Annotated in this window: 83 protein-coding genes and 4 pseudogenes (1 of these 87 only partly in view); 52 read left to right on the plus strand and 35 right to left on the minus strand. The window is 60.0% G+C overall.

Annotation, left to right across the window (positions count from 1 at the left end):
* Positions 1–47, minus strand: partial view of a peroxide stress protein YaaA gene (yaaA, locus tag DQ405_RS07205; protein ID WP_168423553.1) — the 5' portion only. Its footprint begins 730 nt before the window's first position; the window shows 47 of its 777 coding nt (coding positions 1–47); the start codon lies at positions 45–47; the stop codon falls past the left edge of the window.
* Positions 48–181: 134 nt separating this feature from the next.
* On the opposite strand from yaaA, the gene dmeF reads away from it, so the two are divergent.
* The 5 genes from dmeF (at position 182) to moaE (ending at position 4,054) form a co-directional block, all read left to right on the plus strand.
* Positions 182–1,135 carry a CDF family Co(II)/Ni(II) efflux transporter DmeF gene (gene dmeF, locus DQ405_RS07210; protein WP_168423554.1) on the plus strand — a complete coding sequence of 318 codons (954 nt, stop codon included), beginning with the start codon at positions 182–184 and terminating at the stop codon, positions 1,133–1,135.
* Positions 1,136–1,398: 263 nt separating this feature from the next.
* Positions 1,399–2,787, plus strand: a complete 1,389-nt coding sequence (locus DQ405_RS07215) for a PhoH family protein (RefSeq protein WP_168423555.1) — start codon at positions 1,399–1,401, stop codon at positions 2,785–2,787.
* A gap of 93 nt (positions 2,788–2,880) precedes the next feature.
* On the plus strand, positions 2,881–3,351 hold the full coding sequence (gene moaC / locus DQ405_RS07220; protein WP_168423556.1) for a cyclic pyranopterin monophosphate synthase MoaC: 471 nt from the start codon (positions 2,881–2,883) through the stop codon (positions 3,349–3,351).
* Complete coding sequence (locus tag DQ405_RS07225; protein WP_168423557.1) at positions 3,348–3,596, plus strand: MoaD/ThiS family protein; 249 nt, start codon at positions 3,348–3,350, stop codon at positions 3,594–3,596. The genes moaC and DQ405_RS07225 overlap by 4 nt, the downstream gene beginning before the upstream one ends.
* 2 nt (positions 3,597–3,598) lie before the next feature.
* Positions 3,599–4,054, plus strand: a complete 456-nt coding sequence (gene moaE / locus DQ405_RS07230; RefSeq protein ID WP_168423558.1) for a molybdopterin synthase catalytic subunit MoaE — start codon at positions 3,599–3,601, stop codon at positions 4,052–4,054.
* 5 nt (positions 4,055–4,059) lie between these two features.
* On the opposite strand, the gene DQ405_RS07235 is transcribed toward moaE, so the two are convergent.
* From DQ405_RS07235 to DQ405_RS07250, 4 genes are all read right to left on the minus strand, one after another.
* Complete coding sequence (locus DQ405_RS07235; protein ID WP_168423559.1) at positions 4,060–4,224, minus strand: hypothetical protein; 165 nt, start codon at positions 4,222–4,224, stop codon at positions 4,060–4,062.
* A 167-nt stretch (positions 4,225–4,391) separates the two neighbouring features.
* Complete coding sequence (rhlB, locus tag DQ405_RS07240; protein ID WP_168423560.1) at positions 4,392–5,813, minus strand: ATP-dependent RNA helicase RhlB; 1,422 nt, start codon at positions 5,811–5,813, stop codon at positions 4,392–4,394.
* Between the two features lie 118 nt (positions 5,814–5,931).
* A complete protein-coding gene (locus DQ405_RS07245) occupies positions 5,932–6,867 on the minus strand; it encodes a GGDEF domain-containing protein (protein WP_168423634.1) in 936 nt (311 codons plus the stop codon).
* 214 nt (positions 6,868–7,081) lie between these two features.
* Positions 7,082–7,738, minus strand: coding sequence for an alpha/beta hydrolase (locus tag DQ405_RS07250; RefSeq protein ID WP_168423561.1), 657 nt, complete (start codon positions 7,736–7,738; stop codon positions 7,082–7,084).
* A 347-nt stretch (positions 7,739–8,085) separates the two neighbouring features.
* On the opposite strand from DQ405_RS07250, the gene DQ405_RS07255 reads away from it, so the two are divergent.
* The 6 genes from DQ405_RS07255 to DQ405_RS07280 all read left to right on the plus strand — a co-directional run bounded on the left by DQ405_RS07255 (position 8,086) and on the right by DQ405_RS07280 (position 16,894).
* Positions 8,086–9,114, plus strand: a complete 1,029-nt coding sequence (locus tag DQ405_RS07255; RefSeq protein WP_168423562.1) for an amino acid ABC transporter substrate-binding protein — start codon at positions 8,086–8,088, stop codon at positions 9,112–9,114.
* 88 nt (positions 9,115–9,202) lie between these two features.
* Entirely contained in the window at positions 9,203–10,387 is a 1,185-nt protein-coding gene (locus DQ405_RS07260) for an amino acid ABC transporter permease (RefSeq protein WP_168423563.1), read from the plus strand.
* Between the two features lie 10 nt (positions 10,388–10,397).
* On the plus strand, positions 10,398–11,495 hold the full coding sequence (locus DQ405_RS07265) for an amino acid ABC transporter permease (protein WP_168423564.1): 1,098 nt from the start codon (positions 10,398–10,400) through the stop codon (positions 11,493–11,495).
* Between the two features lie 10 nt (positions 11,496–11,505).
* Entirely contained in the window at positions 11,506–12,282 is a 777-nt protein-coding gene (locus tag DQ405_RS07270; protein ID WP_168423565.1) for an amino acid ABC transporter ATP-binding protein, read from the plus strand.
* 196 nt (positions 12,283–12,478) lie between these two features.
* Positions 12,479–16,375 (plus strand): phosphoribosylformylglycinamidine synthase, encoded by a 3,897-nt coding sequence (purL, locus tag DQ405_RS07275; RefSeq protein ID WP_168423566.1) that lies wholly within the window; start codon positions 12,479–12,481, stop codon positions 16,373–16,375.
* A gap of 201 nt (positions 16,376–16,576) precedes the next feature.
* Positions 16,577–16,894, plus strand: a complete 318-nt coding sequence (locus DQ405_RS07280; RefSeq protein ID WP_168423567.1) for a Nif3-like dinuclear metal center hexameric protein — start codon at positions 16,577–16,579, stop codon at positions 16,892–16,894.
* A gap of 75 nt (positions 16,895–16,969) precedes the next feature.
* Here DQ405_RS07280 and DQ405_RS07285 read toward each other — a convergent pair whose 3' ends face one another.
* The 4 genes from DQ405_RS07285 to DQ405_RS07300 form a co-directional block, all read right to left on the minus strand.
* Complete coding sequence (locus DQ405_RS07285; protein ID WP_168423568.1) at positions 16,970–17,398, minus strand: organic hydroperoxide resistance protein; 429 nt, start codon at positions 17,396–17,398, stop codon at positions 16,970–16,972.
* 125 nt (positions 17,399–17,523) lie between these two features.
* Positions 17,524–17,973, minus strand: a complete 450-nt coding sequence (locus tag DQ405_RS07290) for a MarR family winged helix-turn-helix transcriptional regulator (RefSeq protein WP_168423569.1) — start codon at positions 17,971–17,973, stop codon at positions 17,524–17,526.
* 75 nt (positions 17,974–18,048) lie between these two features.
* On the minus strand, positions 18,049–18,549 hold the full coding sequence (locus tag DQ405_RS07295; RefSeq protein ID WP_168423570.1) for a L,D-transpeptidase family protein: 501 nt from the start codon (positions 18,547–18,549) through the stop codon (positions 18,049–18,051).
* 33 nt (positions 18,550–18,582) lie between these two features.
* A complete protein-coding gene (locus DQ405_RS07300) occupies positions 18,583–19,131 on the minus strand; it encodes an NUDIX hydrolase (RefSeq protein WP_168423571.1) in 549 nt (182 codons plus the stop codon).
* Between the two features lie 221 nt (positions 19,132–19,352).
* Between DQ405_RS07300 and DQ405_RS07305 the strand changes: the two genes are divergently transcribed.
* From DQ405_RS07305 to DQ405_RS07315, 3 genes are read left to right on the plus strand one after another with little or no spacing between them, the layout of a single operon-like run.
* Positions 19,353–19,967: a CoA pyrophosphatase gene (locus tag DQ405_RS07305; RefSeq protein ID WP_168423572.1), complete on the plus strand. Its 615-nt coding sequence runs from the start codon at positions 19,353–19,355 to the stop codon at positions 19,965–19,967.
* A gap of 2 nt (positions 19,968–19,969) precedes the next feature.
* Entirely contained in the window at positions 19,970–20,494 is a 525-nt protein-coding gene (locus DQ405_RS07310) for a gamma carbonic anhydrase family protein (protein ID WP_168423635.1), read from the plus strand.
* A complete protein-coding gene (locus tag DQ405_RS07315; protein ID WP_168423573.1) occupies positions 20,491–20,682 on the plus strand; it encodes a DUF1289 domain-containing protein in 192 nt (63 codons plus the stop codon). The genes DQ405_RS07310 and DQ405_RS07315 overlap by 4 nt, the downstream gene beginning before the upstream one ends.
* 21 nt (positions 20,683–20,703) lie before the next feature.
* Here the strand turns inward: DQ405_RS07315 and DQ405_RS07320 are convergent, their stop codons facing one another.
* Positions 20,704–21,990, minus strand: coding sequence for a CNNM domain-containing protein (locus DQ405_RS07320; RefSeq protein ID WP_168423574.1), 1,287 nt, complete (start codon positions 21,988–21,990; stop codon positions 20,704–20,706).
* Between the two features lie 9 nt (positions 21,991–21,999).
* The gene (locus DQ405_RS07325; RefSeq protein WP_168423575.1) at positions 22,000–22,800 is read right to left on the minus strand and encodes a cytochrome C assembly family protein; all 801 of its coding nucleotides are present in this window, start codon (positions 22,798–22,800) and stop codon (positions 22,000–22,002) included.
* Positions 22,801–23,043: 243 nt separating this feature from the next.
* Between DQ405_RS07325 and ffh the strand changes: the two genes are divergently transcribed.
* From ffh to thrC, 10 genes are all read left to right on the plus strand, one after another.
* Entirely contained in the window at positions 23,044–24,423 is a 1,380-nt protein-coding gene (gene ffh, locus DQ405_RS07330; protein WP_168423576.1) for a signal recognition particle protein, read from the plus strand.
* 187 nt (positions 24,424–24,610) lie between these two features.
* A complete protein-coding gene (gene rpsP, locus DQ405_RS07335) occupies positions 24,611–24,862 on the plus strand; it encodes a 30S ribosomal protein S16 (RefSeq protein ID WP_168423577.1) in 252 nt (83 codons plus the stop codon).
* Positions 24,863–24,867: 5 nt separating this feature from the next.
* On the plus strand, positions 24,868–25,404 hold the full coding sequence (rimM, locus tag DQ405_RS07340) for a ribosome maturation factor RimM (RefSeq protein ID WP_168423578.1): 537 nt from the start codon (positions 24,868–24,870) through the stop codon (positions 25,402–25,404).
* Between the two features lie 5 nt (positions 25,405–25,409).
* Positions 25,410–26,162 (plus strand): tRNA (guanosine(37)-N1)-methyltransferase TrmD, encoded by a 753-nt coding sequence (gene trmD, locus DQ405_RS07345; protein ID WP_168423579.1) that lies wholly within the window; start codon positions 25,410–25,412, stop codon positions 26,160–26,162.
* Between the two features lie 42 nt (positions 26,163–26,204).
* Entirely contained in the window at positions 26,205–26,555 is a 351-nt protein-coding gene (rplS, locus tag DQ405_RS07350) for a 50S ribosomal protein L19 (protein ID WP_168423580.1), read from the plus strand.
* A gap of 260 nt (positions 26,556–26,815) precedes the next feature.
* Positions 26,816–27,712: a site-specific tyrosine recombinase XerD gene (xerD, locus tag DQ405_RS07355; protein ID WP_168423581.1), complete on the plus strand. Its 897-nt coding sequence runs from the start codon at positions 26,816–26,818 to the stop codon at positions 27,710–27,712.
* 129 nt (positions 27,713–27,841) lie between these two features.
* Positions 27,842–28,567: a disulfide isomerase DsbC N-terminal domain-containing protein gene (locus DQ405_RS07360; RefSeq protein WP_168423582.1), complete on the plus strand. Its 726-nt coding sequence runs from the start codon at positions 27,842–27,844 to the stop codon at positions 28,565–28,567.
* Between the two features lie 108 nt (positions 28,568–28,675).
* A complete protein-coding gene (locus tag DQ405_RS07365) occupies positions 28,676–29,173 on the plus strand; it encodes a GFA family protein (RefSeq protein WP_168423583.1) in 498 nt (165 codons plus the stop codon).
* 113 nt (positions 29,174–29,286) lie between these two features.
* On the plus strand, positions 29,287–30,591 hold the full coding sequence (locus tag DQ405_RS07370) for a homoserine dehydrogenase (RefSeq protein ID WP_168423584.1): 1,305 nt from the start codon (positions 29,287–29,289) through the stop codon (positions 30,589–30,591).
* Positions 30,592–30,670: 79 nt separating this feature from the next.
* Positions 30,671–32,080, plus strand: coding sequence for a threonine synthase (gene thrC, locus DQ405_RS07375; protein WP_168423585.1), 1,410 nt, complete (start codon positions 30,671–30,673; stop codon positions 32,078–32,080).
* Between the two features lie 166 nt (positions 32,081–32,246).
* Here thrC and rnt read toward each other — a convergent pair whose 3' ends face one another.
* Both rnt and pyrC read right to left on the minus strand, forming a co-directional pair.
* Complete coding sequence (gene rnt, locus DQ405_RS07380) at positions 32,247–32,921, minus strand: ribonuclease T (RefSeq protein WP_168423586.1); 675 nt, start codon at positions 32,919–32,921, stop codon at positions 32,247–32,249.
* Positions 32,918–33,961 carry a dihydroorotase gene (gene pyrC, locus DQ405_RS07385; protein ID WP_168423587.1) on the minus strand — a complete coding sequence of 348 codons (1,044 nt, stop codon included), beginning with the start codon at positions 33,959–33,961 and terminating at the stop codon, positions 32,918–32,920. Before pyrC ends, rnt begins: the two co-directional genes overlap by 4 nt.
* A gap of 186 nt (positions 33,962–34,147) precedes the next feature.
* On the opposite strand from pyrC, the gene DQ405_RS07390 reads away from it, so the two are divergent.
* The 3 genes from DQ405_RS07390 (at position 34,148) to gloA (ending at position 36,827) form a co-directional block, all read left to right on the plus strand.
* Positions 34,148–35,044 carry an OmpA family protein gene (locus DQ405_RS07390; protein WP_168423588.1) on the plus strand — a complete coding sequence of 299 codons (897 nt, stop codon included), beginning with the start codon at positions 34,148–34,150 and terminating at the stop codon, positions 35,042–35,044.
* Between the two features lie 85 nt (positions 35,045–35,129).
* Complete coding sequence (locus tag DQ405_RS07395) at positions 35,130–36,347, plus strand: argininosuccinate synthase (protein WP_168423589.1); 1,218 nt, start codon at positions 35,130–35,132, stop codon at positions 36,345–36,347.
* A gap of 87 nt (positions 36,348–36,434) precedes the next feature.
* Positions 36,435–36,827 (plus strand): lactoylglutathione lyase, encoded by a 393-nt coding sequence (gene gloA, locus DQ405_RS07400; RefSeq protein ID WP_241729858.1) that lies wholly within the window; start codon positions 36,435–36,437, stop codon positions 36,825–36,827.
* Between the two features lie 45 nt (positions 36,828–36,872).
* Here gloA and DQ405_RS07405 read toward each other — a convergent pair whose 3' ends face one another.
* From DQ405_RS07405 to rsxA, 8 genes are all read right to left on the minus strand, one after another.
* Positions 36,873–37,052: a PA3496 family putative envelope integrity protein gene (locus DQ405_RS07405; RefSeq protein ID WP_025240742.1), complete on the minus strand. Its 180-nt coding sequence runs from the start codon at positions 37,050–37,052 to the stop codon at positions 36,873–36,875.
* A 108-nt stretch (positions 37,053–37,160) separates the two neighbouring features.
* Positions 37,161–37,799 carry an endonuclease III gene (gene nth / locus DQ405_RS07410; protein ID WP_168423591.1) on the minus strand — a complete coding sequence of 213 codons (639 nt, stop codon included), beginning with the start codon at positions 37,797–37,799 and terminating at the stop codon, positions 37,161–37,163.
* A gap of 67 nt (positions 37,800–37,866) precedes the next feature.
* On the minus strand, positions 37,867–38,580 hold the full coding sequence (locus tag DQ405_RS07415; protein WP_168423592.1) for an electron transport complex subunit E: 714 nt from the start codon (positions 38,578–38,580) through the stop codon (positions 37,867–37,869).
* Complete coding sequence (gene rsxG / locus DQ405_RS07420) at positions 38,577–39,347, minus strand: electron transport complex subunit RsxG (protein WP_168423593.1); 771 nt, start codon at positions 39,345–39,347, stop codon at positions 38,577–38,579. The genes DQ405_RS07415 and rsxG overlap by 4 nt, the downstream gene beginning before the upstream one ends.
* 1 nt (position 39,348) lies before the next feature.
* A complete protein-coding gene (gene rsxD / locus DQ405_RS07425; RefSeq protein WP_168423594.1) occupies positions 39,349–40,377 on the minus strand; it encodes an electron transport complex subunit RsxD in 1,029 nt (342 codons plus the stop codon).
* 55 nt (positions 40,378–40,432) lie between these two features.
* Positions 40,433–42,952, minus strand: coding sequence for an electron transport complex subunit RsxC (gene rsxC, locus DQ405_RS07430; protein WP_168423595.1), 2,520 nt, complete (start codon positions 42,950–42,952; stop codon positions 40,433–40,435).
* The gene (rsxB, locus tag DQ405_RS07435) at positions 42,949–43,524 is read right to left on the minus strand and encodes an electron transport complex subunit RsxB (RefSeq protein ID WP_168423596.1); all 576 of its coding nucleotides are present in this window, start codon (positions 43,522–43,524) and stop codon (positions 42,949–42,951) included. Before rsxB ends, rsxC begins: the two co-directional genes overlap by 4 nt.
* Complete coding sequence (gene rsxA / locus DQ405_RS07440; protein ID WP_168423597.1) at positions 43,521–44,105, minus strand: electron transport complex subunit RsxA; 585 nt, start codon at positions 44,103–44,105, stop codon at positions 43,521–43,523. The genes rsxB and rsxA overlap by 4 nt, the downstream gene beginning before the upstream one ends.
* 225 nt (positions 44,106–44,330) lie before the next feature.
* Between rsxA and DQ405_RS07445 the strand changes: the two genes are divergently transcribed.
* Positions 44,331–44,777 (plus strand): hypothetical protein, encoded by a 447-nt coding sequence (locus DQ405_RS07445; protein ID WP_168423598.1) that lies wholly within the window; start codon positions 44,331–44,333, stop codon positions 44,775–44,777.
* Between the two features lie 118 nt (positions 44,778–44,895).
* Here DQ405_RS07445 and DQ405_RS07450 read toward each other — a convergent pair whose 3' ends face one another.
* A complete protein-coding gene (locus DQ405_RS07450) occupies positions 44,896–45,717 on the minus strand; it encodes an enoyl-CoA hydratase (protein ID WP_168423599.1) in 822 nt (273 codons plus the stop codon).
* Positions 45,718–45,955: 238 nt separating this feature from the next.
* Positions 45,956–47,200, minus strand: coding sequence for an ABC transporter substrate-binding protein (locus tag DQ405_RS07455; RefSeq protein WP_168423600.1), 1,245 nt, complete (start codon positions 47,198–47,200; stop codon positions 45,956–45,958).
* Positions 47,201–47,436: 236 nt separating this feature from the next.
* On the opposite strand from DQ405_RS07455, the gene ung reads away from it, so the two are divergent.
* Complete coding sequence (ung, locus tag DQ405_RS07460) at positions 47,437–48,132, plus strand: uracil-DNA glycosylase (RefSeq protein WP_168423601.1); 696 nt, start codon at positions 47,437–47,439, stop codon at positions 48,130–48,132.
* Between the two features lie 44 nt (positions 48,133–48,176).
* Here the strand turns inward: ung and DQ405_RS07465 are convergent, their stop codons facing one another.
* The 3 genes from DQ405_RS07465 to ygfZ all read right to left on the minus strand — a co-directional run bounded on the left by DQ405_RS07465 (position 48,177) and on the right by ygfZ (position 50,719).
* Complete coding sequence (locus tag DQ405_RS07465; RefSeq protein ID WP_168423602.1) at positions 48,177–48,689, minus strand: DUF4142 domain-containing protein; 513 nt, start codon at positions 48,687–48,689, stop codon at positions 48,177–48,179.
* Positions 48,690–48,890: 201 nt separating this feature from the next.
* Positions 48,891–49,727 carry an HDOD domain-containing protein gene (locus DQ405_RS07470; RefSeq protein ID WP_168423603.1) on the minus strand — a complete coding sequence of 279 codons (837 nt, stop codon included), beginning with the start codon at positions 49,725–49,727 and terminating at the stop codon, positions 48,891–48,893.
* A 44-nt stretch (positions 49,728–49,771) separates the two neighbouring features.
* Positions 49,772–50,719 (minus strand): CAF17-like 4Fe-4S cluster assembly/insertion protein YgfZ, encoded by a 948-nt coding sequence (gene ygfZ / locus DQ405_RS07475; RefSeq protein ID WP_168423604.1) that lies wholly within the window; start codon positions 50,717–50,719, stop codon positions 49,772–49,774.
* 159 nt (positions 50,720–50,878) lie between these two features.
* On the opposite strand from ygfZ, the gene DQ405_RS07480 reads away from it, so the two are divergent.
* On the plus strand, positions 50,879–51,133 hold the full coding sequence (locus tag DQ405_RS07480) for an FAD assembly factor SdhE (RefSeq protein WP_168423605.1): 255 nt from the start codon (positions 50,879–50,881) through the stop codon (positions 51,131–51,133).
* Positions 51,117–51,572, plus strand: coding sequence for a protein YgfX (locus tag DQ405_RS27440; protein WP_342030400.1), 456 nt, complete (start codon positions 51,117–51,119; stop codon positions 51,570–51,572). Before DQ405_RS07480 ends, DQ405_RS27440 begins: the two co-directional genes overlap by 17 nt.
* On the opposite strand, the gene nadB is transcribed toward DQ405_RS27440, so the two are convergent.
* Positions 51,541–53,154, minus strand: coding sequence for an L-aspartate oxidase (nadB, locus tag DQ405_RS07485; protein WP_168423606.1), 1,614 nt, complete (start codon positions 53,152–53,154; stop codon positions 51,541–51,543). The genes DQ405_RS27440 and nadB overlap by 32 nt on opposite strands.
* Before the next feature lie 354 nt (positions 53,155–53,508).
* Between nadB and rpoE the strand changes: the two genes are divergently transcribed.
* The 12 genes and pseudogenes from rpoE to pdxJ all read left to right on the plus strand — a co-directional run bounded on the left by rpoE (position 53,509) and on the right by pdxJ (position 63,999).
* A complete protein-coding gene (gene rpoE, locus DQ405_RS07490) occupies positions 53,509–54,090 on the plus strand; it encodes an RNA polymerase sigma factor RpoE (protein ID WP_019342233.1) in 582 nt (193 codons plus the stop codon).
* A 31-nt stretch (positions 54,091–54,121) separates the two neighbouring features.
* Positions 54,122–54,721, plus strand: a complete 600-nt coding sequence (locus DQ405_RS07495; RefSeq protein WP_168423607.1) for a sigma-E factor negative regulatory protein — start codon at positions 54,122–54,124, stop codon at positions 54,719–54,721.
* A gap of 8 nt (positions 54,722–54,729) precedes the next feature.
* Complete coding sequence (locus tag DQ405_RS07500) at positions 54,730–55,674, plus strand: MucB/RseB C-terminal domain-containing protein (protein WP_168423608.1); 945 nt, start codon at positions 54,730–54,732, stop codon at positions 55,672–55,674.
* Positions 55,671–56,120 (plus strand): SoxR reducing system RseC family protein, encoded by a 450-nt coding sequence (locus DQ405_RS07505; RefSeq protein ID WP_168423609.1) that lies wholly within the window; start codon positions 55,671–55,673, stop codon positions 56,118–56,120. The genes DQ405_RS07500 and DQ405_RS07505 overlap by 4 nt, the downstream gene beginning before the upstream one ends.
* 35 nt (positions 56,121–56,155) lie before the next feature.
* A complete protein-coding gene (locus tag DQ405_RS07510) occupies positions 56,156–57,565 on the plus strand; it encodes a DegQ family serine endoprotease (RefSeq protein WP_168423610.1) in 1,410 nt (469 codons plus the stop codon).
* A gap of 188 nt (positions 57,566–57,753) precedes the next feature.
* Positions 57,754–59,552, plus strand: a pseudogene (gene lepA, locus DQ405_RS07515) (translation elongation factor 4).
* The gene (lepB, locus tag DQ405_RS07520) at positions 59,552–60,409 is read left to right on the plus strand and encodes a signal peptidase I (protein ID WP_168423611.1); all 858 of its coding nucleotides are present in this window, start codon (positions 59,552–59,554) and stop codon (positions 60,407–60,409) included. The pseudogene lepA and the gene lepB overlap by 1 nt, the downstream one beginning before the upstream one ends.
* Positions 60,410–60,498: 89 nt before the next feature.
* Positions 60,499–60,876 carry a DUF4845 domain-containing protein gene (locus DQ405_RS07525; protein WP_168423612.1) on the plus strand — a complete coding sequence of 126 codons (378 nt, stop codon included), beginning with the start codon at positions 60,499–60,501 and terminating at the stop codon, positions 60,874–60,876.
* Positions 60,873–61,562 (plus strand): ribonuclease III, encoded by a 690-nt coding sequence (gene rnc, locus DQ405_RS07530; protein ID WP_168423613.1) that lies wholly within the window; start codon positions 60,873–60,875, stop codon positions 61,560–61,562. The genes DQ405_RS07525 and rnc overlap by 4 nt, the downstream gene beginning before the upstream one ends.
* Entirely contained in the window at positions 61,555–62,466 is a 912-nt protein-coding gene (era, locus tag DQ405_RS07535; RefSeq protein ID WP_168423614.1) for a GTPase Era, read from the plus strand. The genes rnc and era overlap by 8 nt, the downstream gene beginning before the upstream one ends.
* Before the next feature lie 101 nt (positions 62,467–62,567).
* Complete coding sequence (gene recO / locus DQ405_RS07540; RefSeq protein ID WP_168423636.1) at positions 62,568–63,260, plus strand: DNA repair protein RecO; 693 nt, start codon at positions 62,568–62,570, stop codon at positions 63,258–63,260.
* Positions 63,253–63,999 (plus strand): pyridoxine 5'-phosphate synthase, encoded by a 747-nt coding sequence (gene pdxJ / locus DQ405_RS07545; protein ID WP_168423615.1) that lies wholly within the window; start codon positions 63,253–63,255, stop codon positions 63,997–63,999. The genes recO and pdxJ overlap by 8 nt, the downstream gene beginning before the upstream one ends.
* 24 nt (positions 64,000–64,023) lie before the next feature.
* On the opposite strand, the gene DQ405_RS07550 is transcribed toward pdxJ, so the two are convergent.
* Positions 64,024–64,230, minus strand: a complete 207-nt coding sequence (locus DQ405_RS07550) for a DUF2905 domain-containing protein (protein ID WP_019342245.1) — start codon at positions 64,228–64,230, stop codon at positions 64,024–64,026.
* Positions 64,231–64,274: 44 nt separating this feature from the next.
* Entirely contained in the window at positions 64,275–65,168 is an 894-nt protein-coding gene (locus DQ405_RS07555; RefSeq protein ID WP_168423637.1) for a LysR family transcriptional regulator, read from the minus strand.
* Positions 65,169–65,324: 156 nt separating this feature from the next.
* On the opposite strand from DQ405_RS07555, the gene DQ405_RS07560 reads away from it, so the two are divergent.
* Complete coding sequence (locus DQ405_RS07560) at positions 65,325–65,606, plus strand: hypothetical protein (protein WP_174824658.1); 282 nt, start codon at positions 65,325–65,327, stop codon at positions 65,604–65,606.
* On the opposite strand, the gene cmoB is transcribed toward DQ405_RS07560, so the two are convergent.
* From cmoB to lon, 4 genes and pseudogenes are all read right to left on the minus strand, one after another.
* On the minus strand, positions 65,603–66,565 hold the full coding sequence (cmoB, locus tag DQ405_RS07565; RefSeq protein WP_168423616.1) for a tRNA 5-methoxyuridine(34)/uridine 5-oxyacetic acid(34) synthase CmoB: 963 nt from the start codon (positions 66,563–66,565) through the stop codon (positions 65,603–65,605). The genes DQ405_RS07560 and cmoB overlap by 4 nt on opposite strands.
* Positions 66,562–67,302, minus strand: coding sequence for a carboxy-S-adenosyl-L-methionine synthase CmoA (cmoA, locus tag DQ405_RS07570; protein ID WP_174824659.1), 741 nt, complete (start codon positions 67,300–67,302; stop codon positions 66,562–66,564). Before cmoA ends, cmoB begins: the two co-directional genes overlap by 4 nt.
* Before the next feature lie 110 nt (positions 67,303–67,412).
* Positions 67,413–67,808, minus strand: a complete 396-nt coding sequence (locus tag DQ405_RS07575) for a protease inhibitor I42 family protein (RefSeq protein WP_168423618.1) — start codon at positions 67,806–67,808, stop codon at positions 67,413–67,415.
* A 164-nt stretch (positions 67,809–67,972) separates the two neighbouring features.
* Positions 67,973–70,353, minus strand: a pseudogene (gene lon / locus DQ405_RS07580) (endopeptidase La).
* Between the two features lie 141 nt (positions 70,354–70,494).
* Here lon and DQ405_RS07585 point away from each other — a divergent pair.
* The 3 genes and pseudogenes from DQ405_RS07585 (at position 70,495) to putP (DQ405_RS07595) (ending at position 76,360) form a co-directional block, all read left to right on the plus strand.
* Positions 70,495–71,250, plus strand: coding sequence for an AraC family transcriptional regulator (locus DQ405_RS07585; RefSeq protein WP_168423619.1), 756 nt, complete (start codon positions 70,495–70,497; stop codon positions 71,248–71,250).
* A gap of 260 nt (positions 71,251–71,510) precedes the next feature.
* Positions 71,511–74,671 (plus strand): annotated as a pseudogene (putA, locus tag DQ405_RS07590) (bifunctional proline dehydrogenase/L-glutamate gamma-semialdehyde dehydrogenase PutA).
* Positions 74,672–74,875: 204 nt separating this feature from the next.
* On the plus strand, positions 74,876–76,360 hold the full coding sequence (gene putP / locus DQ405_RS07595) for a sodium/proline symporter PutP (protein WP_168423620.1): 1,485 nt from the start codon (positions 74,876–74,878) through the stop codon (positions 76,358–76,360).
* A gap of 78 nt (positions 76,361–76,438) precedes the next feature.
* Here the strand turns inward: putP (DQ405_RS07595) and DQ405_RS07600 are convergent, their stop codons facing one another.
* Entirely contained in the window at positions 76,439–76,663 is a 225-nt protein-coding gene (locus tag DQ405_RS07600) for a DUF3203 family protein (protein ID WP_168423621.1), read from the minus strand.
* Between the two features lie 388 nt (positions 76,664–77,051).
* Between DQ405_RS07600 and putP (DQ405_RS07605) the strand changes: the two genes are divergently transcribed.
* From putP (DQ405_RS07605) to DQ405_RS28495, 5 genes and pseudogenes are all read left to right on the plus strand, one after another.
* Entirely contained in the window at positions 77,052–78,536 is a 1,485-nt protein-coding gene (putP, locus tag DQ405_RS07605; protein ID WP_168423622.1) for a sodium/proline symporter PutP, read from the plus strand.
* A gap of 399 nt (positions 78,537–78,935) precedes the next feature.
* A complete protein-coding gene (locus tag DQ405_RS07610) occupies positions 78,936–80,951 on the plus strand; it encodes a TonB-dependent receptor (RefSeq protein ID WP_168423623.1) in 2,016 nt (671 codons plus the stop codon).
* A gap of 215 nt (positions 80,952–81,166) precedes the next feature.
* Complete coding sequence (locus tag DQ405_RS07615; protein WP_168423624.1) at positions 81,167–81,337, plus strand: hypothetical protein; 171 nt, start codon at positions 81,167–81,169, stop codon at positions 81,335–81,337.
* Positions 81,338–81,648: 311 nt separating this feature from the next.
* Positions 81,649–83,055, plus strand: coding sequence for an alpha/beta hydrolase (locus tag DQ405_RS07620; RefSeq protein ID WP_168423625.1), 1,407 nt, complete (start codon positions 81,649–81,651; stop codon positions 83,053–83,055).
* A gap of 386 nt (positions 83,056–83,441) precedes the next feature.
* Positions 83,442–83,585, plus strand: a pseudogene (locus DQ405_RS28495) (tetratricopeptide repeat protein); the annotation flags it as partial.
* A gap of 274 nt (positions 83,586–83,859) precedes the next feature.
* Here DQ405_RS28495 and DQ405_RS07630 read toward each other — a convergent pair.
* A complete protein-coding gene (locus DQ405_RS07630) occupies positions 83,860–84,900 on the minus strand; it encodes a hypothetical protein (RefSeq protein WP_168423627.1) in 1,041 nt (346 codons plus the stop codon).
* Positions 84,901–85,540: the final 640 nt, after the last annotated feature.

Here is an 85,540-nt window from a genome sequence, read left to right on the forward strand (position 1 = left end):
GGCGTGTCGTAATCCAGGGTCTTGGCCGGCGAAATCACCATGAGCATGCATCGGTCTCCTTTGATGTGAGCCGATTCTAGGCGGTATGCCTCCCCAGGCTCCAGCTATGGCCTCGATTAACCGGAAGGTTGACCTTGCCGCCGTGTAAAGGGGCAAGCTTGCGTGACCGACAGGAGCGCTTATGACTGACTGCAAACATTCCCGGTGGACACACTCCCATGATTATCGCCCCCTTGAACAAGGGGCTGAGCGCCGTACCTGGGCCGTGGTGGCGCTGACTGGCTTGACCATGATTGCCGAGATCGTCGCGGGCTATCTGTTCAATTCAATGGCGCTGCTGGCTGATGGCTGGCACATGGCGTCGCATATGGTGGCCATCGGCATGGCAGCGATCGCCTATCTATTGGCGCGCCGCTACGCCCATGACCGACGCTTCGCCTTCGGGACCTGGAAAATCGAGGTCCTGGCGGGCTTCGCCAGTGCGATGCTATTGGTGGTGGTGGCCTTGATGATGATTATCGAGTCGCTGTCGCGCTTTTGGTCGCCTGCACAGATCGGCTTCGACGAAGCGCTATGGGTGGCGGTGATCGGGCTGGCCGTGAATCTGCTGTCTGCTTGGTTGCTGCAAGATCACCATGCTCATCACGATCACGATCACGATCACGATCACGACCTACCAACAGCGCAAGGGCGGGACCTCAATCGCCATGCGGCCTTCGTCCACGTGCTGACCGATGCGCTGACGTCTGTCGCCGCGATCATCGCCCTGCTCGGAGGCAAGTACTTTGGCTGGAACTGGCTGGACCCGCTGATGGGAATCATCGGGGCGATCGTCATTCTGGTATGGGCCAAGGGCCTGCTGCGTGATACCGGAAAGGCCCTATTGGACCGGGAGATGGATGACCCGCTGGTGCAGCGCGTGCAGGAGCAGCTGGAGGCAGTACCTGATACCGAAGTGACCGATCTGCATCTGTGGCGCGTGGGCAGAACGCAATACAGCTGCATCGTCACCATCGTTACCCATCAAGCGCATTCGGCGGATCGCTACAAGGCCGAGTTGGCAGGCTTTTCGGAGTTGGTCCATGTGACGGCCGAAGTGAACCGGTGCGACAAAAGCGCCCAAGTCAATCATTGAGCCTAGTTTTGCATTCGGCGTTCGCCAAGCGTAATTCGTCGTTTAGAGAAAAAAACCTGGGTTGCAGGAAAAAGACTTTTTCCTGTCATCTGTTTTGCGGTATTACGACATCAAGACCGCCGAAACCTGCACTCACAGGTGGCGGCCTCTGGGTGGCCCCAAGCCCCTGCTACCCAAGTCCGCTCACCTCGCGCACGGTGGTTTTCTTTACGGCGGAGAGCATCCGGCCCTCCGTCGTCCCGGCTCCGAAAAGGTGAACGCGTATGGATGACTACGGCAGACCCCGCGCTACTCAGCCCACCCTTTACGTTCTTGATACCAACGTTCTTATCCACGATCCCAACGCGTTATTGAATTTCCAAGAACATCAGGTCGCCATTCCGATGACCGTGCTGGAAGAGCTCGACCAGCTCAAGACCGGCAAGCACACCGTGGCAGCAGAGTGCCGTCAGGCCATTCGCCTGATCGACAAGGTGTTGGGCGATGCCACGCCCGAGGAGGTCGAGCTTGGCGTGCCTATCCAGCGCGAGAAGAGCGGGCCCTGCGGCAGCCTGTCGATTCTGATGAGCAAGGGCGCTGACTCCAGCGCACTTCCGGACGATCTCAACGACAACAAGATCATCAACCAGGTCGTCGACCTGCAACGGCGCAGCAGCGGTGTTCCGGTGGTGCTGGTCACCAACGACATCAACATGCGCCTGAAGGCACGTGCCTGTGGTGTCGCTTCGGAGGATTACCACACCGATAAGTTGGTCGACGACGTCGGCCAACTATCGCGTGGATACCACAGCCTGAGCGGGTCGTTTTGGGACCGAGTCAGCAAGGTCGATACCCATCAAGGACATGGGCGGACCTGGCATCGTGTTCAACTGATCGACAACCTGCCAGCCGTGCACATCAACGAATTCATCCTCGACGAACAGGGCTTTGTCGGCTGGGTCAAGGGTATCAAGGCCGACGAGCTGCTCCTGCTCGATATGCACCAGGAACCGTTGCTGCATCAGGAAGCGTGGGGGTTGCGCCCGCGCGACATCCATCAGGCGCTGGCGCTATTCGCTCTGCTCGATCCAGATATCCATCTGGTCAACCTCTCGGGCGCAGCCGGCTCCGGCAAGACCATCCTGGCGCTGGCTGCGGCCATCGAGCAGACCGTGGTGAGCAAGCGTTACCGGCGGATCATCGCTACACGTAGCGTGCAGGGGCTGGATGAGGACATTGGTTTTTTACCCGGTACCGAAGCGGAAAAGATGGAGCCCTGGCTCGGTGCAATTACCGATAACCTCGAAGCGCTGCACATGGATGACGAAAGTACCCATGGCAGCGTCGATTACATCCTGCAGAAGGTGCCGTTGCAGTTCAAATCCCTCAATTACATTCGCGGTCGCAGCTTCCAGCAGAGCCTGATTCTGATTGATGAGTGCCAGAACCTCACGCCGCACCAGATGAAGACGATCATTACGCGGGCCGGCAGTGGATCGAAAGTGGTGTGCCTGGGTAACCTGGCGCAGATCGATACGCCATACTTGTCGGCCACCAGCTCGGGATTGACCTACCTGACCGAGCGATTCAAGGATTTCCCGCACGGCATGCACATCACCTTGCAGGGCGTCCCACGTTCGATCCTGGCGGAGTATGCCGAGGCCCATATGTGACTCGGATGCATACGGGAGGACGGCGACCCGTTGGGCTCGGAGCGGCATACTGTGTATACAATGTGCCGCATCGATTTTCGGAGTCGCCTGTTTATGCTTACTCACCTTGATTCCAACGGCCGCGCCAACATGGTCGACGTCACCGCCAAGGCTGTAACGGCCCGGGAGGCGGTGGCGGAGGCAAGGGTGCGTATGCGTCCTGAAACTCTGCAGATGATTCAGCAGGGTGGCCATCCCAAGGGCGATGTGTTTGCCGTTGCCCGTATCGCCGGCATCCAGGCGGCGAAGAAGACCCACGAGTTGATACCGCTCTGCCACCCGTTGCTGCTGACGAGCATCAAGGTGGACCTGCAACCGGAAGGGGATGACTGTGTGCGCATCCAGGCACGCTGCAAGCTGGCCGGCCAGACGGGAGTAGAAATGGAGGCGCTGACGGCGGCAAGCATCGCGGCATTGACTATCTACGATATGTGCAAGGCGGTCGATAAGGGCATGGTCGTGGAAAGTGTCCGGCTGCTGGAAAAGCTGGGTGGAAAAAGCGGACATTGGCAGGTGCCAGCATGATTCAGGTGCAGTACTTCGCGCGCTATCGCGAGGCACTTGGCCTCGATACCGAACAGCTGGCTTGGGACGCGTCGCTTCGGCAGGTCGACGATCTCCGGCTACTGCTGCTGGCACGCGGTAACGAATGGTCGGTATTGGGCGAGCAGAACTTGATGTGCGCACGCAATCAGGAGCTGTGCGGCCTCGACGAGCCGTTGGCCGACGGCGATGAAGTGGCTTTCTTCCCTACGGTTACAGGAGGTTGAGGATGAACGTGCGTGTCCAACAGGCCCCGTTCGACCCAGGCGCCGAGCTGAACGCATTGCACGCCGCCAACCTCGGCATCGGCGCGGTAACCGGCTTTGTCGGCTATGTGCGGGATTTCAACGATGGCCAGGACATCGCCGGGATGTTTCTCGAGCATGCTCCCGGAATGACAGAGAAGGCGCTGCAGAAGATCATCGAGGAGGCCAATGCACGTTGGCCTTTGCTCAAGCTCGAGATTCTGCACCGGGTCGGTCGACTCGAGCCGGGCGAGCCAATCGTATTCGTCGGCGCGGCCAGCGCACACCGCGAGGCTGCGTTCGATGGTTGTCGGTTCGTCATGGATTACCTGAAGACCCGCGCGCCGTTCTGGAAGAAAGAAGACACTCCGTCCGGCCCCCGCTGGGTCGAAGGGCGTTGCAGCGACCAGATTGCTGCTCAGCGGTGGCGGCAGGAGTAACGGCCTTAGCCGAAGGTGATCTGCAGCTTGTAGAAAAGGGTGGAAAGCATCGACAAAATGCCCAGGCCGAGCAATGCAGGCCCCCATTTCTGCTCTCGATAGTTGAAGCCTGCGCCCATCAGCACAAAGCTCGCAATGATCAGCAATACCATCAGATTGAGGCGATCCATGGGCGGCTCCTGATATTGAATGGCTTTATTCAACTCTAGGCGCTTTTGCGGACCGAGGTCTGATCTGGATCATTTGGCCTGACGTTCGCGGCATCAGGCGATCACAAACGGAAAAGGCGAAGCCTATGGCTTCGCCTTTTCCGTTTGTTACTGCCGTGGACTAGCGCTCAGCGCTTGGGCGGAACCGGTGCCAGGAGTTCAGCCGGAGGCATTTCGCAACTGATCTTGCGGCCCAGCAGCGTTTCGATCGCCGGCAGGGCAAAGGCGTCATCCTCGCCGGCGAAGCTGATCGAGGTCCCGGTCGCGCCGGCCCGACCGGTGCGGCCGATGCGATGCACGTAATCATCCGGAACTTCCGGCAAGGTAAAGTTGATCACGTGACTGATGCCATCGACGTGTATTCCGCGGCCGGCGACGTCGGTCGCCACCATGACGCGAATCTTGCCCTCGCGGAAGCCTTCCAATGCGCGGATCCGCTTGTGCTGGGGCACGTCTCCCGACATCTGTACGGCACTGATGCCGTCACGGGTGAGGCGTTCCTCGATACGACGAACCTCGTCCTTGCGGTTGGCGAAGACCATCACGCGGGTCCAATCGTTCTGAGTGATCAGGTTGTAGAGCAGCTTGTACTTGTCGCTACCCGCCACGGCATAGACGTGCTGCTCGACGGTGTCGCTGGCCACGTTCACCGCCTCGATCTCCACGATCGCCGGGTCGGTCGTCCATTGCTTGGCCAGGTTCATCACGTCCTCGGTGAAGGTGGCGGAGAACAGCAGCGTCTGGCGTTCGCTCTTCGGCGGGGTCTGACGGATGATCTGGCGAACCTGCGGGATGAAGCCCATGTCGAGCATGCGGTCGGCTTCATCGAGTACCAACACCTCAACCATGTCCAGGTGCACTTCGCCGCGCTGATTGAAATCCAGCAGTCGCCCCGGCGTGGCGACGAGTATGTCGCAGTAACGGCTTTCCAGTGCCTTGAGCTGCTTGTCGAAATCCATGCCGCCGACGAAGCTCATCACGTTCAGGCCGGTGTACTTGGTTAGGTTCAACGCGTCGTTGGCAATTTGCACTACCAGTTCACGGGTCGGCGCGATGATCAGCGCGCGCGGCTCGCCCATGTAGCGGTCGCTGGGTGGTGGTGTCTGCAGCAACTGGGTGATGGTGGAGATCAGAAAGGCGGCGGTTTTACCGGTGCCGGTCTGGGCGCGTCCGATCGCATCACGGCCTTGGAGGGTGAACCCCAGAACCTGAGCCTGGATCGGGGTGCAATAGGGGAAACCCAGATCGTGGATGGCGTGCATCAGTTCCGGGGTGAGCTTGAAGTCATGAAAGCGTGTCTTGCCTTCGACCGGCTCGACCTGGAAGTCTTCCAGTTTCCATGCAGGCGCGGGCGGTGCCGCAGGTTTGGGTGAGCGCTCTTTGCGGGGCTTGGTTGCCGCTGCTGGAGGCGCGTCGGCCGATGGTGCGGTTGGCACTTTGGGCCGCGCAGGGCGAGGGGTGTCGACATGCTTCGAGCTGTTGCTGGAGGGTTGGGCGGCAGTTTGCTCTGCAGGGCCTTTACCAAAAATCTTCTTGAGTGCTTTGAGCACGGTTTCGTCTCTATCTATAGGTTCGCCCGCCAGTGTAATGCAAGAAGCAGATACGGCGAAGACTTGCTCAGGCCCGGCATCGCCGTTGCCGGTGGCAGGCTGTCAGCGCTGTGTTTGCTCAGCCGCACACGCGGTTTCGCCCTTGAGCCTTGGCCTGGTAAAGCGCCTGATCGGCAGCGTGAACCAGTGTTCTCAGGTCGTCTGTCGGTCGCATTGGCGCGACGCCGATGGAGATCGTGACGCCAGGCAGCGTGCCTATCGGCGAGCGGAACGAAGTGATCGTTTCGAGGCTCTGGCGCAGGCGCTCGCCGACATTGCGCGCATCATCCAGTGCCATGTCGGGAAGCAGGATCACGAACTCCTCGCCGCCGTAGCGCACCAGGCTATCCGCCGGGCGGAGCAGTTTCCCCAGTGTGTCGACAACCAGGCAAAGCGCGTGGTCGCCCGCCAAGTGGCCATGCTTGTCGTTATAGTCTTTGAACCGGTCGACATCGAGCATCAAAACCGAGAGCGGCTGGCCGTTGAATGCGCAGCGGGTGCTCTCGCGGTTATAGATGTGTTCCAGCCAGCGCCGATTGAACGAGCCAGTGAGCGTGTCCACGTTGGCGTTCTGTTCGCTGTTGATGATCAGCCGGTCGCTCAGGCGAACACGCTGGCAGAGCAGCTCGGCGAGGTTCTGCATCAGCTTCGGCGAGCGGGTAAGCAGTGGCATTGCGCGGCGGTGCAGCCGCAGCAGCACTGTAGGTTTGAGCGCGACGACGTAGGCCGAAGGGTGCAGGTTATCCATGAAGCTGATTTCACCGGCACAGTCACCTGGCCCGATCACGCGCACCGGGTGGCTATCGAGCGAATCGAGGTGAACAGCCAGTTCGCCCTCAAGCACAAGGTAAAGGAAGTGATTGTGCTCGAGTGGCGAAAGCAGAATGCCGCCGGCTTCAATCAGACACGGCTCGAACGCCTCCTGCATCAGCCGCAAGCAGGGCTCGTCCACATCGTCCAGCAGGCGCGCCTGTTTGAGGTGTCGCATCTCGACCTGCCACTCGACAAGCTGCATGACTGCAGCATCCGGCGGGATGATCTTCGTCATGACTATCGCAGGTGCCCCGTAACTGCCGGCTGGGTCGGCTTCATATGGCCGCGATGAGCGCTACGACGGCAGGCGCATCGAGTCTGGTTCTACCCATTGCCAAGCGTAGCCGTAGATTGCCCCGCTGGCAGGCGCGCGGCGTCACATTTTGCAGAAGGCGCGTCTGAGTTTGCCAGGCCTATCAGTCGAGACGAACGGCGAGCCAGTCAGCGATATCGCGAATCTCATCCGGTAGTACCTCGTGAGCCATGGGGTATTCCTTCCACTCGGCGGCGACCTTGTTCTGTACCAGGCATTCGTAGGCGACGCGCCCCATCGAGGGCAGCACGACATTGTCTTGCGAACCGTGCAAGCACAGTACCGGCAGGCTTGCCTGCGACAAAGACAGCTTGAGATCAGCGCCGAAGGTGGGCGCATAGGTGGACAACGCCAGGACCCCGCCGAGCGGTCCGGCCCAGCGCAGAAACGCGGTGTGGTAGACCACTGCGCCACCTTGTGAGAACCCGGCCAGGAAGATGCGTCGAGGGTCGATGCCGTGGTCGCGCTGCGCCTCGATCAGCGTTATCACGGCTTGGGCTGACTGTTCGAGCTGTGCCTGGTTGATCGCCCGCGCGGGGCTCATGGCCAGGATGTCGTACCAACTCGGCATCGCCCAGCCGCCATTGATAGTCACGGCCTGGGTTGGCGCTTGCGGCAGTACGAAACGGGTTCGCAACAGGCGCTGCTGCAGCGCCTCGGCGACCGGCAGGAAGTCATAGCGATCCGCGCCGAGGCCGTGCAGCCAGATCACACAGGAGTCGGCGGTTGTTGCGGGTTCGATGATCAAGGGGGCGCTCATGTCGGGCTCCGGCTGGGGCTCGCCTCAAGTTGGGGCGAGCGCGAGGGTCAATGCAGCAATTTGCGGCGAGGTTACCTGTACTGGCGGTTCTGATGAAGCGCGCAAAGACGCCGAATAAGCTTTTCATTAGATCTGGTATGCCGCTTGCTTTGTTCGATTAGCGCCATATGCATCGGTGTCGTTCACGTTCTGCGAACAAGCGCATCGGCGAGAGTTGCTGATAATCAATCGGCGGCTAGACTCAGGTCAGGTTCTTCTGCCGCACCGGACGACGCGTGTCGGCTGGCGTATGGCAATGCCGACAGAAGGCCCCGACCCCGCAGAATAAAAGCAAACTGGAGGTTTCGATGATAAGGGTTAAATCCACACTGGCCGTGCTTGGCGCCGCGACACTTTTGGGCACCAGCGGCTTGGCGCAGGCAGGGGCGACCCTGGATGCGGTGAAGAGCAAAGGCTTCGTGCAGTGCGGCGTCAGCGACGGGCTGCCGGGCTTCTCCTACACCGATGCCAAGGGCGAGCACAAGGGAATCGATGTGGATGTCTGTCGCGCGGTAGCGGCTGCAGTATTTGGCGATGCCAGCAAGGTCAAGTTCAGTCCGTTGACTGCCAAGGAGCGCTTCACCGCACTGCAATCCGGCGAGGTCGACGTGCTTTCGCGAAACACCACCTGGACCAGCTCGCGGGATGCGGCGATGGGGCTGAACTTCACCGGCGTTACCTACTACGACGGACAGGGATTCCTGGTCAACAAGGAGGTCGGTGTCTCTAGCGCCAAGGAGCTTGACGGCGCCACCGTCTGCATCCAGGCGGGCACTACCACCGAGCTGAACCTCTCCGACTACTTCCGAGCCAACAACCTCAAATACACCCCGATCACTTACGACACCTCTGACGAAAGCGCCAAGTCGCTGGAGTCCGGTCGCTGCGACGTGCTCACTTCTGACCAGTCCCAGCTGTACGCACAGCGCATCAAACTGGCCAAGCCGGACGATTACATCGTGCTGCCTGAAGTTATCTCCAAGGAACCACTCGGCCCGGCCGTGCGTCAGGGCGACGAGGAGTGGTTCGACATCGTGCGTTGGTCATTGCTGGCGATGATCAACGCCGAAGAGCTGGGCGTAACCGCTGCAAATGTCGAGGAAACTGCAAAAAACACCAAGAATCCAGACGTGGCCCGGTTGCTCGGGGCGGAGGGTGAATACGGCAAGGATCTGAAATTACCGAAGGACTGGGCGGTGCAGATCGTCAAGCAGGTCGGCAATTATGGCGAAGTGTTCGAGCGCAACATTGGCTCCGGTAGCGAACTGAAGATCGAACGTGGTCTGAATGCGCTCTGGACCAATGGAGGTCTGCAGTACGCGCCACCGGTGCGTTGACCGAGCCGGGTCGGCGGGAAGCCGGCCTTGTTTCAAGGATGAGCGCTGCCGGTGCACCTGCACCGGCGGTGCCGTATGAGGTTTCTTGATGCGAACCATCGCCAAAACGGGAGCAGCACGCGGCTCGCTGCTCACGGATCCGCAGGCGCGTGCCTGGTTGTTCCAGGTCGTCGCTGTCATAACAGTCATTGCAATCGGCTGGTTTCTGTTTCACAACACCCAGACCAACCTCGCTCACCGAGGCATTACGTCAGGCTTCGGCTTTCTCGATAACGCTGCCGGTTTCGGCATTTCCCAGCACCTGATCGACTACAGCGAGAGCGATTCCTACGGACGAGTGTTCTGGGTCGGCTTGCTCAATACATTGTTGGTCAGCGTCATCGGCATAATCCTGGCGACCATTATCGGGTTCATTCTCGGAGTGGCGCGGTTGTCTCCGAACTGGCTGATCCGTCAAATAGCCACTGTCTATATCGAGACCTTCCGCAATATCCCACCGCTGCTGCAGATCTTCTTCGTCTATTTCGCCGTGCTTGCACCACTGCCAGGACCGCGGGATAGCCTGAGTCTGTGGGACGTGATCTTCGTGAACAACCGTGGCGTTCAAATGCCCTCGCCCGGTGCAGGGGATGGCTTCTGGCCGTTCTGGATAGCGTTGTTCGTGGCGTTGGTGGCGATCGTCATGCTCAACCGCTGGGCGCGGGCCCGGCGTCACGCCACCGGTCAGCCGTTTCCGGTGTTCTGGAGCAGCCTGGTGCTGTTCACTGCGATACCGGGGTTGTGCTCGCTAGTGTTCGGCGCGCCGTTCCTCTGGGAGATTCCTGAGCTGCAGCGTTTCAATATTCGCGGCGGCTGGGTGGTCATCCCCGAGCTGGTTTCGATCGTGCTGGCGCTGTCAATCTACACCGCGGCCTTTATTGGTGAAACCGTACGCGCCGGAATCCAGTCGGTCAGTCATGGACAGACCGAAGCAGCCGCTTCGCTGGGCCTTCGCCCGGGACGGGTACTGCGTCTGGTGATCATCCCGCAGGCGCTGCGCGTAATTATTCCGCCGCTGACCAGCCAGTACCTCAACCTGGCCAAGAACTCTTCGCTGGCGGCTGCTATCGGCTATCCCGACATGGTCTCGCTGTTTGCCGGCACCGTGCTGAACCAGACCGGTCAGGCGATCGAAACCATGGCGATCACCATGAGCGTATACCTCGCCATCAGTATCAGCATTTCGCTGTTGATGAACTGGTACAACAAGCGCATTGCGCTGATCGAGCGGTAAGGACGAGCGCATGACGACCCATACCTTCAAACCGGACCTGCCGGCGCCATCCACCAATATCGGTGTGGTGGGCTGGATGCGGGCCAATCTGTTCTCCAGCTGGATCAATACGCTGCTCACGCTGATCGGGTTGTATCTGATCTGGCTGATCGTTCCGCCCATCATCGAGTGGGCAATCATCAAGGCCGACTGGACCGGCGAGACACGGGCCGACTGCACCCGCGAGGGTGCGTGCTGGGTCTTCGTGCAGACGCGGTTCAGCCAGTTCATGTACGGCTTCTATCCGCCGGAACTGCGCTGGCGGGTAGATGCCACGGCCTGGCTCGCAATCATTGGCGCTGCGCCCCTGTTCCTGCGGCAGATGCGGCACAAGGTGCGCTATGGCATTGGCTATCTGCTGGTGTATCCATTGCTTGCCTACTGGCTGTTGCACGGCGGTTTCCTCGGCCTCGAAACGGTATCGACCAGCCGCTGGGGCGGGCTGATGCTGACCATCGTCATCGCTGCAGTGGGCATCGCGGGGGCGCTGCCGCTTGGCATTCTGCTGGCGCTCGGCCGGCGCTCGGACATGCCGGCGATTCGCGTGCTGTGCGTGACCTTTATCGAGTTCTGGCGTGGCGTACCGCTGATCACCGTGCTGTTCATGTCCTCGGTGATGCTTCCGCTGTTTCTGCCCGAGGAGATGAATCTCGACAAGCTCATGCGGGCGATGGTGATGGTGGTCTTCTTCGAGGCGGCCTACATCGCCGAAGTGGTACGCGGCGGCCTGCAGGCTATCCCCAAAGGACAATACGAGGCGGCTGCGGCGATGGGCCTGGGTTACTGGCGCAGCATGATCTTGGTGATCCTGCCCCAGGCGCTGAAGATGGTCATACCGGGCATCGTCAACACCTTCATCGCGCTGTTCAAGGACACCAGCTTGGTGATCATTATCGGCCTGTTCGACTTCCTCAACAGCATCAAACGCGCCACTTCCGACCCTGCCTGGCTTGGCATGTCGACCGAGGGTTACGTGTTCGCTGCGCTGGTTTACTGGACTTTCTGCTTTGGTATGTCGCGCTATTCCATGCATCTGGAACGCAAGCTCGACACCGGCCACCGGAACTAAGGAAAACATCATGAACGACACATCTCTGCAACCTGAGCAGTCTGAGCAGGCCGGTGAACCGGTCATTCAGATGCAGGGCGTACATAAATGGTTCGGCCAGTTTCACGTACTCAAGGACATCAACCTCAACGTCACCCAGGGCGAGCGCATCGTCCTGTGCGGACCGTCGGGCTCAGGCAAGTCCACCACCATTCGCTGCCTCAATCGTCTTGAGGAGCATCAGCAGGGCCGTATCGTGATCAATGGTGTGGAGCTGACCAATGATTTGAAGCAGATCGAGGCAATTCGCAGCGAGGTCGGCATGGTGTTCCAGCATTTCAATCTGTTCCCGCACCTCACCGTACTGCAGAACTGCACCTTGGCGCCGATGTGGGTGCGCAAGCTGCCCCGGCGTCAGGCCGAGGAAATCGCCATGCATTATCTGGAGCGCGTACGGATTCCGGAGCAGGCCGACAAATTCCCAGGACAGCTCTCGGGCGGCCAGCAGCAGCGGGTCGCGATTGCCCGCGCGCTGTGCATGAAACCGAAGATCATGCTGTTCGACGAGCCTACCTCGGCGCTGGATCCGGAAATGGTCAAGGAAGTGTTGGATACCATGGTTGGCCTCGCCGAAAGTGGGATGACGATGCTTTGCGTGACCCATGAAATGGGCTTCGCCCGCACCGTCGCCGATCGGGTGATATTCATGGATAAGGGCGAGATCGTGGAGGAAGCCGATCCGGAAACCTTCTTCACCAATCCGGGCAATGAGCGCACTAAGCTGTTCCTGAGCCAGATATTGCACTGAGAGCGCAGCGGCACGCTTCACGCTTCCGGGCGTAGGGTGGATGTCGCTTTTACATCCACCGTGGGTCCGCACGGTGGATCGGGCAGGCGTGATCCACTCTAGGTGCGTGCAGAGCTTCCAGCAGGCTTAGCCTCGGACGCTGTCATGGGCTAGAATACGCGGCCCGACTGCTCCCCTCTCCGAGGCTGTTCCGACGATGTTGATCCTGCGCGGCACTCCCGCTCTTTCCGCCTTCCGTCACGGCAAGCTCCTGGCACAAATGACCGCGAAGGTCCCCGCCGTGAGCGGGTTGTACGCCGAGTTTGCCCATTTCGCCGAAGTTTCCGGCACGCTTGGCGCGGACGAGGAGCACGTGCTCGCCCGATTGTTGAAGTACGGTCCGAGCGTACCGGTACAGGAACCGTCCGGTCGGCTTTTCCTCGTGATTCCGCGTTTCGGAACCATCTCTCCCTGGTCGAGCAAGGCCAGTGACATTGCCCGCAACTGTGGGCTCGACAGGATTCAACGGCTGGAACGCGGCATCGCCTATTACGTGGCGGGGAACTTCTCCGACGACGAGGCCCGGCAGATCGCTGCGGTCTTGCATGATCGAATGACCCAATTGGTGCTCGAACGCTTCGAAGACGCTGCGAATCTGTTCAGTCATGCCCAACCGAAGCCATTGACCGCCGTTGACGTACTGGGCGGCGGGCGCGCTGCGCTGGAACAGGCCAACGTGGAGCTGGGTCTGGCACTGGCCGAGGATGAGATCGATTACCTGGTGACCAGTTTCACCGACTTGGGGCGCAATCCCCACGACATCGAATTGATGATGTTCGCCCAGGCCAACTCCGAACATTGCCGTCACAAAATCTTCAACGCCAGCTGGGATATCGACGGCGAGAGCCAGGAAAAGTCCCTATTCGGAATGATCAAGAACACCTTCCAGCTGCACGGCGAGGGTGTGCTGTCCGCCTACAAGGACAACGCCGCTGTGATCGTCGGCAATGTGGCAGGGCGCTTCTACCCGAATCCGGAAACCGGCGAATATGCGGCCAACCAGGAGCCCGTGCACATCCTGATGAAGGTGGAAACCCACAACCACCCGACTGCCATCGCACCGTTCCCGGGAGCCGCCACGGGTTCGGGTGGTGAGATCCGTGACGAGGGCGCTACGGGCCGTGGTGCCAAACCAAAGGCTGGTCTCACTGGCTTCACCGTTTCCAACCTGAACATCCCAGGCTTCGAACAGCCCTGGGAGGTGCCCTACGGTAAGCCCGAGCGCATCGTCACGCCGCTGGATATCATGATCGAAGGCCCGCTGGGTGGCGCGGCGTTCAACAATGAATTCGGTCGGCCCGCATTGAACGGTTATTTCCGTACTTTCGAACAGTCGATCAATACTCCCCATGGCGAGGAAGTTCGCGGCTACCACAAGCCGATCATGCTCGCCGGCGGCATGGGCAATATTCGCGAAGGTCACGTGCAAAAGGCCGAGATTTCGGTTGGTGGCAAGCTGATCGTGCTCGGTGGTCCGGCAATGCTGATCGGCCTCGGCGGCGGTGCTGCCTCGTCGATGGCCACCGGCAGCAGCTCGGCGGATCTCGATTTCGCATCGGTGCAGCGTGACAACCCTGAAATGGAGCGCCGCTGCCAGGAGGTCATCGACCGTTGTTGGCAGCTGGGCGACAAGAACCCCATCAAGTTCATTCACGATGTCGGCGCCGGTGGCCTCTCCAACGCCTTCCCGGAGCTGGTCAACGATGGTGGTCGTGGCGGGCGCTTCGAGCTGCGCAAGGTCCCCAACGACGAGCCGGGCATGGCGCCACATGAAATCTGGTGCAACGAATCCCAAGAGCGCTACGTGCTGTCGGTCGATGCGGCCGATCTGGAGCGCTTCGAAGCCATCTGCAAGCGTGAACGCTGCCCCTTCGCCGTCGTCGGTGAAGCCACCGCCGAACCGCATCTGACCGTCTCCGACAGTCATTTTGGCAATGATCCGGTCGACATGCCGCTCAACGTGTTGCTCGGCAAGGCGCCGCGCATGCACCGCAGCGCTGTCCGTGAGGTCGAGCTTGGCGATGATTTCGCGGCGGATCAGGTAGACCTGTCCGAAGCGATCGACCGTGTGTTGCATCATCCGGCAGTGGCCAGCAAGAGCTTCCTGATCACCATTGGTGACCGCAGCATCACTGGCATGGTGGCACGCGATCAGATGGTCGGCCCCTGGCAGGTTCCGGTGGCCGACTGCGCCGTCACGGCTACCAGCTATGACGTCTATACAGGCGAAGCCATGGCCATGGGCGAACGCACGCCGCTGGCATTGCTGGACGCGCCGGCATCGGGCCGCATGGCGATTGGCGAAACCCTGACCAACCTCGCCGCTGCCCGCATCGAGAAGATTTCTGACATCAAACTCTCCGCCAACTGGATGGCCGCTGCTGGCCATCCGGGCGAAGATGCGCGCCTCTACGACACGGTCAAAGCGGTTGGCATGGAGCTGTGCCCGGAGCTGGGCATCACCATTCCGGTGGGCAAGGACTCGATGTCGATGAAGACCCGCTGGACCGAGGAGGGTGCGGAAAAAAGTGTGACGTCGCCGTTGTCGCTGATCGTGTCTGGTTTCGCGCCGGTGGCCGATGTCCGCCAGACTCTGACCCCGCAGTTGCGTCTGGACAAAGGCGAAACCGATCTGGTGCTGATCGATCTCGGTCGTGGCCAGAACCGCATGGGCGCGTCGATCCTGGCACAGGTCTACGGCCAGATGGCACGCCAGGCGCCGGATGTCGATGACGCCGAAGACCTGCAGGCTTTCTTCGCCGTGATCCAGGGTCTCAACGCTGACGGACTGTTGCTGGCCTATCACGACCGGTCGGACGGCGGCTTGCTGACTACTGCGCTGGAAATGGCGTTCGCCGGACACTGCGGCCTCAACCTCAACCTTGACGGTCTGGTCGAGAACGCCTCGCAGATTCCCGCGGCGCTGTTCAACGAAGAACTGGGCGCGCTGATTCAGGTGCGCCAGGGTGACACGGAGGTTGTTCTCGCTCAGTTCAGCGCCGCAGGTCTTGCCGACTGCGTGTCGGTCATCGGCCAGCCCGTCAACAACGGCCACGTGGCGATCAGGTTCGAAGGTTCTGACGTGTTCGCCGGCGATCGCCGTCTTTTGCAGCGTCAGTGGTCCGAGACCAGTTATCAGATCCAGCGCCTGCGGGACAATGTCGATTGCGCCGATCAAGAATTCGATGCGCTGCTCGAAGAAGACAATCCCGGTTTGAGCGTCACGCTCGGCTTCGACGTCAACGAAGATATCGCTGCGCCCTTTATCAAGCGTGGCATCAGGCCCGAAGTGGCGATTCTGCGTGAGCAGGGCGTCAATGGTCAGAGCGAAATGGCGGCTGCATTCGATCGCTCTGGTTTCGCTGCGGTCGACGTGCACATGAGTGACATCCTATCGGGGCGCATCAGCCTCGAGCGGTTCAAGGGGCTGGTGGCCTGCGGCGGTTTCTCTTACGGCGACGTGCTCGGTGCAGGTGAAGGCTGGGCCAAATCGATCCTGTTCAACAGCCGCGCCCGTGAAGATTTCAGCGCCTTCTTCGAGCGCAAGGACAGCTTCGCTCTAGGTGTCTGCAATGGTTGCCAGATGTTCTCCAATCTCCACGAACTGGTGCCTGGCAGCGAGTCCTGGCCGCACTTCGTGCGCAACCGCTCAGAGCAGTTCGAAGCGCGTGTAGCCATGGTTCAGGTTCAGGAATCGCCGTCGATTTTCCTGCAGGGCATGGCCGGTTCCCGTCTGCCTATCGCCATCGCGCACGGGGAAGGGCACGCGGAGTTCGAAAGCGAAGAAGCGCTGCTCGAGGCCGACCTTTCTGGCACCGTCGCGCTGCGCTACGTCGACAACCACGGCAGGGTCACCGAGCGCTATCCGGCCAATCCGGGTGGTTCGCCGCGCGGTATCACCGGTCTGACTACACGTGACGGCCGCGTGACCATCATGATGCCGCATCCGGAACGTGTGTTCCGTGCGGTAACCAACTCCTGGCGCCCGGACGAGTGGCAGGAGGATGGTGGCTGGATGCGCATGTTCCGCAACGCGCGGGTCTGGGTCGACTGAATCAGGCCGAACGAAAAGCCCGGAAGCGCGCAGGTGCTGCGGGCTTTTTCATAACTGTGAATCGGTCGACATGGTTGGTGAACCAAGCGCATTAGGCAACGTCTGAAGTTGGCACCTGGATGTGCCGGACCGGATCCGGCAAACCTGGTTGCGCCGGTGGAGAAAGGTGCTCCGTCGGCAGTTCTTGATGCGGAGATATTGATGTACAAGCTGTGTTTCTATGTTCCGGAAAGCCATCTGGATGCAGTCAAGAAAGCGGTTTTTGCAGTTGGTGCCGGGCGGATCGGCGCATACGACAGCTGCTGCTGGCAGGTGCTCGGGCACGGCCAGTATCGGCCGCTCGAAGGCAGTAAGCCGTTCCTCGGGCAGCTAGGCCAGGTGCATTCGGTCTCCGAGTGGAAAGTCGAGCTGGTGGTGGCCGACGAGCTGATTCATGACAGCGTCAAAGCACTCAAACGCGCCCATCCATACGAAACACCTGCATTCGAAGTGTGGCGGCTGTCCGACTTACAGTTCTGATTGCGCGAGGCAACGAAAAGCCCGAGTTCGCCAGTGGCGGCTCGGGCTTTTTATGCCTAGCGGGCATGGACGCTATCAGACGTTGACGCTCAGGCGTACGTCGATGTTGCCGCGGGTGGCGTTGGAGTAGGGGCATACTTTGTGCGCGGCTTCGGTCAATTGCTCGGCGACCGACTGCTCAATGCCCGGCAAGCTGACGGTCAGCTCTACTTCGAGCCCGAATCCGCCCGGAATCTGACCGATACCCACTTTGCCAGTAACCGCTGTGTCGGCGGGTAGCGGCTGATTTAGCTGGCCCGCGGCGAATTTGAGTGCACCGATAAAACAGGCTGAATAGCCGGCGGCGAACAGTTGCTCGGGGTTGGTGCCGCCTCCGCCTTGCCCGCCCAGTTCGCGAGGAGTGGAGAGCTTGACGTTGAGCCGCCCGTCTGACGACGCAGCGCCGCCGTCGCGGCCCCCGGTCGCAGTGGCGGTTGCGGTATAGAGTGCGGTGATGGCCTGCATGATCATTGTCCTTTTTGATGGTCGGCTCTGTAAGTTATCGCGCAAATAATTTGCGCGCAAGATAAAATTGTCCTTGAGGCTGGCCGGGTCGAAAGGGGTGTGTAAAGCGAGGGTTCTGCGCGCGCTTAGCCGCGTTTCAGCAGCGCGCTACGAAGGGATGCGAGCTGGTCACGCAGTGCGAGCAAGGCTTCATGCGACTGACCGGTGCATTCAAGCATGCAGGCGGGGAAATCACGGGCGCGCTCTTTCATGGTCCGTCCAGCATCAGTGAGATGCAGTTCAACCACGCGTTCATCGCTGCTGCTGCGAGTCCGACTGATCAGGCCTTCGGCTTCCAGGCGCTTGAGCAGCGGTGTCAGCGAACCGGGTTCGGTCAGCAAGCGGGCGCTGATTTCGCCGACGGTGAGGCCGTCGCGCTCCCAGAGCACGAGCATTGCGAGGTATTGCGGGTAGGTCAGGCCGATGCTCTTCAGCAATGGCTTATAGGCCTTGGTCATCTGCAGTGAGGCGGAGTACAGGGCGAAACACAGCTGGTTGTCCAGCTGTAATTGCTCGTCTGAAGCTGTCTTCGTCATAGGTGACCGAAAGGCGAGGGAATGGTTTTCACGTTAACGCGCTGCCTTGCTTGCTGCCAAGCCCGGTGCTCCTGATCAGGGGCGAATCTCGATCAGTGTGCCGTTCTTCACAAGGTTCCAGATCTCGCGCATGTCATCGTTCTTCAGCGCGATACAGCCCTCAGTCCAGTCGAGGGTATGGAAGAACCACTCGGGATATTCTTCATCGAGCGGTGTGCCATGCAGCATGATCATGCTGCCTGGCCGCAAACCGTCACGGCTGGCACGCGCCAGGTCCTTGGCGTTCGGGTAGGAGATGTGCATCGCCAAGTTGTACTTATCGGACGTCTTGCGCCAATCAATCCAGTAGAACCCCTCGGGTGTCCGCTGATCGCCTTCGCGTTCCTTGGGGCCCGGTTGCTTGCCTAGCGACACCCGATAGCTCTTCATGGTGACGCCGCGGCTGATGAGGTGAAGCTGACGCTCTGACTTGACCACCAGCACCTTGTCGATGAAAGCGTCATCGAATGCTGGCGCAGCACTAGCGTGGGATAGGGCGGCAAACGTGAAGCAGAAGATCGCTAACAGCCAGCGCATTTGGAGCGTTCCTGAATCTTTACGACATCAGACCTATTTGCGCGCCACCCGCATTGCTTCGATGGCTTCATTGCGCACCGGGAAGGTCTGCTGCACCCGGTCGGCGAAAAAGTATTCTAGGGTACGCCCAACGGTCGGGAAAGCCAGCTCAGACCAAGGGATGTCGGCCTGTCGGAAAAGCCTGACCTCCAAGCTTTCGTCCCCCGCGCCGAATCGTTCGTCGACCAGTTCGGCGCGAAAGAACATATAGACCTGGTTGATATGCGGCAGGTCGAACAGCGTATAAAGCTGAAGGTCCGTGACCCTGGCGCAGGCTTCCTCCAGCGTTTCGCGCTCTGCGGCCTGTTGCACGGTTTCGCCGTTCTCCATGAAACCGGCCGGCAGCGTCCAATAACCGCGACGTGGCTCGATCGCGCGCCGGCAGAGCAAGACATTGTCTTCCCATACGGGCAGACAGCCGGCAACGATGCGTGGGTTCTGATAGTGAACCGTATCGCAGGTGGCACAGACGAAACGGGTCCTGTTATCTCCATCCGGCACTCGCTCTGTGATCGAGCCGCCGCACTGGCTGCAGAATTTCATCGCGCTTCCTTCGGTTTGCCTGCCGTTCTCAATCGTTCAGGGGTTCATTGGCGGTCCGGAATTGTTAGGAGCCGGTCTGCCGCAAAAAGTGTTTCAGCGACCGCTGCCTGTTTACCGCTTTCGTTTTGGTGGTACCAGAGCCGTCGGGTTTTGCTTTGCCTGTCTTGGGGGCTTCGGTGATTCATGCCATGATGCCAGTCAAAGACAGAAAGAGAAGCTTCATGCTGGACAATATTCTCCAACGGGTGCGTGACTATTCTCCGCATCTCCTGGAGCCGGAAGGCCGAATGCCCGAAGCGGCCGTGTTGATGCCGATAACGCGCAGCGATTCGCCGGAGCTGGTGCTGACCCTTCGCGCCAGCGGCCTGTCCACCCACGGTGGAGAAGTGGCGTTTCCCGGTGGTCGACGTGATCCGGAGGACCGAGACCTGATCCATACCGCGCTGCGCGAAGCTGAAGAAGAAGTAGGCCTGGCGCCGGGTATGGTGGAAATTGTCGGACCGCTCAGCAGCTTGGTATCGCTGCACGGCATCCATGTCACGCCCTATGTCGGCATCGTGCCGGATTATGTGGAATACCGCGCGAACGATGCAGAGATTGCGTCGGTCTTTTCCGTGCCGCTGGAATTCTTTTGTCAGGATGCGCGCGAGGTCACCCACCGAATCGATTACCAGGGCGGTGCCTGGTACGTGCCGTCCTACCGGTATGGCGAGTACAAGATCTGGGGGCTGACGGCCATCATGATCGTTGAGCTGGTAAATCTGGTGTACGACGCCAGAATCGAAATGCGCCGGCCTCCCGCTTCCTACATCGATCTGAGTCAGAAGAGGTCATGACCGTGAAATATCGCCTGGGTGATTCCCGCGTTGAAACCCATCCGCAAAGCTGGGTAGCGCCAAATGCCACGTTGGTTGGCAAGATTCGCCTGGATGCAGGCGCTAATGTTTGGTTTGGTGCGGTACTGCGTGGCGATAACGAGCTGATCCACATCGGTGAGAACAGCAACGTGCAGGACGGCAGCGTCATGCACACCGATATGGGCCACCCGCTGACGCTGGGAACCGGGGTCACCGTTGGGCATAACGCTATGTTGCATGGCTGTACCGTAGGCGATTACAGCCTGGTTGGGATCAATGCAGTGATTCTCAATGGGGCGAAGATCGGCAAGTACTGCATCATCGGCGCCAACACGCTGATCGCCGAAGGCAAGGAAATTCCGGATGGGTCATTGGTGGTGGGGTCGCCAGGCAAGGTGATTCGCGAGCTGACCGAGCAACAGAGAAAGATGCTTGAAGCGAGTGCTGCCCATTATGTGCATAACGCCCAGCGATATGCGCGCGAGTTGGCGGAGCAGGACGATTGAACGCCGAGAATAAGCCGGTCGCCTCACCCTGCGTCAGTATCTGCGCGTTGGATGAGGAGGATCTCTGTACCGGCTGTCAGCGCAGCCTCGACGAGATCCGCCGCTGGAGCCGCATGGACAATCAGGAGCGGCGCCAGGTGCTGCTGCGGTGCCATGAGCGGGCGCGTGCAAGCGGGTTGCTGTTTTAACCACCACCGCAGTCGATACCGTTACAGGGCGTCGCTCGATGCGTCCTGGGTGTCTTCGATCACCCAGGCGCGGACGCTTTTGACGCGATTATCCGCGGCCTGCAGGATCTCGAGTCGGTACTGGTTGATCTGCAGGCAGATACCACTATCCGGAATATGCTCGAGCGCCTCGGTAATCAAGCCGTTGAGAGTTTTGGGGCCGTCGCAGGGGAGATGCCAGCCCAGGGCTCGGTTGACTTCGCGCAGATAGGCGGCGCCGTCGATTACCAGGGTTCCGTCGTCCTGCGGATGAATGTCCGGGCTGCGCAGGGCGTCCTGATTGCTGAACTCGCCGACGATCTCTTCGAGAATGTCTTCCAGCGTAACGATCCCCAGTACATCGCCGTATTCGTCGACGACGATACCGATACGCCGTTTCTGCTTTTGAAAATTGACCAGCTGCGTGGAGAGCGGGGTGTTCTCGGGAATGAAGTAGGGCTCGTTACAGGCCTCAAGCAAGCTTTCCCGGGTAAGCTGATCGTGGCTGAGTAGTCGCGCGATCTGCCGCATGTGCACGATGCCCTCGATCTGGTTGATGTCATTGCGATACACCGGAAGGCGGGTGTGAGGGGTCGTGCGCAGCTGGGTCACGATGGTTTCCAGATCGTCCTCGAGGTCGATGCCGGCAACCTCGTTGCGAGGGATCATGATGTCATCGACCGTGACCCTTTCCAGATCGAGGATGCCGAGCAGCATGCTTTGTCGATTCATCGGCATGTCGCTACCCGATTCGTGCACGACGCTACGCAGTTCTTCGGTGGACAGGCTGTCGTTGCCCTTGTTGGATAGATCGACGCCGAGCAGCTTGAGCAGGCCGTTGCTGATCCAATTGAGCAATGCCACCAGCGGATACAGCACTTTCTGCAGCAGCAGCAACGGAAGGCTGACAGGATAAGCGACCGCCTCGGGTCGCAGGGCGGCGAGTGTCTTGGGGGTTATCTCGCCGAAAATCAACAGCGTGATGGTCAGGCCAATGGTTGCGATCGCGATACCGGCCTCACCCCACAGCTTGATCGCCAGCACAGTAGCGATCGACGAGGCGAGGATATTGACGAAATTGTTGCCGACCAGGATGGTCCCGAGTAGCCGATCCGGCCGTTCAAGCAGAGTGCTCGCGCGTTTTGCTCCCCGGTGTCCTTCCTTGGCCTGGTGGCGCAGGCGGTAGCGGTTGAGGCTGAGCATTCCGGTTTCGGAGCTGGAGAAGAATGCCGAGCACAAAAGCAAAAAGACCAGCATGCCGACCAGAAAGCCGGGGTGTAGATGTTCCACGTAGTGGTCCTAGATGTGCAGGATGAATTCGCGGACCAGCTTGCTGCCAAAGTAGGCCAGCATCAGCAGGCAGAAGCCTGCGAGAGTCCAGCGAATGGCCTTGTAGCCGCGCCAGCCAAGCTGATGGCGGCCCAACAGCAGCAGGCCGAAGACTACCCAGGCGACGACCGACAGTAGTGTCTTGTGCACCAGATGCTGCGCGAAAAGGTTATCGAGAAACAGCCAGCCCGAAATCAGCGATGCCGATAGCAGCAGCCAGCCGGCGAGAAGGAAGCCGAACAGCAGGCTTTCCATGGTCTGCAGAGGCGGGAAGTTCTTGATCAGGCCGGACGGGTGTTTGTGCTTGAGGTGATGGTCCTGCAGAAGCAGCAGCAAGGATTGGAAGGCTGCGATCGTGAGCATCCCGTAAGCCAGTATGGAAAACAGAATATGGGCCAGGATTCCCGGTTGCTCGGTAATGGCCGGCGGGGTGCCGGACGGGGCGAACTGAGCGAACAGCACCGTAAGGCAGCCGAGCGGGAAAAGCAGCAGCAGAAGGTTTTCGACCGGCATGCGGTAAAGCGCGAGCAGAATCAGAAGGATTACGGCGGCAGCGATCAGGCTGGAGGCCGTGAAAAAATCCAGATGCAGACCGCTCGGCGACAGTAGCTGGATGAACAGGCTCATCCCGTGCGCCATGAGCGCCAGCGCGCCCAGGGCGAGCAGCAGACGTTTGTCAGGCACGGTGCGTTGCGCCAGGCGCAGGCCTTGATATCCGGTGACGCCAGCATAAAGACAGGCGGCGGCTAGGCTCGGTAGCAGAGGGTGCATAGGTCTGTTAGCAGGCTCGAAAGGCGCTGAGTGTGGCACAAACACCGGGCGCGCAAAAGTGCACAAACAGCGTGGTTTGTTGCCCGGCGGGGCTGGGCATGGTCGGTTTGCCGGATAGTCGCGCTGTCCTTTGTCGGGGCGGGTTGAGCGGTATTGATGAAAAGCACCGACTGCGGGGTACCGGCTCGGGGGTCGCAGCTTCTATAATCGGGGCCTTAACCACATCCAGCGTGGAAATGGCACATGTTTGAAAACCTAACCGACCGCCTCTCCCAGACGCTTCGCCATGTTACCGGCAAGGCCAAGCTGACCGAGGACAACATCAAGGACACCCTGCGCGAAGTGCGAATGGCACTGCTTGAGGCCGACGTTGCGCTGCCGGTGGTCAAGGAGTTTGTTGCCAGGGTCAAGGACAGGGCTGTCGGCACGGAGGTCTCCAAAAGCCTGACGCCAGGTCAGGCGTTCGTGAAGATCGTGCGCGCAGAACTCGAAGAGTTAATGGGCGCCGCCAACGAAGACCTCGACCTCAGCGTGGTGCCGCCGGCCGTGGTGCTGATGGCTGGCCTGCAGGGCGCGGGCAAGACCACGACGGTCGGCAAGCTGGCGCGATTCCTCAAAGAACGCAAGAAGAAGTCGGTGTTGGTCGTTTCCGCAGACGTCTACCGCCCGGCGGCGATTAAGCAGCTGGAAACCTTGGCTGCGGAAGTGGGCGTGACCTTCTTTCCGTCCGATACCAGCCAGAAGCCGGTAGAGATCGCCCAGGCGGCTATCCGCGAGGCCAAGCTCAAGTACATCGATGTAGTGCTGGTCGACACGGCCGGACGGCTAGCGATTGATGCCGAAATGATGGCGGAAATTCAGGCTGTTCATGCAGCGATCAAGCCGGCCGAGACACTGTTCGTGGTCGATGCCATGACCGGTCAGGATGCCGCCAACACCGCCAAGGCGTTCGGTGAGGCACTGCCGCTGACCGGCGTGGTGCTGACCAAGGTCGACGGCGATGCGCGTGGTGGTGCCGCGTTGTCGGTCCGTCATATCACCGGCAAGCCGATCAAATTCCTCGGCATGGGCGAGAAGAGCGATGCGCTCGAGCCGTTTCATCCGGACCGGATCGCCTCGCGCATCCTTGGCATGGGTGATGTGCTCAGTCTGATCGAGCAGGCCGAGCAGACCCTGGATCGGGAGAAGGCCGAGAAACTCACCAAAAAGCTGAAGAAGGGCAAGGGCTTCGATCTGGAAGATTTCCGTGATCAGCTTCAGCAGATGAAAAACATGGGCGGCCTCGGCGGGCTGATGGACAAGCTGCCGTCGATCGGCGGCGTGAATCTTTCGCAGATGGGCAATGCCCAAGGCGCGGCCGAGAAGCAGTTCAAGCAGATGGAAGCCATCATCAACTCGATGACGCCTGTCGAGCGCCGCAACCCAGATATCATCAGCGGCTCGCGCAAGCGTCGCATCGCCATGGGCTCCGGCACTCAAGTGCAGGACATTGGCCGCCTGATCAAGCAGCACAAGCAGATGCAGAAGATGATGAAGAAGGTCAGCGGCAAAGGCGGCATGGCCAAGATGATGCGCGGCATGGGCGGTATGTTCCCAGGCGGTGGTGGGATGCCAAAGTTCTAGCTTCCAAGGCTTTCGGCGCGGCCCGTTGTTGGTCGCCGCCGAAGCGGGATGGGCCTGCGGCAGAGGCCTGCGGCTGTTTTTGAAAAAGCCATTTGCAAAAGTCCGGATAATCCTTAGAATATGCGGCCTTTCGGGCCTTGGGCCCTGCATTCAGATTTGCTGTACCGACTACAGGAACGATGTTCACATGGTAACTATTCGTCTCGCCCGTGGCGGCTCCAAGAAGCGCCCTTTCTACCACCTGACCGTGACCAACAGCCGCAACCCGCGCGATGGTCGCTTCGTTGAGCGCATCGGTTTCTTCAATCCGGTTGCCTCGGGTGCAGAAGTGAAGCTCTCGGTAAACCAGGAGCGTGCCGCTTATTGGTTGGGCCAGGGCGCACAGCCGTCTGAGCGTGTTGCTCAGCTGCTGAAGGAAGCTTCCAAGGCTGCTGCCTGAAACACATGAACGCCACGTCAGCCCCGGCCGAAGACCTTATCGTCATCGGCAAGATCGTTTCGGTGCATGGCGTGCGTGGTGACGTAAAGATCTATTCCTTTACCGATCCGATCGAAAATCTGCTGGACTATCGACGCTGGACGCTCAGGCGAGGCGACGAAGTCAAGCAGGTCGAGCTGGACAAGGGGCGCCTCCAGGGCAAGATTCTGGTGGCTACGCTCAAGGGGCTGACTGATCGTGAAGTGGCGCGTACGTACGCCGACTTCGAGATATGCATCCCTCGTGATGAGCTGCCTGACTTGACCGGTGATGAGTATTATTGGTTCCAGCTTCAGGGTCTTAAGGTCATCAATCAGCTCGGGCAAGTGCTTGGGCGGGTGGATCATCTACTCGAGACCGGAGCCAACGATGTTCTGGTGGTCAAGCCGTTTGACGGCAGCCTGGACGATCGTGAACGTTTGCTGCCCTATACCGATCCCTGCGTTTTGAGGGTCGATCTGGATGCAGGCGAGATGCACGTTGAATGGGATGCGGACTTCTGAGCGATATGTCCGGTTTCCGTGTCGATGTGATCAGTCTGTTTCCAGACATGTTCGCTGCCATCCGTGACTATGGTATTACCAGTCGCGCGGTGAAGCAGGGGCTGCTCGAGCTACGGTGCTGGAATCCCCGGAGCTATACCGAAGATCGTCACCAGACGGTAGATGATCGACCTTTCGGTGGCGGCCCCGGCATGGTGATGAAGATCAAGCCGCTGGAGCTTGCCTTGGCTGATGCCAGGCAGGCCGCAGGCGGGAAGGCGAAGGTGATTTACCTGTCGCCTCAGGGGCGTCAGCTGAAACAGGCTGATGTCCGTGATCTGGCGAAGGAGGAGGGGCTTATCCTCATCGCCGGTCGCTACGAAGGTATTGATGAGCGCTTCATCGAAGCGCATGTCGATGAGGAATGGTCGATTGGCGACTACGTGTTGTCCGGTGGTGAATTGCCGGCCATGGTGCTGATTGATGCGGTGACCCGCTTGCTCCCTGGGGCGCTGGGTCATGCTCATTCCGCCGAGGAGGATTCGTTTACCGACGGCCTGCTCGACTGCCCGCACTACACGCGACCGGAAGTGTATGCGGATAAACGTGTTCCTGAGGTGCTGCTTAGCGGCAACCATGAACACATCCGGCGCTGGCGCTTGCAGCAGTCCCTCGGAAGGACCTGGGAACGCCGCGCTGATCTTCTGGATAGCCGCTCGCTTTCTGGGGAAGAACAAAAGCTGCTGAAGGAATACATCCATCAGCGGGACGATAGTTAACGTATCGATGGCGCGCATGATGGCCCGCCTTAGGAGCACAGCATGACCAACAAGATTATCCAGGCGCTCGAAGCTGAGCAGATGACTAAAGAACTGCCTCCGTTCGCCCCTGGTGACACTGTAGTTGTCCAGGTAAAGGTGAAAGAAGGCGAGCGTGAGCGTCTGCAGGCCTTCGAAGGCGTCGTGATCGGCAAGCGTAACCGCGGTCTGAACAGCGCATTCACCGTTCGCAAGATTTCCAATGGTGTTGGTGTTGAACGTACTTTCCAGTACTACAGCCCAATGGTTGACAGCCTCACCGTTAAGCGTCGTGGTGATGTCCGTAAAGCCAAGCTGTACTACCTTCGCGCGCTGTCCGGTAAGGCAGCCCGTATCAAGGAAAAGCTTTCCTGAGGAAAGCTTCCTTCAGAAAAAAGCAGCCTTCGGGCTGCTTTTTTTTTGCCGTTCATGTGCTTCCCGTGGCCTGGAAGTGCGGTTATTTGGTTTCGGCGATATCCGCTCAACTAGGCATACGGCGTCACGACTTCACCTGGCAGCGAATTCTTCCTAATCCTCTTGCCAATTGACTCCTTTAATCTAGATTGGGGTTAAGCCTGGCAGGGCGGATGCGGCCTATGGAACACTAACGCGCTTCACTTGCCGATTATTCTTTCATGCCCGCACTCGATGACCCCATGATCGACCGTTTCCTTGATGCCCTCTGGCTTGAAAAAGGGCTGTCGGACAATACCCGCGAGGCCTACCGCAGTGATCTGGCGCTGTTCAATGGCTGGCTCGACGAGCGCGGGGTCCGCCTGATCGACGCGGGCCGGGACGTGATCCTCGACCACCTCGCCTGGCGCCTGGCCAACGATTACAAGGCGCGTTCTACTGCGCGGCTTCTTTCCGGCCTTCGTGGTTTCTATCGATTCTTGCTGCGCGAGGGCGCCATCTCGGTTGACCCTACGCTGCGAGTCGATCTGCCGCAGCTCGGCCGGCCGCTGCCCAAGGCATTGTCCGAGGCAGACGTGGAGGCTCTGCTGGCCGCTCCCGACATCGGCGATCCGCTGGGAATGCGCGATCGGGCAATGTTGGAGGTTCTCTATGCGACCGGTCTACGCGTGACCGAATTGGTCAGCCTGAGCCTGGAGCAGCTCAATCTTCGCCAGGGCGTGTTGCGTACATTTGGCAAGGGCAGCAAGGAGCGTCTGGTGCCCCTGGGGGGGGAAGCGCTGCACTGGCTGACGCGCTATCTGCGCGAGGCGAGGGAGACGCTCCTTAATGGCAAGGCCAGCGATGTGGTGTTTCCCAGTCGGCGCGCAGATCTGATGACGCGACAGACATTCTGGCATCGCATCAAGCTGCACGCCCGGCAGGCAGGGGTAGCGGCTTCGATTTCCCCGCACACGCTGCGTCATGCGTTCGCCACGCACCTGCTCAACCATGGCGCAGATCTTCGAACCGTGCAGATGCTCCTTGGTCATAGCGACCTATCCACCACGCAGATCTACACCCATATCGCTCGCGCGCGGCTGCAGGAGCTCCACGCTCAGCATCATCCGCGCGGCTGACCAGCGGTCGCTCCGAGGTGCGCGGCAATCCACAAAGCCGACGACCGAAGCCCCGGTGACACAAGCTGGATGGTGGCCGCTATGTTAATCTGCGGCCCTTTCCCCCGATCGAAGTCGCCCGGAGACTCCATGCGCGTGATTCGTTTATTTGCTGCCGTGACCCTCGGTCTTGCCAGCACCTTTGCCCTGGCTGCAGACCCTGACAAGGCGATCCGTGAATCGCTGCAATCCATACAGCCGGGCATGCCGATCGAATCGATTGCCGAAAGTCCCATGGAAGGTGTGTACCAGGTCCAGCTCAAGGGAGGGCGGCAGTTGTACGCAAGCGCTGATGGGCAATTCGTGATCCAGGGCTACATGTTCCAGTTCAAGGAAGGTCAGGCCACCAACCTGACCGAGCAGGCCCAAAGCCGCTCGGTAGCCAAGGCGATAGAGTCGGTTCCCGTTAGCGAGATGGTGGTCTTCGCACCGCAAAAGCCCAAAACCCATATCACGGTATTCACTGATACCGATTGCGGCTATTGTCAGAAACTTCACAGCGAAGTGCCCGAGCTGAATCGCCTGGGCGTCGAGGTTCGTTATATGGCCTTCCCTCGGCAGGGGATGGGTAGTCACGGCGCCAATACGCTGACCAGCGTCTGGTGTGCCAAGGATCGACATGCTGCGATGAACAAGGCCAAGGCGCGCGAAGAGGTCCCCACCGCAAACTGCGAAAACCCGATTGCCGAGCAATACAAACTGGGTCAGCTGATCGGTGTTCAGGGTACGCCGGCGATCATTCTGGCTGATGGCCAGATCATTCCTGGTTATCAGCCAGCACCGCAGCTCGCCGAGTTGGCTCTTAAAGCCAAGTAACCAGATGGGCCTGCACCTTCGGTCATAAGCCGCTGTCCCGTTTTGTCGGCGGCTGAACTGTTCTGCCCCGCGCGTTCAAAGCCTAAGGCTTACCGTGGAGGTGCGAATATGAAGCTCGAAGGTTCCTGTCACTGCAAGGCGGTTCGTTTTTCGCTCGAATCAGCCGAGCCATTCCCATTCATGCGCTGCTATTGTTCGATCTGCCGCAAGACGGCCGGAGCGGGCGGCTATGCGATCAACCTGGGTGGCGATCATCGGACGTTGCAAGTTGAGGGTCGTGAAAACCTGAGCCTCTATCAGGCCAGGATGGTCGATGCGGAAACCGGAGAAACCCGTCTCAGCGATGGCCAGCGTCATTTCTGCAAGTTGTGCGGCAGCGCGCTCTGGTTATGGGATCCGAACTGGCCAGACCTTGTCCACCCGCACGCATCGGCTATCGATACCGACTTGCCAAGTCCTCCCGAGTCCACCCATCTCATGCTGTCTTCGAAGGCGTCATGGGTCGAGCCACAGGTGGGGCCTGACGATCGCTGTTTCGATGAGTACCCGGATGAGTCGCTCGCCCAATGGCATCGGCGTCTGGGGTTGCAAAGTAAACCAGACTAGCGAAGAGGCTGAGGGGTTGCCGCCGATTTGACTAAATCCCGTGCGCTTCGTAATGTGCGACTCTTTTGTTCGGCCGCTATGCGGGGCCGTTCGCTGGCAATGGGGAGTGCAACTTGAAACCGGTGAAAGTTGGCATCTGTGGGCTGGGAACCGTCGGTAGCGGTACCTTCAATGTGCTCGAGCGCAACGCTGCGGAAATCGCCCGCCGTGCCGGGCGAGGAATCGAAGTCGCGCAGATCGCGGCCCGTCATGCGAACCCCAAGTGCAACACCGGCGACACTCCAATTACCGGCGATATTTTCGAGGTCGCAAACAACCCTGAAATCGACATCGTCGTCGAGCTGATTGGCGGTTATACCCTGGCCCGTGAGTTGGTCCTCCAAGCCATCGAAAACGGTAAGCACGTCGTCACGGCGAATAAGGCACTGATCGCTGTCCACGGCAATGAGATCTTCGCTAAGGCCCGCGAGAAGGGCGTCATCGTCGCGTTCGAAGCGTCGGTCGCTGGTGGCATCCCCGTCATCAAAGCGATCCGCGAGGGCCTGGCGGGCAACCAGATCAACTGGCTGGCTGGCATCATCAACGGCACCGGTAATTTCATTCTCACCGAGATGCGCGAGAAGGGGCGTACCTTCGAGGACGTGCTCAAGGAGGCGCAGGAGCTGGGTTACGCCGAGGCCGATCCGACTTTTGACGTCGAAGGTATCGACGCCGCGCACAAGCTGACGATCCTGGCCTCTATCGCTTTCGGGGTGCCGCTGCAGTTCGACAAGGCCTATACCGAAGGCATTTCCCGACTGACCACCGCTGACGTCAATTACGCCGAAGCGCTGGGCTATCGCATCAAGCATCTGGGTGTTGCGCGCAGCACGGAATCGGGCATCGAGCTGCGTGTCCACCCGACCCTGATTCCGGCCGATCGTCTGATCGCCAATGTCAACGGCGTGATGAATGCGGTCATGGTCAACGGCGATGCGGTCGGGTCGACCTTGTACTACGGCGCCGGTGCGGGCATGGAGCCGACCGCTTCGGCCGTGGTGGCGGACTTGGTCGATGTGGCGCGTGCACTGACCACCGACCCGAATAACCGCGTCCCGCATCTGGCGTTTCAGCCCGACTCGCTTTCGGCTCATCCGATCCTGCCAATCGGCGCCTGCGAAAGCGCCTATTACCTGCGCATTCAGGCCAAGGATCATCCGGGCGTGCTGGCCCAGGTCGCGACCATCCTGTCCGAACGCGGCATCAACATCGAATCGATCATGCAGAAGGAAGCCGAGGTCCATGACGGCTTGGTGCCGGTCATCCTCGTCACTCATCGGGTAGTCGAGCAGCGAATCGACGATGCGATCACAGCGCTCGAGGCGCTTTCCGACGTGGTCGGCAGCGTGGTGCGGATCCGGGTGGAACAACTGAATTAACTGGAATCTGGAGCTTGAAGCAGGAGCGGATCGCCTCCTTCTGGCTCAGGACTTCAGGCACATACCGAAGGTTTGAAAAATGCGCTATATCAGCACCCGTGGCCAGGCTCCGGCCTTGAACTTCGAAGATGTTTTGCTTGCCGGGCTGGCCACCGACGGCGGTCTCTACGTGCCGGAAAACCTGCCTCGTTTCACCGTCGAGGAAATTGCATCCTGGTCTGGTCTGCCGTATCACGAGCTGGCATTCAAGGTGATGCGACCATTCGTGACAGGCAGCATTCCGGATGCCGACTTCAAGCAGATTTTGGAAGAAACCTACGGCGTATTCGCCCATAGCGCGGTTGCCCCGTTGCGTCAGCTGGACGGTAACGAGTGGATCCTTGAACTGTTCCATGGTCCGACGCTGGCCTTCAAGGACTTTGCACTGCAGCTCCTCGGTCGCCTGCTCGATTATGTGCTGGCCAAGCGTGGTGAGCGCGTGGTTATCATCGGTGCTACCTCCGGCGATACCGGCTCGGCGGCGATCGAAGGGTGCCGTCGTTGCGACAACGTCGACATCTTCATCTTGCATCCGCACAACCGCGTATCGGAAGTGCAGCGCCGGCAGATGACCACCATCTTCGGCGACAACATCCACAACATCGCCATCGAAGGCAACTTCGATGACTGCCAGGAAATGGTCAAGGACAGCTTTGCTGATCAGGGCTTCCTCAAGGGCACACGTCTGGTAGCGGTGAACTCGATCAACTGGGCGCGGATCATGGCCCAGATTGTCTACTACTTCCATGCTGCACTGCAGCTGGGTGGCCCGGCACGTTCCGTCGCGTTCTCGGTGCCGACCGGTAATTTCGGCGACATTTTCGCCGGCTATCTGGCGCGCAATATGGGGCTGCCGATCAGCCAGCTGGTGGTGGCGACCAACCGCAACGATATCCTGCACCGCTTCATGAGCGGCAACCGTTACGACAAGGACGCGCTGCATCCGTCACTGTCGCCTTCGATGGATATCATGGTGTCGTCGAACTTCGAGCGTCTGCTGTTCGACTTACATGGTCGTAACGGCTCCGCCGTGGCTGAGCTGATGAATACCTTCAAGTCCAGCGGCAAGCTGTCGGTGGAAGAGGAGCGCTGGACCGAGGCACGCAAGCTGTTCGACTCGCTGGCGGTAGATGACGAGCAGACCTGCAAAACCATCGCAGAGGTCTTCACTGCCACCGGCGAGCTGCTCGATCCGCATACTGCGATTGGCGTCTATGCCGCGCGTGAATGCCGGCGCAGTCTGTCGACACCCATGGTGACATTGGCTACCGCCCATCCGGTGAAATTCCCCGATGCGGTTGAGAAGGCCGGCGTCGGTAAGGCGCTGGAGCTGCCGGCTCATCTCACCGACCTGTTCGAGCGGCCGGAACGTTGCACGGTGCTGGCCAACGACCTCAAGGCCATGCAGGCTTTTGTCGGTGAGCACGGCAATCGCGGCAAGCCGTTGTAAACGATCCCGCAAGTAAAAAGGCCAGTCGCATGCGACTGGCCTTTTCGTTTGTGGCGGTAGGTAGGGTGGGCTCCGGCCAACCAGAACGGGCAATGGCAACCGTGTCGACCGCAGCTCTTGGTGAGCTGAAGCCCACCCTGCGCTTTACCTGATCGGGAATGGAGCGTTACTCGTCGAACTCTTCCCAGCCGCCCATTTCTCTCCAGCGATTGACGATGCCGCAGAACAGCTCGGCGGTCTTCTCGGTATCGTAGCGGGCCGAATGTGCTTCGCGTCCATCGAAGTCGATGCCAGCCGCCTGACAGGCCTTGGCCAGTACCGTCTGGCCATAGGCGAGGCCGGCGAGGGTGGCGGTGTCGAAGCTGGAGAACGGGTGGAACGGGTTGCGCTTGATGTCGCAGCGGGCAATGGCCGCGTTGAGAAAGCCCAAATCGAAGCTGCTGTTGTGGCCAACCAGGATTGCGCGCTTGCAGCCGGCCGACTTCACTGCCTTGCGCACACTGCGGATGATTTCGTTCAGCGCCTGAGATTCGGGGACCGCCATACGTAGCGGATGGTCCAGCTTGATGCCGGTGAATTCCAGCGCCGCTGCCTCTATGTTGGCGCCTGCAAAGGGTTCCACGCGGAAGAACAGCGTTTCCTGCGGATAGAGCAGGCCCTGCTCGTCCATGCCGATGGTGACGGCGGCGATTTCCAGCAAGGCGTCAGTGGCGCAGTTGAAGCCTCCGCACTCGACGTCCACCACGACCGGCAGGAAACCACGAAAGCGCCTTGCCATGGGCGAGCGCGGCTTGCCAGGGGCGTTGCCTTCAAGTTCGTCGTCGAACTGTTCGTCGCTCATGCGCTTGTCTCCAGCCGCCACTGCAGAGTTTCGCCGGCGCGCAGCGGCACCACGTTGTGCTCGCCGAACGGCAGGTTGGCCGGCACGCTCCAGGATTCACGGACCAGGGTAATCTGATCGGTGTTGCGCGGCAGGTCATAGAAGTCCGCACCGAAATGGCTGGCGAAGGCCTCCAGCTTGTCCAGCGCCTGGCGTTGCTCGAACGCCTCGGCATACAGCTCGATCGCCGCAAAGGCGGTGTAGCACCCGGCACAGCCGCAGGCGTTTTCCTTGGCGTGCTGAGCATGCGGTGCCGAGTCGGTGCCGAGGAAGAACTTCGGGTTGCCGCTGGTCGCCGCGTCGAGCAGGGCTTCCTGATGGATGTTGCGCTTGAGAATCGGCAGGCAGAAGAAATGCGGGCGGATGCCGCCAACCAGCATGTGGTTGCGGTTGTAGAGCAGGTGGTGGGCGGTGATTGTCGCGCCGACATCGGCACTGGCCGCCTCGACGAACTGCACAGCGTCGCGGGTGGTGATGTGTTCGAACACCACCTTGAGGGTGGGAAAGCGCTCGGTCACCCGGCTCAGCTGTTCGTCGATGAAATATTTTTCACGATCAAAGATATCTATTTCGGAGCGCGTGACCTCGCCATGCACCAGCAGCGGCAGGCCGACTTCGGCCATGGTTTCCAGCACCGGGAAGATATTGTCGATGCGGGTTACACCAGACGCCGAATTGGTGGTCGCGCCAGCGGGATAAAGCTTGGCCGCATATACGTAGCCGCTGGCTTTGGCTGCGCGAATGTCGTCGGGCTGCGTGCCATCGGTGAGGTAGAGCACCATCAGCGGCTCGAACTCGTTTTTCGCCGGGCGTGCGGCGAGAATTCGCTGGCGGTACGCCTGCGCCTCGGCTGCGTTGCGAACCGGCGGAACCAGGTTCGGCATGATGATTGCGCGCGCGAACTGGCGTGCGGCGTCCGCCACGGTATGTGGCAGCGCCGCGCCATCGCGCAGGTGAATGTGCCAATCGTCGGGGCGCAGTAGTGTCAGTCGGTCGGACATGCAGATTTCCAGGCGGGTAAAACGTGCAGGAATGCTACCGGAAACGCGTGAAAAAATCGCCGCAGGCGGGACGTACCGCTGAAACGAGTGTCGGCAAAAGAGGCATCGGTAGATACCACACCAGGTTCAAGTTTTGGCCGGCTGCACCGATATCCCGGTTGACTGTTGTTCACCGTGGAGCCTTACGTGCGCTTGCGTCTTCTAATTCTCAGCTGCCTGCTGGTCTCCCCAGCCAATGCACTCACGTTCCAGACACGCCTGGAACGAGCGCAGTGGCAGGTGGAAGGGGACCAGTTCGAGTGCCGGCTGACACAGCCGGTGGCGGGGTTCGGCGTGGGGGAATTCGTGCGCCGGGCAGGTGAACAGCCAACCTTCCGTTTGCAGTCACCTGATCGTTGGCTAGGTAACGGGTCGGCGACCCTGCTCGCAGCGGCTGCACCCTGGCAGCCGGAACGCAGCGATATCAACCTAGGTTTTGTGTCAGTGGCTGGCGGCGAGGACATACCGTTCAACAGCTCGCAGCTGCAGGCGGGCCGGCTCCTCAGCGGCTTGCTCGAAGGTCGAAGCCCGGTGGTGCGTCACCGCACGCGGCACGGGGGCGAGGCGTTGGAGGTGCGGTTGCTGCCCGCTCGTTTCGGCAAGGCCTATGAAGATTTCCGTGCCTGTACGACGAAGCTGCTGCCGGTGAATTTCGATCAGATTCGCCAATCGCAGGTCGGGTTTCCCGCGGGTGACGTCGCGCTCGATGCCTTGGCCCAAGCCAAACTCGACATCATCCTGCAGTTTCTCAAGGCTGACCCGAGCGTCAATCGGATACAGCTCGACGGCCATTCCGACAACAGCGGCAACCGCTTGACCAACCGCGATCTATCCCGTCGCCGGGCGTTGGCGGTCGAAGAGTACCTGATCGCCAATGGCGTGCCGAAGGAGCACATCACGTTGCGCTTTCATGGTGAACGCTACCCGCTGGTACCCAACAATGGTGAGGCCAATCGAGCCAAAAACCGTCGGGTTGCCCTGCGTCTTGAGCGCGGTACTGCGACTATCACGGCTGCAGCGGAGGGCAGCGCCCCGCCTTCCTGACGCCAAGCGCGCTCACGCCCCTGTAAAACAGGCGTCGCGACCAGTAGAATCCTCGTTTTCCTTACAATCCCGGGAGTGGATGGCAATGGCCGACGTAAAGAAGGTAGTCCTGGCGTATTCCGGTGGCCTGGACACCTCGGTGATCCTCAAGTGGCTGCAAGACACCTATAACTGCGAAGTGGTGACCTTCACCGCCGACCTTGGGCAGGGTGAGGAAGTCGAACCAGCGCGCGCCAAGGCCAAGGCCATGGGTGTCGAGGAGATCTATATCGACGACCTGCGCGAAGAGTTCGTTCGCGATTTCGTCTTCCCGATGTTCCGCGCCAACACCGTTTACGAAGGCGAGTACCTGCTGGGTACCTCCATTGCCCGTCCGCTCATCGCCAAGCGACTGATCGAGATCGCTAACGAGACGGGTGCCGACGCCATCTCCCATGGCGCTACCGGCAAAGGCAACGACCAGGTACGTTTCGAGCTGGGAGCCTACGCACTCAAGCCAGGCGTCAAAGTGATTGCCCCGTGGCGCGAATGGGATCTGCTCTCTCGCGAAAAGCTGATGGACTACGCTGCCAAGCACGAAATTCCGATCGAGCGTCACGGCAAGAAGAAGTCGCCGTACTCCATGGACGCCAACCTGCTGCACATCTCCTACGAAGGCGGCGTACTGGAAGACACCTGGACCGAGCATGAAGAAGATATGTGGCGCTGGACCAAGTCGCCGGAAGCCGCACCGGACACCCCGACCTACATCGAGCTGACCTACCGCAAGGGCGACATCGTTGCCATCGACGGCAAGGACATGACTCCCGCCGAAGTGTTGACCTACCTGAACAAGGTCGGCGGCGAGAACGGCATTGGTCGTCTGGATATCGTCGAGAACCGCTACGTCGGCATGAAGTCGCGCGGCTGCTACGAGACGCCCGGCGGTACCATCATGCTCAAGGGCCACCGCGCCATCGAGTCGATCACCCTTGACCGGGAAGTGGCTCACCTGAAAGACGAGCTGATGCCCAAGTACGCCAGCTTGATCTACAACGGCTACTGGTGGAGCCCGGAGCGCAGCATGCTGCAGCAGATGATCGACGCCTCGCAGATCAATGTGAACGGTGTGGTGCGTCTGAAACTCTATAAGGGCAACGTCATCGTGACCGGTCGCAAGTCCGACGATTCATTGTTCGATGCCAACATCGCTACATTCGAAGACGATGCCGGCGCCTACGATCAGGCCGACGCGGGTGGCTTCATCAAGCTCAACGCACTGCGCATGCGCATTGCCGCGAACAAGGGTCGGACTCAGTTCTAACGGACCGGGGCCTCGTCTCTGACATAACCCCGGCCACGAGCCGGGGTTATGCTTTCTGTCTTGCCGAAAAATGAGGAGAGCCAAACCATGAGACTGCTGCATACCATGCTGCGAGTCGGCGATATGGACCGATCCATCGCCTTCTACACCGAAGTGCTGGGCATGACCCTGCTGCGCCGCAAGGACTACCCGGAAGGCAAGTTCACCCTGGCGTTCGTCGGCTACGGTGACGAGGCGCACAACAGCGTGCTGGAGCTGACCCACAACTGGGGCGTCGACAAGTACGATCTGGGCGACGGCTACGGCCATATCGCGCTGGAAGTCGAGGACGTCTACAAGGCCTGTGAAGACATTCGTGGTCGCGGAGGCAAGGTCACTCGCGAGCCGGGGCCAATGAAGCATGGCGCCAGCATCCTCGCGTTCATCGAGGATCCGGACGGTTACAAAGTGGAACTGCTGTCGCCCTCACGTCGGGACTGAAACCCCGACCGCACAAAAAAGCCCCGATATCTGGGGCTTTTTCATTCAGAGGTCGAAGTCGAACTCGTTGAGCTGTTTCTGCAACCGGCGTTCTTCGAGCAGGTTGTCGATGATTCGGCGCTTGGTCAGGTTGGTCTTGGCCACTTCGACTGGAGCCTCTGCAGTATCGTCTTCGTCGTCTGCGACGAAGTCATCTTCAATCTGGATCTCTTCTTTTTCGGACACTGTCTTTCTCCACGGCTAAGGCGCGCTGTTGGCGCACCTTATAGCGACAAAAGAGGAGGTCGTAAAAAAGATTTTTTCAATCAGGTGATAGGTTTTTCCCGAAGGCGATCAATCGTCCGAGGTCTTGTGCTTGTACTCGCAGAGATCCTCGATCCGGCAACTGCCACATTGCGGCTTGCGCGCCTTGCAGACGTAGCGTCCATGCAGGATCAGCCAGTGATGGGCGTCTAGCAGATATTCCTTCGGGACAAACTTGATCAGCCGGCGCTCGACCTCCAGGACGTTCTTGCCGGGCGCGATATTGGTGCGGTTGGCGACGCGGAAAATGTGAGTGTCAACCGCCATGGTGAACTGGCGAAAGGCGGTGTTGAGCACCACGTTGGCGGTCTTGCGGCCAACCCCTGGCAGCGCTTCGAGATCTTCACGGTTATCAGGCACCACGCTGCCGTGTTTCTCCATGAGAATGCGGCAGGTCTCAAGCACGTTCTTCGCCTTGCTCGGATATAGGCCGATGGTCTTGATGTAGCTGCACAGGCCGTCGTATCCGAGGGCGAAGATGGCTTCGGGCGTGTTGGCGACAGGGTAGAGCTTGGCCGTGGCCTTGTTGACACCGACGTCCGTGGCCTGAGCCGATAGGATCACCGCAATCAGCAGTTCGAAAGGCGTGCTGTAGGCCAGCTCGGTTTTCGGCTCAGGATTGTCTTCGTGAAAGCGGCGGAAGATTTCCCGGCGTTTCTCAGTGTTCATACGAGCAGTCCCGAACTTCGAGTTACGAGCCTCGAGCTTGTCGATTTGAGAAATAACGATCGCAACTTCACTCGATGACCCCGGTGACGCGGACACGACGGCTCTGCACCGGCTCGATGGGCTGCCTGGTCTTGGCGCGTTCGGCCAGTTGCTGGTCGATGCGGTTCTTCAGCGCGATCAACAGGCCGAGCACGATGAACGCACCGGGCGGCAGGATCGCCAGCAGGAACCCCTTGTAATCGCTGAACAATGTGATCTGCCAATCGGTAGCGATCGGGCCGAACAGCAGATGCATGTTGGCGAACAGCGCACCCGTTCCGAACAGTTCGCGCAAGCCGCCCAATATCACCAGCACCAGCGCGAAACCCAAGCCCATGACCAGGCCATCAAAGGCGGCGATCAACGGGTTGTGTTTGGCCGCAAAGCCATCGGCGCGGCCAAGAATCACACAGTTGGTGGTGATCAGCGGGATGAAGATCCCGAGTATCTGATACAGCTCATAAGTGTAGGCCTGCATCAGCAGTTCGATGCAGGTGGTCAGGGCGGCGATGATCATCACGAACGCTGGCAGGCGCACGGCCGTATTGACCACGCCGCGCACCAGGGACACGCCAATGTTCGAACAGATCAACACGAGCGCCGTGGCAAGTGCCAGCCCTAGGGCGTTGACGGTCGAGTTGCTCACCCCGAGTAGCGGGCAGAGCCCTAACAACTGGACCAGCGCTGGATTGTTCTTCCAAAAGCCGTTGACGCTCAGTTCGCGATAGCTGGGGTTGCTCATGGTGTCTGGCCTTTCTGCTCGGGCTGCGGTTCGTCGACCTGCAGCTCGTCACGGGTGGCGGCAGCGCCGGCCCGTGAATGGGTGGTCACTTCGGCGGGTTCTGTCATGCTCTCCAGAGCTTGCTCCGGTGCTATCGGGCTGCCGCTGGCATTGAGCAGTTCGGCCTTGTGCGCATCGAAATACTGCAGCACCCGATGCACCGCGCCGACCACGGCGCGTGGCGTGATGGTCGCGCCGGCAAACTGGTCGAACTCACCGCGATCCTTCTTCACGGCCCAGCCGGATTCTTCAGGATCGGTCAGCGAGCGGTTCTCGAAGCTGCGTATCCACTGGCTCTTGGCCAATTCGATTTTATCGCCTAGGCCAGGCGTCTCTCGATGACTGACCACCCGGACGCCGGCGACCCGCCCATCCGCCCGCACGCCGACGAGCAGCTGTATCGCTCCACTGTACCCGTCTGGCGCGATGGCCTGGAGGATGACCGCGCTGGGCTGACCGTCCTTCTTGGCGATATACGCCGCGAGTGGCTGGCGGGTTCCGAGCAGCGGGTCGTGTACGTCGATGCTGTTATCGAGCAACTGGTTGTCGTAGCTGTCACGGGGCAGAATTTCGTTCAGCGCGCGCAGTTGCGCGGCGCGCTCGGATGCCTGGATGCGCTCGGCGGTGAATTGCTGCAGCAGGGTCACGGCCCCGACAGTCACTACAGCAAACAGGCCCAGCACCAGGCTGTTCTTGAACATCGAGCGGCTGAGTTCAGGAAGGATCATGTCATTCGCCCAGCTTGAAGCCGCGCTCGGCCTTGCGGTGGCCATAGGTGCGCGGACGGGTGTAGTAATCGATGGTGGGAGCCGACAGGTTCATCAGCAACACGGCGAACGCCACGGCGTCTGGATAACCGCCCCAGGCGCGAATGACATAAACCAGGATGCCAACGCCGGCACCGAAGATCAGGCGACCCTGGTTGCTGGTGGCACTGCTCACCGGGTCCGTGACGATGAAGAAGGCGCCAAGCATCGTCGCGCCGCTGAGCAGATGGAACAGCGGCGAACCGTGGCTATCCGATCCTGAGCCGTTCCAGAAGAGCAGGCTCATCAGCGTGAGCGTGGCGAGCATGCCGACAGGCGCATGCCAGCTGAACAGGCGTTTGTGCAGGAGAAACAGGCCGCCAGCGAGGAATGCGAGATTGACTACTTCCGAACCGATGCCACCGAAGTGCCCAAAGGCTGGGTTGGCCCAGAGTTCGTCAATGGTCAGGCTCTTGTTGACCTTGAGGACGTCGAGTGCCGTAGCTTGCGTCCAGCCGTCAGGCAGCGAGGCGATGCCGAGGATGTGTTGCAAGCCGGCGCTGATGCCAACGCTGTGCGGAACCGGCCACGTGGTCATCTCCACAGGGAAGGAAACCAACACCACCACGTAGCCGATCATCGCTGGGTTGAAGGGGTTCTGCCCGAGGCCGCCATAGAGCTGCTTGCCAAAAATGATGGCGCTGCCGGTGGCGATCAGAGTCAGCCACCAGGGCGAGTACGGCGGCAGCGCGAGTGCCAGCAGCACGGCGGTGACCAGCGCACTGCCGTCGCGCAGGAAGAACTGCACCGGGCGTTGCCGTAGCTTGAGGATCAGCGCCTCGCAGCCCAGTGCGACGGTACAGGCCCAGGCCATGTTGATCAGCGTGCCGGCGCCATACAGCCAGGTCAAAGCGATCACGCCAGGCAGTGTTGCCGCCAGCACCAGCAACATGACCCGCTGAGTGCGGTTGTTGCCTTTGGTATGCGGTGAGGTAACGCGGGGCAGGGCCATTGGCTCTCCGGTCGAATGCTGATGTGGGCGGGCTGTTGACGAACCGCCCAGATGGTTACGCCTGCGGCGTGCCCGCTCCTAAAGAATCGGTATGTTGTTGCAACTTGCGCTCGGCTTCACTCAGGCGGGCCCGGGCGGCTTCGAGCGCGCTGGCTTCGCTGGCCTCATCGCGCTCAAGCTTGCGAAGTTCGGCGCGGGCGAAGGCTAGGTCGGTCTTCAACGCGCGGGTCAGCTCGTCCACTGGACGTTTCTCGCTACGAATCAGTTCCGGCGGGGGCTTTCCGGAGTTCGCTTCGGCATCATGCAGCGCCTGTTCCGCGCTGGCCAGGCCATCCCGAAGCCTGCTCAGCTCGGCATCGTCTGCCGGGGCTTTCTCGGCTTTCTTCAGTTCGGCTCGCTTCATCGCCAGCTCGATCTTTGCCTTCTTCAGCGCGTCGTCAACGGAAGGCCTGGCTGGCGCAGTCGCGGGCACGCTGATCTGTGCATTTGCCAAAGTCTGCTCGGCTGTGGCGAGTTGCGCTTGCAGGCGGGTCAGCTCGGTCTGCTGCTCGACGTCGAGGTTTTCGAGCTTCTCCAGCTTGCGCACCTGGGCGCGAAGCATGGCGGCGTCGATCTTGGCTTTCTTCAGCACCTCGTCGTCAGCAGCGTGTTGCTTGGTTGGGCCGGCCGCGGGCGCGCTGGTTTGTGCCTCTGCCAGGATCTGTTCGGCTGTGGCGAGTTGCGCTTGAAGGCGGGTTAGCTCGGTCTGCTGCTCGGCGTCGAGGTTTTCGAGTTTCTCCAGCTTGCGCACCTGGGCGCGAAGCATGGCGGCCTCGATCTTGGCCTTCTTCAGCGCCTCGTCGTTCGCGGGAGTGCGCGCGGCTTGCACTGGGGGCGTGGCCGCAATGGCCTCACTCAGTGCTTTCTGCGCCATGCTGGCGGCCTCGCGCAGTTCGGTCACCTGGGATTCGAGCTCCGGTGTGGCGTGAGCGGCGAGCTGTTTCTCGGCCTTTTTCAGTGCGACCTGGGCCATGCTCGCTTCGATCTTGAGCTTCTTCTGCTCGTCCGACATTCCGGTTTTGTTGGCTTGAACGCGAGCAAGCGGGTCATCCTGACTGGCCGTGGAGCTGGTTTCGGCCTGAGCCGCTTTGGCGCGGGCGGCGCGTTCGGCACGGGCCTTGCGATCGGCTTCCTTCTGCTCCTCGGCGCGCCGCAGGCGCTCCTGGCGCAGCTCGAATCGTTGCTTGGAATGTTCGGCCTTCTGCTGTTTCTGCTCCAGCGAGCGGATTTCGCCCTTGGCGGCGCGGTAGTACTGCACCAGCGGAATGCTCGATGGGCAGACATAGGCGCAGGCGCCGCATTCAATGCAATCGAACAGGTTGTAGGCCTTGAGCTGTTCATGCTCCTGGCCCAACGCGAAGAAGTGCAGCTGTTGCGGTAACAGGCTGGCCGGACAGGCCTCAGCGCACTCGCCGCAGCGAATACACGGCAGGGCCGGTGGAGGCGGCGGTAGCTCCGACAAGGTGCTCGCGAGCAGGCAGTTGGTGGTCTTCACCAGCGGCACACCCATCGACGGCAGCGTGAAGCCCATCATCGGCCCGCCCATGATTAGCCGATTGAGTTTGCTGCTGTCGAGCCCCGCAAAGGCGAGCAATTCGGTCACTGGTGTTCCGATCAGCGCTTCGACGTTCATCGGGCGAGCCAGGGCTTCGCCGGTAAGGGTGGTGATGCGTGAAATAAGGGGTTTGCCGAGCAGCACCGCGTCATGAATGGCCACGCAAGTGCCGACGTTCTGGCAGAGCATGCCGATGTCGGCAGGCAGGCCCCCACTGGGGACTTCTTCGCCGGTCAGGATCTGAATCAGCTGTTTTTCGCCACCCGATGGATATTTGGTCGGGAACACCTTGAGCAAAAAATCGCGATCGCCGATCGCCGTGCGCACGGCTTCGATGGCCTCGGGCTTGTTGTCTTCGATGCCGAGCAGGACCTGCTCCGGCTGGATCAGATGCGCCAGTATCTCGATCCCGGCGACGAGCTCTGTGGCTTTCTCGCGCATCAACAAATCATCGGCGGTGATATAGGGTTCGCATTCGGTGCCGTTGATGATCAGCGCGCGGATCTTACGAGTGGGCGGGGCTGTCAGCTTGACGGCAGCAGGGAAACCGGCACCGCCGAGGCCACTGATCCCGGCCTGACGGATCAGCTCAAGCAGCTCGGCTGGCTGCTGGGCCCGGTAATCCGTTTGTGGCTGCAACTCGATCCATTCGTCTTGCCCATCACTGTCGATGACGATTGCCGCGCTGAGCATGCCCGAAACGTGAGGGTAGGGCTGGGGCCCGATGAAACTCACGGTTCCCGAGGTGGGCGCGTGTACCGGTGCGCTGACGAAGCCAGTGGCATCTGCGATCTTCTGCCCCTTTAGCACACGCTCGCCGAGGGTGACGCAGGGTTCGGCAGGTGCACCGAGATGCTGGGCGAGAGGTACTACCAGGCGAGCGGGCAGTGGCGGCTGCTGGATCGGTGTGCGGTTGGAAAGCTCCTTGCGCTCCGGCGGATGAATGCCGCCGTGGATATCCCACACGTTCAATGAGCTCATGCGGCCTGCCCCCGGTCACTGGCGATCAGTTGGCCTGGCATCAGCGGCTGGTCCCACTTCCAGCTCTGCAGGTTGCCGCCGACTTCGATCATGTCGATGCAATCTACCGGGCAAGGCTCCACGCAGAGGTCGCAGCCCGTGCACTCGGAGACAATGACCGTATGCATTTGCTTGGCGGCGCCGACGATGGCGTCCACCGGGCAGGCCTGGATGCACTTGGTGCAGCCGATGCACTCGGCTTCGCGGATGTAGGCGACGCGGGGTGGCACTTCACCTTCGACGGCGTCCAGCGGTTCGGGCTCGACATCGAGCAGATCGGCAAGGGCCTGGATTGTCGACTCACCGCCCGGTGGGCATTTATTAATCTTGTCGCCGCCGGCGATCGCTTCTGCGTAGGGCTTGCAGCCTGGATAGCCGCACTGGCCGCATTGAGTCTGTGGCAGCAGCGCGTTGATCTGCTCGGCGATCGGATCGCCCTCGACGCGAAAGCGCACCGCGGCAAAGCCGAGGATCGCCCCGCACACCAGGCATAGCGCCAAGAGCGCGAGCACGGCAATCACGACCAGACTCATAGCTTGATCAATCCACTGAAGCCCATGAATGCCAGCGACATCAACCCGGCCGTGACCATGCCGATGGCGGCGCCCTGGAAAGACTTAGGAACATCGGCGATGGCTATGCGTTCACGCATGGCGGCGAACAGCACCAGTACCAGCGAAAAGCCCAAGCCCGCCGCGAAGCCGTTCGCCGTGGCGGTAATGAAAGTGAACTCGGATTTGTTGGCATTCAACAGCGCGACGCCGAGCACAATGCAATTGGTGGTGATCAGCGGCAGGAAGATCCCTAGCACGCGGTAGAGCAGGGGACTGGTCTTGTTCACCACCATCTCCGTGAACTGAACCACCACGGCGATCACCAGGATGAAACTGATGGTGCGTAGAAACTCGAGGTCCAGCGGTTTCAACACGTACTGTTGCACGATGTAGCTGCACATCGCCGCCAGGGTCAGAACGAAGGTCGTGGCCAGGGAAAGGCCGATGGCGGTTTCGATTTTCTTCGAAACGCCCATGAACGGGCACAGACCGAGAAACTGCACCAGCACGAAATTGTTGACCAGGATGGCGCTAACCATGATCAGGGCGAGTTCGGTCATCGCGGGGTTCCTGTGGCGCTCTGCATGAGCCGAGGCTAAAAGGCCGCTATTATCGGGAAGCGACGGCGGCCATACAAGGCCGCGACGGTTCGCGGCGGCTTATGCGTCGGATGGTGACATATATGGAAATGCACCGGACGTCCGATCAGATGCCGGTACGCCATTCGCTGTGGTCTGATGGGAGAGGCCGCAGCTTTCAGGCAGAGCGGCTGCTGGAGGTATCCAATGAAGATTCGAATAGTGATCCTGTTGCTAGGTCTGGGGTTCGGGACCCAGGCAGGCGCTGACTCGCGCGGTGGTGTGTGGTTCTACCAGCCGGATGGCGGCAGCTATCGCGTCGACAGCCGCTCGTACCAGTACGACCCGCGCAGTCCTTATCCGCAGCACCGGCAGTATCCGCAAAATCTGCCACCGCGCTATCAGGGGCAGCTGCCACCGCAATATTACGATCGGCACCGTGGGTCAGATCGGCAGCGCTGGAGCCATGAACGTCGTGGGGAAATCGGGCAGCTGCAGCGTTGGGACAATGGGCGTAAATCGAGGGTTGACCGCCCGCAGCGCTGGCGTCGCGATCACCCTAAAAGCTTCGGCCGCCCGCCACTGCTTCGCGACGGGCGTGATTACCGAATGCATCAGCGCCGTGATTTCGGCGGTCGGCATCATCATCGTTGAAACGCTAGTCCGGCAGTGTCAGCCTGTTCAGACATGACCGCTCACGTGACGGCAGCCAGGTCCGTCAGGGCCTGGCTACTCTGGTTGGTCGCGTCATCTGCCTGTTGAGCAATCGAGATCAGCGGTTTCTCCAGCGCGGATCGCGCTTTTCCAGAAATGCATTGACGCCCTCCAGGGTGTCCTCGGCTTCGAACAGGTCGACGAAGGCTTCACGTTCGGCGGCGGCCAGGCTAACCGGGCCGCGGCTACGCATCGAGTCGATGAGCGGCTTGATCGTGCGAACGGCGACAGGGCTCTGGCGTGCGACCCGAGACGCCAGTAACAGCGCATGGCCGCGAGCTTCACCTGGCTCGACCACTTGCTCTACCAGGCCGATGCGCAACGCTGTATCGGCTGTAACTCGCTCACCGCAGAGAATCATCCGCTTAGCCCAGCCTTCTCCGACGAGCCAGGCCAACGCCTGCGTGCCTCCGGCGCACGGTAACAGGCCGACCGATGCTTCTGGCAGGCCAAGTTGAGCCTGCTGTTCGGCAATTCTGATATCGCAGGCCAGGGCGCATTCAAGGCCCCCACCGAGCGCGAAGCCGTTGATGGCCGCGATCGATACGCCACGGAACTCGCTCAGGGCTTCGAAGGCCTCACCGAAGCGCTTTGCCATCTCCCGTGCACGGGTGCGGTCACCGTCGGCGAAGAGCTTGAGGTCAGCGCCGGCGCTGAAGAATTTTTCACCCTGACCGCTGACGACCAGTGCATAGACCTCGTCGTCATGGTTAAGGTGTTCGACGACCTGCTTGAGACCGATCAATGACTCGCGATCCCAGGTATTGGCTGGCGGATGATTGATGGTGATAAGCGCGGTATGCCCATGCTTCTCCACGGTCAGCTTATGAGTCAGGTCGAAGACACCGGATTTATATGGTTCTACTGCAGTCGTACTCATGGCGGTGGCGATCCTCGTCGGGATTGGATGCATGCAGCTTGTCTGTATCTGACGCGCGAACAGCCCGTGTGTTGCGTGCGACCGTCGAGACACGAGTACATGCCGATACGCCAAGTCTAGTTATGAGCCGTTGCCGGAGCAGGAGGGCGCCGTCGCGATGAAACGTGACAGCGCTTGGGACGGTGATTCGATGGGTTCCGGAGCGGCCTGAATGTAGCTACCTGCCGCTCCGCTGGGTTTATTGCAGGGTCAGCGTCTGGCCACCGGCGCGTCGTTCGTTCTGCCACTCCGCCAAGGTCGGCGCCGCCTGCTCGCCCGTCAGGCGATGGACGATTTCAAAGTAGTCCTGCTTGAAACGGTCCTTGAGCACTTCCTCGCGCGGCTTGACCTTCACGGCGTAGACCGTCTGCAAGTTCTGGTGATCGAAGGTGCGCCATTGCTGCTCGTCCTTGAGCAGGCTGTAGCGATGACCTTCTAGCGCTGCGATGATCCGCTCGCTGTCCAGACTGCGCGCGCGAGTTGCGGCATCAGCCCACTGGTAGACGATGCTGTACGCGGAGGCTGCCGAGCTGGACGGGTGTGTCTGGTAACGCTCGTCGTAATTCTGAACGAATTGCTTACCCGCAACCGAGCCTTCCAGGTCCGGGACCCGCCAGGTCCAGGGCTCGGTGCCCAGCACGCCGCGCATGATGTCTGGACCTGCGGTTTCGACCATGCTCAGCGTCAGGTTGGGCACGGCGATCTGCATTCTCTTGTTCAGACCGAGGTCATCGGCGATCCGCATCGCGCGCACCAGGTCTTCGCCAAACAGTACCAGTACCAGCACTTCGGCATCGCTCTCGGCCACCTGGGTCAAGGCGTGACGATAGTCAGAGAGGCGCGCGCCGGGAAAGGCCGTCTTGAGACCAGGATGCTGGCTGCTGTTCTGGGTGCCGGTTGCCTGGCGCAGCGAGCTTTCGCTGGTATGGCCCCAGGTGTAATCGGAGGTGATATAGAAGTAACGTTTGTTCGGCAGATGCTTGTTCAGGTACTGCCCCAAGACCTGCGCGCTCATCCAGGCGTTGTTGCACTCGCGGAACATATAGCGATGGGCGTCTTTGCCGGTCGTGTCGTTGGAATAGGTGAGCGTGCCGAAGTAGAGCAGTCCTCGCTCTTTGGCGCGTTTGCCTGCTGCGATGGCGACTGCGCTCGAGGCGCCGCCAAATAACATGGCAGCGCCTTCATCGGCCAGCTTGTCGACGTTCGCGACGGCTTTCTCCGGTCGCGAGGCTGAGTTGCGAGTGGAAAGCTTGAGCGGCCGGCCCAGCACGCCCCCTTTGGCGTTTATTTCGTCAATGGCCAGCAGCGCACCACGCATCTGGGAAAGGCCTTCTTCTTTATAGCTGCCGGTGCGGGGATAGTTGAGTCCGAGGGTGATCGGATCGGCGGCTTCTACAGCCAGGCAGAAACCCAAGCCCAGGGCCAGAAGGGTAATCCGTTTCATTGCAGGTCCTTATTGTATTTTTTGTTGGCGAGACCTTTTTAGCGCGCGCTGCGACTGTTCGTCACGCGTTCATTGGTCGTATGCGAGGGCCGGTTTCACAAGTGTGCGGTGGGCAACATTCCGGAGGTGTTCATTTTTATTCGAGGTAAGCGGAGGCGCAGCTGGAGCGGGGTCATAGATTGACTCTGCCCATGCCTTTCCTTAGGGTCGGCGCCTCGGCATACCAAGGTAGCCCCATGAGCCAAATTGATCGTGTCAAACTCGAAGATAGCTGGAAGGCGGCGTTGCAGGACGAGTTCGAGCAGCCGTACGTGCAGGAGCTGGGAGCCTTCTTGCGTCAAGAGAAAGCGGCCGGAAAGGTCATCTATCCGCCGGGTCCATTAATCTTCAATGCTCTCAACTCGACCCCTCTGAATGATGTTCGAGTGGTTATCCTGGGGCAGGACCCGTACCACGGCGCCGGGCAGGCGCATGGTCTGTGCTTCTCGGTGCAACCAGGCGTAGCACCGCCGCCGTCATTGCAAAATATCTTCAAGGAGCTCAAACGCGACCTGAATCTGGATATCCCTCGTCATGGCTATCTGCAGCATTGGGCGGATCAGGGCGTGCTGATGCTCAACACCTCGCTGACCGTGGAGCAGGGACTGGCCGGGTCCCACGCAAAACGGGGTTGGCAGCGCCTGACCGACAGGATCATCGAAGTGGTAAGCGAAAGCCGTTCCAATGTGGTGTTCATGCTTTGGGGCGCGCATGCCCAGAGCAAGGCGAAATTGATCGATCCAACCAAGCATCTGCTGCTCAAGTCAGTCCATCCGTCCCCGTTGTCCGCTCACCGTGGGTTCATCGGAAATGGGCATTTCAGCCGAGCCAACCAGTTCCTCAAACAGCAGGGACTGGCCCCGATCGATTGGAAGCTTCCAGCCGAAGTTTGAAAGACGGCGCCGCGGCTGCGGCGCCGGATAGGCCCTCGTTGCCGTTACTGCTTGCTGCCGTGGGCGGAGGCTAGCTCCTGAGCATTCTGCAGATGCTGTTCGAGTACCTTCAGTGTCGACTCGGCAAATTTCTTGAGCTCTGGGTTTTCGCCGTTTTTTGCATACTCGCGATACAGCTCGATGGTCTGCTCATGGGCCACCACCTGATTATTGGCATAGGCCTCGTCGAAGTCCTCGCCGTCACGCAGTTGCAGGATCATGGCTTTGGCCTTGTCCATGAGCGTCGCTTCGTCGGACATTTCCAGATCATCATGCTGGCCGGCAAGCTCGGCGAGTTTCTGATTCGACTTGGTGTGGTCGTCGATCATTTTTTGCGCGAAGCTTTTGACGTCCTCGGCCGTGCCCTTGTCCAGCGCCAGTTTTGCGGTCTCGATTTCCGCCATCCCCTTCGCCGACGCTTCGTCGACAAAGTTTTCACCTTCCGCGGCCAATGCGAAATTCGCTGCTACACCGAATAGCACTGCTGCGGTGCCCGATAGGAACGCTTTAGTCGTCATCGTTGGTTCTCCTGCATCTGCTGACAAGCTGGTACGGCGCCGAGGCATAGCCAGGGGCACGAGCGAGATACGGCAATAACGCCGTCTATTTTGTGACTTGAGCCGGCAGTAGCGGTTCCGTCGAGTCGGCGAGCGGTCAGGAGAAGGGCAGGAACAGAAGAGGCAGGGATGCGGGCGCCGGGTGGCGCCCAAGAAACTTCGTTATTGCAGCATGCTCATCGCAGCGTCCATCGCGGCGGACAGGTCTTCATCTTCCTGCAGCAGAGTGTTCGGGTCGAGTCCCAGCTTGGCGAACGCTGGGATCTGGTTCCAGTCGAGCTGCGTATAGGGATGCAAGGTGCCGATGTAGCTCTGCAGAGTCGCGATCTGAACGATATCGACGTAATCCACCTTGTCGGAGATCCGCGAGAAGTTCAGATGCTGGCCAGGAACCGCTGCGATTGGGTCGGGGAACTCCCAAGTACGCAGGATCTTCTCGCCGATGATCGGGTGGATCCGATCGATGACATGGTTGAGGCTTATCGAGTCGCTGAGCAGGGCACTGTGCTCTTCGGCATAGGTCAGGATGGGCAGGACACCGATCTGATGAATCAGGCCCGCCAGTGTCGCCTGGTCGGCCGGAAGACGGGTAAAATTTCGACACAGCACGTGGCTGATAGCGGCAATTTCGGTGCTCTTGTTCCAGACCTCGCGCATCTTGCGGTCTACCACGTCAGTAGTGGCCTGGAACATCTGTTCCATGGCCAGGCCGGTCGCCAGGTTCGATGTATAGTTGATGCCGAGACGGCTGATCGCCATCTGCAGATCGTTGATTTCCCTGTTGGTGCGCAGCAGCGGGCTGTTGACTACCTTGATGATGCGTGCGGTGAGAGCGGTGTCGTTGCCGATCACCTTGGCCAGCGTCGGAATACTCACATCTGGGTCTTCTGCAGCTTCCCGGACGCGTAGCGCCACCTCGGGGAGTGTCGGCAGGACCAGCTCGTCGTTTTCGATCGCCTGCATCAGTTCCTGCTGGACCTTGTCGGCAAGAGTGCTCATGTCGTTCCTTATCGATGATTCTGTGTTGGATGTAGCAGCAAGGACTAGCGCTGGATTTCTTTGTCCGCGTCTAGGGTGTACGGCAGATCGAGCAGTGTCAGAGGAAGTCCATCCGGCGAGCCGAGAAATATCCGACCATCAGCCGCGGCGTCTTCCTGCAGTACCGCGAGCAGCTCCATCGAGCCTTCTGCGCTGGCTGCCAAAACTACTTCGCCCACGCTGGAGCCGTGAACCGGCGAATACAATTCGAGACCAGGAGCCGGTACCTCGGCGTCGCTGGCGTCAGCAGCAAGACGTTGCAGACGGCGCTTCAATTTACCCAGGTACTGCATCCGCGCGACGATTTCCTGACCGGTGTAGCAACCCTTCTTGAAGCTGACGCCGCCGAGTGCCTGGAGATTGATCATCTGCGGAATGAACAATTCACGAGTACCTGCCACCACTTGACCAACTCCCGCGCGAATCTGCGCCAGCAGCCAGCGGTCGATCGATGCCTCGGGGAGTTGGGCCGCCAGCCGCAACTGGGTGGTTTCGGCTTCCGCCGCGCGAGTCCAAAGTTCGGCACGGCCATCGGAGAGGCGAACCGCGATCAATCCGTGCGCCGTGACCACCTGGTTGGCGGTCTGTGGAAGATCCAGGCCGAGGCTGACCAGGGCGCCATCGCCCTTGTTGAGACCGAATCGAACCCACTCAGCGCTCTCGTCATACAGCTTGGATTTGGAGAACGCCGCGAACCTGGTCAGGTCAGCATGTTGCGTCTGGACCAGCTCACGATCCATCGCCAGCAAATAGCCATCGCCTTCCTGGAGGATACGGAAGCTTGACTGCATGCGACCTTTGGGCGTGCAGCGCGCGCCGAGGCTCGAATGTTGGGCATCCAGGTAATTCAGATTGCAGGTCAGTTGCCCCTGCAGGAACTTGCTTGCGTCCGGGCCGCGTACGGCCAGGACGCCTTCGTGCGACAGAACGCAGAAAAAAGCAGTATCGGTCATGACGGGTCGCCGTGAAGAAATCCGGACCGGCATCATAGCAGGAGGTTGGCAAAACACAGCGTGCGCCAGCTGACACTCAGTGCGCGGTTGCCGTTAATCTGCATGCCGGCCCGTTGCGTCAGTCGCTATAATGCCGGGCTTCAACTCAGGAGCATTTGCATGGTCGAACAATCTGAACTCAACCGCCTGTTCTGGCAGAGCCGCCGTGGCATGCTCGAATTGGACGTCCTGCTGGTGCCATTCGTCAAAGAGGTCTACCCGCAGTTGAATGACGAGGATCAGCGGCGCTATCGCAAGCTGCTGAGTTGCGAGGACCAGGACATGTTCGGCTGGTTCATGGAACGCGCCGAGCCGGACGATGAAGATCTGCGCTACATGGTTCGCATGATCCTCGATCGTGTCCAGCCCAAATAATCAAACCTTCGAATGCCACTGGCGATCGTCTGGTCTGCTGCTAGGGCTTTATGCTGGAACGCTGTTGTTGTCCGCCGCGACACTGTTGGTGCTGCCAGTTCCTCTCTGGCTCCAGCTGCTAGGTCTGCTGTTGTGCGTGCTGCACGCCGTCTGGGTTATACCGTCGCGCATCTTGTTCTCCAGCAGTTGTTCCTGGCTCGGCTTGCGCCATGATCAGCACGGCTGGTCGCTCTGGAGCCGGCAGGCGGGCTGGCAGCCCGTCCAGCTGCGTCCTGATAGCATTGCACTGCCACTGGTCGTGGTATTGCGCTTCAAGGTGCCAGGCCGCTGGTTCACACGTGGCGTTTGCATTCCTCGCGGGGCGATGCCGGCCGATCAGCATCGGCGCTTGCGGCTCCGGCTGAAGTTCACTCGGCGTAGGTGGGCGGCACCAGAATAGTGTCCTTCGCGTGAGGCAATTGTTCGGGGTAGTCCAGGGTAAAATGAAGACCCCGGCTTTCCTTGCGCTGCATCGCCGAGCGGATCATCAGCTCCGCCACCATAGCCAGATTCCGTAGCTCGATCAGGTCGCGACTGACCTTGTAGTTACTGTAGAACTCATCGATCTCGCCCAGCAGCAGGCGCACACGGTGCTGCGCGCGCACGAGGCGCTTGCTGGTCCGAACGATCCCGACGTAGTCCCACATGAAACGCCGCAGTTCGTCCCAGTTGTGAGCGATGATGACATCTTCATCCGAATCGGTGACCTGGCTTGCGTCCCAGCAGGGCAGGCGGGCGGGCGTCTGGATAGCGGGCAACTCGCGTAGCATGTCCTGAGCGGCCGCTTGGGCATAGACAAAGCACTCCAGCAGTGAATTGCTGGCCATTCGGTTGGCACCGTGCAGCCCGGTAAAGCTGGTTTCGCCAATGGCGTAGAGCCCCGGTACATCGGTTCTACCAGATTGATCGACCACGACTCCGCCACAGGTATAGTGAGCTGCAGGTACCACTGGTATTGGCTCGCGAGTAATGTCGATGCCGAATTCCAGGCAGCGCTCGTAGACGGTCGGGAAGTGCGCTTTGATGAATTCGGTGGGTTTGTGACTGATGTCCAGATAGACGCAGTCGATACCCAGCCGCTTCATCTCGTGATCTATCGCCCGAGCTACGATGTCTCGCGGGGCCAACTCTGCGCGAGTATCGAAACGCGGCATGAAGCGCTCGCCGTTGGGTAGCTTGAGCACGGCGCCTTCGCCACGCAATGCCTCGGTAATCAGGAAACTCTTGGCCTTTGGGTGATACAGGCAGGTCGGGTGAAACTGGTTGAATTCCAGGTTGCCGACCCGGCATCCCGCACGCCAGGCCATGGCGATACCATCACCGCATGCGCCGTCTGGGTTGCTTGTATAGAGGTATACCTTCGCTGCGCCGCCGGTCGCCAGAACGACAAATTTGGCCTGGAAGGTGTCCACCTCACCGGTCGTCCGATCCAGCACGTAAGCGCCAAGGCAGCGCTTGCCGTCCAAGTCCAGCTTGCGTTCGGTGATCAGGTCGACAGCAACACGCTGGTGAAGCAGGTCAATATTGTTTCTATCCTGAGTGCGAGCAAGCAGCGTATTGAAGATCGCCGCGCCAGTGGCATCGGCAGCGTGGATGATGCGCCGGTGGCTGTGTCCGCCTTCCCGGGTCAGGTGATACTCGAAGCTGCCATCCTCGCGGTCGGCCTCATCCCGAGTGAAGGGCACGCCTTGCTCGATCAGCCAGTGAATGGCCTCGCGGCTGTGCTCGACTGTGAAGCGTACCGCTTCCTCCTTGCACAATCCGCCACCGGCCACGAGGGTATCAGCAACATGCGATTCGACCGTGTCGGTGGTATCGAGCACTGCTGCGACGCCGCCCTGAGCCCAATACGTCGATCCATTGGCCAGCTCGCCCTTGCTCAGTACCGCTACGCGAAGCGTGGCGGGCAAATTGAGCGCCAGCGTCAAACCAGCGGCGCCGCTGCCTATGACAAGAACGTCGTATTGATAATGTCGGCTCATTTCGGACTCTCACATTGAGGCGGACGCTAGTATATAGGCGCATCCCCCGGCAAAATAGCGGCCTTGTTTTTATCTGGCCGAAGCTTTGGAACTTTTCTTGCAGGCCCGTCTCTATAGACAGTTGTGGATGCGGGCCAGCTGGCCATCGATCGGTGGGCGGTGCGGCTTCGCTGTGGATATCAGGAGAGCGTCACCGGAACGATTCGTTTCGAGGCGCTGCTCGCCAATGCCGTCAGGTGTGTTGCACGACAGCTTGCTTGAAGGGGGAGAACTTTTGTGTAAAGCCCGGGTCTATTCTGGCAGGTCAGCTCGCAGGCGAGCGCAGCACCCCTTCCAGGTCATGGAGGAGTGTTTATGCTAACCCAGGAGCAAGATCAGCAACTGGTTGAGCGAGTACAGCGTGGAGATAAGCGGGCTTTCGATTTGTTGGTACTGAAGTATCAGCACAAGATCCTTGGGTTGATCGTGCGCTTCGTACATGATTCTCACGAGGCACAGGATGTTGCGCAGGAAGCCTTTATCAAAGCCTACCGCGCGCTTGCGAACTTTCGCGGAGACAGCGCCTTTTATACCTGGCTGTACCGCATCGCCATTAATACGGCGAAAAATCATCTGGTGGCCCGAGGAAGGAGGCCACCTGACAGTGATGTCAGTTCCGAAGATGCCGAGTTCTATGAAGGCGATCACGCACTTAAGGACATCGAGTCGCCGGAGCGAGCGCTTCTTAGGGATGAAATAGAAGACACAGTTCATAGAACCATCCAACAACTTCCAGAAGATTTGCGTACGGCTCTAACACTGCGTGAATTTGATGGTCTTAGTTATGAAGACATTGCAAATGTAATGCAGTGTCCGGTGGGAACAGTCCGCTCACGGATATTCCGGGCGCGGGAGGCCATCGATAAAGCATTGCAACCCTTGTTGCATGAATCCTGAGACAGCGGCGACAGCCAAGAGAGGAACCGCCATGAGTCGTGAAGCCCTGCATGAATCGCTGTCCGCGGTGATGGATAACGAAGCGGACGAGTTGGAATTACGTCGAGTACTCGCCGCGGATGGCGAAACCGAAATGCGATCGACGTGGTCGCGTTATCAGGTTGCTCGTGCCGCAATGCACAAGGAACTGATTGAGCCTCGTCTGGATATTGCCTCGGCGGTGTCTGCGGCGCTGGCTGATGAGCCGGCCATCACTGCGGTTAAGCCGCAGCGTTTCGCCTGGCGCAATATGGGTCGTCTTGCGGTCGCAGCGTCGGTTACCGTTGCTGTCTTGGCAGGCGTACGCCTGTACAACCAGAGCGAAGTAGCTGGTCCGCAGGTGGCGCAGCAGGCGGCGCAGCCTAGCATTGCCGTTCCGCAGGCCAATCAAGGGCCGGCAGTATTGGCAGGCTACAGTGAGGATGCCGGTGCGCCGGAAGTTCAGACGGCTGGTGCTCAAGCGTCTGCTGATGGCTGGCACGAGAAGCGTCTGCCAGCCTATGTTCGCCAACATGCTCAGCAGGCCGCGTTCGGTAGCGGTTCTGAAAGTGCGCTGCCTTATGCGCGTGCGGCCAGCATGGAAGATCGTTAAGGAACAACATGCGTGTAATACCGCTATGTGTGGTGCTCGGAGGCTGGCTATCGATGCCAGCCTTTGCTGCTGATGCCGACGCCTGGATGCAGAGGCTTGCAGCGGCCGAGAAGAAGCAGAGCTATCAGGGCACTTTTGTTTACGAGCGCAATGGTAGCTTCTCCAGTCATGCCGTTTGGCAACTCTCTCAAGACCAAGAGCTGCGCGAACGCTTGCTCCAGCTCGATGGCCCGCCGGCCGAAGTCTCGCTGGTTAATGGCGAGGTTCAGTGCGCAAGCGAAGAGCTGGCATCCCAGGTACGTGACGCCAAGCCGTGGCGCCAGCAGCAGCTTGAGCCTGAAGCGTTATCCAAGTGGTACGATTTTCGGGTTATCGGTGAGTCCCGAGTCGCGGGGCGCCCAACCGTGGCGTTAGCCATACGGCCGCAGGATCAACACCGCTATGGTTTTGAGCTGCATCTCGATCGTGAGACTGCGCTGCCGCTCAAGTCTCTTCTGCTTGATGAAAACGGGCAATTGCTGGAGCGCTTCCAGTTCACTCATTTTTCCCCGGGCTCGATCCGGCCTGCCGATGTCGAGGCGGGTCCGGCGTGCGCACCCGTTTCGCTCGCTGCCGAACAGAAATCGGCCTCGCCGGAATGGCGTTCCGATTGGCTTCCGGATGGCTTCCAGCTTCTTGACTCCAATGTTCGTTCCAGCCCTGCCTCCGATGAGTCCGTGACTTGGCTCTCATATGGAGATGGGCTTGCTCGCTTTTCGGTGTTTCTCGAGCCATTGCATGGGGCGGTAGTCGAAGACGCACGCAGCCAGATGGGGCCGACTGTGGCCGTATCCAAGCGCATTTCCACGGCTGATGGCGACGTTATGGTGACTGTCGTTGGGGAAATACCGCTGGGCACTGCCGAGCGCGTTGCATTGTCGATGCGGTCCGGGGCGGATCAGGCGTCGCGATGATCGAAGAGCCAGGCCGCGTGATCGCAGTCGAACCCGGTGCCGTGTGGGTTGAGACGCAGCGCAGCAGTACCTGTTCCGGCTGTTCCGCTCGGAACGGCTGTGGCCAGGGCCTGATGGACCGGCTTGGCGTACGCGAGCGACGCGGGCTGACAAGGGCTCTGTCTGATTTGAACCTGGATGTCGGTGATTCGGTTGTCATCGGTATCCGTGAGAGCGTGTTGCTGCGCGGCGCCATCCTTGTTTATCTTTTCCCGCTGATCGCTTTGTTTGCCTCGGCACTCATCGCTTCGGAACTGTCAACTGCCGAACCATTGGTGATGCTTGCCGGGATTGCCGGTTTTCTGGTTTCGTGGCTGATCGTGCGCCAGCGCAGTCAGCGAACGGCAGGCGATCCGGGGCTGCAGCCAATCGTGTTGCGAGCGATGCTGGGGCACGGCAGGACGTAGCCAGGCCGGGTTGTTTTCGTCAAGGGAGACTGATTTTGAAGGTTCCACGGAATAGCTGCTTCGCTCTTCTCGCTGCATTTTTTTGTCTAGGGCAGGTTGCGGTGGCTAATGCCCAGCTACCCGATTTTAGACCCTTGGTGGAAGACGCCTCACCCGCTGTCATCAATATCAGCACCAAACAAAAGGTGCCGGCTCGTGGCGCGAACCCACACATGCCGGACCTTGAAGGGTTGCCGCCAATTTTTCGCGAATTCTTCGAGCACAGCATTCCTGGTATGCCCGACGGAGGTCGGCAGCGTGAGGCGCAGTCTCTGGGTTCTGGCTTTATCATTTCCGCTGACGGCTATGTGCTGACCAATAACCATGTGATTGCTGACGCCGATGAAATAATCGTTCGCCTACCCGATCGCAGTGAACTAGAGGCAACGCTTGTCGGTGCAGATCCTCGCACCGACGTGGCTTTGTTGAAGGTTGAGGCCAAGGGGCTGCCGACGGTCAAGCTGGGGAAATCCAGTGCGTTGAAAGCTGGCGAGTGGGTTCTCGCTATTGGCTCGCCATTTGGCTTCGACCACACTGTAACGGCTGGGATCGTCAGTGCAACGGGACGTAACCTGCCCAATGAAAGCTACGTGCCATTCATCCAGACGGATGTGGCAATAAACCCGGGTAATTCCGGTGGGCCTCTGTTCAACCTGCAGGGTGAAGTGATCGGCATTAACTCGCAGATCTTCACTCGGTCTGGTGGTTTCATGGGGCTCTCGTTTGCTATCCCTATCGACGTTGCCATGGACGTCGCCGATCAGTTGCGTGAAGAGGGCAAAGTCAGTCGCGGCTGGCTCGGCGTGGTGATCCAAGAAGTCAACCGCGACTTGGCAGAATCGTTCGGTCTCGAGCGTCCAGCGGGTGCGTTGGTCGCGCAGGTAATGGACGGTGGGCCGGCAGCCAAGGGCGGTTTGCGGGTTGGTGATGTGATTCTGAGTGTCAACGGCAATGCCATTGATATGTCGGCTGACTTGCCGCACCTCATCGGCGCCATCAAGCCGAATACTAAGGCGAAGCTGGGTATCGTTCGTGACGGTGAGCGCGAGATGCTCACTGTTACTATCGGCGCCTTGCCGGAAGAAGGAGAGGAGGTCGCGGCATCCAGCGACCGTGCCGAGAAAAGCAGTAACAGGCTTGGTGTCAAGGTGTCGGAATTGACTGCCGAACAACGACGTAGTCTTGACCTGCCTGGCGGGGTCGTGATTACAGAAGTGTCGAGCGGGCCTGCTGCGATGATCGGTTTGCGTCCAGGTGATGTGATTACCCACCTGAACAATCAGGCCATCGACTCTGCATCGACGTTTAGCCGCGTTGCGGAGCAGTTGCCGAAGAATCGTTCAGTGTCCATGCGCGTATTGCGCCAGGGGCGGGCGAGCTTCATCACATTCAAGCTCGCTGAATAGAAGCATCTCGGTATTGAAAAAGCGGCTTCTGAGCCGTTTTTTCATGTCTGAGTGGTCAGTTCCGTTTTTCGCGCGCATCAGGCTGGCTGGTTCTAAGGTGCCGGCGTGGCGCTGAATAGACCTATCAGGTACACTTTGCGGCTATTTTCGGCGGGCAATCAGCCCGCGGCGTATTCGAGTGTTTAGCTGTGAGCGACCTGAGTCATATCCGTAATTTCTCCATCATCGCGCACATCGATCACGGCAAGTCGACCTTGGCTGATCGATTCATCCAGATGTGCGGTGGCCTGACCGAACGTGAAATGAATGCCCAGGTACTTGATTCGATGGACCTTGAGCGTGAGCGAGGCATCACGATCAAGGCACACAGCGTCACGCTGTATTACAAGGCGCGGGACGGCAAGACCTATCAACTGAATTTCATCGATACCCCCGGGCACGTCGACTTCACCTATGAGGTCAGTCGCTCGCTGGCGGCTTGCGAAGGTGCACTTCTGGTTGTTGATGCGGGTCAGGGCGTTGAAGCGCAATCCGTTGCCAACTGCTACACAGCTATCGAGCAGGGCCTGGAGGTCATGCCGGTACTGAACAAGATGGATCTGCCGCAAGCGGATCCGGACAAGGTCAAGGATGAAATCGAGCACATCATAGGTATCGATGCGACCGACGCTGTCGCTTGCAGTGCAAAGAGCGGCATGGGCGTGGATGATGTCCTCGAGCGTCTGGTGGCGGTTATTCCTCCGCCAACTGGCGATATTGACGCGCCATTGCAGGCGTTGATCATCGATTCCTGGTTCGATAACTACCTGGGCGTCGTCTCGCTCGTGCGGGTACGCCATGGCCGGATCAAGAAAGGCGACAAGGTTCTGGTCAAATCCACCGGCAAGGTGCATCAGGTCGATAGCGTCGGTGTGTTCAATCCCAAGCACACCAGCACGGCTGATCTCAAGGCGGGCGAGGTGGGCTTCATTATCGCCGGCATCAAGGACATTCACGGGGCGCCGGTCGGCGATACCCTGACGTTGTCCAATACGCCGGACGTCGAAATGCTGCCGGGCTTCAAACGAGTCAAGCCGCAGGTCTATGCCGGCTTGTTTCCGGTCAGCTCGGATGATTTCGAAGATTTCCGCGAGGCGCTGCAGAAACTCACCCTGAACGATGCCGCGCTGCAATACGAGCCGGAGAGTTCCGATGCGCTGGGCTTTGGTTTCCGCATCGGCTTCCTGGGCATGCTACACATGGAGATCATCCAGGAGCGACTCGAGCGTGAGTATGATCTGGATCTGATCACCACGCCCCAACGGTGGTCTACGAGCTAGGACTCAAGAACGGCGAAACCCTCTACGTCGACAGCCCGTCCAAGTTGCCGGACCTATCGTCGATCGAAGACATGCGCGAACCCATCGTGAGGGCCAATATTCTTGTGCCCCAAGAGCACCTCGGCAGCGTCATCACCCTGTGTGTCGAGAAGCGCGGGGTACAGCGAGATCTGCAGTTCCTCGGGTCACAGGTGCAGGTGCGCTACGATCTGCCCATGAGCGAAGTTGTCCTGGACTTCTTCGACCGGCTGAAGTCGGTCAGCCGTGGCTATGCCTCGCTGGACTACAGCTTCGAATGCTTCCAGTCGGCCAACCTGACCCGTCTGGACATTCTGATCAACGGCGACAAGGTCGACGCGCTGGCACTTATCGTGCACCGCGACAATGCGCATTACAAAGGCCGCATATTGGTCGAGAAAATGAAGGAGCTCATTCCTCGGCAGATGTTCGACGTAGCGATTCAGGCGGCTATAGGCGGCCAGATCGTAGCGCGAAGCACCGTCAAAGCGTTGCGCAAGAACGTTCTGGCCAAGTGCTACGGTGGTGACGTGAGCCGCAAGCGCAAGCTTCTGGAAAAGCAAAAAGCCGGCAAGAAGCGTATGAAGCAGGTCGGTAACGTTGAAATTCCGCAAGAAGCTTTCCTCGCGGTGCTTAAGGTAGATAGCTGATGTCGATCAATTTTCCGCTGTTGCTGGTCATTGCCGTTGCGGTATGCGGTTTTCTGACGCTTATCGATCTGGTGTTCTTTGCACCACGCCGACGGGCTGCGATAGCGAATTACGAGGGGCGCACCGGTGGCGAACCCGATCAATCGACGCTGGATGCCTTGAACAAGGAACCGGTTCTGATCGAATACGGAAAGTCCTTCTTCCCCGTGTTGGCGATCGTTCTGGTGCTGCGCTCGTTTCTCATCGAGCCGTTTCAGATTCCGTCTGGCTCGATGATTCCGACGCTCGAAGTGGGTGACTTCATTCTCGTCAACAAGTTTGCCTATGGCATTCGTCTGCCGGTCATCGACACCAAAGTCATCGATGTCAGCGATCCGAAGCGTGGCGATGTGATGGTGTTCCGCTACCCGAGCGATCCGAACATCAATTACATCAAGCGTGTCATTGGCCTGCCTGGCGATGTGGTTCGGTACAGCAGCGATAAGCGGCTGAGCATAAACGGTAAGCCGGTTTCCGAGATGCTGATCGGCGAGGAGCCGGGTAGCTTGGGCAGCGCCAAGCTGTACCGGGAGAAGCTGGGCGAGGTAGAACACCTGATTCGCAAGGAAATGGGCCGCTATCGAGTCGAGCCCGATCGTGAATGGCACGTCCCGGAAGGCCATTACTTCATGATGGGTGACAACCGCGACAACTCCAATGACAGTCGCTACTGGCAAGATGCAGCGATTCCCACCGACCTTGCCGGCATGGTTCCGGATCGCAATATCGTCGGCAAGGCATTTGCCGTATGGATGAGCTGGCCAGACCCGAAGTTCAGCAACCTTCCGCATTTTTCCCGAGTTGGGCTGATTCACTGAGTCTGTGAATCAGGGCCCGGTTCCCTTGGCCCGGCTCGCTATATTTAAGCCGCCCCGCTTGGTGGGTAACGTACGACATAGAGGTCGACATGAGTTTTGCTCGTTCGCAGAAAGGGCTGTCCATGCTGAGCTGGATCATGGTGCTTGCGCTGGTAGCGTTTTTTGCCAGTACTGCATTCAAGATGCTGCCGCACTATTTTGACTATATGTCCATGGACAAGATCATCAGCGGAGTTGAAAGTGACAAGACGATGGAGGTCCGCACTGTTCGGGACTTCTACAGCCATGTGCGCAAGGGCATGGACGTGAACGGCATTCGCGACCTCGATCTTGAGGAGGCGCTGAAAGTCGTCATCGAGAATAATGAATTCAAGGTCCATCTGGATTACGAAAAACGCGAGCCCCTGATCCGTAACCTCGATCTGGTGGCGAACTTCGACAAAGAATATCGCCTAAGGATGCCGTGAGCACTTCGTTAGCCCGTCTCGAGCGCAGGCTCGGTTATCAATTCAAGGATCAGGAGCTGATGCTCCTGGCCCTGACGCATCGCAGCTATGCCGGACGCAACAATGAGCGTTTGGAGTTTCTTGGCGATGCCATTCTCAATTTCATTGCCGGTGAGGCACTGTTCAGTCACTTTCCGCAGGCCAAGGAAGGACAGCTTTCGCGTCTGCGCGCGCGCCTGGTCAAAGGCGAAACCCTTGCCGTGTTGGCTCGCGGCTTCGAGCTCGGCGAATACCTGCGTCTGGGTTCGGGTGAGCTCAAGAGCGGCGGTTTCCGGCGTGAGTCCATCCTGGCGGACACGCTCGAGGCGTTGATCGGCGCCATCTACCTGGATGCCGGCATGGAAACCGCACGCGACCGCGTACTCGCCTGGCTCGCCAACGAACTGGAAGGGTTGACGCTGGTCGACACCAACAAGGACCCGAAAACCCGCTTGCAAGAGTTCTTGCAATCGCGTGCCTGTGAGCTGCCCAAGTATGAAGTGGTGGCGATTCAGGGAGAGCCGCATTGCCGGACGTTCTTCGTTGAGTGCCAGATATCGTTGCTCAACGAGAAGACGCAAGGGCAGGGTGCCAGCCGGCGTATTGCCGAACAGGTTGCCGCTGCCTCGGCACTGATCGCCTTGGGCGTGGAGAATGGCCATGATTGATGAGCATCTACAGGAAGAAGCGGTCAGCCGCTGTGGTTACGTTGCAATCGTCGGTCGCCCCAACGTCGGTAAGTCGACGCTGCTCAACCACGTGCTCGGACAGAAGCTCGCGATCACCTCGCGCAAGCCGCAGACCACGCGTCACAACATGCTTGGCATCAAGACAGAAGGCGCCGTGCAGGCCGTCTACGTCGATACGCCCGGATTGCACAAGAACGGCGAGACCGCGCTCAATCGCTATATGAATCGCACGGCTTCCTCGGCTTTGAAAGATGTCGATGTCGTGGTGTTCGTGGTCGATCGCACGCGCTGGACCGATGAGGACCAGCTGGTGCTGGAGCGCGTTCAGTACGTCGAAGGGCCAGTGATCGTCGCGGTGAACAAGACCGATCGCGTGGAAGACAAGGGCGAGTTGCTTCCGCATTTCGAATGGCTGGCGCAGCAGTTACCGAAAGCCGAGATCGTGCCGATTTCCGCCCAGCACGGGCAGAATCTGGATGTGTTCGAGAAGCTGGTAGCCTCGCATTTGCCCGAAAGCGATCACTTCTTTCCAGAAGACCAGATTACCGATCGCAGCAGTCGGTTTCTCGCAGCCGAACTGGTGCGCGAAAAAATCATGCGCCAGCTGGGCGCTGAAGTGCCTTATCAGATCACTGTTGAGATCGAGGACTTCAAGCAGCAAGGGCATGTTCTGCATATCCATGCGCTGATTCTGGTTGAGCGTGATGGGCAGAAGAAAATCATCATCGGCGACAAGGGCGAGCGCATCAAACGCATCGGCCAAGAAGCGCGCAAGGATATGGAAGTGCTGTTCGATTCCAAGGTCATGCTCAATCTCTGGGTGAAAGTGAAGAGCGGCTGGTCCGATGATGAACGGGCACTGCATTCGCTGGGCTACAGCTGAGTCAAAGCGCTTTCGGTTCTTGCCATACCTGATTGCCAATTGCAGCAGCCAGCTGCAGTTGCGCGTAGATGATCACCCACCTCGCGGCGCTCGCCCACCTCATGACCGCCCAATCCGCCTTCGTTCTGCACAGTCGTCCATACCGCGAGAGCAGTGCGCTGGTGGATTTCTTTACACCTGAAGGAAGGTTGCGCGCGGTGCTTCGTGGCGCACGCGGCAAGGCGGGCACGTTGGCGAGGCCGTTCGTGCCGCTTGAAGTGGAATTCCGTGGTCGTAGCGATCTCAAGGCAGTGGCCCGTCTGGAAAGCGCTGGTCTGGCCTACTGGCTGGATGGCAATGCGTTGTTCAGCGGCATGTACCTCAACGAATTGCTGATTCGCCTGCTTCCGGCTGAAGACGCCCATCCCGCCATGTTCGAGCACTATGTCGCAACCCTACCCGCGCTGGCGGCCAAGCGCCCGCTGGAGCCTATCCTGCGGGCGTTCGAATGGCGGCTGCTGAGCGAACTGGGCTACGGTTTCGCCTTGGATAGTGACATTTCTGGACAGCCGATCGCCAGCGGTGGGCTCTATCGGTTATTACCGGATACCGGGCTGGAACCTGTGGGGCAGTTTCAACCCGGCCTGTTCGATGGCGCGGAACTCCTCGCCATGGCCGAGGCCGATTGGGAAGTACCTGGCGCCCTGGCAGCAGCGAAAAGATTGATGCGGCAGGCATTGGCGCCACATCTGGGTGGCCGGCCTCTGGTCAGCCGTGAACTGTTCATGAATATCAAGGAGGTCCCGCGTGACTGAAGCCAATCGAATCCTGCTCGGCGTCAACGTCGATCATGTTGCCACCCTGCGTCAAGCGCGCGGCACGCGTTATCCGGACCCGGTCAAGGCCGCGCTGGATGCCGAGGAAGCGGGGGCCGATGGCATCACCGTGCATCTGCGCGAAGACCGGCGGCATATTCAGGAGCGCGATGTGCTGCTGATGAAGGACACGCTGCAGACGCGGATGAATTTCGAAATGGGTGTGACCGAGGCGATGCTGGCTTTCGCCGAGCAGCTGCGACCGGAGCATGTTTGCCTGGTGCCGGAGACTCGCCAGGAGCTCACCACTGAAGGTGGTCTCGATGTTGCCGGTCAGGAGTCGCGCATTAGAGATGCGGTCAGTCGTCTGGCTGCCTGCGGGGCGGAAGTATCGCTATTCATCGACGCCGACCCCCGGCAGATCGAAGCCGCTGCCCGAGTCGGCGCGCCGGCCATCGAATTACATACTGGGCGCTATGCTGACGCACAGGGCGTGGCCGAGAGAGCGTGCGAGCTTGCCCGTATTCGCGATGGTGTCGAGTCAGGGCTGAGCCATGGTTTGATCGTCAATGCCGGACACGGGCTGCATTATCACAACGCCGAAGCCATCGCGGCTATCCGTGGGGTCAATGAATTGAACATTGGTCATGCCATCGTCGCTCACGCGCTGTTCGTTGGCTTCAAGCAAGCGGTCAAGGAAATGAAACACCTCATCCTGACCGCCGCGGCTCGCGGATAAGGCTTCCAGGTGAGCGCCGATCGCTTATCGCCTGAACAGGTTCAGCAGGATCGTCAGCACTACGCTGAGGATGATCATTGAAGTGATCGGAATGAAGGTTCGGCTGCGCTCCGATTCGATGCGGATATCGCCGGGGAGCTTGCCGAACCAGCTCAGCAGCCCTGGCGCATAGTGAAGAACCGCGCCGAGCAAGAGCAGCAACAGGCCTGCGCCAATCAACCATTTCGCCATTCTGCCTCCCTTTCTCGCCGTTGCCTGAGATCCGGCTGCGTTGGTTATTTGTGATAGGCAGCAAACGCCGCTATGACATGCCGGGCCAGGACCTCTACAGGCTCGCTGCGATCTGCCGCCCGTAGCAGCTTGATCTGATACTCGCCGAGGGCTGGCAGGCTGGCGCTTTCTTCCAAGCGCTTCAGTGGAGGACGGATCAGGCTCAGAGGATAGGGTGCCACGGCAAGGTCAGCGATCATGGCAGCTTCCTGCCCTGCGCACTGATCGCTGGAATAGGCGATGCGATAACTACGTCCGACTCGGTCGAGTGCGTCCAGCGCCTGACGGCGCCAGGCACAATCAGGGCTGGCCAGGGCCAGTGGCAATGGGGTGCGCTCGACCGCGACGCCGCCGGCTCGCCCGGCCCAGATCAATGGCTCGCGGTGGATCAGCTCACCGCGCGAGTCGTCCTGACCGAGGTTGCCGACGCTGATGAGCGCAACATCCAGCTCGCCGGCATCGACGCGCTGGATCATCTCGATGCTACGACCCACTGACACATTCACCTCGATTCCGGGATGAGTTCGGGCGAACAGCGACAGCAGGCTAGGCAGGATGTGGGTCCCGATATCCGACGCCGTTCCGAAGCGAACCCGCCCGTTCAGCCGTGGCTCGATAAATGCGCTGACCGTGTCTTCATTGAGCTTGAGCAGACGTCGAGCGTAACCCAGCAGCCGCTCGCCTTCATCGGTAAGCGTGATGCGCCGGGCCTCGCGAATGAACAACGTGCAGCCGAGCATCGTCTCGAGCCGTTTGATCTGCATGCTGACGGCGGAGGTTGTGCGAAAGATCTGGCCGGCGGCACGCGTGAAGCTGCCGCTTTCGGCGATGGAGACGAACGTGCGCAGCACGTCGATTTCCAGCAGGGGCATTGCGGACTGGGGAAGCTCTTCGGGCATACCAGGCATGGGCGGGCCTTCAAATTTTCTGAACCGAGAGTTCTATTGTAGTCGTTTGTCTGAATCGTCAAGCGCGCTCAATCTGAATCTGCCGACCGCGATCGGTTGGCAGGTATCGGGTGCGCCCGTGCACTCTCTCAATGGTTGGAGGATGCGATGCGACATTCTGAGCGAGAACAGCAACGCGATAGGTTCGAAGACCAAGGCCGGCCGGAAATGCCAGATTTCTATATGCCAGCCATGTGGCCAGTCGAACTCCAACAAGCGGTGATCGACTGGTTCGTTGCCTGGCGCAAACGGCGCCTATACCAGCGCCTGCTGAGCCTCAGCGATCAGCAACTACGAGGGCGCGACCTCAGCAGGGCGCGGCTCATCGAAAAGCTGCGGATGCCGCTGAGGCAGTTGGTGCAGGAGCAGCGTTGCCAGCGTGGTCGTTAGGGTTTGCGCGCGATCAGCACGGCGCGCATTGGTGCCGGCAGGCCTTCAATGGTTTTCCCGCGGTCTTTTGGATCGAGGAAATCCGGTAACGACTGGTAGCGCATCCAGTCGGTGCTGCGCTGTTCCTCTATGCTGGTGACGCTGACGTCGACACAACGCACGTCGGTGAACCCCGCCCGGCGCAGCCAGCATTCCAGCGCAGCCACCGATGGCAGGAACCAGACGTTGCGCATCTGTGCGTAACGATCCTCGGGAACCAGCGCGGTGTGTTCGTTGCCTTCGACCACCAGGGTTTCCAGCACCAGCTCGCCGTTCTTGAGCAGGCAGTCTTTCAGGTCGAGTAGGTGATCGATAGGCGAACGTCGGTGATAAAGCACACCCATGGAGAACACCGTGTCGAAGCCTTCGAGCTTCGCCGGTAGTTCTTCCAGGGCCATCGGCAGGTGCCAGACCGGGTGCTCGGAAAGGTAGCGTTTCATGGCGTGGAACTGGCAGAAGAACAGCCAGTTCGGATCGATGCCGATGACTGAATCGGCCCCTGCGCCGAGCATTCGCCACATGTAATAGCCGTTGCCACAGCCGACGTCGAGGATGCGTTTGCCGGCAAGATCGAGGTGCGGCGCGACGCGCGTCCACTTCCAATCCGAGCGCCACTCCGTATCCACGTGCACACCGAACACATCGAAGGGACCCTTGCGCCAAGGCGACAGGCCGAACAGCGCATCACGGGTCGCCGCACGGGTGGCCTCGTCGCAATCGGCATCCAGCCGGAAAGTATCGCGAACCTCGATGGCGTCAGGCTGAATGTCTGGCAGCGCATCGACCGCCCGGCGCCAGCGCGGTAGATCGCCGTGGCCGGCGGCGAGCTTGGCGTCGAGTTGCTGTTGCAGGCCGTTGGCCCAGGTAGCCAGCGGTGTCCCGGCAACGCGCCAGGCAAGGGGAGTCAGGTCGAGATTCATGGCAGGGCGATCAGGGAAGCGAAATTCAGGCACTGGAACCAGGGCACGACCTTGGTAAAACCGGCATCCGCCAAGCGCTGGCGATGCGTTTCAAGACTGTCCGGCTTCATCACGTTCTCGATGGCACTGCGCTTCTGAGCGATTTCCAGCTCGCTGTAGCCGTTGGCCCGTTTGAAAGCGATGTGCAGCTCGGTCAGCAGCTCCTGTTCCTGCTCGCCTTCGAAGCGCAACTTTTCCGATAGGATCAACGCGCCGCCCGGTACCAGCGCCTGTCGAATCCTGCCCAGCAACGCCGGTCGTTGCTCGCGCGGAATGAACTGCAGGGTGAAATTAAGCGCCACCAGCGAGGTTGGCTGATACTGCAGTGAGAGGATGTCGGCGTCGATTACCTCGACCGGCACCAGCTCCTGAAACATCGAGTCTTGAGCGTGCAAGTATTCACGGCAACGCTCGATCATGGCTGCCGAGTTATCCACGGCGATTACCTGGCAATTGTCCGCCTTCACATGCCGGCGTAGCGCTTGGGTCACAGCGCCGAGCGAGCAGCCGAGGTCGTACAGGCGGGTATTCGGCTGAGCGAACTGCGCGGCCAGCACGCCGATGTTCTCGACGATGGTCGGGTAGCCCGGCACCGAGCGTTTGATCATGTCGGGAAACACCCGCGCCACGTCTTCGTTGAAGGCGAAATCCTGGGGCTTGGCGAGGGGCTTGGCGAACAGGCGGTCTGGGTCGTGGATCACGGCGGCGTTTGGGCAGGCTGAAAAAACAGGGGCGGTAGTGTACCGGAAAGCCGGGCCGGACGCCGTGGCCGAATGGACGGCCGGCGCGTGGAGCGCTGGCCCTTGGGTCACTGCACTTCGATGCGGCAGTCGAACAGGTCAGCTGGCTCCGTGTCGCTTTCCCAAGGCCGCTGATAGGCAAGGTAGAGGCGGCCGCTGCCGCTCTCGGCGGCCTCGAAGCGCCAGGTCGAAATGCCATCGCCGCCGATCAGGTCGTTTTGTGGCGAGCTGAACACTTCCGGACCGAGGCTTTTGAGCTGCGCGGTCGAGACGTCGCGGAGCGTCCAGCGATAACCGCTAGCCGGATTGCTAGGCAGGCTGAGAATCAGGGTCTGGCCAGGCTGCATCGAAAGCGGGCAGGTCGCATCGTCACTCAGCGCGACACTGCTGGGCGGGGTACCGGCGCACCCGGCGAGGACGAGTAAAGGAACAAGCAACAGCAGGCGGGGCAGGGCAGAAGGCATGGGCGACCGACTCGGTAGGAAAATGGAAACGCTCGGGCGTCGAGTGAACCTTAAGACCCTGACGCTCGGTCGTAAAGCGTCATGGCGATTGCGAGGGCGGTTCTGTCGTCAGGGAGCTCGCAACCCAACGAGCTACGAAAGCCCGTTGGGTTCGGTGGGGTGAATCAGAACAGCACCTTGACGACATCCTGGAAGCGCTTGGCGAAATGCATGGTCAAACCTTCCTTCAGATAATCTGGCAGCTCCTCGAAGTCGCCCCGGTTCAATTCGGGAATGATTAACTCGTAGAGCTTCAAACGCCGCGCTGCGATTACCTTTTCGCGCAGGCCGCCGATGGGCAGCACCAGACCGGTAAGGGTCAGCTCACCCGTCATCGCGACGCCCTTTTTGGGGGCCTGGTTGCGTGCCAGCGAGAGCAGCGCGCTGGCCATGCTGATGCCTGCGCTGGGCCCGTCCTTCGGCGTTGCGCCTTCCGGGACATGCATGTGCACGAAGGCCTGGTCGAAGAAGGCAGGATCGCCCTTGAACTCTTTCAGATGCGAATTCACGTAGCTGAAGGCGATCTCTGCCGATTCCTTCATGACATCACCGAGCTTGCCGGTGAGCTTGAAGCCGCGGTTCAGCGTGTGGATGCGCGTCGCCTCGATCGGCAAGGTGGCGCCACCCATGCTGTTCCAGGCCAACCCGGTGACTACGCCGACGCCGGTGAGCAGTTGCTCCGGATGCCAGAACGGCATGCCCAGGTAGCTCTCGATGTCCTTCGGCCCGATCTTGATTTTGGTATCCGGTTCGTCCAGCAGCTTGACCACCGCCTTGCGCACCAACTTGCCGAGTTGCTTGTCGAGCTGACGCACGCCGGCCTCCCGTGCGTAGCCCTCGATCAGGCTGCGTAGGGCGCTGTCGCTGATCGCCAGGCGGTTCTTCGGCACCCCGGCGCGTTGAAGCTGACGCGGCCAGAGGTGGCGCTTGGCAATCGCCAGCTTTTCCTCGGTGATATAGCCGGATAGGCGAATGATTTCCATCCGGTCCAGCAGCGGGCCGGGAATCGAATAAAGGCTGTTGGCGGTGCAGACGAACAAGACCTTGGATAGATCCAGGCGCAGATCCAGATAGTGATCGAGAAAACCGACGTTCTGTTCTGGGTCGAGGGTTTCCAGCAACGCCGACGCCGGATCGCCCTGATGGCTGTTGCCCAGTTTGTCGACCTCGTCGAGCATGATTACCGGGTTCATCACCTCGACTTCCTTCAGCGCCTGCACCAGCTTGCCCGGTAGGGCACCGATATAGGTGCGCCGATGGCCCTTGATCTCCGCCTCGTCGCGCATGCCGCCGACGCTGAAACGATAGAAGGGACGGCCCAGGGACTCGGCAATGGACTTGCCGATGCTGGTCTTGCCCACGCCCGGTGGGCCGACTAGCAGCACAATGGAGCCGGCGATCTCGCCGCGAAACGCCCCGACCGCTAGGAACTCGATGATGCGGCTTTTGATGTCGTCGAGCCCGGCATGGTGCTCGTTGAGGATCTTCCTGGCCCGGCCGAGATCGAGCTTGTCCTCGCTGTACAGGCCCCAGGGCATTGAGGTGGCCCAGTCCAGATAGTTGCGGGTCACCGCGTATTCCGGCGAACCGGTTTCGAGCACCGACAGCTTGGTCAATTCATCGTCGATACGCTTCTGCGCGGCAGGAGGCACCACCTTGCCTTCCAGTCGTGAGCGGAACTCATCGGCGTCGGCGCTTCGGTCGTCCTTGGTGATACCCAGCTCCTGCTGATGATCTTCAGCTGCTCCTTGAGGAAGAACTCGCGCTGGCGCTCGCCGATCTTGCGATTCACCTCGCCGGTCAGCTCCTTCTGCAGCTTGGCGACCTCGACTTCCTTGCGCAGCAACGGCAGCACCTTCTCCATGCGCTTGAGCACGGGCACGGTGTCGAGCACTTCCTGCAGTTCCAGGCCAGGTGCGGTGGTCAGTGCCGCGGCAAAGTCGGTCAGCGGGGACGGTGCGTTCGGGCTGAAGCGATTGAGGTAGTTCTTCAGTTCCTCGCTATACAGCGGATTGAGCGGCAACAGTTCCTTGATCGCATTGATCAGCGCCATGCCGTAGGCCTTCACCTCGTCACGGGGATCATCATCGCTTTGCGGGTATTCCACTTCGACCAGATAGGGCGGTTTGCGTCGCAACCAACCGCGGATACGCACCCGCGCCATGCCCTGGGCGACGAACTGCAGCTTGCCGCCTTCCCGCGAAGCGTGGTGCACACGGACCATGGTGCCATGTTCCGGCAAGGCATCCGGATCGAAGCTGGTGGCATCCTGGGCTGGCGTATCCATGAAGAACAGGGCCAGGCGCTGATGAGGAGTTTTCGAGACCAGGTCCAGCGTTTCCGCCCACGGTTCCTCATTGACGATCACCGGCAGTACCTGCGCGGGAAAGAATGGCCGGTTGTGCACCGGAATCACGTAGAGCTTGTCCGGCAGATCCTGATCGGGCAAAACCAGCCCGGTGGAAGATACGCTCTGCTCGAATTCCTGATTGCTATCGTCGTTCATGAGGCACCTGTCTCGAGTACATGCTCCTTAGATGGGTATCGACGAAATGATTTCAATCCATCTGTGTCTTTGCGCTTTTCGGCCTGGCTGGGAAAAGCCCAGCGCCTCCGGTACAGTGCGCCGATACCCAGGTGCCTCCACATGCTCAACGCACGTCTGCTTCGCCTCGATGACAAAGCTCATGAACACGCGCACGACTATCACCAGTTGGTGCTGTCGCTGTCGGGCAGCGCCGAATTCGAAGTGGATGGCTCGGGTGGCGAGGTCTGCCGCATGCGTGCTTGTCTGGTGCCGGGTTATGCCGAGCATGAGTTCGCCGGCAGGGGCGATAACCGCATGCTGATCATTGATCTCGACGAGCAGGATCTCAGCGTCGATGATCCGCGGCTGCTGGCGCAGCTGTTCGAAACCCCGCGTTATCCGGCGCTGGATGCCGACTTCCATAACCTGCTCAATTACGCTGGCGCCGAACTGGCGCGTTACGGCAGCGATCCGTTGCTGGCGCGGGCATTAGGCGGTGTCCTGTTGCGCGCGCTGCACCTGCGAGTGTTCGGCGAATCGACGCGGCAGCCGACCGGCGCGTTGGACATCGCCCGGCTCGATGCGCATATCGAAAGTAATCTGGCACGGCGCATTACCGTCGCCGAGCTGGCGCAAGTGGTCTGCCTGAGCCCCAGCCATTTCCATGCACAGTTCAAGGACAGCGTCGGTCTGACTCCACATCAGTACCTGTTGAAAAGCCGCCTAGACCGCGCCGCACGGTTGCTTCGCGAAAGCCCGTTGCCGCTGGTGCGGATTGCCGAGGAGTGCGGCTTCTCCAGCCAGAGCGCACTGACGACCGCGACTCGGCGCTACCTCGGGCTGACGCCAAAGCGGCTGCGTAGCAGCGACGAGTGACCCCGCGGGGTTGCATCGATAAGGCATGTTTGTTGCCGTCAGTGCCCTGACGTCGCATTACCTTTAGGCTTTACGACAGCATCGTTACAAGCCATCCAACCCCATAGTTTCTTGTAAAACTTCCGTAGTTTTGCGCAACAACGCAGCACGGCCCCGCCGTAGATTCGCCTACCCGTTCGGCGAACCGCTGTGCAAACTTCCGCACATGCCCTTCGTCGAGCCAGTTCCAGACAACAACACTCCACGAGAGGAGCGGCGCGATGTTCAAAGCCGGTCAAGTCTTGCAGGGCGATTTCGCCAATCTGAAAGCCGCCGAATTCTTTCCCGCGATCAGCGCCAACTACAGCGTTGACGAGGCGGCCTACCTGAATGAGCTGTTGCAGCTGGCCGACCCCGGCGAGGCGGGCATCGAAGCCATTCGCCATGAAGCCCGCAGTCTGATCGAAGCGGTGCGCGGCCGGGATAACGCGGTCGATACCCTCGATGCGCTGCTGCGTCAGTACAGCCTGGATACCCACGAAGGGCTGATGCTGATGTGTCTGGCCGAAGCGCTGCTGCGCGTGCCGGATTCCGCTACCGCCGACGCTCTGATTCGCGACAAGCTCAACGCCGCCGAGTGGGAACGTCACCTCGGCCAGAGCGATAACGTGCTGGTCAACTTCGCCGCCTGGGGCTTGGTGATGACCGGCAAGGTGGTCGATCCGGAAAACGCCGATGGTCGCCCGAAGAACGTCCTAGGTCGCTTGATCAAACGCTCCGGTGAGCCGGTGATTCGCGCTGCGATGAACCAGGCAATGAAGCTGATGGGCAAGCAGTTCGTGCTGGGTCGCAGCATCTCAGAGGCGTTGAAGAACGGTCGCCCGGAGCGTGAAAAAGGCTACACCTATTCTTTCGACATGCTCGGTGAGGCGGCACTCACCACCGAGGATGCGCACAAGTACATGGTTGACTACCGTCAGGCCGTAGAAACCGTTGGCGCTGAGCCGCAGGTCGGTTCAGGGCCGCGTCCGTCGGTATCGATCAAGCTGTCGGCGCTGCATCCGCGTTACGAAGTGGCTCAGCGCGAGCGCGTGCTAACCGAGTTGTTCGAAAGCGTACGAGAGCTGGCGATCCTGGCGCGCAAGCTCGATGTTGGTATCACCATTGACGCCGAAGAGGCCGATCGCCTCGAGCTGTCGCTGGAACTCTACGAAAAGCTGATGCGTGACCCTGCGATCGCTGGCTGGGGCGAGTTCGGTCTGGTAATCCAGGCCTATTCCAAGCGCTGCCTGCCGGTACTGGTCTGGCTGACGCTGCTGGGCAAGGAACTGGGCGCAAGGATTCCGCTGCGTCTGGTCAAGGGTGCCTACTGGGACAGCGAGATCAAGCAGTGTCAGGTGCAGGGCCTCCACGGCTATCCGGTCTACACCCGCAAGGAAGGCACCGACACCTCCTACTTGGCCTGCGCCCGTTACCTGCTGTCCGAGCATACCCGCGGGGTGATCTATCCGCAGTTCGCCAGCCACAACGCGCATACCGTCAGCTGCATCCTGTCGATGGTTGGTGAACTGAAGACGCCGCGCGAATTTGAGTTCCAGCGCCTGCACGGCATGGGCGATGCGCTCTATGACACCGTGATCGAGAAGTACCGCAAGAACGTGCGCATTTATGCACCGGTCGGAGCGCACAAGGACCTGCTGCCGTACCTGGTGCGACGCCTGCTGGAGAACGGTGCCAACTCGTCGTTCGTCCATCAGCTGGTCGACCCACGCGTGCCGGTAGAAACCCTGATTGATCACCCGGTCTCCCAGCTGCGTCAGTTCAAGACCCTCGGCAACCATCGCATCCCGCTTCCGCCGGCGCTGTACGGCAATCGGACCAACTCGCAAGGCATCAACATGAACATCCAGACTCAGTGGAACGACCTGTCCAGCGCCTACCAGACCTTTCTCGACCGCCAGTGGCAGGCCGCTCCGGTGATCGGCGGGCAGAAGCTCACCGGCACGCCGAACAAGGTGTATTGCCCCTACAACCTCAGCCAGGAAGTGGGCACTGCCCAGTTCGCCACGGCCGAGCAGGCCAAGCAGGCTATCGACAGCCTGGCCGCGTTCTGGCCGCGCTGGAACGCCACGCCGATCGAGCAGCGCGCGCAAATCCTCGAGCGCCTCGGTGATCTACTGGAAGCCAACCATGCCGAGCTGATGGCGATGTGCACGCTGGAAGCTGGCAAGACCCTGCAGGACGGCATCGACGAAGTCCGTGAAGCCGTCGATTTCTGCCGTTACTACGCTTTGCAGGCGCGTCTGAAACTCGGCCGCGAGGAGCTCAAGGGCCCGACTGGCGAACGCAACGAGCTGTTCCATGAAGGTCGCGGTGTGTTCGTTTGCATCAGCCCCTGGAACTTCCCGCTGGCGATCTACCTCGGCCAGATCACCGCGGCGCTGGTCGCCGGTAACACCGTACTGGCCAAGCCGGCTGAGCAAACCAGCCTGATCGCGGCCCGTGCGCTGGAATTGATGTTCGAAGCCGGTCTGCCAAAGGAGGCGATTGCCTTCTTGCCGGGCGACGGTGCCACCCTGGGTGGCGTGTTTTGCCGCGACCCGCGTGTGGTGGGCGTGTGCTTCACCGGCTCCACCGACACCGCACGCATCATCAACCGCCAACTGGCCGAGAAGGAGGGCGCCATCGCCACCCTGATCGCCGAAACCGGCGGCCAGAACGCCATGATCGTCGATTCCACCGCACTGCCTGAGCAGGTCGTGAAGGATGCCGTCGGCTCCGCCTTTACCAGCGCGGCCAGCGCTGCTCGGCATTGCGCGTGCTCTACGTGCAGCGTGACATCGCTGACCGGGTGATTGAGCTGATCAAGGGCGCCATGGCGCAGTTGAAAGTCGGTCCGACCCACCTGCGTGAAAATGACCTGGGGCCGGTTATCGACGCTGAAGCCCGTGATGGTTTGCTTGCCCATATCGAGCAGCTGAAGGCCGAAGGCAAGCTGATTGCCGAAGCCAATCTGCCGGGCAGCCTCAACGGCCATTTCGTTGCGCCGGTAGCCTTCGAAATCGGTGGTATCCAGGAGCTGAAAAAAGAACAGTTTGGTCCGGTGCTGCACGTGGTGCGTTTCGACGCCGCGGATCTGGAGAAGGTCGTGGGGGATATCAACGCGACCGGCTACGGCCTGACCCTCGGCGTGCACAGCCGCAACGAGGAGACTGCGGCGCGCATCGAGGCGCTTGCGCGGGTCGGCAACCTCTACGTCAACCGCAACCAGGTCGGCGCGGTGGTCGGCGTGCAACCGTTCGGCGGCTGCGGCCTGTCCGGTACCGGCCCGAAAGCGGGTGGCCCCAGCTACCTGCTGCGCTTCGTCAATGAACGCACCACCTCTACCAACACCACGGCTGTGGGCGGCAACGCGTCCTTGCTGTCGCTGGTCGACGACTGATCGTCGTCTGACCCGATGCAGCCGGCGGCTCTGTTCTGAGACGCGCGCGAAGTAGAACAACCAGAACAGTTGGCGGATCGCTCTTCCGCCTCTGATGGGCTCAGGTGAGCCCGTCCCGGTGATGGCACGAACCGCCATCGCCCTCTGCCAGGTGGGATCGGGAATACCCTCGCGCCCATCAACAACAACTAACGAGGGAACAAGATGAGCATCAGTACACCCACTCTGATCACGTTCGTGATCTATATCGGCGCCATGCTGTTGATTGGCTTTGTCGCCTATCGCGCCACCAAGAATTTCGACGACTACATCCTCGGCGGACGCAGCCTGGGCAGTTTCGTCACGGCCCTGTCGGCAGGCGCTTCGGATATGAGCGGCTGGTTGCTGATGGGCCTGCCAGGGGCGATCTTCGTCGCGGGTCTTTCGGAAAGCTGGATCGCGATCGGCCTGATCGCCGGTGCCTGGCTGAACTGGCTCTTCGTCGCCGGGCGGCTGCGGGTACACACCGAGCGCAACAAGAACGCGCTGACCCTGCCGGATTACTTCTCGCACCGTTTCGAAGATGAAAGCCGCACCCTGCGGATCTTCTCAGCGCTCGTCGTGCTGGTGTTCTTCACTATCTACTGCGCCTCGGGCGTCGTCGCTGGCGCGCGGCTGTTTGAAAGCAGCTTCGGCGTGCCGTACGACGTGGCCCTGTGGATCGGCGCCGCGGCAACGATTCTCTATGTATTCATCGGCGGCTTCCTCGCGGTGAGCTGGACCGACACCGTGCAGGCCACGCTGATGATCTTCGCGCTGCTGATCACGCCGGTTTTTGTGATCCTGGCGCTCGGCGATATGGGCGCTGCGATGGATACCATTGCCACGCAGAATCCGGCCGCGTTCGACATGTTCAACGGCCTGTCCTTCGTCGCGATCGTTTCGCTGCTGGCCTGGGGGCTGGGCTATTTCGGCCAACCGCACATCCTGGTGCGCTTCATGGCTGCTGACTCGGTGAAGACCATCCCTAACGCCCGCCGCATCGGCATGGCCTGGATGATTCTGACTCTGGCCGGTGCGGTCGCAGTGGGCTTCTTCGGTATCGCCTACTTCGCCGGGCATCCGGAGCAGGCCGGCCCGGTCTCCGAGAACGGTGAGCGCGTGTTCATGGAACTGGTGAAAATCCTGTTCAACCCCTGGGTGGCCGGCATCATCCTCTCCGGCGTCCTCGCTGCCGTGATGAGTACGCTCAGCGCCCAGTTGCTGGTGAGCTCCAGCGCCCTGACCCAGGACTTCTACAAGGCCATGCTGCGCAAGAACGCTTCGCAGACCGAATTGGTCTGGGTCGGCCGCGCCATGGTGCTGCTGATCGCCTTCATCGCCCTAGGCATTGCGTCGAACCCGGACAGCAAGGTGCTGGGCCTGGTTTCCTACGCGTGGGCAGGCTTTGGCGCTGCATTTGGTCCGGTGGTGTTGATCTCGCTGCTGTGGAAGAACATGACGCGTAACGGCGCGCTGGCCGGCATGATCGTCGGCGCGGTCACCGTGGTGGTGTGGAAGGAATTCATCGGCCTTGGTCTGTACGAGATCATCCCGGGCTTCATCCTCGCCAGCCTCGCCATCGTGGTGTTCAGCAAGGTGGGGAATGGCGCTTCGGCGAGCATGATCAAGCGCTTCGAGGACGCTGAGCGCGAATACCAGGGGCATTGATTCTGCTGTAACGACAAACCCCGCGGTCTATGTCCTGGCCGCGGGGTTTTTGCGTTCTGGCTCCGTTAAAGACGAGGATCAGTCGTCGACGATGAGGTTCTCGCGATCATCCTTGGCGCCCGCGGCGATCAGGTGCTCGGCCTGTTCTTCAGGTAGGTGCACGCTGGCGCCATCTATATGAGCGACCGACATCCGAGCAGCTGGGTCGGTACTGACGTGCACATCCATAATCGCGCTGCGGTAGGTGTTGCCGGCTACTGTGGCAGAACAGGTGCCGGTGGCGGTATCGATCGTGACTGACATGGCGGACCTCCAGGTGTGTCGTGTGTAGCGGGACTGATGTGGGCGCCCCTCATTTGTCAGACCGCTTCAGCGCCGATCCGTTGCCCTGCGGCAGCTCGAGGCGGAAGGCCAGAAGCGAGCGCGGACAGGCTGACCAACGGCCAGGCTCGCCGGCTCGTACCCCTTCGGGCCAGGCTTTTGGCAGCTGTTCTCTGCTTACAGCCACGGCCTGTACCGAGATGGCCGTCGTTCACCAGTGGCGAAACCATCCGGTCACGAGCCAAGACGCGAAGTAGACGCTATCCTTGGCGGTTACTCGGCCATCCGTTGCCGACGCTTCGCATCGCTGTTGCTAGCGTCTCGTCAGTGGAGGCGGGGGAATGCCTCCGCAGCACAAGGAACAAATAAAATGAATGTGAGCACTCCAACCCTGATCACCTTTGTGATCTATATCGTGGCGATGATTCTGATCGGCTTCACCGCCTATCGCGCCACCAAGAACTTCGACGATTACATCCTCGGCGGGCGCAGCCTCGGCAGTTTCGTCACGGCGTTATCGGCGGGCGCTTCGGACATGAGCGGCTGGTTGCTGATGGGCCTGCCCGGCGCGATTTTTATCGCCGGCCTGTCGGAAAGCTGGATCGCCATTGGCCTGATCATCGGTGCCTGGCTCAACTGGTTGTTCGTGGCCGGACGGCTGCGTGTGCATACCGAGCACAACCATAACGCGTTGACGCTCCCGGATTACTTTTCGCACCGCTTCGAGGACACCAGCCGACTGCTGCGGATCTTCTCGGCGCTGGTGATTCTGGTGTTCTTCACCATCTATTGCGCCTCTGGCGTGGTTGCTGGCGCGCGACTGTTCGAGTCGACGTTCGGCATGTCCTACGACGTTGCGCTGTGGGTTGGGGCCGCGGCGACCATCCTCTATGTGTTCATTGGTGGCTTCCTCGCCGTGAGCTGGACCGACACCGTGCAGGCGACGCTGATGATCTTTGCGCTGCTGATCACGCCGGTGTTCGTCATCCTCTCACTCGGTGATCTCGGTACCGCGATGGACACCATCGCCGCACAGGATCCGTCGAACTTCGACATGTTCCGAGGGCTGTCTTTCATCGCGATCGTTTCATTGCTGGGCTGGGGACTGGGCTACTTCGGCCAGCCGCACATTCTGGTGCGCTTCATGGCTGCCGATTCGGTGAAGACCATCCCCAACGCTCGTCGCATCGGCATGACCTGGATGATCCTGACCCTGGCCGGCGCGGTAACCGTGGGCTTTCTCGGCATCGCCTATTTCGCCGACAACCCGGCACTGGCTGGCGCGGTCACCGAGAACGGCGAGCGCGTATTCATGGAACTGGTGAAGCTGATGTTTAACCCCTGGGTCGCCGGCATCATTCTCTCCGGTGTTCTCGCGGCCGTGATGAGTACCCTCAGCGCGCAGTTGCTGGTCAGCTCCAGCGCCCTGACGCAGGACTTCTACAAGGCCTTCCTGCGTAAAGGCGCCTCGCAGACCGAGCTGGTCTGGGTCGGCCGTGGCATGGTGCTGTTGATCGCATTAATCGCCATTGGTATCGCTTCGAATCCGGACAGCAAGGTATTGGGCCTGGTCTCGTACGCCTGGGCCGGCTTCGGCGCCGCGTTCGGTCCGGTGGTACTGATCTCGCTGGTGTGGAAACGCATGACCCGCAACGGCGCGCTGGTCGGCATGCTGGTCGGTGCCGTGACCGTTGTGGTCTGGAAAGAATTCATCGGCCTCGGTCTGTACGAAATCATTCCAGGCTTCATTCTCGCGAGTCTCGCCATCTACGTCGTCAGCCTGATGGGCAAGGAGCCGGCAGCCACCATTCAGCAGCGCTTCGAGGCGGCGGATGCGGAGTACCACGCCGGTTAAGATCGCGGTGCGCGCTTATCCCGCTACCTGCATCGCCGCGTGAAAGTGGCGCGCAACCAAACCCCGGGTTCAGTCCCGGGGTTTTTTGTTCCAAGTGCGCCAAACGTGCTCGACGTGAATGCGCATGGTCCCATCTCGCAGGCCTTCGATCCGGCTATCTGGTTTTCCCGGTCCTCGTGCTCCCGCTCTGTCTGATCCGCCTCTCCGAAGCAATGGCTGAGCGCGCCAGGGGTTGAACCGCTGGAACGAGCAGCACTTTATAGAAAGCAAAGAATCATTTAATCGTTACGATATAACATGATAGATTCTCCGCCCGCTCAACAAGCCTGCTTGGGAAGGTTGTTGCGCCGCTACTGTCCGGCTGCCTTGGAAGGCATCCGCCACTTTCTGGAGAGTCATATGAACCCGAAACATCACCCGCTGGCCTGGGCGATCAGCCTGGCCCTTGTTCCGACTGCCTGGGCTGCCGATCCGGTCGAACTTGATCCCGTCGTGGTCAGTGCCAGCGGCCTGGCCAAACAGAGCCATGAGATGACCACGCCAGTGGCGGTCATGGAGGGTGATGAGTTGGTGCTGCGGCGTGAGGCGACCCTGGGCGAAACCCTGGAAAGCCTGCCGGGCGTTCGCTCCAGCAGCTTTGGTGCCGGTGCGGCACGCCCGGTGATACGCGGACTGGATGGTGCACGTGTAAAAGTACTGAGCGATGGCATCGAACTGCTTGATGCCTCGACCATCAGCCCGGACCACGCGGTGACCAGCGAACCGTTGCTGGCCGAGCGCATCGAAGTGCTCAAGGGGCCGGCCACATTGCTCTACGGCGGCGGTGCCATCGGTGGTGTAGTCAACGTTATCGACAAGAAGGTGCCGACCTATGTCCCGGCAAAGGGCTATGAGGGCGAGCTGGAGCTTCGCGCCAACAGCGCGGCGAACGAAGGCGCCGGCGTGTTCGGCATCACCGCCGGCAGCGGCAATTTCGCCGTACGAGCCGAGGGCACCAAGCGTCAGGCCGACGAATACGAGATTCCAGGTTCGCAGGATAAGCAGACGGGGTCGTACAACGACACTGACAGCTTCACGCTGGGTGCCAGTTTCATTGGCGAACGTGGCTACATTGGGCTGGCCTATGGCGAGCAGAATAATCGCTACGGGCTGCTCGCCCATGAGCATGCCGAGTGCCACACGCACGGCAGCGACTGGCACTGCGGTGGTCACGACGATCACGACCATGACGAACACGACGAGGAGCACGGCAGCGTGCCCTACGTCGACATGCGGCAGAAACGCTGGGATCTGCGCGGCGAGCTGAGCGACCCGCTGGCCGGCTTCGAGCTGGCGCGCCTGCGTGTCGGCCACAGCGACTATCAGCATGAGGAAATCGAGGGCGGGGAAGTGGGCACACGCTTCAACAATGACGCCACCGATGCGCGATTGGAGCTTACCCATCTGCCGTTGTTCGGCTGGCGTGGCGTCGTCGGCGCGCAAACGTTGCGTCGTGACTTCGAAGCCCTGGGAGAGGAGGCCTATGTGCCGCCGACCCTGACCCGCAACCACGGGCTGTTCTTGCTGGAGGAATACACGGCCGGGGCTTGGCGCTACGAGCTGGGGCTGCGGCATGAGTGGCAGGACGTCGAGGCCAATGGCCAGCGAGACACCGACCATAGCGGTACCTCGGTTTCGGCTGGTGCGGTCTGGACCTTCGCTCCGGAATACTCGCTGGGCTTCTCGCTGTCACGCTCGCAGCGCCTGCCCACAGCCGAAGAGCTTTATGCCAACGGCCCCCACGCGGCGACTCGTACCGTCGAGCTTGGTAATGTCGATCTCGAAGAGGAAACCTCGCACAACGCCGAACTCACGCTACGTAAGTTTGCCGGTCGCACCACCTTCAGCTTCAGCCTGTTCCGTAATGAGGTAAATGACTTCATCTATGCCGCCGATACTGGCCATGACATCGGCGGCGGCTACCGTGAGATCGAGTACCGCCAGCACGACGCAGTCCTTACCGGGGCCGAAGGGGAGGTGCGCTTCCAGGCCACCGATAGCACGGCGTTTACCCTGTTCGGCGACCATGTGCGTGGCAAGCTGAAGGACGGCGGCGGTGATCTGCCGCGTATCCCGGCCGATCGACTGGGCGTGCGTGTGGATCAGCGCTTCACAACGGCCCTGGATGGTCAGCTGGAGCTTTATCGTGTGCAACGCCAGGATGAGCTGGCTGATTTCGAGACCGACACCGGCGGCTATAACATGCTCGGTGCCGGCCTCAGCTACAGCGGCTCGCTGAACCAGACCGACTATCTGCTCTATCTGAAGGGCAACAACCTGCTCGATGAAAAGGCTCGCCAGCACACGTCCTTCATCAAGGATGATGTGCTGCTGCCAGGGCGCAACCTGACGGTGGGCATGCGCCTGGCGTTCTAAACGTGCCGAGGCGGGTTGGTCTCTTGGCTGAATCGCGGCAGATGAGATATGCCGCGCTACTAGGTCAGTGCCTGTCGAGGGCAGGCTTATGCAGAGATGGTACCCGCCTCATTTCTTCGACGGAGCGAAACCGCCTGTTACCAAATCCTGTAGAAGCGGATACTGAGGGCAGCCGGCTCGGCCGGCGTCCCATTGCGGAAATCCAGGAGTATTCCATGAAAGCAGTACCCGTAATGACTCGTACATTGGCTGTCGTTCTGGCGGCCCTATTGATGACCGGATGTAGCCTGCGCTTGCCGGGTATTGGAGTCGACATTGGTGACGGAGGTGGCCATCACGGCGGCAATCATTGCCCGCCAGGGCAGGCGAAGAAAGGCAACTGCTGAACCCTAGCTGTTTTCAGAGGGCCGAGGAGCGTTGCCTCTCGGTCCGATACAGCGCTTCACGCTCTGCCTCTGACGCAACGTCAAGGCAGCTGGTTATTTCCTTGTCCTTATTCTCCGGCCCGTTCGCCGTCATAAGCACGGCAACAGTTGGAATATTTCCGAAACGAAGCTCACCGGGTGCTCCCTGAGTATCTGTTGTATTTGACTGGTCGAAGCTTTCTGCCACGGTTAGTCGTGTTGCGCGTTGTGCTCCGCCTGGCAGTTCTGAAACTCGCATCGATAGAACAACAACAATAATTGAGGAGACTCACATGCTTCCAAGTAAGTTGGCTTCAGCCTGCGCGCGTGCCGTTGCCGGCCTGATGCTGGTTGGCACGATCGGAATCGCCGCCGATGTTCAGGCTCGGACAAAGCCGATCAAACCGCCGTTGTCTCATAGCGAATCGCGCGAACAGGATTCACGTACGTTCGTGCCGGTCGAATCTCCGCTGGCGCCTTTTCCCGGTTTGCCAGGTGAGCGCTGGACCGGCATTTACGAAGGCTCGTCCTACCAGATCGAAGTACCGCCGAATTGGAATGGCATGTTGGTCATGTACGCTCATGGCTACCGCGGCACCGGCGCGGAGCTTACCGTTGGCCCACCCTCGATCCGCCCATGGTTATTGCAGCAGGGCTACGCCTGGGCTGCCTCCAGCTATAGCAAGAATTACTACGATGTACGTGCCGGGGTCGAAGATACCAACGCTCTGGCGCTCGCTTTCAGCAGCCTGACCGGCAAACCACAGCCGACCAAGACCTACATCACGGGCCATTCCATGGGTGGCCACGTGGCGGCAGCAGCGGTGGAAGCGGAAACCTATGCCACCGCCAACAACCGGGTTCGCTATGACGGCTCGGTGCCGATGTGTGGTGTCACCGGGGATGTCTATCAGTTCGAGTACCTCATGAACTTCACCCTGGCCGCGCAGCATCTGGCTGGCCTGGGCCCGACCACGTTCCCGGCGACCGACTTTCAGGCGAAGCTGCCGCAGATCATCGGCACGCTGTGGAACAGCTACCCGACCGACCCATCGCCGCAGGGTGAAAAGCTGGAAGGTATCGTTCGTGATCTCAGCGGTGGCGAACGCCCGATCTTTGCCGAAGGGTTCCGCACCAGTCTGCAAAGCGTCGTGCTGGGTACCGGAGGTCAAGACGGTTCGGTGAATGGCATTCTGGCCGACTCGCTCAACGGCAATCTCGCCACCCGTTACCAATTCGATACGCGCAAGGCGATGTCGCCTGAAGAACGCAAGTTCAACGACTCGATTATCCGAGTGATCGGCCATCCGCCCGCCAACAGTATCCGTCCGGATGGCCTGCGCTGGATCCCGGTGGTGAACGGCCAGTTCGATGTGCCGGTGGTCAGCATCCACACCTTGGGCGACCTTTACGTGCCGTTCAAGCATCAGCAGATCTACCGCCGCAATGCCGAAGCCAACGGCAACGGCGACCTGCTGGTGCAACGCGCCATTCGCGCACCCAGCCATTGCGACTTCAGCTACCAGGAGCAGGTCGAAGCGATGGCCGCGATGCTGCAATGGGAACAGCAGGGCATCAAGCCGGCGGGCGATGATGTTCTTAACCCACGTGTGGTGGCCGATCCGACCTATGGTTGCGAGTTCACTCGCAACGAGGGCATCCCCACCCGCGACTTGCTGCCAGCCTGCCCAGAAAGCTGATCCGGGGATAGGCCTTCCAAGCTTCGGCTAGCGTTTGCTCATGAGGGACGAAAAGCCCTGCGCATGCAGGGCTTTTTGCCGCCTGCGGCCCGCGCCTGGTTCAGGTTGCCAATACACTTCGGCTCGATCTGGATAGTCAGTCATTCGGCGGTAGCGCGGCGATGCGCGATGTACCGCACTGAGTTCTCTGGCAAACGGGTGGAATCCGTTGGCAGATTCCGCAAGCCTACGGGGCTATCCTTAAGCTTTGAATACATGAAGGCCTAGATATGTCCCGTATAACCCGAATTGGCACTTTGCTCGGCGCGGCCGCATTAAGCGGATGCGTTGCCTACGCCGATGGTCGCTACGAGCCTTATCCTCATGAGCGCCGCGAGCATGGCTACGAAGTTCCGAAGGGGCATCTGCCGCCACCAGGCGAATGCCGAATCTGGTACCCCGACCGCGCGCCCGGCCAACAGCCGCCGCCCGGCGACTGCCGTGAACTGCGTCGTCATGTGCCATACGGTGCGATGCTGATCCGCGGATGATGAGCTCCGCCGCCTGACGAACAAGCTATAAACGAAAAAGCCCTGCGTCTGCAGGGCTTTTGGTATCTGGAGCGGGCGAAGGGAATCGAACCCTTTTGCTTAGTGTGTCGTTCCGTCTCAAAGCGTGTCGTTACGGGGTTTCCAGCTAGTTCGCCTGCTCGTTTCGGCACAATTCGTCACAGTGATTTCGACACTTTTCGACTCATTCACGTTGCCGAAATGCGCTGCTTAAGACAGCCAGCGCATCTGTACGGCCTCAGCCCTTGCGGGGGCTTTATTGTTGCAGGACGTTGGCTACGTTGCCGTTACCGTTCTGGACGATGCTTGCGGAGTGACTGTTGACTGATTGAGCTTGCGTCAGGAAAGCCTGGTTGCTGTTGCCCGTTTGGCTGATTAGCGCTTCATGAGCGTGGAAGTTCTGCGAGGCTTCTATATGGTTGTACGAGCCGACCTGAGCAATGTCCAAGCTGTGGTTATCTCCGACTTGTGACGTTACCACCGTGTTGTACTCACCCTCCGAGTACCCGGTGAAGCTGCTGTTCTGCCCAGCGAGATAAGAGTCAAGCTTGTTCCCTGTACCCCGCTGTCCGTAGTCCAGCGTGCTATTGCCGCTGAGGGCTTCGATTTGCGCTATGTTTGCGACACCAACCTGCCGCAGGATGACCTCGGCTGCGGGATAGCGCCCTGCGTACTGGTAGATATCCGCCTGATTGGCGGTACCAACCTGTTCGATGGCTGCGAAATCATTACCCCAACCACTACCAACATGTTCGAGGCGCACCTGATTCGCTGTACCAGTTTGCTGTATTGCCGCCGTGCTGAAGCCAGACTGGTTAACCTCAACCGTGTTGTCTTGCCCAACTGATACCACGCTGAGGTCATTTCCGACCCAGGTTTGCTTAGCGTCTAGCTGGTTTCCAGTTCCTTCCTGACGGATATTTGCGGTAGCTGACAGATCGCCCAGATACACCTGTTGCTCAAGCGTGGCGCTGTTTGCGGTGCCCGCTTGATAAATCTCGGCGGCCGCGGTGCCAGGATTGCTTCCATTCACTTGGTAGATTTCAGCCAGATTTAGCGCGCCTACTTGCTCGATGCTCGCCTGGCCACCCTCACTGCTGGTGCCCGATTGGTCTGTGAGCGCTCTGTTCTCGGCGCCATTCTGGAGAATATAGGATTGCTGCATGACGCCGCTCTGCGTCTGCTCTGCAGTGTTATTAGTGCCGATCTGCTCGACCTCAGCCATATGTTCATTGGCCAGGACGCTACCGCTCACCGCCACTAAAAGCGCTGTAGCTAAAGGAGTCATTTTAGACATTGGAATCTCCTGTTCGCATTGGATGAGCTCCGTACATCACAGGTGTAGCTCGCAAGGTATGCGCTGCTTAACGGCTAGCGCACATGTATGGCTTCGACTCAGAGGCCTCTACTGCTGGAGTAGGTTAGCTACGTTGCCATTACCGTTTTGAACGATGCTGGCTATATGGCCTGCCGGCGATTGCCCTTGCATGAGGAAGGCTTGATTAGCGTTGCCCGTTTGGCTTATTAGCGCTTGATGGGCCCGCAACTCTTGGTAGGCTTCTATCTGGTTGAACGACCCACTCTGAGCGATATCGAGACTATTCCTATCCCCGAACTGTGACGTCAATACAGAGTTGTACTCCCCTTCTGAACTGCCTACCAAGCTACTAGGACCACCACTAATGTATGCATCAAGCGCGTTTCCTGTCCCCTGCTGTATATAATCCACGGTGGCGTAGCTACTAGAACTGATATTGGCAATGTTGGCTGTGCCGATTTGTTCTAGATATACTTCACCAGCAGGGTATCGCCCGGAGTATTGAGCAATATCCGCTTGGTTAGGGATGGTCTGAAGTAGTCAGGTATTTCTGGCTGACTCCAGCCCTTGCCGATTTCAAAACGGTGATTCGGCTAAAAAACGATCAAATCATCCCCTC

Source organism: Pseudomonas sp. SST3, assembly GCF_003325755.1.

Coding starts and splice junctions, on each gene's coding strand:
- dmeF (WP_168423554.1), top strand. CDS start 182: ATGACTGACTGCAAACATTCCCGGTGGACACACTCCCATGATTATCGC.
- DQ405_RS07215 (WP_168423555.1), top strand. CDS start 1,399: ATGGATGACTACGGCAGACCCCGCGCTACTCAGCCCACCCTTTACGTT.
- moaC (WP_168423556.1), top strand. CDS start 2,881: ATGCTTACTCACCTTGATTCCAACGGCCGCGCCAACATGGTCGACGTC.
- DQ405_RS07225 (WP_168423557.1), top strand. CDS start 3,348: ATGATTCAGGTGCAGTACTTCGCGCGCTATCGCGAGGCACTTGGCCTC.
- moaE (WP_168423558.1), top strand. CDS start 3,599: ATGAACGTGCGTGTCCAACAGGCCCCGTTCGACCCAGGCGCCGAGCTG.
- DQ405_RS07235 (WP_168423559.1), bottom strand. CDS start 4,224: ATGGATCGCCTCAATCTGATGGTATTGCTGATCATTGCGAGCTTTGTG.
- DQ405_RS07245 (WP_168423634.1), bottom strand. CDS start 6,867: ATGCAGCTTGTCGAGTGGCAGGTCGAGATGCGACACCTCAAACAGGCG.
- DQ405_RS07250 (WP_168423561.1), bottom strand. CDS start 7,738: ATGAGCGCCCCCTTGATCATCGAACCCGCAACAACCGCCGACTCCTGT.
- DQ405_RS07255 (WP_168423562.1), top strand. CDS start 8,086: ATGATAAGGGTTAAATCCACACTGGCCGTGCTTGGCGCCGCGACACTT.
- DQ405_RS07260 (WP_168423563.1), top strand. CDS start 9,203: ATGCGAACCATCGCCAAAACGGGAGCAGCACGCGGCTCGCTGCTCACG.
- DQ405_RS07265 (WP_168423564.1), top strand. CDS start 10,398: ATGACGACCCATACCTTCAAACCGGACCTGCCGGCGCCATCCACCAAT.
- DQ405_RS07270 (WP_168423565.1), top strand. CDS start 11,506: ATGAACGACACATCTCTGCAACCTGAGCAGTCTGAGCAGGCCGGTGAA.
- purL (WP_168423566.1), top strand. CDS start 12,479: ATGTTGATCCTGCGCGGCACTCCCGCTCTTTCCGCCTTCCGTCACGGC.
- DQ405_RS07280 (WP_168423567.1), top strand. CDS start 16,577: ATGTACAAGCTGTGTTTCTATGTTCCGGAAAGCCATCTGGATGCAGTC.
- DQ405_RS07285 (WP_168423568.1), bottom strand. CDS start 17,398: ATGCAGGCCATCACCGCACTCTATACCGCAACCGCCACTGCGACCGGG.
- DQ405_RS07290 (WP_168423569.1), bottom strand. CDS start 17,973: ATGACGAAGACAGCTTCAGACGAGCAATTACAGCTGGACAACCAGCTG.
- DQ405_RS07295 (WP_168423570.1), bottom strand. CDS start 18,549: ATGCGCTGGCTGTTAGCGATCTTCTGCTTCACGTTTGCCGCCCTATCC.
- DQ405_RS07300 (WP_168423571.1), bottom strand. CDS start 19,131: ATGAAATTCTGCAGCCAGTGCGGCGGCTCGATCACAGAGCGAGTGCCG.
- DQ405_RS07305 (WP_168423572.1), top strand. CDS start 19,353: ATGCTGGACAATATTCTCCAACGGGTGCGTGACTATTCTCCGCATCTC.
- DQ405_RS07325 (WP_168423575.1), bottom strand. CDS start 22,800: ATGCACCCTCTGCTACCGAGCCTAGCCGCCGCCTGTCTTTATGCTGGC.
- ffh (WP_168423576.1), top strand. CDS start 23,044: ATGTTTGAAAACCTAACCGACCGCCTCTCCCAGACGCTTCGCCATGTT.
- rpsP (WP_168423577.1), top strand. CDS start 24,611: ATGGTAACTATTCGTCTCGCCCGTGGCGGCTCCAAGAAGCGCCCTTTC.
- rimM (WP_168423578.1), top strand. CDS start 24,868: ATGAACGCCACGTCAGCCCCGGCCGAAGACCTTATCGTCATCGGCAAG.
- trmD (WP_168423579.1), top strand. CDS start 25,410: ATGTCCGGTTTCCGTGTCGATGTGATCAGTCTGTTTCCAGACATGTTC.
- rplS (WP_168423580.1), top strand. CDS start 26,205: ATGACCAACAAGATTATCCAGGCGCTCGAAGCTGAGCAGATGACTAAA.
- xerD (WP_168423581.1), top strand. CDS start 26,816: ATGCCCGCACTCGATGACCCCATGATCGACCGTTTCCTTGATGCCCTC.
- DQ405_RS07360 (WP_168423582.1), top strand. CDS start 27,842: ATGCGCGTGATTCGTTTATTTGCTGCCGTGACCCTCGGTCTTGCCAGC.
- DQ405_RS07365 (WP_168423583.1), top strand. CDS start 28,676: ATGAAGCTCGAAGGTTCCTGTCACTGCAAGGCGGTTCGTTTTTCGCTC.
- thrC (WP_168423585.1), top strand. CDS start 30,671: ATGCGCTATATCAGCACCCGTGGCCAGGCTCCGGCCTTGAACTTCGAA.
- rnt (WP_168423586.1), bottom strand. CDS start 32,921: ATGAGCGACGAACAGTTCGACGACGAACTTGAAGGCAACGCCCCTGGC.
- pyrC (WP_168423587.1), bottom strand. CDS start 33,961: ATGTCCGACCGACTGACACTACTGCGCCCCGACGATTGGCACATTCAC.
- DQ405_RS07395 (WP_168423589.1), top strand. CDS start 35,130: ATGGCCGACGTAAAGAAGGTAGTCCTGGCGTATTCCGGTGGCCTGGAC.
- gloA (WP_241729858.1), top strand. CDS start 36,435: ATGAGACTGCTGCATACCATGCTGCGAGTCGGCGATATGGACCGATCC.
- nth (WP_168423591.1), bottom strand. CDS start 37,799: ATGAACACTGAGAAACGCCGGGAAATCTTCCGCCGCTTTCACGAAGAC.
- DQ405_RS07415 (WP_168423592.1), bottom strand. CDS start 38,580: ATGAGCAACCCCAGCTATCGCGAACTGAGCGTCAACGGCTTTTGGAAG.
- rsxG (WP_168423593.1), bottom strand. CDS start 39,347: ATGATCCTTCCTGAACTCAGCCGCTCGATGTTCAAGAACAGCCTGGTG.
- rsxD (WP_168423594.1), bottom strand. CDS start 40,377: ATGGCCCTGCCCCGCGTTACCTCACCGCATACCAAAGGCAACAACCGC.
- rsxC (WP_168423595.1), bottom strand. CDS start 42,952: ATGAGCTCATTGAACGTGTGGGATATCCACGGCGGCATTCATCCGCCG.
- rsxB (WP_168423596.1), bottom strand. CDS start 43,524: ATGAGTCTGGTCGTGATTGCCGTGCTCGCGCTCTTGGCGCTATGCCTG.
- rsxA (WP_168423597.1), bottom strand. CDS start 44,105: ATGACCGAACTCGCCCTGATCATGGTTAGCGCCATCCTGGTCAACAAT.
- DQ405_RS07445 (WP_168423598.1), top strand. CDS start 44,331: ATGAAGATTCGAATAGTGATCCTGTTGCTAGGTCTGGGGTTCGGGACC.
- DQ405_RS07450 (WP_168423599.1), bottom strand. CDS start 45,717: ATGAGTACGACTGCAGTAGAACCATATAAATCCGGTGTCTTCGACCTG.
- DQ405_RS07455 (WP_168423600.1), bottom strand. CDS start 47,200: ATGAAACGGATTACCCTTCTGGCCCTGGGCTTGGGTTTCTGCCTGGCT.
- ung (WP_168423601.1), top strand. CDS start 47,437: ATGAGCCAAATTGATCGTGTCAAACTCGAAGATAGCTGGAAGGCGGCG.
- DQ405_RS07465 (WP_168423602.1), bottom strand. CDS start 48,689: ATGACGACTAAAGCGTTCCTATCGGGCACCGCAGCAGTGCTATTCGGT.
- DQ405_RS07470 (WP_168423603.1), bottom strand. CDS start 49,727: ATGAGCACTCTTGCCGACAAGGTCCAGCAGGAACTGATGCAGGCGATC.
- ygfZ (WP_168423604.1), bottom strand. CDS start 50,719: ATGACCGATACTGCTTTTTTCTGCGTTCTGTCGCACGAAGGCGTCCTG.
- DQ405_RS07480 (WP_168423605.1), top strand. CDS start 50,879: ATGGTCGAACAATCTGAACTCAACCGCCTGTTCTGGCAGAGCCGCCGT.
- nadB (WP_168423606.1), bottom strand. CDS start 53,154: ATGAGCCGACATTATCAATACGACGTTCTTGTCATAGGCAGCGGCGCC.
- rpoE (WP_019342233.1), top strand. CDS start 53,509: ATGCTAACCCAGGAGCAAGATCAGCAACTGGTTGAGCGAGTACAGCGT.
- DQ405_RS07495 (WP_168423607.1), top strand. CDS start 54,122: ATGAGTCGTGAAGCCCTGCATGAATCGCTGTCCGCGGTGATGGATAAC.
- DQ405_RS07500 (WP_168423608.1), top strand. CDS start 54,730: ATGCGTGTAATACCGCTATGTGTGGTGCTCGGAGGCTGGCTATCGATG.
- DQ405_RS07505 (WP_168423609.1), top strand. CDS start 55,671: ATGATCGAAGAGCCAGGCCGCGTGATCGCAGTCGAACCCGGTGCCGTG.
- lepB (WP_168423611.1), top strand. CDS start 59,552: ATGTCGATCAATTTTCCGCTGTTGCTGGTCATTGCCGTTGCGGTATGC.
- DQ405_RS07525 (WP_168423612.1), top strand. CDS start 60,499: ATGAGTTTTGCTCGTTCGCAGAAAGGGCTGTCCATGCTGAGCTGGATC.
- era (WP_168423614.1), top strand. CDS start 61,555: ATGATTGATGAGCATCTACAGGAAGAAGCGGTCAGCCGCTGTGGTTAC.
- recO (WP_168423636.1), top strand. CDS start 62,568: ATGACCGCCCAATCCGCCTTCGTTCTGCACAGTCGTCCATACCGCGAG.
- DQ405_RS07550 (WP_019342245.1), bottom strand. CDS start 64,230: ATGGCGAAATGGTTGATTGGCGCAGGCCTGTTGCTGCTCTTGCTCGGC.
- DQ405_RS07555 (WP_168423637.1), bottom strand. CDS start 65,168: ATGCCCGAAGAGCTTCCCCAGTCCGCAATGCCCCTGCTGGAAATCGAC.
- DQ405_RS07560 (WP_174824658.1), top strand. CDS start 65,325: ATGCGACATTCTGAGCGAGAACAGCAACGCGATAGGTTCGAAGACCAA.
- cmoB (WP_168423616.1), bottom strand. CDS start 66,565: ATGAATCTCGACCTGACTCCCCTTGCCTGGCGCGTTGCCGGGACACCG.
- DQ405_RS07575 (WP_168423618.1), bottom strand. CDS start 67,808: ATGCCTTCTGCCCTGCCCCGCCTGCTGTTGCTTGTTCCTTTACTCGTC.
- DQ405_RS07585 (WP_168423619.1), top strand. CDS start 70,495: ATGCTCAACGCACGTCTGCTTCGCCTCGATGACAAAGCTCATGAACAC.
- putP (WP_168423620.1), top strand. CDS start 74,876: ATGAGCATCAGTACACCCACTCTGATCACGTTCGTGATCTATATCGGC.
- DQ405_RS07600 (WP_168423621.1), bottom strand. CDS start 76,663: ATGTCAGTCACGATCGATACCGCCACCGGCACCTGTTCTGCCACAGTA.
- putP (WP_168423622.1), top strand. CDS start 77,052: ATGAATGTGAGCACTCCAACCCTGATCACCTTTGTGATCTATATCGTG.
- DQ405_RS07610 (WP_168423623.1), top strand. CDS start 78,936: ATGAACCCGAAACATCACCCGCTGGCCTGGGCGATCAGCCTGGCCCTT.
- DQ405_RS07615 (WP_168423624.1), top strand. CDS start 81,167: ATGAAAGCAGTACCCGTAATGACTCGTACATTGGCTGTCGTTCTGGCG.
- DQ405_RS07620 (WP_168423625.1), top strand. CDS start 81,649: ATGCTTCCAAGTAAGTTGGCTTCAGCCTGCGCGCGTGCCGTTGCCGGC.
- DQ405_RS07630 (WP_168423627.1), bottom strand. CDS start 84,900: ATGTCTAAAATGACTCCTTTAGCTACAGCGCTTTTAGTGGCGGTGAGC.